This is a genomic window from Priestia sp. BR_2, from assembly GCF_041954005.1.
In the GTDB taxonomy this organism is placed as follows: Bacteria; Bacillota; Bacilli; order Paenibacillales; family Paenibacillaceae; genus Paenibacillus_AQ; species Paenibacillus_AQ lautus_A.
Genome location: NZ_JAVFHM010000289.1, coordinates 1 through 115343 on the forward strand (window position 1 = coordinate 1; position 115343 = coordinate 115343).

Annotated in this window: 101 protein-coding genes, 1 tRNA gene and 2 pseudogenes (1 of these 104 running past the window's edge); 76 read left to right on the plus strand and 28 right to left on the minus strand. The window is 49.3% G+C overall.

The window, feature by feature from the left end:
* Window positions 1-324: 324 nt before the first annotated feature.
* Both RB298_RS22870 and gyrA read right to left on the minus strand, forming a co-directional pair.
* Window positions 325-1437 carry an HD-GYP domain-containing protein gene (locus tag RB298_RS22870; protein WP_009591541.1) on the minus strand — a complete coding sequence of 371 codons (1113 nt, stop codon included), beginning with the start codon at window positions 1435-1437 and terminating at the stop codon, window positions 325-327.
* A gap of 172 nt (window positions 1438-1609) precedes the next feature.
* Window positions 1610-4114: a DNA gyrase subunit A gene (gene gyrA, locus RB298_RS22875; RefSeq protein ID WP_090909556.1), complete on the minus strand. Its 2505-nt coding sequence runs from the start codon at window positions 4112-4114 to the stop codon at window positions 1610-1612.
* 409 nt (window positions 4115-4523) lie between these two features.
* Between gyrA and RB298_RS22880 the strand changes: the two genes are divergently transcribed.
* A complete protein-coding gene (locus RB298_RS22880; RefSeq protein WP_096777278.1) occupies window positions 4524-5336 on the plus strand; it encodes a YheC/YheD family protein in 813 nt (270 codons plus the stop codon).
* Between the two features lie 131 nt (window positions 5337-5467).
* Here the strand turns inward: RB298_RS22880 and gyrB are convergent, their stop codons facing one another.
* The 6 genes from gyrB to dnaA form a co-directional block, all read right to left on the minus strand.
* The gene (gene gyrB, locus RB298_RS22885; protein WP_096777277.1) at window positions 5468-7378 is read right to left on the minus strand and encodes a DNA topoisomerase (ATP-hydrolyzing) subunit B; all 1911 of its coding nucleotides are present in this window, start codon (window positions 7376-7378) and stop codon (window positions 5468-5470) included.
* Between the two features lie 26 nt (window positions 7379-7404).
* Complete coding sequence (gene remB / locus RB298_RS22890) at window positions 7405-7656, minus strand: extracellular matrix regulator RemB (protein ID WP_012818294.1); 252 nt, start codon at window positions 7654-7656, stop codon at window positions 7405-7407.
* 13 nt (window positions 7657-7669) lie between these two features.
* A complete protein-coding gene (recF, locus tag RB298_RS22895; RefSeq protein WP_009591496.1) occupies window positions 7670-8782 on the minus strand; it encodes a DNA replication/repair protein RecF in 1113 nt (370 codons plus the stop codon).
* 56 nt (window positions 8783-8838) lie between these two features.
* Entirely contained in the window at window positions 8839-9054 is a 216-nt protein-coding gene (gene yaaA, locus RB298_RS22900) for a S4 domain-containing protein YaaA (protein WP_009591516.1), read from the minus strand.
* Between the two features lie 38 nt (window positions 9055-9092).
* Entirely contained in the window at window positions 9093-10235 is a 1143-nt protein-coding gene (dnaN, locus tag RB298_RS22905) for a DNA polymerase III subunit beta (protein WP_012818292.1), read from the minus strand.
* A gap of 202 nt (window positions 10236-10437) precedes the next feature.
* Window positions 10438-11784 carry a chromosomal replication initiator protein DnaA gene (gene dnaA, locus RB298_RS22910; RefSeq protein WP_009591521.1) on the minus strand — a complete coding sequence of 449 codons (1347 nt, stop codon included), beginning with the start codon at window positions 11782-11784 and terminating at the stop codon, window positions 10438-10440.
* A gap of 738 nt (window positions 11785-12522) precedes the next feature.
* Between dnaA and RB298_RS22915 the strand changes: the two genes are divergently transcribed.
* Entirely contained in the window at window positions 12523-13314 is a 792-nt protein-coding gene (locus tag RB298_RS22915) for a DUF6199 family natural product biosynthesis protein (RefSeq protein WP_486048723.1), read from the plus strand.
* A 123-nt stretch (window positions 13315-13437) separates the two neighbouring features.
* On the opposite strand, the gene gntK is transcribed toward RB298_RS22915, so the two are convergent.
* The 4 genes from gntK to gnd all read right to left on the minus strand — a co-directional run bounded on the left by gntK (window position 13438) and on the right by gnd (window position 18326).
* Window positions 13438-14967, minus strand: a complete 1530-nt coding sequence (gntK, locus tag RB298_RS22920) for a gluconokinase (RefSeq protein WP_486048832.1) — start codon at window positions 14965-14967, stop codon at window positions 13438-13440.
* A 103-nt stretch (window positions 14968-15070) separates the two neighbouring features.
* Window positions 15071-16432 (minus strand): GntP family permease, encoded by a 1362-nt coding sequence (locus RB298_RS22925; RefSeq protein WP_015738131.1) that lies wholly within the window; start codon window positions 16430-16432, stop codon window positions 15071-15073.
* Window positions 16433-16596: 164 nt separating this feature from the next.
* Window positions 16597-17274 (minus strand): GntR family transcriptional regulator, encoded by a 678-nt coding sequence (locus tag RB298_RS22930; protein ID WP_009591472.1) that lies wholly within the window; start codon window positions 17272-17274, stop codon window positions 16597-16599.
* Between the two features lie 152 nt (window positions 17275-17426).
* On the minus strand, window positions 17427-18326 hold the full coding sequence (gene gnd / locus RB298_RS22935; RefSeq protein WP_119850721.1) for a phosphogluconate dehydrogenase (NAD(+)-dependent, decarboxylating): 900 nt from the start codon (window positions 18324-18326) through the stop codon (window positions 17427-17429).
* Window positions 18327-18781: 455 nt separating this feature from the next.
* Between gnd and rpmH the strand changes: the two genes are divergently transcribed.
* The 12 genes from rpmH (at window position 18782) to RB298_RS22995 (ending at window position 31380) form a co-directional block, all read left to right on the plus strand.
* Entirely contained in the window at window positions 18782-18916 is a 135-nt protein-coding gene (gene rpmH / locus RB298_RS22940) for a 50S ribosomal protein L34 (RefSeq protein ID WP_006207379.1), read from the plus strand.
* Window positions 18917-19139: 223 nt separating this feature from the next.
* A complete protein-coding gene (gene rnpA / locus RB298_RS22945) occupies window positions 19140-19490 on the plus strand; it encodes a ribonuclease P protein component (RefSeq protein WP_009591465.1) in 351 nt (116 codons plus the stop codon).
* Between the two features lie 75 nt (window positions 19491-19565).
* Complete coding sequence (locus RB298_RS22950) at window positions 19566-20456, plus strand: YidC/Oxa1 family membrane protein insertase (protein WP_009591548.1); 891 nt, start codon at window positions 19566-19568, stop codon at window positions 20454-20456.
* Window positions 20453-21241 carry an RNA-binding cell elongation regulator Jag/EloR gene (jag, locus tag RB298_RS22955; RefSeq protein ID WP_015738129.1) on the plus strand — a complete coding sequence of 263 codons (789 nt, stop codon included), beginning with the start codon at window positions 20453-20455 and terminating at the stop codon, window positions 21239-21241. The genes RB298_RS22950 and jag overlap by 4 nt, the downstream gene beginning before the upstream one ends.
* A 190-nt stretch (window positions 21242-21431) precedes the next feature.
* Window positions 21432-22808 (plus strand): tRNA uridine-5-carboxymethylaminomethyl(34) synthesis GTPase MnmE, encoded by a 1377-nt coding sequence (gene mnmE / locus RB298_RS22960; RefSeq protein WP_096777271.1) that lies wholly within the window; start codon window positions 21432-21434, stop codon window positions 22806-22808.
* 109 nt (window positions 22809-22917) lie between these two features.
* On the plus strand, window positions 22918-24804 hold the full coding sequence (mnmG, locus tag RB298_RS22965; protein ID WP_015738127.1) for a tRNA uridine-5-carboxymethylaminomethyl(34) synthesis enzyme MnmG: 1887 nt from the start codon (window positions 22918-22920) through the stop codon (window positions 24802-24804).
* A 3-nt stretch (window positions 24805-24807) separates the two neighbouring features.
* Window positions 24808-25530 (plus strand): 16S rRNA (guanine(527)-N(7))-methyltransferase RsmG, encoded by a 723-nt coding sequence (rsmG, locus tag RB298_RS22970; protein ID WP_192570156.1) that lies wholly within the window; start codon window positions 24808-24810, stop codon window positions 25528-25530.
* Window positions 25531-26785: 1255 nt separating this feature from the next.
* Window positions 26786-27604 carry a nucleoid occlusion protein gene (gene noc, locus RB298_RS22975; RefSeq protein ID WP_009591452.1) on the plus strand — a complete coding sequence of 273 codons (819 nt, stop codon included), beginning with the start codon at window positions 26786-26788 and terminating at the stop codon, window positions 27602-27604.
* 265 nt (window positions 27605-27869) lie between these two features.
* Window positions 27870-28631, plus strand: a complete 762-nt coding sequence (locus RB298_RS22980; RefSeq protein ID WP_009591460.1) for a ParA family protein — start codon at window positions 27870-27872, stop codon at window positions 28629-28631.
* A complete protein-coding gene (locus tag RB298_RS22985) occupies window positions 28624-29463 on the plus strand; it encodes a ParB/RepB/Spo0J family partition protein (protein WP_009591559.1) in 840 nt (279 codons plus the stop codon). The genes RB298_RS22980 and RB298_RS22985 overlap by 8 nt, the downstream gene beginning before the upstream one ends.
* A gap of 211 nt (window positions 29464-29674) precedes the next feature.
* A complete protein-coding gene (locus RB298_RS22990; protein ID WP_486048729.1) occupies window positions 29675-30823 on the plus strand; it encodes an aminotransferase class V-fold PLP-dependent enzyme in 1149 nt (382 codons plus the stop codon).
* Window positions 30824-30861: 38 nt separating this feature from the next.
* Window positions 30862-31380, plus strand: a complete 519-nt coding sequence (locus RB298_RS22995) for a DUF4446 family protein (protein WP_486048730.1) — start codon at window positions 30862-30864, stop codon at window positions 31378-31380.
* Here RB298_RS22995 and yyaC read toward each other — a convergent pair.
* On the minus strand, window positions 31337-31942 hold the full coding sequence (yyaC, locus tag RB298_RS23000; protein ID WP_486048732.1) for a spore protease YyaC: 606 nt from the start codon (window positions 31940-31942) through the stop codon (window positions 31337-31339). The genes RB298_RS22995 and yyaC overlap by 44 nt on opposite strands.
* A gap of 262 nt (window positions 31943-32204) precedes the next feature.
* Here yyaC and RB298_RS23005 point away from each other — a divergent pair, with 262 nt between their 5' ends.
* The 4 genes from RB298_RS23005 (at window position 32205) to RB298_RS23020 (ending at window position 33887) form a co-directional block, all read left to right on the plus strand.
* Window positions 32205-32459, plus strand: coding sequence for a putative Se/S carrier protein (locus RB298_RS23005; protein WP_096777266.1), 255 nt, complete (start codon window positions 32205-32207; stop codon window positions 32457-32459).
* Between the two features lie 15 nt (window positions 32460-32474).
* On the plus strand, window positions 32475-33377 hold the full coding sequence (locus tag RB298_RS23010; RefSeq protein ID WP_486048734.1) for a mechanosensitive ion channel family protein: 903 nt from the start codon (window positions 32475-32477) through the stop codon (window positions 33375-33377).
* Between the two features lie 65 nt (window positions 33378-33442).
* Entirely contained in the window at window positions 33443-33664 is a 222-nt protein-coding gene (locus tag RB298_RS23015; protein ID WP_090909575.1) for a DUF951 domain-containing protein, read from the plus strand.
* Window positions 33665-33796: 132 nt separating this feature from the next.
* A tRNA-Ser gene (locus RB298_RS23020) sits at window positions 33797-33887 on the plus strand.
* Between the two features lie 574 nt (window positions 33888-34461).
* On the opposite strand, the gene RB298_RS23025 is transcribed toward RB298_RS23020, so the two are convergent.
* Window positions 34462-34656 carry a YjzC family protein gene (locus tag RB298_RS23025; RefSeq protein ID WP_015738119.1) on the minus strand — a complete coding sequence of 65 codons (195 nt, stop codon included), beginning with the start codon at window positions 34654-34656 and terminating at the stop codon, window positions 34462-34464.
* Window positions 34657-34894: 238 nt separating this feature from the next.
* Here RB298_RS23025 and rpsF point away from each other — a divergent pair, with 238 nt between their 5' ends.
* The 18 genes from rpsF (at window position 34895) to RB298_RS23115 (ending at window position 54019) form a co-directional block, all read left to right on the plus strand.
* On the plus strand, window positions 34895-35179 hold the full coding sequence (gene rpsF / locus RB298_RS23030; protein WP_009591503.1) for a 30S ribosomal protein S6: 285 nt from the start codon (window positions 34895-34897) through the stop codon (window positions 35177-35179).
* Window positions 35180-35226: 47 nt separating this feature from the next.
* Window positions 35227-35721, plus strand: a complete 495-nt coding sequence (ssb, locus tag RB298_RS23035; protein WP_015738118.1) for a single-stranded DNA-binding protein — start codon at window positions 35227-35229, stop codon at window positions 35719-35721.
* Window positions 35722-35742: 21 nt separating this feature from the next.
* Window positions 35743-36015, plus strand: a complete 273-nt coding sequence (gene rpsR / locus RB298_RS23040; RefSeq protein ID WP_006207333.1) for a 30S ribosomal protein S18 — start codon at window positions 35743-35745, stop codon at window positions 36013-36015.
* 873 nt (window positions 36016-36888) lie between these two features.
* Window positions 36889-37563 carry an SOS response-associated peptidase gene (locus RB298_RS23045; protein ID WP_096777264.1) on the plus strand — a complete coding sequence of 225 codons (675 nt, stop codon included), beginning with the start codon at window positions 36889-36891 and terminating at the stop codon, window positions 37561-37563.
* A 730-nt stretch (window positions 37564-38293) separates the two neighbouring features.
* A complete protein-coding gene (locus RB298_RS23050) occupies window positions 38294-40063 on the plus strand; it encodes an ABC transporter substrate-binding protein (RefSeq protein WP_096777263.1) in 1770 nt (589 codons plus the stop codon).
* 66 nt (window positions 40064-40129) lie between these two features.
* Complete coding sequence (locus RB298_RS23055) at window positions 40130-41092, plus strand: ABC transporter permease (RefSeq protein WP_009591558.1); 963 nt, start codon at window positions 40130-40132, stop codon at window positions 41090-41092.
* Between the two features lie 12 nt (window positions 41093-41104).
* Window positions 41105-42028 (plus strand): oligopeptide ABC transporter permease, encoded by a 924-nt coding sequence (gene opp4C / locus RB298_RS23060; protein WP_015738112.1) that lies wholly within the window; start codon window positions 41105-41107, stop codon window positions 42026-42028.
* 11 nt (window positions 42029-42039) lie between these two features.
* A complete protein-coding gene (locus RB298_RS23065; RefSeq protein WP_009591511.1) occupies window positions 42040-43014 on the plus strand; it encodes an ABC transporter ATP-binding protein in 975 nt (324 codons plus the stop codon).
* Window positions 43014-43979, plus strand: a complete 966-nt coding sequence (locus tag RB298_RS23070; protein WP_015738111.1) for an ABC transporter ATP-binding protein — start codon at window positions 43014-43016, stop codon at window positions 43977-43979. The genes RB298_RS23065 and RB298_RS23070 overlap by 1 nt, the downstream gene beginning before the upstream one ends.
* A gap of 220 nt (window positions 43980-44199) precedes the next feature.
* The gene (locus tag RB298_RS23075) at window positions 44200-45177 is read left to right on the plus strand and encodes a D-alanyl-D-alanine carboxypeptidase family protein (protein WP_486048739.1); all 978 of its coding nucleotides are present in this window, start codon (window positions 44200-44202) and stop codon (window positions 45175-45177) included.
* Window positions 45178-45418: 241 nt separating this feature from the next.
* Window positions 45419-46405: an LCP family protein gene (locus RB298_RS23080; protein WP_486048741.1), complete on the plus strand. Its 987-nt coding sequence runs from the start codon at window positions 45419-45421 to the stop codon at window positions 46403-46405.
* 232 nt (window positions 46406-46637) lie between these two features.
* Window positions 46638-47072 (plus strand): CBS domain-containing protein, encoded by a 435-nt coding sequence (locus RB298_RS23085; RefSeq protein WP_009591456.1) that lies wholly within the window; start codon window positions 46638-46640, stop codon window positions 47070-47072.
* A gap of 261 nt (window positions 47073-47333) precedes the next feature.
* Window positions 47334-47636, plus strand: coding sequence for a MazG-like family protein (locus RB298_RS23090; RefSeq protein ID WP_175320760.1), 303 nt, complete (start codon window positions 47334-47336; stop codon window positions 47634-47636).
* On the plus strand, window positions 47633-48559 hold the full coding sequence (locus RB298_RS23095) for a DUF2232 domain-containing protein (RefSeq protein ID WP_228468818.1): 927 nt from the start codon (window positions 47633-47635) through the stop codon (window positions 48557-48559). The genes RB298_RS23090 and RB298_RS23095 overlap by 4 nt, the downstream gene beginning before the upstream one ends.
* A gap of 11 nt (window positions 48560-48570) precedes the next feature.
* Window positions 48571-50571, plus strand: a complete 2001-nt coding sequence (locus RB298_RS23100; RefSeq protein WP_036659567.1) for a DHH family phosphoesterase — start codon at window positions 48571-48573, stop codon at window positions 50569-50571.
* The gene (gene rplI, locus RB298_RS23105) at window positions 50568-51011 is read left to right on the plus strand and encodes a 50S ribosomal protein L9 (RefSeq protein WP_015738107.1); all 444 of its coding nucleotides are present in this window, start codon (window positions 50568-50570) and stop codon (window positions 51009-51011) included. Before RB298_RS23100 ends, rplI begins: the two co-directional genes overlap by 4 nt.
* 1 nt (window position 51012) lies before the next feature.
* Window positions 51013-52377 carry a replicative DNA helicase gene (gene dnaB, locus RB298_RS23110; RefSeq protein ID WP_015738106.1) on the plus strand — a complete coding sequence of 455 codons (1365 nt, stop codon included), beginning with the start codon at window positions 51013-51015 and terminating at the stop codon, window positions 52375-52377.
* A gap of 352 nt (window positions 52378-52729) precedes the next feature.
* Window positions 52730-54019, plus strand: coding sequence for an adenylosuccinate synthase (locus RB298_RS23115; protein ID WP_096777260.1), 1290 nt, complete (start codon window positions 52730-52732; stop codon window positions 54017-54019).
* Between the two features lie 441 nt (window positions 54020-54460).
* On the opposite strand, the gene RB298_RS23120 is transcribed toward RB298_RS23115, so the two are convergent.
* The 4 genes from RB298_RS23120 to RB298_RS23135 all read right to left on the minus strand — a co-directional run bounded on the left by RB298_RS23120 (window position 54461) and on the right by RB298_RS23135 (window position 58433).
* Window positions 54461-55159: an ABC transporter ATP-binding protein gene (locus tag RB298_RS23120; RefSeq protein WP_096777259.1), complete on the minus strand. Its 699-nt coding sequence runs from the start codon at window positions 55157-55159 to the stop codon at window positions 54461-54463.
* Window positions 55159-56259: an ABC transporter permease gene (locus RB298_RS23125; protein WP_486048745.1), complete on the minus strand. Its 1101-nt coding sequence runs from the start codon at window positions 56257-56259 to the stop codon at window positions 55159-55161. Before RB298_RS23125 ends, RB298_RS23120 begins: the two co-directional genes overlap by 1 nt.
* A gap of 120 nt (window positions 56260-56379) precedes the next feature.
* Window positions 56380-57759: a sensor histidine kinase gene (locus RB298_RS23130; RefSeq protein WP_096777257.1), complete on the minus strand. Its 1380-nt coding sequence runs from the start codon at window positions 57757-57759 to the stop codon at window positions 56380-56382.
* Window positions 57756-58433 carry a response regulator transcription factor gene (locus tag RB298_RS23135; protein ID WP_096777256.1) on the minus strand — a complete coding sequence of 226 codons (678 nt, stop codon included), beginning with the start codon at window positions 58431-58433 and terminating at the stop codon, window positions 57756-57758. Before RB298_RS23135 ends, RB298_RS23130 begins: the two co-directional genes overlap by 4 nt.
* Before the next feature lie 253 nt (window positions 58434-58686).
* Between RB298_RS23135 and RB298_RS23140 the strand changes: the two genes are divergently transcribed.
* The 7 genes from RB298_RS23140 to RB298_RS23170 all read left to right on the plus strand — a co-directional run bounded on the left by RB298_RS23140 (window position 58687) and on the right by RB298_RS23170 (window position 67039).
* Window positions 58687-59373, plus strand: a complete 687-nt coding sequence (locus RB298_RS23140; protein ID WP_486048748.1) for a hypothetical protein — start codon at window positions 58687-58689, stop codon at window positions 59371-59373.
* 279 nt (window positions 59374-59652) lie between these two features.
* Complete coding sequence (locus RB298_RS23145; protein ID WP_486048750.1) at window positions 59653-61221, plus strand: peptidoglycan DD-metalloendopeptidase family protein; 1569 nt, start codon at window positions 59653-59655, stop codon at window positions 61219-61221.
* 388 nt (window positions 61222-61609) lie between these two features.
* Complete coding sequence (gene yycF, locus RB298_RS23150) at window positions 61610-62341, plus strand: response regulator YycF (protein ID WP_009591483.1); 732 nt, start codon at window positions 61610-61612, stop codon at window positions 62339-62341.
* A 74-nt stretch (window positions 62342-62415) separates the two neighbouring features.
* Window positions 62416-64170 carry a cell wall metabolism sensor histidine kinase WalK gene (walK, locus tag RB298_RS23155; protein ID WP_430623473.1) on the plus strand — a complete coding sequence of 585 codons (1755 nt, stop codon included), beginning with the start codon at window positions 62416-62418 and terminating at the stop codon, window positions 64168-64170.
* Window positions 64167-65441: a YycH family regulatory protein gene (locus tag RB298_RS23160; RefSeq protein ID WP_213580864.1), complete on the plus strand. Its 1275-nt coding sequence runs from the start codon at window positions 64167-64169 to the stop codon at window positions 65439-65441. Before walK ends, RB298_RS23160 begins: the two co-directional genes overlap by 4 nt.
* Window positions 65442-65478: 37 nt before the next feature.
* Window positions 65479-66228, plus strand: a complete 750-nt coding sequence (gene yycI, locus RB298_RS23165) for a two-component system regulatory protein YycI (protein WP_486048752.1) — start codon at window positions 65479-65481, stop codon at window positions 66226-66228.
* Between the two features lie 7 nt (window positions 66229-66235).
* A complete protein-coding gene (locus RB298_RS23170; protein WP_009591509.1) occupies window positions 66236-67039 on the plus strand; it encodes an MBL fold metallo-hydrolase in 804 nt (267 codons plus the stop codon).
* Between the two features lie 144 nt (window positions 67040-67183).
* On the opposite strand, the gene RB298_RS23175 is transcribed toward RB298_RS23170, so the two are convergent.
* Window positions 67184-67447 (minus strand): alpha/beta-type small acid-soluble spore protein, encoded by a 264-nt coding sequence (locus tag RB298_RS23175; protein WP_175495081.1) that lies wholly within the window; start codon window positions 67445-67447, stop codon window positions 67184-67186.
* Between the two features lie 378 nt (window positions 67448-67825).
* Between RB298_RS23175 and RB298_RS23180 the strand changes: the two genes are divergently transcribed.
* The 4 genes from RB298_RS23180 to RB298_RS23195 all read left to right on the plus strand — a co-directional run bounded on the left by RB298_RS23180 (window position 67826) and on the right by RB298_RS23195 (window position 71752).
* On the plus strand, window positions 67826-68044 hold the full coding sequence (locus RB298_RS23180; RefSeq protein WP_176502566.1) for a hypothetical protein: 219 nt from the start codon (window positions 67826-67828) through the stop codon (window positions 68042-68044).
* Between the two features lie 524 nt (window positions 68045-68568).
* Complete coding sequence (locus RB298_RS23185) at window positions 68569-69936, plus strand: S1C family serine protease (RefSeq protein WP_486048755.1); 1368 nt, start codon at window positions 68569-68571, stop codon at window positions 69934-69936.
* Between the two features lie 414 nt (window positions 69937-70350).
* Window positions 70351-70518 carry a CxxH/CxxC protein gene (locus RB298_RS23190; protein WP_007129186.1) on the plus strand — a complete coding sequence of 56 codons (168 nt, stop codon included), beginning with the start codon at window positions 70351-70353 and terminating at the stop codon, window positions 70516-70518.
* A gap of 187 nt (window positions 70519-70705) precedes the next feature.
* A complete protein-coding gene (locus RB298_RS23195; protein WP_486048758.1) occupies window positions 70706-71752 on the plus strand; it encodes a GTPase in 1047 nt (348 codons plus the stop codon).
* Window positions 71753-71845: 93 nt separating this feature from the next.
* Here the strand turns inward: RB298_RS23195 and RB298_RS23200 are convergent, their stop codons facing one another.
* From RB298_RS23200 to RB298_RS23210, 3 genes are all read right to left on the minus strand, one after another.
* Window positions 71846-72139: a hypothetical protein gene (locus RB298_RS23200; protein WP_090909598.1), complete on the minus strand. Its 294-nt coding sequence runs from the start codon at window positions 72137-72139 to the stop codon at window positions 71846-71848.
* A 110-nt stretch (window positions 72140-72249) separates the two neighbouring features.
* On the minus strand, window positions 72250-72702 hold the full coding sequence (locus tag RB298_RS23205; RefSeq protein ID WP_486048835.1) for a HEAT repeat domain-containing protein: 453 nt from the start codon (window positions 72700-72702) through the stop codon (window positions 72250-72252).
* Between the two features lie 45 nt (window positions 72703-72747).
* Window positions 72748-72921: a DUF3934 family protein gene (locus RB298_RS23210; RefSeq protein ID WP_015738091.1), complete on the minus strand. Its 174-nt coding sequence runs from the start codon at window positions 72919-72921 to the stop codon at window positions 72748-72750.
* 267 nt (window positions 72922-73188) lie between these two features.
* On the opposite strand from RB298_RS23210, the gene RB298_RS23215 reads away from it, so the two are divergent.
* The 5 genes from RB298_RS23215 (at window position 73189) to RB298_RS23235 (ending at window position 76917) form a co-directional block, all read left to right on the plus strand.
* Window positions 73189-73767 carry a TetR/AcrR family transcriptional regulator gene (locus RB298_RS23215; RefSeq protein ID WP_486048761.1) on the plus strand — a complete coding sequence of 193 codons (579 nt, stop codon included), beginning with the start codon at window positions 73189-73191 and terminating at the stop codon, window positions 73765-73767.
* A 76-nt stretch (window positions 73768-73843) separates the two neighbouring features.
* On the plus strand, window positions 73844-74968 hold the full coding sequence (locus tag RB298_RS23220; RefSeq protein WP_255250696.1) for a cytochrome P450: 1125 nt from the start codon (window positions 73844-73846) through the stop codon (window positions 74966-74968).
* A gap of 266 nt (window positions 74969-75234) precedes the next feature.
* On the plus strand, window positions 75235-75714 hold the full coding sequence (gene rlmH / locus RB298_RS23225) for a 23S rRNA (pseudouridine(1915)-N(3))-methyltransferase RlmH (protein WP_486048763.1): 480 nt from the start codon (window positions 75235-75237) through the stop codon (window positions 75712-75714).
* Between the two features lie 151 nt (window positions 75715-75865).
* A complete protein-coding gene (locus RB298_RS23230) occupies window positions 75866-76234 on the plus strand; it encodes a hypothetical protein (RefSeq protein ID WP_176502564.1) in 369 nt (122 codons plus the stop codon).
* Between the two features lie 278 nt (window positions 76235-76512).
* Window positions 76513-76917 carry a VOC family protein gene (locus tag RB298_RS23235; protein WP_096777244.1) on the plus strand — a complete coding sequence of 135 codons (405 nt, stop codon included), beginning with the start codon at window positions 76513-76515 and terminating at the stop codon, window positions 76915-76917.
* Window positions 76918-77265: 348 nt separating this feature from the next.
* On the opposite strand, the gene RB298_RS23240 is transcribed toward RB298_RS23235, so the two are convergent.
* Window positions 77266-78372, minus strand: a complete 1107-nt coding sequence (locus tag RB298_RS23240; protein WP_096777243.1) for a PRK06851 family protein — start codon at window positions 78370-78372, stop codon at window positions 77266-77268.
* Between the two features lie 312 nt (window positions 78373-78684).
* On the opposite strand from RB298_RS23240, the gene pnuC reads away from it, so the two are divergent.
* The 5 genes from pnuC (at window position 78685) to RB298_RS23265 (ending at window position 82370) form a co-directional block, all read left to right on the plus strand.
* The gene (pnuC, locus tag RB298_RS23245; RefSeq protein ID WP_486048766.1) at window positions 78685-79362 is read left to right on the plus strand and encodes a nicotinamide riboside transporter PnuC; all 678 of its coding nucleotides are present in this window, start codon (window positions 78685-78687) and stop codon (window positions 79360-79362) included.
* On the plus strand, window positions 79359-80369 hold the full coding sequence (locus tag RB298_RS23250; RefSeq protein ID WP_486048768.1) for an AAA family ATPase: 1011 nt from the start codon (window positions 79359-79361) through the stop codon (window positions 80367-80369). Before pnuC ends, RB298_RS23250 begins: the two co-directional genes overlap by 4 nt.
* 77 nt (window positions 80370-80446) lie before the next feature.
* Window positions 80447-81331: an NUDIX hydrolase gene (locus tag RB298_RS23255; RefSeq protein WP_486048770.1), complete on the plus strand. Its 885-nt coding sequence runs from the start codon at window positions 80447-80449 to the stop codon at window positions 81329-81331.
* 3 nt (window positions 81332-81334) lie between these two features.
* On the plus strand, window positions 81335-81898 hold the full coding sequence (gene ybiA / locus RB298_RS23260) for a riboflavin biosynthesis intermediates N-glycosidase (protein ID WP_096777239.1): 564 nt from the start codon (window positions 81335-81337) through the stop codon (window positions 81896-81898).
* Window positions 81899-81962: 64 nt separating this feature from the next.
* A complete protein-coding gene (locus RB298_RS23265) occupies window positions 81963-82370 on the plus strand; it encodes a DUF7668 domain-containing protein (protein ID WP_486048772.1) in 408 nt (135 codons plus the stop codon).
* Between the two features lie 264 nt (window positions 82371-82634).
* Here the strand turns inward: RB298_RS23265 and RB298_RS23270 are convergent, their stop codons facing one another.
* Window positions 82635-83810 carry an ROK family transcriptional regulator gene (locus tag RB298_RS23270; RefSeq protein ID WP_096777237.1) on the minus strand — a complete coding sequence of 392 codons (1176 nt, stop codon included), beginning with the start codon at window positions 83808-83810 and terminating at the stop codon, window positions 82635-82637.
* A gap of 331 nt (window positions 83811-84141) precedes the next feature.
* Between RB298_RS23270 and RB298_RS23275 the strand changes: the two genes are divergently transcribed.
* The 9 genes from RB298_RS23275 to RB298_RS23315 all read left to right on the plus strand — a co-directional run bounded on the left by RB298_RS23275 (window position 84142) and on the right by RB298_RS23315 (window position 103623).
* Window positions 84142-84726 carry a YdcF family protein gene (locus RB298_RS23275; protein WP_096777236.1) on the plus strand — a complete coding sequence of 195 codons (585 nt, stop codon included), beginning with the start codon at window positions 84142-84144 and terminating at the stop codon, window positions 84724-84726.
* Between the two features lie 195 nt (window positions 84727-84921).
* A complete protein-coding gene (locus RB298_RS23280) occupies window positions 84922-86397 on the plus strand; it encodes an ABC transporter substrate-binding protein (RefSeq protein ID WP_486048774.1) in 1476 nt (491 codons plus the stop codon).
* A 127-nt stretch (window positions 86398-86524) separates the two neighbouring features.
* Window positions 86525-87475, plus strand: a complete 951-nt coding sequence (locus tag RB298_RS23285; protein ID WP_096777234.1) for a carbohydrate ABC transporter permease — start codon at window positions 86525-86527, stop codon at window positions 87473-87475.
* A gap of 29 nt (window positions 87476-87504) precedes the next feature.
* On the plus strand, window positions 87505-88341 hold the full coding sequence (locus RB298_RS23290; protein ID WP_486048776.1) for a carbohydrate ABC transporter permease: 837 nt from the start codon (window positions 87505-87507) through the stop codon (window positions 88339-88341).
* The gene (locus RB298_RS23295) at window positions 88338-89102 is read left to right on the plus strand and encodes a Cof-type HAD-IIB family hydrolase (protein WP_486048777.1); all 765 of its coding nucleotides are present in this window, start codon (window positions 88338-88340) and stop codon (window positions 89100-89102) included. The genes RB298_RS23290 and RB298_RS23295 overlap by 4 nt, the downstream gene beginning before the upstream one ends.
* A 41-nt stretch (window positions 89103-89143) precedes the next feature.
* Entirely contained in the window at window positions 89144-90253 is a 1110-nt protein-coding gene (locus tag RB298_RS23300; protein ID WP_486048779.1) for an SGNH/GDSL hydrolase family protein, read from the plus strand.
* 104 nt (window positions 90254-90357) lie between these two features.
* A complete protein-coding gene (locus RB298_RS23305) occupies window positions 90358-96423 on the plus strand; it encodes a CehA/McbA family metallohydrolase (protein ID WP_486048781.1) in 6066 nt (2021 codons plus the stop codon).
* A gap of 408 nt (window positions 96424-96831) precedes the next feature.
* Window positions 96832-102825 (plus strand): DUF7601 domain-containing protein, encoded by a 5994-nt coding sequence (locus RB298_RS23310; protein WP_486048783.1) that lies wholly within the window; start codon window positions 96832-96834, stop codon window positions 102823-102825.
* A gap of 18 nt (window positions 102826-102843) precedes the next feature.
* Window positions 102844-103623 carry a sortase domain-containing protein gene (locus tag RB298_RS23315; RefSeq protein WP_486048785.1) on the plus strand — a complete coding sequence of 260 codons (780 nt, stop codon included), beginning with the start codon at window positions 102844-102846 and terminating at the stop codon, window positions 103621-103623.
* A 373-nt stretch (window positions 103624-103996) separates the two neighbouring features.
* Here RB298_RS23315 and RB298_RS23320 read toward each other — a convergent pair whose 3' ends face one another.
* Window positions 103997-104467 carry a MarR family winged helix-turn-helix transcriptional regulator gene (locus tag RB298_RS23320; protein ID WP_486048787.1) on the minus strand — a complete coding sequence of 157 codons (471 nt, stop codon included), beginning with the start codon at window positions 104465-104467 and terminating at the stop codon, window positions 103997-103999.
* Between the two features lie 158 nt (window positions 104468-104625).
* Between RB298_RS23320 and RB298_RS23325 the strand changes: the two genes are divergently transcribed.
* The 4 genes from RB298_RS23325 to RB298_RS23340 all read left to right on the plus strand — a co-directional run bounded on the left by RB298_RS23325 (window position 104626) and on the right by RB298_RS23340 (window position 107154).
* The gene (locus tag RB298_RS23325; protein ID WP_486048789.1) at window positions 104626-105546 is read left to right on the plus strand and encodes an alpha/beta hydrolase family protein; all 921 of its coding nucleotides are present in this window, start codon (window positions 104626-104628) and stop codon (window positions 105544-105546) included.
* A gap of 218 nt (window positions 105547-105764) precedes the next feature.
* Complete coding sequence (locus tag RB298_RS23330; RefSeq protein WP_192570185.1) at window positions 105765-106271, plus strand: MerR family transcriptional regulator; 507 nt, start codon at window positions 105765-105767, stop codon at window positions 106269-106271.
* On the plus strand, window positions 106268-106717 hold the full coding sequence (locus RB298_RS23335; protein WP_213580843.1) for an SRPBCC family protein: 450 nt from the start codon (window positions 106268-106270) through the stop codon (window positions 106715-106717). Before RB298_RS23330 ends, RB298_RS23335 begins: the two co-directional genes overlap by 4 nt.
* Window positions 106714-107154: an SRPBCC family protein gene (locus RB298_RS23340; protein ID WP_486048791.1), complete on the plus strand. Its 441-nt coding sequence runs from the start codon at window positions 106714-106716 to the stop codon at window positions 107152-107154. The genes RB298_RS23335 and RB298_RS23340 overlap by 4 nt, the downstream gene beginning before the upstream one ends.
* A 279-nt stretch (window positions 107155-107433) precedes the next feature.
* On the opposite strand, the gene RB298_RS23345 is transcribed toward RB298_RS23340, so the two are convergent.
* The gene (locus RB298_RS23345; RefSeq protein ID WP_213580841.1) at window positions 107434-108033 is read right to left on the minus strand and encodes a TetR/AcrR family transcriptional regulator; all 600 of its coding nucleotides are present in this window, start codon (window positions 108031-108033) and stop codon (window positions 107434-107436) included.
* A 167-nt stretch (window positions 108034-108200) separates the two neighbouring features.
* On the opposite strand from RB298_RS23345, the gene RB298_RS23350 reads away from it, so the two are divergent.
* Window positions 108201-108560: a DoxX family protein gene (locus RB298_RS23350; RefSeq protein WP_375121982.1), complete on the plus strand. Its 360-nt coding sequence runs from the start codon at window positions 108201-108203 to the stop codon at window positions 108558-108560.
* Window positions 108561-108811: 251 nt separating this feature from the next.
* Window positions 108812-109390: a TMEM175 family protein gene (locus tag RB298_RS23355; protein ID WP_015738060.1), complete on the plus strand. Its 579-nt coding sequence runs from the start codon at window positions 108812-108814 to the stop codon at window positions 109388-109390.
* A gap of 53 nt (window positions 109391-109443) precedes the next feature.
* Here the strand turns inward: RB298_RS23355 and RB298_RS23360 are convergent.
* Window positions 109444-109856, minus strand: a pseudogene (locus RB298_RS23360) (MFS transporter); the annotation flags it as partial.
* Here RB298_RS23360 and RB298_RS23365 point away from each other — a divergent pair.
* The 3 genes and pseudogenes from RB298_RS23365 (at window position 109848) to RB298_RS23375 (ending at window position 111955) form a co-directional block, all read left to right on the plus strand.
* Window positions 109848-110126 carry a TetR-like C-terminal domain-containing protein gene (locus RB298_RS23365; RefSeq protein ID WP_441007225.1) on the plus strand — a complete coding sequence of 93 codons (279 nt, stop codon included), beginning with the start codon at window positions 109848-109850 and terminating at the stop codon, window positions 110124-110126. The pseudogene RB298_RS23360 and the gene RB298_RS23365 overlap by 9 nt on opposite strands.
* Before the next feature lie 197 nt (window positions 110127-110323).
* Entirely contained in the window at window positions 110324-111100 is a 777-nt protein-coding gene (locus RB298_RS23370; RefSeq protein WP_096777221.1) for an AAC(3) family N-acetyltransferase, read from the plus strand.
* A gap of 256 nt (window positions 111101-111356) precedes the next feature.
* Window positions 111357-111955 (plus strand): annotated as a pseudogene (locus RB298_RS23375) (uracil-DNA glycosylase).
* Window positions 111956-112036: 81 nt separating this feature from the next.
* On the opposite strand, the gene RB298_RS23380 reads toward RB298_RS23375, so the two are convergent.
* Window positions 112037-113110: a hypothetical protein gene (locus tag RB298_RS23380; protein ID WP_486048794.1), complete on the minus strand. Its 1074-nt coding sequence runs from the start codon at window positions 113108-113110 to the stop codon at window positions 112037-112039.
* Between the two features lie 435 nt (window positions 113111-113545).
* Between RB298_RS23380 and RB298_RS23385 the strand changes: the two genes are divergently transcribed.
* Window positions 113546-115343, plus strand: partial view of a sensor histidine kinase gene (locus RB298_RS23385; protein ID WP_486048796.1) — the 5' portion only. 65 nt of this gene lie beyond the right edge of the window; the window shows 1798 of its 1863 coding nt (coding positions 1-1798); the start codon lies at window positions 113546-113548; its stop codon lies beyond the right edge, outside the window.

The window sequence follows — 115343 nt, forward strand, 5'->3', positions numbered from 1 at the left end:
CTGAGCCAGGATCAAACTCTCCAATAAAGTTTGACTTGCTCATTTCTTAACTGACGAGAATTTGTTCAATTCTCTATTTCAACGTCCCACCGAAGTGGTTCGTTTTACTCACTCGTTGTTCAGTTTTCAAAGATCAACTTCCTCGTCGCCAGCGAATCTAGTTCGCATCAGCAACTCTTATAATATATCACATTCTCAGTTACTTAGCAAGCTTTTATTGAAAAACTTTTAATTCATTGAAAGCTGCGATATATTCCCGCTCAGAAGCGGCAAAAAATAATATACCACAGCATTTCTATGTAGGTCAACCCTTTTTTAAATAAATCAGTAAATGACTTCTTCTATATAGAGCTGCCGCTGCTGCATCAGGTTAATGATCTCTCCCTGAACGGATACCATCGGTCTGGTTGGATGCTGGCTATCGGTAAAAACAATCTCTCCCGAAGTCCCGTTGCTCAGGCGCACGCAAGTACCTGAATGGAGGGCCGTTACCTTTTGAATAAATGTCTGGACGATCTTGGGGTCCAGCTTGCCGAAGGCTTCCAGCTGGATTTGTTCCAGCACAACATAGGGCGACTGGGCATTCCGATAGAACTTATCCAATGTCATCGCATGAAAGATATCCGTAACGGCGACGATCTTGGCATAGATATGAATCTTGTTCCCCTCAAGGCGGAGCGGATATCCAGAGCCATCCACTTTTTCATGATGCTGAAGAGCTGCGAGCCGTACTCCTTCATTCACTGCCGCCACATTCTTGAGAATCTGATAACCATAGGTCGTATGCTGACGTACTTCCTCGTTCTCTTCTTCGGTTAGCTTGGAAGGTTTATTCAACACAATGGGATCAATCTTGGCATTTCCGATATCATGCAGCAACCCTGCAAAAGCGACCTGCATCCAATCTTTCTGCGGAAGCCCCACCCATTGTGCCAGCTTATAGGAGGAAAGGGCGCAAAGCACAGCACTGTGATACCGGTAATCATGGCGATTCGTCATGCGTGGAATAAATTTAAGAATGTGATACTCATGCTGGTGCTTCAATAAGTTTTCCATCTGATTACGAACTTCATACATTCGAAGCTCGCCTGTTATTGCGGATTGATAACAGTTTTTGACCAAGGTCATGGTCTTGTCATATTCCTCATGCAAGGCCAGATCTTTTCGGGCAGGCGCTTCTTCGTTCCCGTTGCCCTGTTGATTCCCCGTAAAGATCAGCGAAGGCTTTTGCCCTGCGGATTTTACGGTCGGTATTCTTGTGCTCTCCGCTTCAACGGACTCTACGGTAACATGGTCCACCATGAAGGCCTTCAACACTTCCAGATCCCGGGGAAGCAATACCTTGCCTTTTTGAAGCAACAGTCCCCCCAGAGGCGTATGTACATCTTTAGCCAGCTTTACTCCGGCCACTACTTCATTTACGGCTTTGATCGTCATGATCAACCCTCTCCATCTAATAAGCTGCGTCATGGCAGCTAACTTCACCTTATAATATACATATTATAGTTCGTCTTCCGCAGCCTGTACAATACCAATTCCCTGAATTTGTAATCCGATAAAACAAAAAAAGAGCATGGATGCAAATCTGCATCCATGCCAAGCTTCTTCGTTATTCTTCGGTCGGCTCGGCCGGCTCGATTGGTTCTGCGCCGTCTTGGCCTACTTCTCCCTCTTCGTCGGCATCCGGCTCATCGCTCTTATCCGCACGGCAGACGGTACCTACGGCATCGTCCTCGCGGATGTTGATCAGCTTCACGCCTTGAGCATAGCGGCCCATGGTGGAGATGCCCTCCATGCTCGTACGGATGATGGTGCCGCTTGCCGTAATGATCATGAGGTCTTCTTCCGATTTCACGACCTTCAGTGCCACAACCGGTCCATTCTTCTCCGTAATATTGATGGTCTTGATCCCTTTACCGCCACGGGTCTGGCTGCGGTAGTCGCTTGCAGGCGTCCGCTTGCCGTAACCTTTGGTCGTTACAATGAGGATATCAAGCTCCTGGTCTACTACGTCCATGCCAATGACTTCATCATTGTCGTCCAGCGTGATCCCTTTCACCCCGGTCGCGCTTCTTCCCATCGAGCGAACATCGCTCTCCTTGAAGCGGATGGACATTCCTTGCGCCGTTCCCATAATGATTTCTTGCTGACCGTCCGTCAGCTTCACCTCGATCAGGGAATCGTCCTCGCGCAGATTAATCGCAATCAGACCGCCCTTGCGGATATTCACATAATCCTCAAGCGGGGTTTTCTTAACGACACCCTGGCGCGTTGCAAAGAACAGGTAATTATCGCTGTCAAAGTTCTCCACCGGAATCACGGCATTGATCGATTCGCCCTGTTCAATTTGAATCAGGTTGATGATCGGCGTTCCGCGGGCGGTACGGCTCAGCTCTGGAATTTCATAGGCTTTTAACCGGTACGCCTTCCCTTTGTCCGTAAAGAACATCAGGTAATGGTGGGAATTCGTGACGAAGAGATGCTCGACAAAGTCCTCGCTCTTCGTATCCATCCCCACAACGCCGCGTCCGCCCCGCTTCTGGCTGCGATAGGTGTTCGCAGGCAGACGCTTGATGTAACCCGTATGCGTAATGGTGATGATCACTTCTTCGCGCGGAATCAGATCCTCGTCCAGGATGCTGTCTTCCCCGACCGTAATTTCGGTGCGGCGCTCATCCGCGAAGCGTTCCTTAATCTCTTGCAGCTCATCATTGATGATCTGAAGCACAAGATGCTCATTAGCCAAGATTTCACGGAGTTCCGCGATTCTGGCAAGCAATTCCTGATATTCGTTCTCGATCTTCTCCCGTTCGAGTCCGGTCAGGCGCTGCAGGCGCATATCCAGAATGGCCTGTGCCTGCTCATGACTGAGACCGAAACGCTCCATCAAGCCCTCGCGGGCAGCCTCTGTGGTTTGGGAAGCGCGAATGAGGGCAATGACCTCATCGAGATGATCCAGTGCGACACGCAAACCTTCGAGAATATGAGCGCGGGCCTCCGCCTTCTTGAGTTCGAACTCCGTCCGGCGGCGGATAACGCTGACCTGATGCTCCAAATAGTGGAACAGCACGTCGCGCAGGTTCAAGATCTTCGGCTCGTTGTTCACGATGGCCAGCATATTAATGCCGAAATTCGACTGCATGGCCGTATGCTTGTACAGGTTATTCAAAACGACATTCGGGTTGACGTCCCGGCGCAGCTCAATAACAATCCGCATGCCGTTACGATCCGATTCATCGCGCAGATCCGTAATGCCGTCAATTCGTTTTTCGCGAACCAATTCCGCAATTTTCTCAACCAGACGAGCCTTGTTCACTTGATAAGGAATCTCATGAACGACAATGCGCGCCTTGTTATTATTCTCTTCGATCGTCGCCTTCGCCCGCATCGTAACGGAACCGCGGCCCGTACGATAAGCCTGGCGAATGCCTTCACGTCCCAGAATATAACCCGCTGTCGGGAAATCCGGTCCTTGAATGTATTCCATCAGCTCCATCGGCGTGATGTCAGGGTTACGAATCATCGCCTGTACACCATCGATGACTTCACCAAGATTGTGAGGCGGAATATTGGTAGCCATCCCTACCGCGATCCCCGACACGCCGTTTACCAGCAAGTTAGGATAACGCGCAGGAAGAACCACCGGCTCCTGCTCCTCGCCGTCATAGTTCGGAGCAAAGTCTATCGTCTCTTTATTAATATCACGCAGCATTTCCATGGCAATCTTCGATAAACGAGCCTCGGTATACCGCATAGCCGCTGCCATATCGCCGTCGATGGAACCGAAGTTCCCGTGCCCATCAACAAGCATGTAACGCATGGAGAAGTCCTGCGCCATCCGGACCATGGATTCATAAACTGCGGAATCACCATGAGGATGGTACTTACCAATAACTTCGCCTACGATTCTTGCCGATTTCTTATGCGGTTTATCCGGAGCCATTCCAAGTTCGGACATCGCATACAGAATACGACGGTGTACTGGCTTCATTCCGTCCCGTACATCCGGCAAAGCCCGGCTGACAATGATGCTCATCGCGTAATCCATAAAGGACTCGCGCATCTCGGTACCAATGTCCCGATCTTTGATTTGGGAGAAATTTTCTTCCGCCATGCTGGACCTCCTTCATTTTCCTATCAACCATGCCTTGATCTATGTGAAAAAAGCAGAATAGTGATCAGAAACCTAGAAACGCACTAACCTTTATTATATTACTTTCACAAACATCGCACAATTAAACACGGGATGGATCAAGTGAAAGCATGATTTTTGCCCGGAAACCGGGATATACGCCCTGTCCTCCGTGCCCCTTTTCACATACAATGCATTGCAAAGGACTTTTCGAATCATCACATCTTTATATTATACCACTGTTTGTCATACTTGTCCTATGTTTTCCGGGCATCCCCTCTCTTGTCAGAGGCAGCCACACTCTTTTAAATCAACCGATCACACGAGTTTGTTTACGAGACAGGCAAAATCCTGTCACTCCAATCATACAGCTAAGAAAGGATGAAGATGTTTGACTATCCAACGCGTTGCAAGCAAGTGGGCGAAAACGAAAATACTGTTGAAAAACAAAGGCCTCGCCTCTTATGTTCCGGCTACCCGCCTATATTCATTGGAGACGCTTGAAGACATGCTGAATACGCATGCGCTTGTGTATATCAAGCCTGACCGGGGGACCTACGGCATCGGCGTGATGTCGGTCGAACAGCTCCATTCCCAAACCGCGGATACTGATGAAACAACGGATGCTTCCTACATGCTTCGTTACGACCATAAAACCGAAGTATTTACCTCTCTGGAGAGTCTCCATAAAACATTAAGCGCCTTGTTTCAAGGCAAGGATTATCTGGTTCAGCAAGGCATCCACCTGCTCCGTCATAAGGACCGTCCCTTTGATCTTCGTGTACTTACCCAGAAGAGTCCTTCCGGTCAGTGGGTGAGCACAGGAATAATTGGCCGGGTCGCGGCCAAAAATAAAATCATTACCAACCATCACAGCGGCGGCGTGGTTCATCACTACAAACCGCTAATGCTCGAGCATATGACGGCTGAAGAAGCAGGGAATATCCGCAGAGAACTGAATACGCTTGGAGTGAACGTCGCTTCGCAGCTGCAAAAAACGTATCCGAACCTGAAAGAAATCGGCCTGGATGTTGCGATTGACGATCGCTGGAACATTTGGATCCTGGAGGTTAATACCAAACCTGCCCTGTTCCCGTTCAAGAAATTCTTCAAGGATCCCAGCATCTACAAACAGGTAGAAAAATACGCCAATGCCTACGGACGCAACTTATCCAGCAAGAAGAAAACCAAAAAAACCGGTTAGCAAGTCTCTCTGAATCGATTGGGTCCTGTTATGCAACGACTCACGGCCTGTGCCCGTTATTAACGAAAAAAAGGGGTGTTCCCCTGAGGTCTCAAAGACCTTGGGGATACCCCTCTTTAGCTTGCAGTACTTTATACGTCCAAATTCCGGACCGACTTCGCATGCTCCTGAATGAAATCCCGGCGCGGCTCCACGTTATCGCCCATCAGGGTATCAAACAATGTATCGGCCAAGATCGCATCCTCGATCGTCACCTGGAGCATCGTACGGCTCTCGGGATCCATCGTCGTCTCCCACAGCTGGCCGGCGTTCATCTCACCGAGACCTTTGTAACGCTGTACGTTGATTTTGACGTTCTCGCCGAATTCCTTGATGATCTCGTCGCGTTCTCTCTCACTGCCGGCATACCGGATCACCTTGTTGCGCTCGATCTTGAAGAGCGGCGGTTGGGCAATGTAGATATAACCCGCTTCCACCAGCTTACGCATGTAACGGTAGAAGAACGTCAGCAGCAAGGTACGAATATGCGCACCGTCGACGTCGGCATCGGTCATGATAATGATTTTGTGGTAACGGGCTTTGGAGAGATCGAAATCCTCCGCAATCCCCGTGCCCAGAGCCGTAATGATGGCTCTGATCTCCGCATTGGACAGGATGCGGTCAAGCCGCGCCTTTTCCACGTTGAGGATTTTACCACGCAGCGGCAAAATCGCCTGGAAATGCCGATCGCGCCCCTGCTTGGCGGAACCGCCGGCAGAGTCACCTTCGACGATGTACAGCTCACTGATGGAAGCGTCCTTGGAGGAGCAGTCCGCCAGTTTACCCGGCAATGCGCTGACTTCAAGGGCGCTCTTCCGGCGCGTCATCTCGCGGGCTTTACGCGCCGCTTCGCGGGCACGCGATGCTTGGAGCGCCTTCTCCAGGATCCGGCGGGAAACCGCCGGGTTCTCCTGCAGGAACTCCTGCAGCTTCTCCGCGAACAAGGATTCCACGATCCCGCGCACTTCACTGTTGCCGAGCTTGGTCTTCGTTTGTCCTTCGAATTGCGGCTCCGGCACTTTGACCGAAATGATCGCCGTCAATCCTTCGCGCACGTCGTCACCCGACAAGTTGTTGTTATTGTCTTTGATCAATCCCGTTTTGCGGGCATAGTCATTGATGATCCGAGTGAGCGCGCTCTTAAAGCCGGATTCATGCGTTCCGCCTTCGTGCGTGTTGATATTATTGGCAAAAGAATAAATATTCTCGGTATAGCTGTCGTTATACTGAAGCGACACTTCCACCTGAATGTTATCCCGGGAACCCTCCACATAGATCGGGTCTTCGTGCAGAGCTTCCTTCTTCTCATTCAGGAATTTGACGTATTCGATAATACCGCCCTCGTACTTGAAGTAGTCGGAGGCCCCGGTACGTTCGTCCGTCAGCGTAAGCGCGATGCCCTTGTTCAGGAACGCCAGCTCACGGATCCGCGTCAGGAGAGTTGTATAGTCATAGACCGTCGTTTCCGTAAAAATCTCCGGATCCGGCAGGAAGGTTACCGTAGTCCCGTGATCGTCGGAATCCCCGATGATTTTGATGTCATATTGGGGTACGCCGCGATGATATTCCTGCTGGTAGATGTGCCCGTCACGTTTGACCTGAACCACGACTTTCGAAGACAGAGCATTCACGACCGAAACGCCGACACCATGCAGACCGCCGGATACTTTATATCCGCCGCCGCCAAATTTACCTCCGGCATGAAGGACGGTCATAACCACTTCCAGCGTCGACTTCTTCAGCTTGGCGTTCTCGCCGACCGGAATGCCGCGACCGTTATCGATAACGGTTATGCTGTTATCCTCATGGACAATGATTTCGATATGGTCGCATATTCCCGCCATCGCTTCGTCAATACTATTGTCCACAACTTCCCATACCAAATGATGCAAACCCTTGGCACTGGTAGATCCGATATACATACCCGGCCGTTTACGAACGGCTTCCAATCCTTCCAGTACCTGAATCTGATTCTCATCATATGTCGGTTGATTCATAGACATGCCTTCACCTACTTCTACAGATTCTGTTATGCCTGAGCTATAAAATGATTCGCTCGTTTCTTAAGTGTTGCAGAGGAAATCGGAGAGTAATAGACGATCGATTTCGTCACCACGATGGATTTCGGATCCTCTTCGCCAATCAACTCCACGACTTTATGCTGCTGGGCATGCGTGACGAACTGCTTGGAGATTTTCGAGGATTTCTCTATCGAGATATCGAATATCCCAACCAGCTCTGACGAACGGATGATCTTCTCTCCGCCCAAATGAATATACATATGGAATCACTCCTTAAGAGCCCACCTGTCCGTCATGGACATGAAAAATGCTGGCACCCTTCAATTTGTCGGTATTCAAACTCTCAATGCCCGTCGCCGTGATGAATGTCTGCACTTTGCTCTGGAATGTCTCGATCAATTGTGTCTGCCGGTACGGATCCAATTCAGAAAGCACATCATCCAGAAGCAGCACCGGATATTCACCGATCTCTTCCTGTATCAGCTCGATTTCAGCCAGTTTCAAAGATAGCGCCGTCGTCCGCTGCTGACCTTGAGATCCATACGTTTGGACTTCTTTGCCATTAATATAAAAAGCCAGATCATCTCGATGAGGACCTGCCAATGTCATACCGCGCCGTATTTCTTGCTCTTTCATTTGTGATAATTTTATCATAAATGTCTCAAATAAGACAGCTTCATCTTCTTCCTCCGCGTCAGCAAAGGATGGAAGGTAGTGCAAAGAGAGGTCTTCCAGGCCGTTGGTGATCCCCTGATGGATGCTTTCCGCCCACTTTTGCAGCTTTTTTATAAATTGTTTCCTCTTCTTGACGATTTTAACACCATGTTCTGCCAATTGGCTGTTCCAAATTTCAAGCATCGCCTGCTCGGCGCTGCCCTTCCCCCACAATTGCTTCAGCAGATTGTTGCGCTGCACGAGCACCTTCTGGTATTGCTGCAGATGAAACAGGTAGCTGGGGGCCACCTGCCCGATTTCCATGTCAAGAAACCGGCGGCGGACCCCCGGCGTGCCTTTGACAATCTCCAGATCCTCGGGCGCAAACATCACGACATTGAGCGAGCCAATGAAATCGCTAAGCTTCCGCTGCTCAAGCCCGTTGATTTTTGCCTTCTTCCCCTGCTGAGACAAGCTCAGCTCCAGCCTCAAAGTGCCGTACTTGCGGTCAATCTCGGCAGATATATGGGCACTGGACTGCTCGAACCCGATCAATTCGCGATCCTTGGAGGTACGATGGCTCTTCGTTAAAGCAAGCACGAAGAGCGCCTCCATCAAATTCGTCTTTCCTTGGGCATTGCGTCCGATGATCAAATTGACATCGCCAAATGCCTCAAGCTGCAGCTTCTCGTAATTTCGGTAATGCTGCAAGCTGACATTTTTGACAAACAAGCTAATCCTCTCCCTCGTCTTCCGCGCTTAGCGCCAAAGCGGCTGCGGGAGGCTATCTATTGTGCTGCCACCTGAAACGTCCCGCAATCCTCTACCTTGACGATGTCGCCGGGAACCAGTTTGCGTCCGCGCCGCTCTTCCTTCTCGTCGTTGACCAGAACTGCCCCTTCCGCGAGCAGCGCCTTCGCCATCCCACCTGTGGATACGCAATCGGATAGCTTCAAGAACTGATCCAGCTTGATATATTCACTGTGGATAAATATTTGTTTCATGACTTCGTCCTTTCATCCCTATCAACATGGGGATAACTTTAATTGGCCGTACGGTATGGCAGAATAATATATTGGCTCTTGCTGTCGTCGAGCGGCTTCAGGATGATCGGGCTCATGACGCCCATGAAAGCAATCATCAGCTGTTCGCTTTCAACCACCTTGAGCACGTCCAGCATGTATTTCGAGTTGAACGAGATGCGCAGCGGCTCCCCTTTGAAATCGATAAGGTCCAATTCTTCGCGAACTTTACCAAGCTCGGAGGAGCTGGAAGAGATTTCGATGCCGCCATGCTCCATCGTTTGGAGAAGAACAATGTTCGTTTTCTCCTCTTTGGAGAGCAGGTAGGCACGGTCGATCGACTCGCTTAATTTTTTTGTGTCCAAAACCAGTTCTGTTTTATGCGAGGTTGGAATAATTCTAGAAGTATCGGGATAAATGCCGTCCAATATACGGGAATAGAACAGAACACGGTCAATTTTAAATAATACCTGATTATCCGCGACAACGATATCAACCAGCGTATTTTGGTCTGGAATGATTTTGCTCAGCTCATTCAGCGTTTTGCCCGCAATCACGACATTGTTGAACGAAATGCCGTCAGCTCCCTCAAGATGGGCGGAGCGAGTAGCCAGTCTGTGACGGTCCGTGGCCGTAAATTTCAGCTCATTGTCGTTCAGACTCCATAATACACCCGTCAAAATAGGCGTGGTTTCATGTGTGGAAATGGAGAATACCGTTTGTTTGATCATGTTTTTCAACAGATCCCCTGGCAAAGAAACGGTTTGGCTGCCCTCGATATTAGGCAATACCGGGAATTCCTCCGGATCCAAGCCGACCATCTGGATTTCCGTGGCCCCCGAAGAAATAAAGGTCTGGAAGTTTTCTTTGACCTCCATCTGAATTTCCTGGGAAGGCAGTTTCTTGATGATTTCAACGAAGAATTTGGCTGGCAGCACAACGCTGCCAGGCTGCTCTACCTGAACGATGGTATGCTTCTCATCCTCCGCAGGAATAAACGATTGAATGGAAATATCCGTATCGCTGGCTGTTAGCGTGACGCCCGAATACGTGACATCCAGTTTAATGCCGCTGAGGATCGGGATCGTGGTTCGGCTGGAGATCGCCTTCGATACGTGTTGAATGGATTCGTTTAATACATTTTTTAATATGCTGATTTTCATCAAGTTCACTCCTTACGGAAAAATGAGAGGGGGTTTTTCTCTTGGCGAAAGCCAAAGGGATTCCCCTCTTTATGGTTAATTTATTTATTAATTATTATTAGTAATAGTAATAGGGACACTGAATATGTGGATAAGCCTCGTAAAAGGCATAAAATTAAGCCTATCCACATGTGTATAGATTGTGCATAGGCTTTGAACTTGTTCAGGTTGGATTTTTGATTTTCTCCGTAATGTTATTGACCACTTTGAAAAGCTCCTGGTCCGTTTTCAGAGATTGGGTAATCTTCTCATGGGCATGAATGACAGTGGTATGATCCCGGCCTCCGAATGCCTCTCCGATCTTGGGAAGGGAATAGTCGGTTAATTCGCGGGACAAGTACATGGCAATTTGCCGCGGAAACGCGACGGCTTTGGTCCGTTTGCGGGCTTTGAAGTCTTCCAGTCTCAGGTTGTAATACTCGCCGACCTTTTGTTGGATATCCTGAATCGTAATCATTCTCGGCCGGCTGGACGGGATGATATCCTTCAGGGCTTCGGCTGCCAGATGCGTTGTAACGTCCTGATTGGTCAGGGAGGAATAAGCGACGACACGGATAAGGGCACCTTCAAGCTCACGAATGTTCGTATCGATCTGATTGGCGATATACATCATGGCTTCGTTCGGAATATCCAGATTCTCGGCCTTGGCCTTCTTGCGAAGGATGGCGATCCGCGTCTCCAGATCCGGCGGTTGAATGTCGGTGATCAATCCCCATTCGAAGCGGGAACGGAGCCGTTCTTCCAGCGTCGGGATCTCCTTGGGGGGACGGTCACTGGATATGATAATCTGCTTCCGCTCTTCATGCAGGGCGTTAAACGTATGGAAAAATTCCTCCTGCGTCGATTCTTTCCCGGCCAAGAACTGGATATCGTCAATGAGCAGAATATCAACGTTGCGGTACTTGTTGCGGAAGCTTTCTGCGCGGTTGTCCCGAATGGAGTTGATGAACTCGTTGGTGAATTTCTCGGAGGAAATGTACACGACTTTGCTGCTGGGATTGTGCTCCAAAATGTAGTGGCCGATGGCATGCATCAAGTGCGTTTTTCCAAGACCTACTCCACCATATAGGAATAACGGGTTATACGCCTTAGCCGGAGCTTCGGCAACGGCGAGCGAGGCAGCATGTGCGAACCGGTTGCCCGAACCGATGACAAACGTGTCAAACGTGTACTTCGGATTCAGCATATGGGACTGAATTTCTTCACCGGATATTTCAAGCGGCGGCGAGGGCTGCTGCGGAGCAGGTTCGTGTGCCTTCGTCTCTTCGATCACGAAGCGAACGTCGACCTGCTTGCCCACCACCTCCAGCACGGTTGCACTAACCAGCTTGGTGTATCGGCTCTCCAGCCATTCCACAGCAAACGTTGTCGGCGCGGAAATGACGACGGAGTGATCGTTAATGGTCAATGCTTTGGTAGCTTTAAACCAAGTGTCAAAACTCGGTTTGCTCAGCTTGGTTTGTATGATCGATAATATTTCTTGCCATAATTCGGAAGTATGGCTTTCCAAAACTGTCACTCCTTTAAATCTTCCAAATGTGGCTAGAGCCATGTGTGGAATTGTCGAAAGAAAATGAATGATGTCTAATTATCCCCAGAACTAACTCCTGTGGAAACAAAAAAATATGGATAAATTGAAATTGTTCACAACTTTATCCACAGCCTGTTGATAATATTATAGCTTCATTCACATATTCACAACCAAAAGTAATATCATCATAGCAAAAGAAGGCCTTATTTTCAATGTATGTCGCTAATTTATCCACAAATTCAATACGTTGTGCATAATTATTATTCACACCACTATATATTGTTTATAATCTGTTCGGCATTCGACATCATTGGCCTCAAAGCGCGAAAAATTATTCACAGCTTGTCCGATTGGCAAGCAGAATTTTCTTCTCTCACCATCTGTTCATAACTTCTGGTTGAATGTTCTAGCAGCCGCACAATCGACCAAAGGTGAAAAATGGCTGTGGATAGTCATCCAAAGTCCTCAAACGGAATCTCCGAGTTTCCTTCGAGGGCTTTTTTTGTGACTCAACTTAATAATGGCTCTATAGTCGATCTCAAATGATAGATTCAGAACGCTTATGGCGTCGAATGGTCGGCGACCGTCCAGGAATGGCTCGGACCGCACCCGCGCAGTGTGCGTAGAAGTCTAAAAGCATCTGTTTATTGGCTGTTCCATTGCAACCTTCTTTGCGAACGACCGTACTATAAGGAAAAATGGACGGGGGAACCATGGATGCGGACCGAAGGGAAGGGCATGAGCTGGAGAAAAATAGGGGTGCTGCTTGCACTGGCGGCCCTATTGGTTCTGATCGCGGTATGGGCTCAGAGCTATTATTCGAAGAAAGTGTTTCATATGGAAGACATAAAGTACGCGAAATATGCCGATTCGGGAAACGGGACCGTCGAGTACAGAGGATCATTTGGCCGCGGGGAGCCAATCTATGTCCATGCCGATGAAGAGGGGAAAAGGGTCGAGATTGCCGGCGAAATATATGAAATACGGGCATATGGTAACGGATCGGGACATTCGGCGTCCTATGAAGTGATCTATCCTGACGGGAAAGTCTACCGCGTGGAACCGTTTGGAGACCGGAGCTTTCTTGCATACGACGAGAAGGGGGAGATGGTGATACCCGGCATGAGGTTCATGGACGGCAGCGGCCAAGTTTATCGATCCGATCCGGATGAGCCCCGCTATTTCCCCACGGAGCTGGCCAAGGCTGCTGACGAACGGTTTCATGACCCGAATGGCAGCATAGGATTCTTTTTGTTGGCGCTCGGGTTAGGGATCATGAACTGGTGCTTCTTCAAATATGAGCCTTTCCAGCGGTTTATGTTTCATATTTCGCCATCAAATTGGCTGTATGATAATCCGGAGCCCAGCGATTTCTACTTCTTTATGTGCAAGGCAGGGGGGATTTTCGGTATGGGATTCTCGCTGTGGATATTTTTTACGCATGCATTATTACAAAAAAAGCCCGTTTTCGTCATGGATCGGATCCAGCGAAAACGGGCTTTTCTTTAAGATATACGAATGTTTAGAACTTCGAAGTATCGCCTACCTGACTATTACCGAAGAAAACAACATCGGATGCCTGCTGTTTTAGGAGAAGGTACGTCGAACGGTGTTTTTCTTACTATAGTAAGCTTACGCGTTCTCGAATCTGCGCTGGAATTCGGTAATCGCTTCATAATCTTCCTCCAGCTTCCGGGAAATGCGGATGAAAATCGGCAGCAGCGCTTTATAAATATCGGCGCTTTCTTTTACTGGCTGGTGTTCATGGGTGCCGCCGACCATCGTCTCGACGATATCGAGCGATTCCACTCTGCCTGTGGCGTACAGTCCAAGGACCACTGCGCCAAGGCAAGAGCTCTCGTAGCTTTCCGGCACGATCACCTGCTGGTCAAAAATATCCGCCATCATCTGACGCCAGATCGGTGAACGGGCGAAACCGCCTGTGGCATGAATTTTGGCCGGCCGGCCGATTTGTTCCTCCATCGCCAGCAGAACGGTATACATATTAAAGATCACGCCCTCCAGCACGGAGCGGATCATATGCTCTTTTTTATGATTGAGCGTTAAGCCAAAGAACGAGCCGCGGGCATTCGGATCCCATAACGGCGCGCGTTCTCCCGTCAGGTACGGGTGAAACAGGAGTCCGTTCGAGCCGGGCGGAATACGGTCCGCGATTTTGGTCAGCACATCATAGGGATTGATCCCCAGACGCTTGGCCGTTTCGATCTCGGAGGCGGCAAATTCATCGCGAACCCAGCGGAAAATCATGCCCCCGTTATTGACCGCGCCGCCGATGACCCAATGCTTCTCCGTCAATGCATAGCAGAAAATACGTCCTTTCGGATCGGTCATCGGCTTGTCGACGACCGTACGGATGGCGCCGCTCGTACCGATCGTGGCTGCAACGACGCCCGGCTGGATGGCGTTCACGCCCAGGTTCGACAGAACTCCGTCGGCAGCGCCGAGCACGAACGGCGTGGAGACGGAGAGCCCCATGGCTGCGGCATACTCGCTTTTTAAGCCCTCCATGATATGTGTAGTAGGGACGATGGTCGACAAATGGTCCTCGGTGATGCCGGCGAGCTCCAGCGCCTGCGGATCCCATACCAACGCCTCGAGGTTCATCATCCCGGTGCTGGAAGCAATGGAATGGTCAACGACATATTGGCCGAACAGCTTGAAATAAACGTATTCTTTGATCGAAATGAATTTGGCTGCTTGCGAAAAGAGGGAGGGCAGCTCATGCCGCATCCACATCAGCTTGGTTACGGGTGACATGGGATGAATCGGAGTTCCGGTTCTAAGGTACAGCTCCATGCCGCCAAGTTCCTTTTTGAGCTTCGCCGACCAGGCTGCACTGCGGTTATCCGCCCAGGTAATGCAGCGGGTCAGCGGGGTGCCTTGGCTGTCCACGGCAATGACGCTGTGCATGGCTGCGCTAAAGGATACGAACAGCACTTGAGCCGGATCGATCCCGCTCTGCGTCATGACGCCTTGAACCGAGGCGATGACGGTTTGAAAGATTTGTTCCGGGTCTTGTTCGGCCGTAGAGGGAGTCGGTGTAAGCAGCGGATATTCGCCGCCGGCCTTGGCCACGACCTCACCGTTCTCCTTGAAAAGGACCGCTTTGGTGCTTGTTGTTCCGATATCGACGCCGATCATATAGTTATGTGTACTCAAGAGACCTACCTTCTTTCTACGTAAGGGCACCCGGCAGCTGCTTAAAAACAGCGCTTCGGGAGCCCTCATGTGTCTTATTGCTTCATTATACAATTACATTCAGAACAAGAGCCAACACGAGCCCGGTCACGGAGAGAATCGTTTCCAGCACGGTCCAGGATTTTAGCGTCTGGGCTACCGTCATATTAAAGAATTCTTTTACCATCCAGAAGCCTGCGTCGTTCACGTGGGACAGTACGATGGAGCCTGCTCCGGTAGCGAGCACCACTAGCTCCACATTGGCGCCCGGCGTCATCGCAAGCACGGGAGCAACGATTCCAGCGGCGGTTGTCATGGCTACGGTTGCAGAACCGGTTGCGATGCGAATGAGCGCCGCGACAAGCCATGCGAACAGAATCACGTTGATATTGGCGCCGGTTGCAATTTCGGCGATGGCATTGCCGACGCCGCTGTTGATCAGAACCTGCTTGAAAGCGCCGCCTGCACCGATGATCAGAATGATCGTGGCGATCGGAGCGAGACATTCGCTGGTGAAGCGGGAAAGATCATGTTTATTAAAGCCGCGGGCGAATCCAAGCGAGAAGAAGGAGAAGACCGCAGCAATGAGCAGGGCAATGATTTCATGACCGATAAATTTGCAGAACACGGAAATGAAGCTGGTGGACTCCGGATCGATAATATCGGCCGCGGACCCGATAAGCATCAGAATGACCGGCAGCAGGATCGTAAACAAGGTGATGCCGAAGCCTGGCAAACCTCGTTCCGCTTTGCTTGAAAACTGCTCGGCCAGCTCTTCGGGCGGTTCGGTTCGAATCCGTTTGCCGATAAATTTACCGAACACCGGACCGGCGAGTATCGCTGCAGGAATTCCGACAAGGAACGAATAGAGAATGGTCATGCCAAGGTCTGCATCATAAGCTTCAATGGCAATCATCGGTGCGGGATGCGGAGGCACCAGCCCGTGAACGGTAGACAATCCGGCCAGAATCGGAATGCCGATGTGCAGCAGGGACATTTTCGTTTTGCGTGCAACCGTGAACACAATAGGAATCAGCAGGATGACGCCAACCTCGAAAAATACGGGAATACCGACAATAAAGCCGACGATCATCATCGCCCAGTGGACGCGCTTCTCGCCGAAGCGATCCACGAGGGTGGTGGCGATTTGTTCGGCACCGCCGGATTCGGCCATCATTTTACCCAGCATGGTACCGAGGGCGATAACGATCGCAATCGTTCCGAGCGTTCCGCCAAGACCGCCGGTTATCGAAGTAATCACATCCGCAGGCTGCATGCCCGTCAATAGACCGAGGATCAGCGCGGAGATCAGTAAGGTAACGAAAGGATTCCATTTATATTTGGAAATCAGCACGATCAGGAAGACGATCGTCAGCAGTGTCCAGATCATTAAGGTAGCGTTATGACTGAGACCGAATAGTGAATTCATATCTTGCTTCCTCCTATAGATTACCCATTTGAATTGGGAAATGGTTAGTATCATCGGGCTGTTCTGCGGTAGTATACCCAAAACAAAAGCGAATTCTATTGTATACTTGTCGACAACTTAGAGCGTACACATGTAATGTCAGTGCGGAGGAAGGGAGGATTATATTAACCCTCCGGAAAACTAAGATGAAGCGTCTGACGGGAATCATCGAAGTAATGCTGAACCGCCGTTTGGATCCGTGCCGGATCCAGGGATTCCATCTCCGCAATAAGCTGAAGATGCTTGTCCATGACATAGCGAACCTTGGCGCCCCCGCCACCGAATACCTGCCGCGTCGTAATGAGCATCACCGTGATCACGATGGGGCGAATGCTCTTCCACAGATGAAGAATTCGTTTATGGTTCGCTTCCGTTATAATCCGTTCATGAAAAGCCAAATCCTGATAGGAGAATTCCACCGGATCCTGATGTTTGGCGGCAAGCTCCATCCGATCGACGATTTGCTTTAAATGCTGGATCAGTTCCGGCTGCGGATTCGCAAACACATGTCCTTGCACAAAGCTCTCGATAAGAAAACGGACATCGTATAATTCCTCGACTTCCTTGAGCGATAAGCCCATGACGACGGCTCCCATGCGCTCCAATTGAATCAAACCTTCGCTGGACAGCGTTTTCATCGCTTCCCGCACAGGGGATCGGCTCGTGCCGAATTCACCCGCGATCCGGTTCTCGGATAGGATTTCTCCGCGCTTGATGGTGCCGCTGATAATCTGCAATCTCAGTTCGCTGGCAATGGCCTCTCCAAGAGAGGCTCCCTGAAGCCACGTTGAGGGAAATTTCATAGCATAATTCTCCAATCCAGTACTGATTCTTGAAGTTCTCCAGTGATCATCATACCACAAGGAATGAAAAGGGGACCATGCCCAGCCTGGTCATAATGCCTGCAGGGAACATGCCCTAAAGAAACAGCAGGGTGCATGAAAGAGAATATATGTTATTCCGATTTCTCAACGGCATGGCCGCCAAATTCATTGCGAAGCGCGGCAACGACTTTGCCGTGGAACGTATCTTGATCAAGGGAGCGATAGCGCATGAACAGCGACATGGCGATGACCGGCGCGCTGGCTTGAACCTCGAGTGCGGTTTCCACCGTCCATTTGCCTTCGCCGGATGATTTCATCACGCCTTTAATGCCTTCGAGCTTCGGATCCTTGGAAAACGCGTTTTGCGTCAGTTCCATGAGCCAGCTGCGAATGACGGAGCCGTTCGACCATACCCGCGCGACATCCTCATAGTTAAAATCAAACGCGCTCTTTTCCAACACTTCAAAACCTTCTGCAATGGACTGCATCATGCCGTATTCGATGCCGTTATGGACCATCTTCAGAAAATGGCCGCTGCCGCTTTCACCGGCATACAAGTAACCATTCTCGACAGCCATATCCTTAAACAGGGGCTCGATGCCGCTAAATACGTCGCGGTTGCCCCCAATCATGAAGCAGCCTCCATTATGCGCGCCTTCCATGCCGCCGGAAGTGCCGGCATCGAAATAATGAATGCCCTGCTCCGCCAGGCGTGCTGCACGGGCGATGGAATCTTTATAATGCGAATTGCCGCCGTCAATCAAAATATCGCCGGACTCAAGGAGGGGCGTAAGCGATTCGATGACCGAATCCACGATCTTACCGGCCGGCACCATCATCCAAACGATGCGTGGTTTATCCAGTTTGGCTACGAGCAATTCGGTGGATGCCGCAGCTTCCGCGCCGCACTCGGCGGCTTGAGCGACCAGTTCCGTATTTAAGTCGTAAGCTACGACCTGATGTTGATGGTGAATCAGATTCTGAACCAGGTTGAGGCCCATTTTCCCGAGACCGATCATGCCTATTTTCATAAAACAATGCAGCTCCTTCTTAGGTGTATACTTGTATACAACTTAAATTCAATTTTTATACTACTCTTTTATGGCTCTGGTGTAAACATGGGGGATTAAGAGGGCTGGAGGGCGTGAGGTTGACCTAAAAGGGACCATCCACAACGTGTTCAAATAGGTTATCCCCATGTGGATAATTCAAAACTAGCAATAATGACTACTTGTGGAAAACTTATGAGCGGGTCGAAGTCAAGTTTGGTTTGACTTTTGGGCCTGAACGTGATTAAATGTATAAAGGCATTTTCTGTGAAGATGAGAACATTATCCGCTAGCAAGTAGCGGTCTGTTTACAAGAGATACGTCCATAGACGTCGGTTCAACAAATCGCGGTCTATTCTTCCGTGAAAGTGCGTCGATTGACGTTTTGATCTTAAAATATGGGTAAGCGATATTCCTGTAAGGGGGTGCATTAATTCATGAGACCGACTTTCAAACCGAATGTAAGCAAACGCAAAAAGGTACACGGCTTCCGTAAAAGAATGAGCACGAAGAACGGACGCAAAGTATTGGCTAACCGCCGTCAAAAAGGCAGAAAAGTACTGAGCGCTTAATATTGTGCCACGAAGACCACCGAGGTGGTCTTTTTTTCGTAATATCTGCTGCGGTGTGAGGAGTTTCCTTTGAAACCGGCAGAATATAAGCTACATTGAGTGGTAAAGGTTCGCAATCGGGTGTTTAGCGCGGTTTTGGCATGCCTATACTATTATAATAGTAGGGATGTCACAGCAGCGCAGGATGTAATGAACTTGATTAACGGCAGGGCGGTAGAAACTTGTGCATAGAAAACTTCGTTTACGGAACCGCGCTGATTTCAGCCGGGTATATCGACACGGAAAGTCCTTCGCCAATCATCAATTTGTTGTCTATTGGTCGCGCAAAAAAGAGGTAGAGCAGTTTCGCGTCGGCGTTTCGTGCAGCAAAAAGATCGGCAATGCGGTTGTCCGCAACCGGATGAGACGGCTGGTTAAAGAGATTGTCAGGCACCATCAGCACCAGATTATCGAGCATATCGACCTGATCTTTATCGTTCGAAAGGGAGCGCTCGACAAGTCCTATCAGGAGCTGGAGAAAAGCGTGCTTCATGTATTGAGGAAATCGTCCCTTTTGAAAGCGAAGAGGGGCTGAACCATGTGTTTATTTGTCCATATAAATATGTTATGATTTACCGTGGAATGGAATGGCGAAGAGAGGGGTTTTGAAGTGTCGTTCATGAAGACAAGACGAGGAAAATGGTTCCTCCTCACCGCTGTAATACTCGCAGTGGCCGTTATATCAGGTTGTGCGCCTGGAGCTGACCAAACGCGTACCATTGAAGACTTGAAAAATGGAGGCTTTTGGCAGAGCAACGTTGTTTATTACTTTACATGGGCACTTGATACGTTTGCGACATGGTTTAACGGCGAATACGGATTGTCCGTACTCGTGATGGTGCTTATCGTCCGTACCTTGATTTTACCGCTGACTCTGAAACAGGTCAGAAGCTCGAAGGCAATGCAGGCCATCCAGCCTGAAATTCAGAAAATTCGCGAGAAATATAAAGATCAGCCTGAAAAAGTCCAAATGGAAACCATGAAGCTTTTCCAGGAGAATAAGGTTAATCCGATGGCGGGATGTTTGCCGCTGATCGTACAAATGCCGATATTTATCGCACTCTATCATTCGATTTACTATAACAATCTCCTTCGTGATCACGAATTCCTGTGGCTGCAATTGGGTCAACCGGACAAGCTGTTTATTTTGCCGGTGCTTGCGGCTGCAACCACTTATTTCCAAACGAAAATGATGATGAAGATGAACCCGTCTCCGCAAATGGGGATGATGCAGTTCATGCTGTTCGTTTATCCGATTCTGATCTTTGTAATGTCCTTCCAGTTCCCATCCGCACTTCCGTTGTACTGGTTCTACAGTAACCTCTACACGATCGTGCAGAACTACTTCTTGTACCGCAACAATGACAAGGCTGCAGTCGTGGCAAGCGTTGCCAGCGCAACCGAAGGTCATAAGAGCAACAAGAGCGGTAACAAGGGCGGGAAGAAGAGTGGCAGCAAAGGCGGGAAAAAAGGTTCGAAGGGAGCCAAGAAGTCGAGATGAGTAAAATCGTCGCAACAGGAAAAACCATTGAAGATGCTGTCGCACAAGGGCTGGCCCGCTTGGGTGTAAGTCAAGACCGTGTATCGGTTGAAGTATTGAGTCAGCCATCAAGAGGATTCCTGGGCCTGTTCGGGGTCAAGGAAGCGAAAGTCGAACTAACGCTCCTGCCTGACGGTGCCGGCGGCGAACCATCTGTGAAGGAAGTTTCTCCTTCGGGTACGCAAGCTGTTCCGGCCAAAACGGTTCAGGTCTCTCATGCCTCCGTGGCGACGCAGGCAGCGCCTGCGGGCACCGCGATTGCCGAGAGCCCCGGGACAGCCTCCCTTGAAGGCAAGGACCCTTACCAGGAAGCCATCGCCTTTCTTATCGAAACTGGACAAGCCATGGGGCTTGATATCTCCGTTGAGATGGAGAAGGGAAAAGACTTTACGACGCTTCAAATTTCCGGAGCCGGACTCGGACTGATGATCGGCCGCCGGGGCCAGACGTTGGATGCACTTCAGTATTTGGCGAATATCGTAGCGAATCGGTATTCCGATAGTTATCTGCGCATCGTACTGGATGCCGAGAACTTCCGTGACCGCCGCAAGAAGACGCTGGAGGATCTAGCCGATCGATTGGCGGGGCGGGTCCTGAAGACCCGCAAAGAGATTGTGCTTGAGCCTATGCCTGCTGCGGAACGGAAGGTAATTCACGCCAAACTCCAGTCCCATGGAGCCGTGAAGACGTACAGCAAGGGCGAAGAGCCGAACCGGCGGGTTGTCATCACGCCCAAGTCGTCCTAAATGAGTTGAAGAGCCTATATAAACAATGACTCCTTAAGCTTCAAGAGGGAGTCATTGTTTTTTAGAGAGACCTATACGCAAAGACTTCTGCCGGAGGTTTTTGTTTAAGATGATAGATCAAGCAGTGGGGTAGTACACCGTTTGGGGTGTAATCCCGAGGTATTTTAAATAGAAAGAGGTGAAGGAAACGATGTTTAGCGATACGATTGCAGCCATTTCTACGGCAGTCGGTGAAGGCGGCATCGCGATTATTCGCGTCAGCGGGCCGGACTCCGTTCGGGAAGTGGAGCGTATATTCAAAAGTAAAAACAAGCTAACGCAGGTGGAATCCCATACCGTTCATTATGGTCATATTGTGGATCCGAATACGGGGGAAAACCTGGAAGAGGTGCTCGTGACCGTAATGCGTGCCCCTCGTTCGTTCACGACCGAGGATGTCGTGGAGATCAGCGCCCATGGCGGCGTCATCTCCGTGAAGCGGGTCATGGACCTGCTGCTTCAATTAAACATCCGTTTGGCGGAGCCCGGAGAATTTACGAAGCGGGCCTTCTTAAATGGCCGAATTGACCTGTCTCAGGCCGAGGCCGTCATGGACCTGATCCGTTCGAAATCGGACCGTGCCTTCTCCGTTGCCCTCAAGCAGGTCGAAGGTACGTTATCCCGCAAAATCAACGAGCTGCGCCATACCCTGGTCGAAACGCTGGCCCATATCGAAGTGAATATCGATTATCCCGAGCATGACGTGGAGTCGCTCACCTCGGAATTCATTAAAGAGAAAAGCAAACTGGTGATGGGGGAAATCGATAAACTGCTCAAGACCGCGCAAGAAGGGAAAATTCTGCGGGAAGGGATTACGACTGCCATTGTCGGACGTCCTAACGTGGGCAAATCCTCGCTTCTGAACACGCTGGCCCAGGATAATCGGGCGATTGTCACGGATATACCGGGCACGACTCGCGATGTGATCGAGGAATTTGTCACCATTAACAACATTCCGTTGAAGCTGCTGGATACCGCAGGCATTCGGGAGACGATGGATGTGGTGGAGCAGATCGGCGTGGAACGATCCAAGCATGCGGTAAACGAGGCGGATCTCATTCTGCTCGTGCTGAATGCCAGCGAGCCGCTTCATCAGGATGAATTGGAATTGATGGAACAAATACGCGGTAGACAATGCATTGTCATTATGAATAAAATGGACTTACCGTCTAATCTCGATCTGGACATTCTCCATCGGTATTATCCCGATGAATTGATCGTTCCGATGTCGGTGAAGGCGCAGGAGGGGATTGACCGGCTGGAAGAGGCGATATCGAACCTGTTCTTCAGCGGCCAGATTGAAGGCGGGGATTTGACTTATGTGAGCAACGTGCGGCATATCGCCTTGTTGAAGAAATCCAAGCAGTCCCTGCAGGATGCCTACGACGCGGCCGAACAGCTCATACCGATCGACATGATTCAAATCGATGTGAGAATGGCCTGGGAACAGTTAAGCGAGATCCTGGGCGAGGCGGTTGGCGATTCGCTCATCGATCAAATTTTTTCACAGTTTTGCTTGGGTAAATAAGCTTCAGGGCTTACTATATATAGTAGGAACAGCTCAACAATTTCAGGGATATCCGAGGTGGATGCCCCTTGATAACGTATATAACACAATAAGAACAGGAGGGTGAGCTATGAGTTATATGGGTGGCACTTATGACGTGATTGTAGTCGGTGCGGGCCATGCCGGTTGCGAGGCTGCACTGGCGTCCGCGCGTATGGGTGCTGAAACGTTGATGGTTACCATCAACCTGGATATGGTTGCTTTTATGCCTTGTAACCCGTCCATTGGAGGTCCTGCCAAAGGACATGTCGTACGCGAAATCGACGCGCTGGGCGGAGAAATGGGCCGCAATATCGATAAAACCTTCATTCAAATGCGCATGTTGAATACGGGTAAAGGTCCGGCCGTCCACGCGCTGCGCGCTCAAGCGGACAAGTTTTCTTATCAGCATACGATGAAAGAAACGATGGAGAAGGAAGAGAAGCTTACCCTTCGTCAGGGTATGGTGGATCAGCTCATCGTGGAGGATGGCGTGTGCGTGGGGATCGTGACGCAGACGGGTACGGAATATCGCGCGAAAGCCGTTGTGCTGACAACCGGTACGTATTTGCGCGGTAAAGTCATTATGGGCGAACTCATGTATGAGAGCGGTCCGAACAATCAACAGCCTTCGGTAAAACTTGCGCATAACCTGCGCGAGCTTGGATTCGATCTTGTTCGCTTCAAAACAGGCACGCCGCCGCGGGTGCATAAGGATACGATTGATTTCTCCAAGACCGAAATTCAGCCTGGGGATGAGAAGCCTAAGTTCTTCTCTTACGAAACGAAATCCTCCGACAATGAGCAGCTTCCTTGCTGGTTGACGTATACGTCGGTGGATACGCATAAGATCATCAATGACAACCTTCATCGCGCGCCGATGTTCTCTGGCGTTATAGAAGGAACGGGTCCGCGTTATTGCCCGTCCATTGAGGACAAGATCGTTCGTTTTGCCGACAAGCCGAAACATCAGATTTTCCTGGAGCCTGAAGGTAAAAATACAAAAGAATACTACGTGCAAGGTCTATCCACCAGCATGCCTGAGGATGTTCAGCTTGCGGTGCTTCGTTCCATTCCCGGAATGGAGAAGGTAGAAATGATGCGTAACGGTTATGCGATTGAGTATGATGCCATGGTGCCGACGCAGCTGTGGCCATCTCTGGAAACCAAGAAGCTGCCGGGCCTGTTCACGGCCGGTCAGATCAATGGTACCTCGGGATATGAAGAGGCGGCAGGCCAAGGTATTATGGCTGGAATCAATGCGGCACGTAAAGTGCAGGGCAAAGAGCCAGTCATCCTGGATCGCTCCCAGGGTTATATTGGAGTGCTGATCGATGACCTGGTGACTAAAGGGACTAACGAGCCTTATCGTTTGCTCACCTCCCGTGCAGAATACCGTCTGCTGCTCCGTCATGACAATGCCGATCTGCGACTTACCGAAATCGGTCATGACATCGGACTGATCTCGGAAGAGCGTTATGCCAAATTCGTGCTGAAGAAGCAGCTCGTTGAGCAGGAGATCGAACGTCTTCGCCAAACGAAGGTGAAACCGGTTGAGGTGAATGCGATGCTGGAAGCCGCCGGGTCAGCACCGATCGTGGACGGAAGCAATATGCTGACCATTTTGCGTCGTCCGGAGATTACGTTTGCCATGGTTGAGTCGCTCTCGCCGTCTCCTTACGAGCTGGATGAGGAAATGAAGGAGCAAGTCGAAATTCAAATCAAATATGCGGGTTATATTGAGAAACAGCTGGGACATGTGGAAAAGCTGCAGAAGATGGAGAAGAAACGCATTCCGGAGGATATCGTTTACGACGAGATCAACGGACTGGCCATGGAGGCTCGGCAGAAGCTGAACAAAATCCGTCCGATTTCCATCGGCCAGGCATCGCGCATTGCCGGCGTAACGCCAGCGGATATTTCGATACTTCTCGTTTACCTGGAGCATTATAACCGGGTAACCGCAGCGAAAGGATAAGGAATGGACGACATTCAGAAAGCTTTTGTTGACCGGCTCGGCGAGCACGGGATCACGATTGACGAGAAACAGCTTCATCAGTTTGAGATGTATTACGAAGTGCTGGTGGAATGGAATGAGAAAATGAATTTAACCGGGATAACCGAACGGGAGCAGGTTTATACGAAGCATTTTTATGATTCGATTACGCTTGCCTTTTACGTGGATATGAACAAGATCGCCAATCTGGCGGATATCGGATCAGGTGCCGGCTTCCCGGGAATTCCGTTAAAAATCTGTTTTCCCCATCTCAAGCTGACGATTGTAGATTCGCTGAATAAACGAATTACGTTTCTGAAGCATGTTGCGGATACCCTCGGACTGTCCGGGGTTGAGCTGATCCATGGGCGCGCGGAAGAGGTTGCCCGCAAACATGGGTACCGTGACGGGTTCGACCTGGTCACGGCAAGAGCGGTAGCTCGAATGGCTGTATTGAATGAGTTCTGCCTGCCTTTCACGAAGGTAGGGGGACAATTCGCGGCGATGAAGGGCAGTGACCCTACGGAAGAAGTGAAGGAGGCGGCCCGCAGTTTGAAAGAGCTGAGAGGGGCGTTGAACAAGGTTCATTCGTTCTCTTTGCCTGTAGAGGAATCTGGCCGGCATATTGTGGTGATCGATAAAAAGGGAGCCACGCCTTCCAAGTATCCCCGTAAGGCGGGTACGGCCAGCAAAACGCCGATCGTGTAAGCGAAAGCGACTTCGGAAATGAGATGCGAACGGATTAAAGAGGAGGACTCTTATAAGAGTCCTCCTCTTTTTTTATTTACTGTATTATTGATGAAGAGAGGGCATGTTAGTGAACTTGATGCATTCATTCATCCTTATATGGAGTAATATCGTGAGGCTCTCACTTTAATTCCGGGTATTTAGTCGGCTGAGTGTCATTCGTTGGGTAGCGAAAGGCTGAGTTCGGAAATGTGTTGTTTCTAAAACAGTTGTAACACATTGGCTACTAAGTATTTGTCCCTTGGATATATCTGTTAAGCTTTGAATGTTTCACGTGAAACATTTCAAATGTTTGAGGTGCGTTGAATAAATGATATCTATTATTATATTAGGATTATATTTCCTGTTAGAGTTGTGATCTGCGCCAAGATATTTCTTAAGGAATAAGTTAGGTGGAACTCTCTTGAATGAAAGCTTCCCATTTTATTAATCGTTTAAGAGAGAGTCGATTGCTTTCTTAGCAGATGAGGATAGAAGCGAGTTCTTGAATTGGCAAATCCCACAATTATTATGGATGTTGTGATCATAGATAAGGCTATGGAAGGGGAGATGCGGTTCAAGAGCATCATTTTGACGGATAAACTTTGGAACTGTGCACAAATCCTGTATAAAGCAAGCGAGAAATGCAGGAAAAAAGGTGATATTGGAGAATAGAGTTATAGGACAAAAAGTGGTAGAATAGAAACGTAGTATCCATTTGAGCTGGCGGGCCCTATTGCCCGATCCTTGAAGGGATGAAAGAGTATAAATCCTGGTTTGGTGACTTTTCCATCCTTGCTTCGTGCAGTCAACAACCTTCGATTGTTGTGACTGCTGTTTTTTGGAAGTGCCAGGTTAACCCAAGGGGGTTCTTGGCCTCATACGAAGTAGAACAAAATATATACCGCTTGTGAGATATCGATTGATAGTAAACATCATGATATTGCCTCCTGATCTATCTCTCAAGAAGCAACCGCTTCATGCAGCGGGTTCGATCAGAGAAAACACGGCTATGACACAGACGTTTTTCTCTAATCAGCATGAAATCTGTTTTTGCAGGGAAATGCCTGACATCACAATGATTTCCAGCACCGTAACAACTTAAATGACTAGTTCTACATGGTGGCTGGAACGATCCGTGTATGCTTCACATTGTGGTTGTTCAATCGTTTAACCGATTCCGGGATAAACCGGAGGCTTATCCGTGCTATCATGAAATTAGGTGGTAATATACGGAATGAAAGAACAATTTTCGAGATTGTTTGGCTTAGCGGCAGAGCGGAACCAAGGGGATGAAGTGAAACAAATCCCGGTAAACGAGGTTGTCAGCAGCCCATACCAGCCACGGACGATTTTTGATGACGAGAAGATTGATGAGCTGCTTCAGACGATTAAAACCCATGGAGTTATTCAGCCTATCGTCGTTCGCGTTCGAAATGGCGTGTATGAGATCATTGCAGGGGAACGCCGCTGGCGTGCGGTTAAGAAGCTGGGTCTGGACACGATTCCGGCCATTGTTCGGGAGTTCAACGATTCACAAGCAGCCTCGATTGCGTTAATCGAGAATCTGCAGCGTGAAGGTCTTACCTCGATTGAAGAGGCAGTAGCTTACCAGAAGTTGATCGATCTTCACCAATTAACGCAGGAGAGCTTGGCACAGCGACTAGGCAAAAGCCAGTCCACGATTGCAAACAAGATTCGTTTGCTGCAGCTGCCGGAAGCGGCCAAAGTGGCTTTGATGGAACGCAAGGTCACTGAGCGTCATGCGCGTGCACTGCTTTCCTTGGATAATGAAGAAACCCAGCTTAAAGTGCTGGACGAAATCATTACCAAAGAACTGAATGTGAAACAGACGGAAGCACGTATCGCCTTTTATAAAGAAGTAACGACAATGAAGAAAGCCAAGCGCATATCGTATAGTAAGGATGTTCGCCTGGCCCTGAATACGATTCGTCAATCGATTGATATGGTATCCGGTTCCGGGATGGCGATCAAAACAACGGAGAATGATCACGAAGATCACTATGAAATCGTTATAAAAATACCTAAACGTTAAGATATGGTGTGAAGCGGTATGCATCGTACCGCTTTTTCTGTTGATCAAGAGATCAAGATTCTCTGCAGCAGCGATATCTTTGCTTATTAGGTTTTATGCTGCAGATGAGAAATATGTAATTTTATTATTACTCATTATCATCGAGCGCTATATCCAGGGCATCCCGTATTTTACGGGATCGTTCACATATTACATATACAGCCTTTCGCTGTATATCATCTATTGCGACTACTTAGAAGAGTCTTCCTACATTGAGGTGAAATGAGTGTCAAAGATAATTGCCATAGCAAATCAAAAGGGCGGTGTCGGCAAAACGACGACTTCCGTCAATCTGGGAGCTGGATTGGCTTCGCTAGGCAAACGGGTGCTTTTGGTGGATATAGACCCCCAAGGTAACACAACGAGTGGGGTTGGCATTAACAAAGCCGATGTTGCAAATTGCATTTACGATATTATCATCAATGAAGTACACCCGAAGGACGCCATCTGTGGGACTAATATCGAAGGTTTGGACATCATTCCGGCCACCATTCAATTGGCTGGCGCCGAGATTGAGCTTGTTCCTACGATTTCTCGTGAAGTACGATTGAAGAAATCACTCCAATTAGTCAAACCCCAGTATGATTATATTTTGATTGATTGTCCTCCATCGCTTGGCATTTTAACGATCAATTCATTGACCGCGGCCGATTCGGTTATCATCCCGATTCAATGTGAATATTACGCATTGGAAGGTTTGAGTCAGCTGCTGAATACGGTTCGCCTCGTTCAGAAGCATCTGAATACATCACTCAAGATAGAAGGCGTATTGCTGACGATGCTGGATGCGCGTACGAATCTGGGCATTCAGGTGATTGAAGAAGTGAAGAAGTATTTTCAGGAAAAAGTGTACAAAACGATTATCCCGAGAAATATTCGTTTGAGTGAGGCACCGTCTCATGGGCAGTCGATCATTACGTATGATCCCCGTTCAAAGGGAGCGGAAGTATACTTGGAGCTGGCAAAGGAAGTGATCTCTTATGAGTAAACGTTTGGGAAAAGGGCTGGATGCGCTGATTCCATCTTTGTCTATTCATGATGATGACAAGGTAGTGGAAATTCCGCTCAGTCAATTGCGAGCGAATCCGTATCAGCCGCGAAAGACTTTTAACGATGAGGCAATCCAGGAGCTGGCGGAATCGATCCGTCAGCATGGTGTGATTCAACCGATTATTGTCCGCAGCGTGCTGAAGGGCTATGAGATTATTGCCGGGGAGCGAAGATTCCGGGCATCCCAATATTGCGGGAAAGCAACGATACCGGCGGTGGTTCGTTCCTTCAGTGACCAACAAGTAATGGAGATTGCCCTCATTGAGAACTTGCAGCGCGAGAATCTGAACGCCATGGAGATTGCGGTAGCTTATCAAGGGCTTATGGAACAATTTTCCTTAACCCAAGAAGAGTTGTCATTGAAGGTCGGTAAATCTCGTTCCCATATCGCTAACTTTTTGCGATTGCTTTCGTTACCAGAAGAAGTGAAGGAAAATGTTTCACGTGGAACATTGTCGATGGGACATGCTAGAGCGATCGTGGGAATTAAGGATCCGATTCTTGTTAAACAGCTGGCGAAACAATGCGTGGAGCAGGAATGGAGTGTCCGCGAATTGGAGGAAGCGGTTAAGAATCTGGACCGCAAACCAGCGGATAAAGCGAAGCCTAAGGTCAAGAATCGCGATCCTTATATCGATCATCTGGAAGAGGATCTTAGAGAACGATTTAAAACGACCGTCAAAATTAAGCACAATAAGGATAAAGGGAAGATTGAGCTTAATTATTACAGTAAGCAGGATTTGGAGCGGTTGTTGGAACTTCTCCAATAAGAGCAGTTTGGTATCTGAAGGCTCCGTTGATGAGTGGCTGGTTAAAAAGTGAGTTTGATTAAAACCAAAGACATGTCGACGTTCCTGAAAGGGAATGAGATATGTCTTTATTTAACTAAACGTGAGGCGCCTCATTTGGCGGCGGAAGTTGAAGATGCTTGAATGTGTATTGTAAAGGGAAAATACTACGGAAAAATGAAGGGGAAACATCATGGACCCGATCGTTTATCTGGATCATGCCGCCACTTCGTGGCCCAAGCCTCCTGAAGTGTTTGAGGCGATGAAGAGGGCCATGGAAGAGGCGGCTGCAAACCCGGGGCGAGGCAGTCACCGAATGGCGGTGAAGGCATCCCGAGTCCTTTATGGGACTCGGAAGACGCTGGCGGATTTGTTTGGGGTGAAGAACCCCAACGATATTGCGTTGACATCGAATACGACCGAAGCGCTTAATTTAGCCATCAAAGGGTGTTTGCGTGAAGGCGATCATGTCATTGCGACCATGATTGAGCATAATTCTGTGCGCAGGCCGCTGGAATATTTGAAGCGCACCCGGGGGATACAAGTTGACTATGTTCCCGTTGATGAGGAAGGTCAGCTTGATCTGCAACTAATCGAGGGAGCCTTTCGTTCTAATACTAGGCTTGTTGTGTGCAGTCATAGTTCCAATCTGCTTGGTTCCATTATTCCACTTGTTGAGATAGGAGAACTGGCGAAGAAGAAAGGGGCTATACTGCTCGTGGATGCAGCCCAGAGTGCCGGTGTGCTGGAAATTCATGTGGAGAAGATGCACGTGGGTATGCTGGCGTTTCCCGGGCATAAAGGGCTTCTGGGGCCACAAGGAACAGGGGGGCTGTATATCTCGCCTGATATTGATCTGGAACCATTGCTGCATGGAGGTACCGGCAGTCAATCGGAGGCTATTGAACAGCCGACGGTGCGTCCGGATCGATATGAGGCAGGAACGCCGAATACGATTGGATATGCGGGATTGCAAGCGGGTGTGCAGAAGGTGCTTGAATGGACACCGCAGCATATTTACCGGCATGAATGGGAATTGACACAATATATGATGGAGGGCCTGCAAGAGGTAAGAGGCCTTCGTTTACTCGGCCCTACTCTTGGAAAAGCACGGACAGGCATCGTGGCTTTTGTGTCTGAAAAATTCGACGCGTCCGAAATAGCTTTTCGACTGGACCGGGAATATGGGATTGCCGTGCGTGCCGGTTATCATTGTACACCGCTTGCCCATATGGCCTCAGGAACGGAACATACGGGTGCAGTCAGAGCGAGCGTTGGAATTTCTACGAGCCGTGACGATATCGAATTCATGCGAAAAGCGATCAAGGAAATTCACAGTTAAACAAACAGATCAAGATGGAGAAGAGGAAGGAAGAAAGCATGTCTGAATTAAATGAATTGATCATGGAGCAGCTTCATTGGTTTGTCGTCGGAATGGTCATGATCATCTTGATCTTATGGATAACCTTAATTGTTCAAGGGGCGAAATTGCGCAAGATGAAGCGCAGATACGATGTGATGATGGCAGGCAGCGGGGTAGAAGATATCGAATCGCTGCTGGTCCAGTTGAAAATCCAAATGGATGAAATTGAAGAAGGGCATGCCAGTCATCAAAAAATGCTGGATTCCATCAACGGCAACTTGAAAGGAATGAAATCCAAAGTTGGCATCGTCAGATATAATGCATTTGGCGAGCGGGGGAACGAAATGAGCTTCTCCCTGGCTATCCTGAGTGAGGAGGAGGAAGGGATCGTTCTGACCGGTCTGCATAACCGGGAGAGCTCCTATGTGTACGCCAAACCATTGAAGGATGGGCAATCCAAATATCCATTGTCTCCGGAAGAAAAGGAGGCCGTTACTCTTGCGCTGCAAGAAGGGAAGAACGGTTCCACTCTTTGATCCCTGCAAACAGGCAAGTTGCGATAATATCAGATAACCGCATGACCAAGCTTAATCGAGTGTTCTGCAATACGAAGTATTCCATAAAGCCGCCGACATTGACGATTCCCGTGACGTGGATATCGCCAACCGGCGGTAATTCTTTATGTACGCCGGCTCCAGGCTTAAGAGGGCCATCGGCGATCTGAATGGAGCCTACGCTGGTTGATTGGCCTAAGCAGGCGTCAATCCCGATCACAAAAGGGTTATCGAATTTCTCATATATGGCGCTCAGCGTATCCTTTAGATTCATGGCGTGGACAGGCTCGTCCAGCGTCCCGTAAAGATGGAACAGTGAACTGTTGTAGCGGGCAAGCGATGTGCCGACCAGTGGCCCCAAGCAGTCACCGGTGGACCGGTCGGTGCCGATGCAGACAATGACAAGCGGCCGGTGCTGAATACGGGCGTCGGAAAGATGAAAGAGCAAGCGATGTATAATAGCAGAATGGATATTAGGGTCCGTGTGTGGTATTTTTAAGCTGGAAGCCTCCGGGCGAGACGTGATTTTAGATAGACGGTTCATAGAATCTTCCTTTCGTCTGCATTTGGTAGTATCAGTATATGGATGAAAGACTGTTTTTATACTTTGCGTTTTGCTTAAAATGCGATTTAATCATTTCGAGCGGTGGCCGTGCTTTGGATATATGTATAGGACATGGACCCGCAGAAGTTCTATGAAATGTTGATTTATTTTAAAAGTTTTATATAAAACTCTTGTTTGCCGGACATGATGATTAGAGATACATATAACTAAAATGATAGGCAGCATGAAGGAGGATTGGGCAGTGGAAGGTGCGATGGTGATCGCATTCGATTCCACCCAGCAGGCGCTGCGCGCGGAAATGCTGCTGGAGTATGCGGATATCGAAATAGATCTGTTCCCTACGCCGAAAGAGATCACGGCTGGCTGTGCATTATCGATTCAATTCCCCCCTGATGCGTTAAAGGATGTTCAAGAGATCATCCGGTTGGAGCATGTGGAGATCCGGGGCATTTTTGCGCTTGATGACAACGAGAGGTATATCAACATCGAAGAGTAAGGGAGGACATCAGGGATGAGGGGCTTTGGTTACTTGTCTGGGGAGACTACAGAAGATGGTGTAGACTTGCAAATGATAGCTGAGGAGGCAGAGGGCTTGAAAGATAAGATCTGGGGATGGTTAACGAATGAAGAGATGTGGATGAATATTCTGTCATCCGGTATTCGGGTAATCATCATATTTATTCTGACGCGTCTCGTGATCCGGGTTGTGTATAAAATGATTGATCAGTTTCTGCTCCGGCAGGAGAAGAGCCGTATCCAGGTGAACTCAAGACGCTTTGTCACGGTAGGGGAATTGTTAAAAAATGTAACCTCCGTCGTATGTAATTTTGTCATGATCTTAATTATTCTATCGGAGTTCAACTTCAAGCTAGGACCGCTGTTGGCTGGTGCCGGTGTACTGGGTCTTGCCATCGGTTTCGGTGCACAGAGTTTGGTGAAGGACGTTATTACCGGATTCTTCATTATATTCGAGGATCAGTTCGCCGTAGGTGACGTGATTAAGAGCGGGGAGTACCGGGGAACGGTCGAAATGATCGGACTGCGCACATCGCGTGTCAGGGGTCTGAACGGGGAAACCTATATCATTCCGAACGGGATGATTACCAGCGTTACGAACTACTCTCTTTCCAATTCGCTTGCGATAGTGGATCTGCCAGTGAAAAACGATCAGCAGGTGAAGGATACGATCACATTGATTCAATCGGCACTTACGGGAATCATCGACCGCCGGCCCGAGGTGCAGCGTACGCCGGAAGTGCTTGGGATCCAGTCTTTGACAACGTCGGAATATGTGGTGCGCATCGTAGCCGAGTGTAATCCGAATGCCAGGGAAGCCGTGGAACGCCAGATTTTTACCGATATCAAACAGGCCATTGAAGCACGCGAGCTGGGGCAAGAACGCGCTCAAGGTTGATCTATTCGGTGATCCGATGTTATATAATAGATAATGAAGCGACGAAACAAAAGGGAGCGGTAACCATGGAGCGCAAGGTTTTTCAGTTAGGGGATATCGTTCAGATGAAGAAGCCCCATCCTTGTGGAAATAATGAGATGGAGATTATTCGCATGGGGATGGATATTCGGATTAAATGCACGAAGTGTCAGCACAGCGTATTGATCCCCCGTGTAAAGTTCGAGAAGAATATGAAGAAGGTTTTACGTTCGGCGCAGGAATCGGAAGGGGCAGGGGATACACCTTAATATTTCCTCCCCGGAAGCTTCCCAAGCCAGTGTTCATGGAGCCGGTAAGGCGAATCTGATCGAGCATCTAAAAAGATGTGGAGACAAGCTATTGACCAGATAACGTTTCCATGATATAATCAATCTTGCTGTGGAAAGGTACCCAAGAGGCCCAAGGGGGCTGACTCGAAATCAGCTAGGCGTCGCAAGGCGTGCGTGGGTTCGAATCCCACCCTTTCCGCCACCAATCGTTCTAAGTTCCGCTGTTATGAATGCAGACGATATTGTTACATAAACCGAGGCGTTAAGCTGTTCGGACGCCTTTGAATAAAACACCCTCATGCAGGACAGATGACCTGCTGAGGGTGTTTTTCGTTGTCGAGAGGATGACTCCAGATCAGGAAGCGGGCATAAAAAGAAGGGCCCTAATGGGCCCTTCCTTCTGGGTAGGCGGTGCTTGTGAATTGGAATCATTTTATCAGCACTTCTGCGAACCTTGTCAACAGCTTCACTTGTCCTAAAGGTCAAGCACTCGGCTCATTTCCTCAGCTTGCAATTCGTGCGACGATCAGAAACCTTCTGCGTTGTTCAGTTGCAACGTTCAACGGAACCACACCTCTCTCATGCACCGCCTGATTATAATGTGCGCATAAAGGGCTGTTTGTATACATGCTAATTTCATCGAATGGCAATTTAGAGTAAATGGTCAGCCTTCATTGCTTGTACGACACCCATATAGGCAAAGCTCGATCATGGGGCAGTGCTCAGGATGTAATAGAACGCTGAACAATACCATGCGTCTGGAACATTCCAGGCTGTTACTTAGGCTGCACCCGACGCTTGTTTAACCACACGCGATCATCATTTTGAGTTTCAGGAAAGGTGTCGCCCTTGCTCATTTTTATTTGACGCGGGTTCTCGATGCCCATAATATGGTCTCTAACGCCAACTTCCATATAAATGCCGTTGTTTGGCGCTTTGTCGCCTGCACGAAATTCGGTCTGTTCTCCCATTATGGAATTCCTCCTCATTATGATGGATGGACTGCATGTATTATCATGCGCCAACAGACCTTAAATCATTGCAGGGAAAGAGAGAAAGGCGCGGTAATAAAGGGAAGAGGGCATGTTTGGTTTCGAAAAGAAACTTGCATCCGATCATCCGTTCTGATATAGTATTATGGTGCGAGTTAGACTCGCTCCTTGCTCTCAACATCGATTGAGGGCCGAAGTCCATAAGGAGGTGAAACATATGCGCAAATATGAAGTGATGTACATTATTCGTCCTGACATTGAACAAGAAGCTGTTCAAGCTGCAGTCGATAAATTCCAAGGCATCATCTCCAACGGCGGAGAAATTACAAAGCATGACGTAATGGGTAAACGCCGTCTTGCGTATGAGATCAAGAAATTCCGTGATGGCGTCTACGTTCTGGTAAACTTCAACGCAACACCTGAAGTTGTAGCTGAGCTTGAGCGTCTCATGAAGATTTCTGACGAAGTCATTCGTTATCTCATCACGAACGACGTTGCTTAATACGGACCAAACTTTGTAATTGATTTCGTTCTAAGGAGGGGATTGGATTGTTGAACCGTGTCATTTTGATTGGCCGACTGACTAAGGATCCCGAGCTGCGATATACTCCTTCAGGTGTTGCTGTAACGCAATTTACACTTGCTGTTGATCGTCCGTTTACCGGACAAGGCGGGGAGCGCGAAGCGGATTTCATTCCGGTCGTGACCTGGAGACAGCTTGCGGAGACTTGTGCAAACTATCTGCGCAAAGGCCGTCTGACGGCTGTAGAAGGACGCATTCAAGTGCGGAATTACGAGAATAACGAAGGTAAGCGTGTATACGTCACCGAAGTCATTGCCGATAATGTTCGCTTCTTGGAGTCAAACCGTGAAACAAGCGGTGGCGGAGGAAATCGTGAGGAATCATCGTTTAACGGAGGAAGCAACGGCAATAGCGGTGGCGGAAACCGTGGGAACAATAACTACTCGCGAAACAACAATCAGGATCCTTTTTCCGATGAAGGAAAACCGATCGATATTTCGGATGATGATTTGCCATTTTAATACGGAAAGGACTGACAACACATGGCTTTTAAACAAAGAGAAGGCGGAGACAACGACAAAAGACCGGCACGCCGCGGCGGCCGCAACAAGCGTCGTAAAGTATGTTTCTTCACTGTGAACAAAATTACTCACATTGACTATAAAGATACAGACCTGCTCAAGAAATTCATCAGCGAGCGCGGAAAAATCCTGCCTCGTCGTGTAACAGGTACTAGCGCTAAATATCAGCGTGCCCTGACGATTGCGATCAAACGCTCCCGTCAAATCGCATTGCTTCCATACACAACGGAGTAATCCTTTGTGTGTAAAGCGGTTCAGCCTAATCATAGGCTGGGCCGCTTTTTTATTAGGTACAAACTCAAGTGCTTACTTCAACATCTCGCAAGGGATACCTCGGCCATATGCGGTCTGTCGTCGAGTAAGCAATGTCGGCAGATGCTTGCAAGACCACGTCGCTGTCCATTGCGAAATCGTGAAAGCATCCATATTGAGTGGCAGAGGTTAAATCATATATGAAACAAGAGCAGGGACAGACCACTTCGGTTTCAAACAGGCTTAACCAAATGTTGGGATATAATGTCTTCACGGAAGAATCGTGTCTCCTCAGAGTGTACATTGTTAAAGAGTAGCAGCGATCGATAAATACAAGCCTGGTGTAAAGCTTTCCAGTTTTAAAGCCCTGAAATCATGTCTACTTCGAAAGGACAGTGTCTATTGTAAGCAATACAACGATAAGAACAATGGATGTTCCTGCTATAAAAGAATCCATAAATGTAGGCCGATCGCAAAGTAGGCTAAAAAAATTCCTTCTATTATATATAGGTATCTGTAGCCTTTCTGCATGAAGGGTGGAATGATATTTGTCTAGTATATAGAATGCGATCCTTTTCATATATCGAAAAAAGAGATTGGTACGGGCCTATTTCTTATTCTCGTATGAAGTTTGATGTCTATCGTGTACAAACATGGTATACGAACATGGCCACGAACCGTGAGGTAAGGAAAATTTAATAATGCGATTACATTAAAATTGCAGAAATTTTTCAATCTGATGATGTCCTCTCCAGGGATACAAGCGTACATAGAGTGGAAGCTCCATGATGTTAGTCTTATTATGCATATTCCTCCTCCATTATCCAAACGATAAAGGAAAAAGGAGGTAGTTGTATGTGCAGAAGATTTTCGCTGTCCGCAGGGCTCGAAGAAGTGAATCAACGCTTTGGCATCCATCGGGTCATGTATTACTACAAGAGCCGATACAACATTAGTCCTACCCAAACCATGCCGGTCATTGTACAGGAACAGGGGGAGCGGGTACTCGATGAGTATCGGTGGGGCTTGGTTCCGTATTGGGGGAAAGATGCGGTCAACGCCGATATTACGACAGTTGATCAGAATCCCACTTATCGCAAAGCGATTGATACGAGACGCTGCGTTATACCTTGCAACGGACTATATTACTGGAGGACGGTCGGCAAACGGAGTTATGCCGTACGGACCGTGATCGGAGATAATGAAATATTCGGTATGGCGGGCCTATACGAGACATGGCGGGATGCCAGAGGAAATGAAATGAGAACCTGCACAGTTCTGATGACGGATGCTAATGAAGCGATATCGGAGTTCGAAACACGGATGCCGGCAATCTTGTCAGAAGAAAATATGGCCAAGTGGCTGGACCCGGAAATCCAGGGAAGGCATGCGGTTCATCCGCTGCTCCATACTTACCGCGGACAGATGCGCATATATCCGGTAACGCCTTTAGTGGCCGACGATACGCATGATCATCAGCAGTGCATTGAAGAAATGGATTTGAAGCTTGCTTGGGTGAAGAACCTGTAGTTCGTAAGTATGAAAGAACGAGGTTGATTTATCTGACATAAAACAGAACATGAAAGCAATCCGGAAGATGCCCCCGGATTGCTTTTTTTTAGGCTTTAATGCAGTAGAGGGACGAAACCATGAAAGGCAATACCTTCAAACAGGCGTCACCTAATACGGAATTGAAGCATACGGTTAGGATGAAATATTACATAAAAATGGGCTTTATTTAGATTGAGCAGAGATAGACTAGGGTTGTGTGATATAATTTAACATAAAACTTAACTTTTAGCACTTTTAATCAAGGTTTTAACTCTGAATTCAAATTATTTGTAATATAACATTACATCATTTCAACAAAATCGAAAGCGATTATAGTTATAAATTGTAAATAAATCTTGATATTACATACATTTTCAGTAAACTAAGGATATACAACGGAGATAAACTTAATTATTAACCTCGAAAACGACGATAAAAACATGATTTTTGAGAAATATGAAAAAAAGTAATTGACGTTACCTAAATTTACACGTATCATAACATTAATTTTATAGGCAAGAAGATATTGCTAGAGACTTTGGCACTAATTGACCAATGGTATATTTTCTGTAAAACTTTCAAGTTATTTCACATCATGCAATGACATCCTAGAGAACGTAACGTTCAGTACCGAAATTATTTAAGGATGATTTCAATATTCGTCCTGATAATTTATATTGCAACAACATTTTTTAAGAGGAGGATTCGCATGAAGAAAAGAATGTCACTCCTGCTGGCAATCATGCTTCTGGCCATCACGGTATTAGCAGCTTGCGGAGGCGGAGGAACAGCAGAACAGCCACCAAGTCAAGGGGATCAAACGGAGCAAACTCCACCAGCTGAAGGCGATGGCGAAGAAACTACAGAACCGCCAGCTGAATCTGGTGACGAAAGCCAAGGCTATTTTGAAGCTGAAGACCCATCTTTGAATCCAGCAACTGCATTGAATCGTAAAGACACGCTTGTTGTCGGTATGACTGCACCTAAAGGGGTATTTAACCCGTTCTACTGGCAGACTGCTTATGACAAATATGTCGTAGACGCTATCTTTGATTCTTTCTTCGCAGTTCAAGGCGACGGAACGTACCAGAACCGTTTGGCGGAAAGCGTAGAAGTTTCCGAGGATAAATTGAAGTACACGTTCAAATTGAAGCCAGGCGTGACGTATTCCGACGGCACTCCTGTTACTGTAAAAGACTATGCTTTTGCAATGAAAGTTTACCATGATTCCAGCTATGACGGCCAATCCGATCTGTTGTCCGTTCATATCAAAGGCGGTAAAGAGTACAACGAAGGCAAAGCTACCGATATCTCCGGTATTAAAGTCATCGACGACAATACCATTGAAATCGAAGTTACCGAAGCAAATGCAATGACCAAGGATAACCTCGGTACGGTTGCTTTTGCACCAGAAGCCTACTATGGCAAAGGTTACAAGCAAGGCAACCTGGAGTACATGAAAGATCTGCACGCTAAACCAATCGGAAGCGGTCAATATGTATTGAAGAGCTACTCCCCAGGTCAAGAGGTAGTACTCGAAGCTAACGCTAACTACTTCCTGGGCGCACCGAAAATCAAGAACGTTATTTACAAGACTACAACTGAAGAAACCAGATTGGCTATGTTCCAATCCGGCGAAATCGATATGGACATGGTTACCGTTAACGAAGACAACGTAGAAGAATTGAAAGGCATGGGCTTCCTGGACGTCAACATCTTCCCAACCAACGGTTACGGATATGTTGCCATGAACCACAATGATCCTAAATTCCAAGACGTTAAGGTTCGTCAAGCATTGATGTACGGTTTGAACCGTGCAGAAGTAGTAGAAATCATCTACGGTCCTTATGCGAACGTATTGAATATTCCACAATCCAGCGTTTCCTGGGCTTACACGGACGAAGGCATTGAGCCGTACGAGTTCGACATGGAAAAAGCGAAGCAGCTTCTTGATGAAGCAGGTTGGGTAGCCGGCGCAGACGGTACTCGCGAAAAAGACGGCAAGAAATTCGAAATTCATTTCTCTGCAACAGCCGACAACCCGGTAATCGATGCTCTGATTCCGGTTATGACGCAAAACTACCAAGAACTTGGCATCAAATTGACTGCTGAAACGTTGGATTTCAACGCTATCATGGATAAGAAGGACAAAGGCGAGTTCGAAATGTTCTTCGCAGCTTGGGGCTTGACTCCGGATCCGGATTCCACGGTTTACATTACAGATGGACAGCAGAACGATATCGGCTTCTCCAATCCAGATTACGATGCAGCTATGAAAAAAGGTCTGAACGCGTTTGATCTTGAAGAACGTAAAGCAGCTTACGCTGAAGCATATCAAGTGCTGAACAAAAACGTTCCGGATCTCTTGATCTATCAAAGACGCGATATGTGGGGTATTAACAGCAGAATCAACGGCATGGACATCACTCCATACAAAGACTTCACCATCGATCTCTATAAAGCCGAAATTCAACAATAACAGCAGGAAACATATGCTCAGCTCGCAAGAGCTGGGCATATCCACTTATAAGCCGGGAGGAATATTATGAAGCAGTACATTATCCGGAGGCTGCTGCAGATTATCCCGACAATGATCGGGATTTCGATTATCATATTTGCAATATCAGCATTGGTTCCAGGTGACTATATCACTGCAGTGAATAACCCGACGATGACTGCTGAGAAGGCAGCTCAGCTTCGGGAAATTTATGGTTTAGATAAGCCGCCAGTAGAGCGTTATCTTACATGGGTCGGCAATATGCTGAAGGGTAATCTCGGAGATTCCCTTGTGCACAAACAACCTGTTACAACCGTTATGGGCAATTATGTATGGAACTCCTTTTTCATCGCTATTTTCAGTTTGATATTGAGTTGGATTATTGCTATTTTTGCCGGCGTTTTCTCGGCTAAATTCCAGTATTCTTTATTCGATAAAATCATTACGCTATTAATCTTTTTATGTATGTCACTGCCCTCTTTCTTCATCGGACTTCTTCTCATCAAATTTTTGGCGTTGGATCTAGGGTGGTTCCCGGTTGGCGGTATGAAGACATCCGGAATGAATGGAAATACGTGGGAACAATTGGTTGATATCGCTTGGCATATGTTCTTGCCGGTTACGGTACTCACGATGCTTAGCACAGGCAGCTTGACGCGGTATTTCCGTACAAGCATGCTGGAGGTTATTCGTCAGGATTACATCCGGACGGCTCGTGCTAAGGGGTTGAAGGAACGTACGGTAATTTTCAAGCATGCTCTGCGTAATGCCATGCTTCCTGCGATCACCCTGATGGGCTTTGAGCTGCCAGCTTTGTTTGGCGGCGCCATCATCATGGAGAAAATTTTCATTTGGCCAGGGGTCGGTCAAGTTTATCTGGAATCGATCAATATGCGGGACTATCCGTTCATGCTTGGTTTCACGGTGTTCATATCCGTACTGACACTTCTGGGCAACCTGTTGTCTGACGTTCTGTATGGAACTGCAGATCCAAGAATTCGCTTAAAGTAGGAGGAGATTCATTTGTCCGCAGAGGCTGCACCATTAAAAACGAATCTACCAGTACCGAAGAAGCAGCCGGATTCCCCGTGGCGGATCGCTATTCGCCGTTTTTCCAGAAACCGTCTCGCTGTCATCGGACTTATCATAATCGTATTTATGTTTTTGCTGTGTTTTATTGGTCCATTGTTCTCGCCATATTCACTGTATGACTACAGTGTAAAAGATAAAAACTTGCCTCCAAGCTCCAAATATTGGCTAGGCACGGATAAGCTCGGCCGCGATGTTCTTCTGCGTATGATGCTTGCAGGCCGGATTTCCCTGACGGTCGGCCTTGTCGCAACGGGCATCTCGGTCATCGTGGGGGCGACGCTTGGCGCGCTGGCCGGGTTCTATCGAAAATGGGTCGATACTCTGATTATGCGTATTGCCGATATATTTATGGCGATTCCGACGCTCCCGATCCTGATCATTTTGGGCGCGGTGCTGTCAGACTTAAAGGTTGATCCTTCTGAGCGAATCTATTTCTTGATGTTGATTATAGGTATCTTAGGCTGGAGTGGAATTTCCCGCCTTGTACGCGGACAAATATTGACGCTACGTGAACAAGAGTTTATGCAGGCAACGGAAGCGCTGGGACTTAAAGACCGACGCAAAATTTTCCGCCATCTGCTGCCGAATACAATTCCGATTATTATCGTATCCGCAACGCTTGGCGTAGCCGGAGCCATTATTTACGAATCGGCGTTAAGCTTCTTGGGAGTTGGGGTCGTTCCGCCAACACCTTCTTGGGGGAACATGATCTCGGCCGCAAACAGTTTGATTGATTTCCGTAAGCGGCCGTGGCTGTGGATACCGCCAGGCATGTGTATTCTTGTTACCGTAGTTGCAATCAACTTGATCGGTGACGGGCTTCGCGACGCACTTGACCCGAAAATGAAGAAGTAGGAGATGCGAATATGGCAAAAGAATTAGTAGAATTCCGCAATTTAAAAACGCATTTTCAAACCTCCGCAGGCACCGTGAAAGCCGTCGACGATGTTAGCTTCAAAATCCGTGAAGGTGAAACACTGTGCGTGGTGGGTGAGTCGGGCTGTGGTAAGAGCGTAACAGCCATGTCTCTTATGCGTTTGATCGATACACCTCCGGTGGGGGGAGAAATCCTGTATGAAGGCAAGGATCTGCTGAAGATGAGCAAGCGCGAGATGAGCTTGATTCGCGGCAACGATATCGCCATGATCTTCCAGGAACCCATGACCTCGCTCAACCCGGTATTAACGATCGGGGAGCAGATTGTGGAGCCGATCCTGCTTCATCAGCTCGTTAACCGTAAAGAAGCAAAACAACGCGCCATCGATCTGATTAATTTGGTTGGAATCCCGCGTGCGGAGAAGATTTTCGACTCTTATCCGCATGAGCTCAGCGGCGGTATGCGCCAACGGATCATGATCGCGATTGCCCTTAGCTGTAATCCGAAGCTGCTGATCGCGGATGAGCCTACAACCGCTCTTGACGTAACGATTCAGGCCCAGATTTTGGATTTGATGCGTGACATTAAGGGTAAACTCAACACTTCGATTATGCTTATTACGCATGACCTAGGCGTTGTTGCCGAGATGGCGGATTATGTTGTTGTTATGTACGCAGGCAAAGTCATAGAAGAAGCACCGGTCATCGAGCTGTTCAAACAACCGAAGCATCCATATACCAAAGGTCTTCTGAAGGCGAAGCCGGTCATTAATCAGACGCAAGAACGTCTGTATTCGATTCCGGGACAAGTGCCTAACCCGGTAGATCTTGGAGACAACTGTCATTTCCATGATCGCTGCGAATTCTGCATGCAGATCTGCAAGGAGAAAACGCCTCCGCTCGGTACGGATCCTAACGGCCATAAGGTCGCTTGCTGGCTGTATGAAGAGGAGGGGAAAGCCTAATGAGTCAAGCACTGATCGAAATAGACGGTTTGAAGAAATACTTTCCCATCACCGGCGGCGTATTTCAACGAACCGTGGGCAATGTAAGGGCCGTTGACGGAGTCAGCTTTACCATCAACAAAGGCGAATCCTTCGGGCTCGTAGGTGAATCGGGCTGCGGCAAGAGCACCATTGGACGAACCATTCTTCGATTGCTGGAAAAAACGGAAGGCAAAGTCATCTTTAATGGTACCGACATCCATTCCTTGTCCAAGGAGAAAATGCGTGCCTTGCGTCCGAAGATGCAGATCGTATTCCAGGATCCATTCAGCTCGCTGAATCCAAGAATCAAAGTGGGCGAAGCCATCGGCGAAGCACTCATTGACCATGGGTTGGTTAATCGTAAGGAACTTAAAGACCGCGTGATTGAAACGCTGGAAATTTGCGGCCTTGCCGCCTATCATTACGATCGGTATCCGCATGAATTCTCCGGCGGACAACGTCAACGGATCGGGATTGCACGCGCGTTGATACTGAATCCCGACTTTATCGTCGCGGATGAGCCGGTATCTGCACTGGATGTATCGATTCAAGCACAAATCATCAACTTGTTAAGTGATTTGCAGCGCGAGAAGCAGCTAACTTACTTGTTCATTTCTCATGATCTCAGTGTTGTAGAGCATTTGTGCAACCGAATTGGGGTAATGTATCTGGGATCGATGGTAGAATTGGCAAGCAAGGAAGAGCTGTTCCGCAACCCGCTGCATCCTTATACGAAAGCTTTGCTGTCTGCCGTGCCGGTACCGGACCCAACGTTGAAGCGCGACCGGATCGTACTGAAAGGCGACATTCCAAGCCCGGCGAACCCGCCTTCAGGCTGCAAATTCCACACGCGCTGCCCGCTGGCTTCAGACCTGTGCAAACAGCAAGTGCCGGAATACCGCAATGTAGGAAATGATCACTTTGTTGCTTGTCACTACGCTTAATAGGACTCTTCATATTCAGGTTTTCTGACAGCAATCAGCGTGATGATTAGAAGATTTACAGATTCATAGAAGGACTTCCTATCGTCTGCGGACGGTTGGAGGTCTTTTTCGGTTTCCTGACACATTCGTTTCATTTACAAAAATTTCTAAACAGAAAATTCAAAAAAAAAGCAGACCAAATGCCTCTTTCAACCGTCTATAACTATGGAGGGCTAATTCTATGAAAAAACGGTGGCTTTGGCTGGTCATGATGTTGCTAATTATCGTCCCCATAGGGGCGGTTGTCATAGTAAATATAGAACGAGCGGGGTTTAAACCGAAGGTCGACGCGCGAGCCGTCGTCTTAATGGATTTAAACACCGGGCGTATTTTGCTCAGCGAGAATGGCGACGTACCGTTACCGCCTGCTAGCATGTCCAAGCTGATGACCGAATTGGTCATTCTGGATGATATTAAGACCGGGAGGAGATCCTGGGACGATGAAGTCAAGATAAGCGATACGGCAAGCGACGTCAGAGGCGTTAAAATCGCTTTGAAGTCCGGCGAAATTTTGACGGTTCGCGAATTGTTCCAGAGCATAACGGTTTATTCCGCCAATGATGCGTCCGTGGCGCTTGCCGAGCATTTTGCGGGCTCCGAGGAAGCGTTCGTTCGGAAGATGAATGCCAAGGCCAAAGAGATTGGCTTATCCAGCGCGACCCGTTTCGTGAACGCATCAGGCGTCGAGCAGGGCACTGCCAATGCCAATGGTCACGCCTGGTCCTCGGATGGAGAAACGGTAATGACCGCAGAAGATACGGCTAAACTAGCCGCGCATCTCATTAGAAGCCATCCGGATATTCTAAGCACTTCCAGCAAAACGCAGACGAAGATAAGCGGACGCAATTTATATTTGAGCAACACCAATTGGATGCTGCCCTCGCTTGGCGGCCCTTATTCCTACGAAGGCACCGATGGATTAAAAGCAGGGTACACGGCGAATGCAGGGTACTGCTTTACGGGAACAGCCGAGAAGCAAGGCAGCCGGCTTATTGCCGTTGTCATGGGTACCGAATCCAAAGAAGCAAGGTTTGAAGAGACGCGAAAGCTGTTCGATTACGGATTTTCCAAGACCTTGACGTGGAGAGAGCGGCTGGACGACTGGTTCCAATATTCGGGAACCGCAGCCGCTCTTCAGCATGAGAACAGGCCGGTTTAACGGATCAATGAGGATTTGGTAGATTTATAGAACTGCCCGTGAAGGGTTCACATTTGACAATATTCTGGTTTACAATAGATGATGTGTTGCAACTGGCCTACTAGTATGAAGTGAGTCAACGGGAGGAGTTCCCGTTTAATAAGAGAGGAGGGTGAGCCAAGCAGCTTAGGGTGCAAGCAAAGGCCTTTAACGACCTGACTTATCCATTATTTTATTTTATAATAAAGAAGGAATTGAACTCATGAAGAGGAAATCATTATATATTACGCTCGCTGTTGTCATATTGCTGGGCTCTTCCGCATTTCTGTTCAGAACGCAGCTTGCGGTCGTGGCATTTGATCTGTTTATGGCAAAGGACGTAGAGGAATCGTTACAGAAATCGTATAAGCCGCTCCAGAGCGACAAGACGCCTGAACCGGTCGTACTCCAGAGCAAGCCGTTCTCGGTCATGCTGCTGGGCAGCGACCAACGGGAAGACGAGCCGGCCCGTTCGGACACGTTGATCTATGCGGTTGTACGTCCCATGGAGTCCAAAGTGCTCCTAATCTCGGTACCGCGGGATACGTACGTCGATATTATCGGCAAGGACAAGAAAGACAAGATCAACCATGCGTTTGCATATGGCGGTCATCAAATGGCGAAAGATACGATGGAAGCATTTTTCGATGAGGAACTTGATTATTATGCCTCCATTAATTTTCAAGGATTGAAGGATGTCGTTGACGCCCTTGGCGGCGTTGAGCTGCCGATCCGCAAGGATATCGTCAACAAAGGCAGGGATCATGAGAAGTTCACGATTGAAGCCAACAAACCGATTTACAATGGCGAGGAAGCCTTGAATTATGTCCGTTATCGTGAAGATAGCGACTTTAATCGGGCGAAGAGACAGCAGGTATTTTTGGATGTATCGGCTAAGCGGGTCATGAAGCTGGATCAGATCGGCAAGGTGCCTGAACTGATCGAGATTATGGGAGATAATTTCCAGACCGATATGCAGCCTAAATTCATTATCGACCTGGCGAAGCAGATGCTGACCGGGGGCAAAGTGGATATGACCAGCTATACGATCATGGGAGAAGGCATGAAAATTAACGGCATCTATTATAATGATGCCGACATGGAGGACGTGCAGGAAGCCCGCGACCTAATCGACAACTGGATGAACCCGGATACGCCGGCAGACCAGCTGCTGCAGCCTAAAGATGCAGAGAAACAGAAATTGCAATAACATAAACACCGGTACATCCGGATGATGTCATAGTACGTTGCTTCATCTCAATCAGCAGTCCGGATTGCCTGGCTGCTGATTTTGTGCCCTATACAAGGGAATCGAAACGACGGAGTTAACGTATGTATGAGTATGGATAGGGGAAGGAGTAACCTGCATACCAAGCTTTTGGATCAGGAAGGTTACTTAACATGACTCCATGAGGTTGGAGTCATAAGGAGGATAATGCATTATGAATATCGCTTTTTTTCTATTACCGAAGCAGGAAGTGATTTGTTTAACGCTGGACTCCACGCTCAGGCAGACGCTGGAACGGATGGAGTTTCACCGGTACACGGCGGTGCCCGTGCTGGATAAGAACGGGCAATACGCAGGCACCGTAACCGAAGGCGATCTATTATGGCATATGAAGAACTCGGAAGGCAAAATCACTTTTGAGAACGCTTCGAAATTTTTGCTGAAGGATGTTCCGTTCCGTATGGATATCAAGCCGGTATCGATTGATGCCCGGATGGAGGATCTGATTAATTTGGCCAAGGTACAGAACTTTGTGCCGGTGGTGGACGACATGAACCGATTTATCGGGATTGTCCGCAGAAGCCTTATCATCGAGTACTGTGAACGCTTTGTTTCCAAGGAGACGATGGAATCCCAAGGGGCAACATAATCATGTAGGAACGCAAACAACAAAGGGCGTGGGACCACGGGGACACCGTGGGTAACACGTCCTATTTCTATAGAGACGGGGCTGCAGCCGGCTTGCAGTGGGAATAACCGGTGGCCATTTGGAGTACAAAGAGAAGGTAAGTTATCTCCGCCATGGGGACTAAGGTTGGACAGGGTGCCCCGGGGCCTTTGTGTGGGCGGCTTTTTTTTATGCTATAATGGAGAATAAAGCTGTTTTCAGGGAGAGATGGATATGCCGAATATGCCGAAGGACTTGGATGTAGCGAAACGCGCCAAAGTGATTGAATGGCTTAAAACCGAAGTAATTGATCATGTATCCCGGTTATTCAAAGCTCTATGGGAAGGCAGCACTACAAAGGTTGGAGACAGTTTGGCAAGCCTGATGATGAGCTCCTACATACTGGGCCGAAGGCTCGGCTTGACCTATCGGGATTTGGACGATCTCTTGTTGGAGAAATTGAAAAAGCATAAGCAGGAAGGACATCAGCTGGAGGATTGGTACCAGGATATTTCCGCGCTCGAAGAACATTTGCGTAAGAGGTGAACATATTGAAATTGCGCTGGACTACGGCGGTATGGAGCGTTGTATATTTGCTGCTGCTGCTGTCACTACTCACACCCTTTTCGATCGTAACGGCTTTCTTGCTGGTTCTGCCGGTTGCGATTCTGTTTACGGCTTTGAATACAAAATCATTTATCATGCATGTGGTGCCGGTGTGGCTGATTGCTCTTCTGATTCATCCCATTTATTTACTGCTTGCGATCTATTTTGCGATTCCGGGGATCGTGATGGGGTATTTATACCGGAAACGGAAGGCAGCCATGCAGGTGTTGAAGTATGGCATGGCCGTCATGCTGGTGGAACTGCTTGTCCTGCTGATGATCAGCACGGCCTTCTTCCAATTGAATCTGTCGGAATATGTGGATGAGATCGTAAAGATGACGACCGCTCCGCTCACCGAGATGGGTGTTGAAGGCGGCCTGGGCGGCCAGTTCCTTGGCACCGAACTCGATACACAACTCATTAAAGATCAAACGATGCGTTTGGTTCCGTTCGCGATGATTATCAGCTCGTTCCTTATGACGGTGGTCACTCATGCTTTGGCACGGCCCACCCTCAACAGCATGGGCTTATCCGTGCCGCGGCTGAAGCCGGCCAGAGAATGGATGCTTCCGCGTTCCCTGATCTGGTACTACCTGCTCATTTTCTTCATCAACATAGCAACCGTCAATTCGGACAATACCTTCATGAAGATGATAGTAGCCAACGCTACGCCGTTGCTGCAGATCTGCTTCATGATTCAAGCGCTAAGCTTCTTCTATTATCTGGCACACGAGCGGAAGTGGCATCCCATCGCGCCGCTTTTGACGGCCATACCGATTGTTCTGTTCCCGCCGGCAATGATTATCGGAATCCTGGATCTGGCGTTCCCACTTCGTCAGGCATTTAGTAAAAACAAAAGATAGGGTGATGAGTCATGCCTAAATTTCTGCAGAAACGCTGGCACGGCTATCATACCGTCTGGGCGTTTGCGCTGGTGCTTCTGCTTGTTATTTTTCTGTCGTTCTACAATACGATTCTGGGGCTGGTCGGGCTGCTGCTTGCGGTGGTAGGCGGCTACGCGATGCTGAAGGCGGAGATGAAGTTTCGCCGCGAGCTGGTCGATTATATCGGAGATCTGTCGTTTCGGATTCAGCGGGTCGAGGGCGAAGCGGTCAGCGTGCTGCCATTTGGCATTGTGCTGTACAGCGAGGATAAGACCGTGGAATGGCATAACCGATTCGTAGTCAATATGTTTCCCCAACAGCCGCTGGTGGGCGCATCCTTGCAGGAGCTGTTCCCCGAGCTGGTGACAGCGCTAAAGGAAATCCAGGAGAAGAAGGATAGCAAAGAGAAGCCGCCGAAGGAAATTCGGCTGGAGATTTCCCATGAGGATAAGTACTATGGAGCCACGGTAATTCCGGATGAGCGACTCATTTATCTGGATGAGATCACCGAGCTGGCGGTGCTCAGGCAGCGGTACGAGGATGAGCGGCTGGCCTTGGGCATTATCATGATGGATAACATCGATGAGGCCTCGCAGGGAATGGATGATCAACAGCGGACGGCACTCATTGCAAAGGTCACCAGCGAGATTACGAATTGGGCCCGGGAGTTCAACGTCTACTTACGGAGGCTCTCCTCGGACCGATATTTGATGATGCTGAACCACAGGTCGCTCGATGCGCTGGAGAACAGCCGTTTTCTCATCCTGGACGAAGTCCGGGAGATGACGGCCGATCTGAAGGTACCGCTTACGCTGAGCGTCGGTCTTGCCTTCGGTTCAGACGATATCACGGAGCTGGGACAGCTAGCCCAATCCAGTCTGGATATGGCACTGGGCCGGGGCGGAGATCAGGCCGCTGTCAAAGCCGGCCAAAGGCTCTCCTTCTATGGCGGTAAATCCAACGCGGTAGAGAAACGAACGCGCGTAAGAGCGCGAGTCATTTCCCATGCGCTGCGCGATTTGATGCAGGAGAGCGACAAAGTGATCATCATGGGCCACAAGCTGCCGGATATGGACGTGGTCGGCGCTGCGATCGGCATCCTGAAAGCAGCCCAAATGTATAAAGTCGAGGCTTATATCGTGATGGAGGGAATGAATCCGTCCATTTCGAGGATTATGGAAGAGGTCCGCAAGGATGAAGCCTTGATGAGCCGATTCATCTCGACCGAGCAATCGATGCAGATGATGACGGAGCACACGCTGCTCGTTGTCGTGGATACCCATAAAGCCTCCATGACGATGGAGCCGAGGCTGGTTCATCGCGCAAGCCGGGTGGTCGTGATGGATCATCACCGGCGCGGCGAAGAATTTATTAATGACGCGGTGCTGATCTATCTTGAGCCGTATGCCTCTTCAACCTGCGAGCTGGTGACGGAGGTGCTGCAGTATATTCACGACCGGGTATCCCTTACTCCGGTTGAGGCCACGGCATTGCTGGCAGGGATTACGGTGGATACCAAGCATTTTGCCCTCCACACGGGATCGAGAACGTTCGAGGCGGCCGGGTTCCTGCGGCGTCACGGAGCGGACACCATGATGATCCAGCGGGTGCTCAAGGAAGATCTGACAGAATTTATAGCGAAGGCAGAAATCGTGAAACATGCTAAAATGGTATTTGACCATATCGCTATCGCGGTGGCGAAGAGCGGGGAGCCCATGCCGCAGCTGCTCATTGCTCAAGTGGCGGATATGCTGCTGAATATGACGGATGTGCAGGCATCCTTTGTCATTAGCGAGCGCACCGACGGCAAGATTGGCATTAGCGCCCGTTCGATGGGCAAGATGAATGTTCAGATGATTATGGAACGTCTCGGGGGAGGCGGACATTTAACGAACGCCGCAGTACAACTGGATACGACGCCTGAGAAAGCCGAGGAGAAGTTGATGGAGGTACTGAAGGACATCGAAGCGAAAGAGGGGTTATTTGAATGAAAGTCATTTTCATAAAAGATATGAAGGGCCAAGGCAAGAAAGGCGAAGTGAAGGAAGTTTCGGAAGGATATGCAACAAACTTCCTGATTCCGCGGGGAGTCGCTCGTCCGGCTACCGATGGGAACATGAAAACGCTGGAGCAGCAGCAGGCCTCCGAGGAGAAGCGCAAGGCGCAGGAGAAGGAAGAGGCGCAGGCGCTCGGCAAGAAGCTGGAAGAGATGACGGTGGTCCTGAAAGCCAAAGCTGGAGAGGGCGGACGTCTGTTCGGCGCCATTACCAGCAAACAAATTGCGGAAGCATTGGCAGGACAGAAGATCAAAATCGACAAACGCAAAATTGAGCTTAGCGATCCGATTCGCAGCCTGGGCGTTACCCAGGTTCCGGTGAAGCTGCATCCTGACGTCAAGGCGACGCTCAAGGTTCAAATTACGGAGGAGTAATATGGGAGGAGAACTCTATTTCGATCGGGTCCCCCCGCAGAACCTTGAGGCAGAGCAGGCCGTGCTGGGTGCCATTCTGCTGCAGAGTGAAGCGCTGATCACGGCGATGGAGCGGGTGCAGGCTGAGGACTTCTACGATAAATCACATCAGATGATTTATGAAGTCATGGTGCAGCTCGGGGAAGGCAATCAACCGATCGATCTGGTGACCCTTACATCTCTTCTGCAAGATAAAGGACAACTGGAAGAGATCGGTGGAGTCAGCTATTTAGCGAAGCTGGCTCATGCCGTCCCGACGGCTGCGAACGTGGATTATTACGCCCAAATCATCGAAGAAAAATCGATGCTGCGGCGTTTGATCCGAACGGCAACGCAGATTGTCAGTGAAGGCTATACCGGAGGAGAAGATGTATCCGGTATGCTCAGCGAGGCGGAGCGCCGCATACTCGAGATCTCCAATCGACGCACGGGCAGCGGGTTTATTGCGATCCGCGACGTACTGATGGAAGTCTTCGAGAAGGTGGAGGTCCTTCATCAGAACCGGGGGAATACGACAGGGATTCCTTCCGGCTTTGTGGATCTGGACAAAATGACAAGCGGATTCCAGCGCAACGACTTGATTATCGTGGCGGCTCGTCCTTCCGTAGGTAAAACGGCCTTCGCACTGAATATCGCCCAGAACGTGGCCATTCGCGCCAAAGAAACGGTAGCCATCTTCAGTCTGGAGATGTCCGCGCCGCAGCTCGTTCAGCGTATGATCTGTGCCGAGGCAAACCTCGATGCGGGCGTGATGCGGAACGGCGATTTCAAAGGCGACGAAGATTGGTCCAAGCTAACGATGGGCATCGCCGCTTTATCCGAGGCGGAGATTTACATTGATGATACACCTGGCGTCACGGTAGCCGATATCCGTGCGAAATGCCGCCGTTTGAAAAAAGAGAAGGGGCTCGGCATGATTCTGATCGATTACCTCCAGCTCATTCATGGGCGAGGCAAGCCCGGAGAGAACCGGCAGCAGGAGGTATCCGAGATCTCGCGTACGCTCAAACAAATTGCCCGTGAGCTCGAAGTGCCGGTCATCGCGCTGTCACAGCTCAGCCGGGGCGTGGAGCAGCGTCAGGACAAGCGTCCGATGATGAGTGACCTGCGGGAATCCGGTTCGATCGAGCAGGATGCCGATATCGTTGCGTTCTTATACCGGGATGATTATTACAATCAGGAAACCGAGAAGAAGAATATCATCGAGATCATCATTGCCAAACAGCGTAATGGTCCAGTAGGCACAGTGGAATTGGTCTTCCTGAAGAACTTTAATAAATTCGTCAATTACGAGCGAACGCATGCCGATGCCTTTGCTGCCGGGTAGCGACGGTATTCACCCTTAGCCGGGCTTTCATGGTTGCTTAATGAACAGGAAGCCCTAAAGTAAAGTTCGGAGATCAGGCCAATACCTGCCGCTCGCTGTAAGTATAGGGCATTTCTTATGGCAGTTCCCCGAATAATACGGTTATCCATCTATAATCTCGTCCTAATTCCGAACAATCGTACACACTGATGTGCGATTGTTCGTTTTTGTATTTGACTTTAAAAATGGGGACTGTTACACTGGTATTGCTGCTTTAGTGCAGTGAGGTTGAACTTAATCAGCCTACAGAGATTTATTTCATCAGTGTTACGCGAAATCATAAGGGTGTAACAGCCCGGGCGGAGGAATGAATATGTCAACGGTAGTCGTTGTGGGAACACAATGGGGAGATGAAGGGAAAGGGAAGATCACGGATTATTTGGCGGAAAGCGCCGACGTGGTAGCCCGTTACCAAGGCGGCAACAATGCCGGCCACACCATTCTGATTGACGGTAAAAAATTCAAGCTTAGCTTGATTCCATCCGGAGTATTCTATAAAGACAAAACCTGTGTAATCGGTAACGGTATGGTCGTTAACCCGGCTGCACTCATTGAAGAGATTAATTATATTCATGATAACGGGTTCAGCACGGACAATCTGGTAATCAGCGATCGTGCTCATGTTATCATGCCTTATCATATGGTATTGGATGCTCTGGAAGAGGACCGCAAAGGTCCGAACAAAATCGGTACAACGCGCAAGGGGATCGGCCCGTGCTACATGGATAAAGCGGCACGCAACGGTATCCGTATCGCAGATCTGATGGATGCGGAAGAGTTCGAATTGAAGCTTCGCCATATGGTGAAGGAGAAGAACCAAGTGATTACCCAGGTGTACGGCGGGGAAGCGCTTGATGTTGAAGAGATCCTGACGCAATACCTGGAGTACGCCGAGGTTATTCGTAAATATGTGCGCGACACTTCCGTTGTCCTGAATGATGCGATCGATGAGAATCAGAAAGTATTGTTCGAAGGCGCGCAGGGCGTCATGCTGGATATCGACCAAGGTACGTACCCGTTTGTTACGTCTTCGAATCCTTCTGCAGGCGGCGTCTGCATCGGTTCCGGCGTAGGGCCGTCGAAGATTCAACAAGTCATCGGCGTGGCCAAATCCTATACGACGCGTGTAGGAGACGGACCATTCCCAACGGAGCTGGATAATGAAATCGGCGAATATATCCGTGAAAAAGGACATGAGTACGGCACGGTAACCGGGCGTGCTCGTCGCGTAGGCTGGTTCGACAGCGTAGTTGTGCGCCATGCCCGTCGCGTAAGCGGAATTACCGGCCTGTCCCTGAACTCGCTGGACGTGCTCAGCGGACTGGAGACCGTGAAGATCTGTACCGCATATAAATTCCGCGGTGAGGAGATTACGCACTACCCGGCCAGCTTGAAAATGCTAGCCGAGTGCGAAGCCATCTATGAAGAGCTGCCAGGGTGGAGCGAAGACATTACCGGCGCGAAGACGCTGGAGGATCTGCCTGAGAACACTCGCCGTTATGTTGAGCGGGTATCGGAGCTGACCGGCATTCCGATTGCCATCTTCTCCGTCGGCCGCAACCGGGAGCAGACGAATCAAGTGCTGCCGATTTATGAGAAGTAATCAAGCGTTGGCCCAAGAATAGAGAGAGTGAAAGTTCAACCTTAAGATATGTGAAATACACCCGCCGAAGATTGGATTCGGCGGGGCTTTTTTTATGGTTGTGAAAGATCCGGGATAGGAGATGACTTTCGAGCATACCATCGCTGGTCAATAGGTAGAAGAATTTGTCCCTTCAGCTAAAGAATATTATCCCCTAGTCATCCGCCCATCCACCCTATAATGGAGATAGACATAGAGGGCAGCACGCTGATCATTTGGAATTGGGGCTAAAAACAGCGGATGAATGCAGTCAGATCCATGTAGGGGGGACAGAAGCCATACGAACCTTCGAATAGACGTATGGCCTTCTTGAGCGCTGGACAAGGTACACGGCGGTCCAGCATAGTAAAAAACCGGATTCATCGACTAGGTTGCCTAGGGATGAATCCGGTTTTTGTCATGCTACAACACAATCGGCTGCGTCCGTTCGGACAGCTTGCCGTCCTCGATATAGACGACCCGGTCACATAGATCCAGCATGCGCTTGTCATGCGTGACCATGATGGCAGCTTTCCGGCGCAGCTTCACTTCATCGGCGAGCATTTGAACGACCGTCCGGCCGCGCTCGGAATCCAGACTTGCCGTCGGCTCGTCTGCCAATATGAGCTCCGGATCGTTCATCCATGCCCGGGCAATGGCAACCCGCTGCCGTTCGCCGCCGGACAGGCTTTCGGGATACCGAGACTTGCGATGCGACAAGCCCAGCCGGTGAAGCAGATCATCTGCCCGCCGATGCGGCTCCTGGCCGTGCTGGTTAGCCAGCTTGGCCATCAAGAGCAGCTGATCGCGGACCGTCAGATACGGAATGAGATTGGAAGATTGAAAGACAAATCCGATATGGCGCAGCCGCAGCTGATTCATTTGTTTGGCGGGGAGCCGGGTGACCTCCTGATCGCCCATCCATATTCGTCCCCGGGTAGGGGATAGCAGTGCCCCGGCAATGGAGAGAAAGGTGCTTTTGCCCGAACCGGAAGGTCCGACCACCGCGACAAATTCCCCACCCTTGATATCCAGTGAAATGTTGTCCAGTACTTTAGCTGAGGTGTCCCCGTCACCGAATTCTTTGCTTACCTGATCCATCAACAGCTTGGATGATGTCATTATGCAGCCCTCCCGATAGCTTCGATTGCATCGATCTTGATGACCCGATATAGCGATAATAGCGATCCCATCAGGGAAACCGCCAGGAACAGCAAGGAACAGAGCAGAACGACCGAAGGCGTTAACGAAAACGGCACGATCCCGGACAACAGGAGCGAAACCCCGTACGTCAAGCCGATGCTGATCGCAAGACTGACGATGGTAAGGGTCAGGACCTGAAAGATCAGACTCCTCACCAGATAGCCGGTCCCCGCGCCGATGGCTTTCAGGACCCCGAACTGATTCATTTTCTGAATCGTCATGACGTAGAAGAACACGGCCAGCACGAAGGCTGCAATCACAAACAGGAACACAATCATCATGATGAGAGAACCCTGCTCCTCCTGAAAACCGGGAATCCCCTGCAGGGCTTCCTCTTTCGTGATCATCTCGATGCCGGATACGTCCCGGACCAAGGCTTCCTTCTGCTCCGGAGTTCCATTCCAAGCGATGGCATTATAGATAGGCGCTGGCTTCGCCGGGTTTGGCTGAAGCGCCTTCCACCCCTCAAAGTTCATGTGAATGACCGGGGCATGACTGAAGGATTGTCCCTCCGTAAAGGCAGCAATCGTAAACGTGGCGCCTGTAGCCTGATCCACGATCCGGTCGCCCAGCCGGTACCCGTCCTCTTTCAAGGAGCGGTCGGCCATCACAAGGTCGGCATCCGTATTGCTAATCATGGTGCCTTCAACGACTCGGGGTGCCAGCATGCTCTCCACATCAATGGCAAAAAAAGCCGCATCGAATTTGGCTGCGGAGCCTTCCTTGGTCAAGGTGTTCATGTGTACTCCGAGCGGAGTGGCCGGGTTTCCACCCGGGCGGCTCTGCACTTCGTTCCAGATCTCGCTGGTTAGTACGGAACGATTGATCCGATGATCGGACTCCTCCTGAAGCACCAGGTAGTCGGCTTTCATATTTTGTATGGAAGAGGCGTTATCGGAGGAAAGCCCCTGAGCCAATCCCGTGACGAACAGGACGAGCCAGGCAATCAGTACCATAATGAAGCCAATCAGCAGATAGCGCAGCTTCGCATGTTGAAGTTCACGCAGTGCAAGAAACATGTTTCTCATCTCCATTCCTGATCATTAAGCAGCACATCCCTCGGTTATTAATCTCTGCGGGATATGCCCCAAGTATAGGAATGGAATATGAACAGAGCATGAACTTGAGATTAGGCTGCATTATACGTTAGGAAGGATCACGGTGAAGGTGGCTCCCTTTCCAGGCTGACTCGTGACCTCAATACGTCCGCCATGCAGTTCGACAATTTTCTGGGTAATGGATAAACCCAATCCGCTGCTGCCCTCGGAGCGGTCACGGGCCTCATCCACGCGGTAAAACCGGTTGAAGATGTGGGGCAGATGCTCCTGCGGAATGCCAATGCCCGTATCGGAGATCTCGATGCGGCATTGTTTGTTGTGTTCGATCACACGCAGGGAGATGGCGCCCTCAGGTGCGGTGAATTTAATGCTGTTGGTGATGAGGTTCGTCCATACCTGATGCAGCAGCTGCTGATCGCCGTAAACATAGGTCGGCGGCAGCGACATATCGATGGTCAAATCTTTGCTGCGCCAGTTCCATTCGGTGTGGAGCAGCACTTGCTTGATTTGCTCGGCCACGTCGAAGGTGGATTTATCGAGAATGTTCTCTTCCTTATCCAGGGACGCCAGCATAAGCAGCTGTTTGCTGAGCTGTGACATCCGGCGGCTCTCCGCCTCAATGATCGATAAGTAATGCTGCTGCTGTTCCTCGGACAAGCGCTTGGTTTGCAGCGTCTGCGAGAAACCCTGAATGGAGGCCAGCGGCGACTGGATTTCATGCGAGACATTGGATACAAACTCCTGGCGCATCTGCTCTAATTGCGCTAGTCCTTTGGCCATCTGGGAAAAATGGTCCGCAAGCTGCCCCAGCTCGTCACGCCGGGTAACGTTTAGCTTAATGTCATATTGGCCCTGCGCCACGCTCTGGGTGGCCTCGGTTAACTTCACGATCGGTTTCACGATATAGCGCGTAATAATGCCGACAAGCAGGATGCTCAGCAGGATGGCAATGACCATAATGATGGAGAAGAAGATACGCATCTCCCCGAACTGGACGGTAATATCGGGCCTGAGGAAGAGTGCGTGAGGGCTGCCTTCTACCTGTATGGGGATGCCGATGGAGTTGCTTAGGACATTGTCGAAAAAGCCGGTAATGAACAGCTCCGACGGAAACTCCGCAATGCCATGGTACACCTTCCCGTTCAGCACTTGCCGCACCGTTTCGGGCGAGAGGTCCTGTTCACGGAACATGCCGCCGTAGAACCACTCCTTGCCTTGATCATTCACCAAATAGAATTGATAACCGAGCTGGCCGATGTGATGGAGATAATCATGGATGTCCGTCTCCGGGTGGCTGTCATAAAAGTCCCCGATATCCTTGGCCATGGTGGTGACCTTCTGATCGTTAAAGGGCTTGAGATTGTATTGGTAGTACAGATTAGACAGCACAAAAGCAATCAAGCTGCTGATCACCATGATGGCGATGGTGGTGAGGACGATGCGCGAATAGAGGGTTTTCACTGCGGCGCCGCCTCCAATTTATATCCTACGCCCCGAACGGTCCGTATTCGGAAATCGCCGCTTCGGTCCGCGAAGCGTTCCCGGAGTCGTTTGATATGAACGTCCACGGTCCGGTCATCTCCGTCAAAATCCGTTCCCCAGATGAGCTGAATCAGCTCCTCGCGCGAGAACGTCCGGTCCGGATAGCTCGCAAGCTGGGAGAGCAGCTCAAACTCCTTCATCGGCAGCATCAGTACTTTTCCGTGTCCCTGAACTTCGTAGCTTTTGCGGTCGATGGTCGTTTCGTTCAGACGGATTTTGTCCGCGCTGACCATTTGATATCGCCGCAGCAGGGCTTTGATTCGAAACAGGAGCTCCCTTGGTTCAAACGGCTTGGTTAAGTAATCATCCGTGCCGACGGCAAAACCTCTCTCTTTGTCTACAAGCTGATCCTTGGCGGTCAGAAGAATGACGGGTACATCATAATAACGCCGGATTTCTTCGCAGAGCTGATACCCGTCCTTGTTCGGCATCATGACATCCACGACAGCCAGGTGAACCTGTTCTTCCGCCAAAAGGGCAGAAGCTTCTTCCCCGTCAGCTGCAGTGAATACCGTGTATCCTTCGGTTTGAAGATGATATAGCAGGAGCTCTCGAATATGCGCGTCGTCATCTGCGATCAATATATGAATCATTGCTAGATTGACCTCCTTCATAAGCGTTCCAATGACTATATATGTATCATACATTCCCTGGTGCGGTCGATGGAGCGCTCTATCGCATGGAAGTAGTGTGGCCTAAAAGGAACCGAATCATGAAATATATCAGATTCGAAGTAGAAAAATTGGCGATTCCCACGATTGAAGCAATACCGAGTGGTCAATACTGGAAAAAGAAAGCAATCATCGTCATGTCATTGCAGCGTGCATGAGGAAGGAGGAGATACGGATGAAGTGGATGAAATGGCTGCTGAAAATCAGCTTGACCGCCATTCTGGTGAGCACGCTTACGATTGTGACCACGGGCATCGTCGTGAATGCCTATATTCAATCGGTGTTATCCAGCTTTAACATTCAACTGGAAGCGGAGCCAATGGGGGTGGGAGGTATTATGAAGTCGATGCTGGGCGTGGGCTCCGGCACCAAGCCGGATGCAGGCAGCGTCAATGCCGCGAAGGACAATCGCCAATTGGAAGAAGATCAGGGCGCTGCGGACGATGAACCGGAATCGGAAGCCGGCACCCAAACGAATGGAGGGGCCAAGGAGGACGAAGCGACGAGTTCAGGATCAACGGGAACGTCAGGGGAGACTTCGAACGATGAAGAGGCACCGGATAATTCCCTGCCTGTCATGGGCACGAATACGACAGAGTCTGGCGACTCCTCCCTGGAAGATCAGGAGATTGTCATGACACCGGGGGACATCGTGGACCGGAAGGACCGTTTGCCAACGGAGGAGAAGGAAGAGATTTTCACCATGCTGATGAACAAGCTGCCCCAATCCGAAATGCAGAAGATCTCTGAGGCGATGGAGGACGGTCTGACCGCTGCGGAGCTTGCGGAGATCGAGCAGGGCATATCCAAATATTTGAATCCGGATGAATTCGATAAACTGATCACCATGCTCAAAGAATAGTGGTATGACGGGTTTCAGGCAGGCTCTGTCACCGTTTTGTCACCGACATGCAAAAGCCCCATATTGGAAAATATCAGGAAACCCGCGCGGGGCGCGGGTTTTTCGCTATTTTCGTAAACTTGAAATGATTGTAAAGGCTATGTTAAAGTATACGAAGATCGAAAAGGTTAAAATTTTGATACCTTTTGACAGGTTGTGTCACATTCAATGCTAAGTCAGCAAGTTCAGATGAACGAATAACGGATTCTTACATATGGACAAGGCTTAAAGGAGAGAGACATGAAAGGTTCTAAGGGGAAACGGTGGATGGACAGCATCTTGCGCAAGCAAGCGGCCGATCAGTCTACCCTCAATCACAACTCAAATCAGGAGTCCCCGATGTCGTCGAATCCGCCAAAGCGGGGGTGGACATCACCGCGCAGATGGATTTGGATGTCGGCAGGGGTATTGCTCATAGCAGGATCGATATATACCGGCGGAAAAGCTTACGTGAATGCGAATACAATTCCGTTCTATCATGTGTATGTCGATGGGAAATCGATCGGTACCATTCAAGAAGATGCCCAGCTTGACCAGCTGCTGAAAGCGAAGCAAAAGGAATATCAGGAGAAGTACCCTGATGTGCCCATGGTGCTTCATACCGACGGCATCACCACGAAGGCCGACCGTTCCTATAAACCGGTCGTGAACAGCGAGGAGACGCTTCATAAGCTGGATGGCATGCTGAAAGCATATGCTCGCGGCGTGGAGCTGAAGGTGGATGGCAAGACGGTGGCGATCGTGAAGGATCAACAGACGGCCAAGGCTGCCGTCGAAGCGGCTAAGCTGAAGTTCGCTCCGGCTGCTGCGCAGAGGGAGAAGACGCAGAGAGTCGCTTTCACGAAAACGTCCGCATCGGCATCGAGCAAGAAGAAGGATGACGCAAGCGGGCTCGAGTCCGTGGACATCAAGGAGAAGATTTCGCTTGCCAACACGAAGGCTGACCCGAACAAGGTGCTGGAAGTGGAAGAAGCGGTCAAGGTGCTGACCGGCACGAAGGACAAGCCGGTGGTGTACACGGTGAAAGAGGGAGATACGATTTCCTCGATCGCACAGCATTTTGGCATGAAGTCTGCCGACGTCATGGCGCTCAATCCCGGGCTCGAAGAGAAATACGTTCAGATCGGGGCCGAGCTGCAGGTGACGAAGCCGGAAGCGCCGCTGACGGTCAGAACGGTGGAGACGGTGTCGGTGAAGCAGCCGAGCAAACCAGAGACGATTGTTCGCAAGAGCAGCGAGCTCCCGCTGGGCAAGCGGAAGGTCGTCCGTCCCGGACGCGACGGCGTGAAGACGGTGGATTACATCGTGACCAAAGAGAACGGCAAGGTTATCTCCAAGCAGTGGACAGGCCAACAGGTGGTTCAGGAATCCCTGCCGGAAGTGGTGTACAAAGGAACCAAGGTAGCACCGAAGAAAAAAGCGGAAGCGGTGACCCAGAAGTCCAGCGGCAGCATGTTCGCTTGGCCGGTGAGCGGGGCGCGCATTACAAGCTCCTTCGGACATCGGTGGGGAAGAAGCCATGAGGGCATTGATATGGTTGGCGGAAGCACCATTATGGCAGCGGCCTCCGGAAGAGTGGTCTTCGCGGGTCAGCAGAGCGGTTACGGCAACGTCGTCATTGTCGATCACGGCAATGGATATCGCACGCTGTATGGGCATATGAGCAAGATTTCCGTCGGCAACGGCCAGTCTGTTGGACAAGGCTCCAAGCTGGGCGTCATGGGTAATACGGGCCGTTCCACCGGGACGCATCTACATTTCGAAGTGCAAAAAAATGGAGTTGCCCAAAATCCGATGAAATATCTGTAGTTCTGTGTTATACTAGGTAAACCAATGCGACATAAGCCATTATTGGTTCATATATCATAATAGTGAAGATGGCCGCTCCTTAACGGGGGCGGCCATCTTTGCGTCTTGCAGGCGGTGATTTGGGGATGTGGGGCAGAACGGGAAAATAGTCTGCAGTGGTGTCGCAAGCGGTATCCTCCTCCGTCGCTGTTGAATTCGGAAAATAGGAATGCCGCTTATGATGAGATTTTCCGAATCCAAAGGCGATCGCTGCCGCTCTCCGAATGGCGGACCAGTGGGTGTGTAGCGGCGGCAGGTGTGGTAAAATGAAAAGAAGACCGTTTAAGTGTGAGTTCAAAAAGGGACTTTTTGAACATCCTCTTTAAGAAGGTATGAGGTGAACAGGAAGATGCAGGGAACCATTCTGGTGGTGGATGACGAACAGCCCATCGCCGATATTTTAAAGTTTAACTTGGAAAAAGAGGGCTATGAGGTCATCTGCGCCTTTGACGGCATCAGCGCCGTGGAGATTGCGCTCACGCAGCGGCCGGATTTGATGCTGCTTGATTTGATGCTGCCCGGCAAAGACGGAATGGACGTGTGCCGCGAGGTACGTGCCGCTAACCTGCAGATCCCGATCATCATGCTGACGGCGAAGGACGGAGAGATCGACAAGGTGCTTGGGCTTGAGCTCGGGGCGGATGATTACGTGACAAAACCGTTCAGCACGAGAGAAATACTCGCACGCGTGAAGGCGCATCTGCGACGTCAGCAGAAGCCGGACAACTCGGCGGATAACACAGGCGGCACAAGTGCAGGCGGACAAGGCCTGCGGCTGTTTGAGCTGTTTATTGATACGGACATGTACATGGTATATAAAAGCGGGGAAGCGCTCGATCTGACGCACCGCGAATATGAATTGGTTTATTATTTGGCCCGTAATGCCGGCAAAGTGATGACTCGGGAACATTTGCTGCAGGCGGTATGGGGCTTTGAATACTTTGGCGATGTGCGAACCGTGGACGTGACGATCCGCCGGCTTCGCGAGAAGATTGAAGAGAATCCGAGCAAACCGGAATATATCCTGACTCGGCGCGGACTGGGCTACCTGATGCGCAGCGCGAAAAACGGAGGCCTGTAATGAAGTGGCTGTCCTTCTTCCGCACCATCCAGGCGAAGGTCATCATCATTTATGTCCTTCTCATTCTGATCGCGATGCAGCTGATCGGGGTGTATTTTGTGAGTGCGATGAAGAACTCGCTGACCAGCAACTTCACGAAGGACTTGCAGGAACGCGCCGAACTGATGTCGGTTTTGGCGGCCAAAACCCTTGGCGGCGAGAACGATACCGAGGAGGATCCGATCGAGAGCCTGCGCGTCATGGTGAACAATCTGTTCAACCTGAACGGCGCCGAGATCCAGGTGCTGGATTCCACCGGGCGGGTACTGACCACCTCGCTGCCCTCCCATGCCGATTATGTGAGCACCAAGAACACGCAGACGGTTGTCAGTCGGGCCTTGCAGGGAATACAGGATAATGAAGAGTACATCATCGACGATGATAATATCCGCAAAAAAGTGGTGGCCAAGCCCGTCATGTACAACGAGAAAATCGTCGGCGCGATATATATCGTAGCCAGCATGAGCGAGCTGTACAGCACGATGCAGCGGATCAACAATATTTTTATATCGGGCATTCTTTTGGCCCTCGGCTTGACCGCGGTGCTCGGCGTCATCCTGTCGCATACGATTACTCATCCGATCAAGGAGCTGACCAAGCACGCGCGGGCCGTCGCGGACGGCCGGTTTACCGAGAAAACGCCGGTATTCGGCAGCGATGAGATCGGCCAGCTCAGCCAGGCGTTCAACTATATGACCAGCCGTCTGCGCGAAGCTCTCTCGCAGAACGAAGAAGAGAAGGAGAAGCTTGCTTCGATCCTGACCAATATGAGCGACGGCGTGATCGCAACCGATGAGGCAGGGCGTGTCATCCTGATGAACCGGCGCGCCGGCGAAATGCTGGGCGTGGAGGGGGAAGAACTGGCAGGACACGATATCGTGTCCCTGCTGGGCCTGGAAGAATCCGAATCCGAAGCCTTGGCGCGCGGCGAAGGCCATGATTCGAAGCTGCTTGAGATTACGCCGCGCGAGGGCGGCGAGCCGTTCATGATGCGCGTGACCTTCACGCCGATTCACCGGCGGGAGATCGGCATCACGGGTACGATTGCCGTGCTGCAGGACGTCACCGAGCAGGAGAAGCTGGAGGCATCCCGGCGGGAGTTCGTGGCGAATGTATCCCATGAGCTGCGCACGCCGCTGACCACCATCAAGAGTTACACCGAGGCGCTGGAGGATGGCGCGCTGGAGGATAAACAGATGGGGCCGAGATTCGTCGGCGTCATCCAGAATGAGACCGGCCGGATGATCCGGCTGGTGACGGACCTGCTGCATTTGTCCCGGCTGGATTCCAAGGAGGCCGCTCTGCATAAGGAGCGGACGGACATCGTGGAAATGCTGGAGGACGTAGAGGACCGATTCTCTTTCCAAATGAAGCAAAAGCATATTCGCACCATTATCGAAGTGAAGCCGGGCGTATCCACGGCGATGCTGGACCGGGACGGCATTGACCAGGTTCTCGATAACCTGATATCCAACGCCCTTAAATATACGCCGGACGGAGGCACCATCACCATGGATGCAAGCATAACGGAGGAAGGCATGTTATCCTTATCCGTTAAGGATACCGGGATCGGTATTCCGAAGAAGGATCTGGACCGGATCTTTGAGCGCTTCTATCGGGTGGATAAAGCACGGACGCGCAATTTAGGCGGAACGGGCCTCGGTCTGTCCATTGCCCGGGAAATTGTCAGGGCACATGGAGGTTTCATTACGCTTCAATCCGAATTGGAGAAGGGCACCACGGTGACCTTTACCTTGCCCCTGGACGATGAGGGGAGGGTGTTAGCGTGAAGGAACGATTGAAAACCGTGCTGCTGGTCCTGTTGGTCGTTGGCAGCTTGGTACAGAGTTATGTGTTGATTTTCCGTTTTCCGGGCAGCGACTCGGTTGTGCAATCGAAGGACGCCTATATCCGAACCGAGGAGATGGGGCCGGAAGAGAAGCCCGAGAATCTGCTCTTTCCCGACAAAATGGTCATTCATCTGGGCGAAGACAAGCATACGGTGTTCTATCCGAACGATACGTTCTATAATCTCGTGTATAACCGGCTTAAAGGCCGGACCTTTGATAATTTCCAGCGGCGGATGGTCAGCAACATCGATTGGGCCAAGGTTCGTTCCGAGAATCGAGGCATTGAGCTGAGCTTTGATTCAGGCATTCCGGTAACGCTGCTCCAGAGAGTGATGCAAATCGTCCCGGATACCCTGTTTGAAGGGGAAAGCATCAACAAAATGTGGCTGTACAGCGTGGAAGGCGAAGCGAAGATCCATGTCATGTTTTTCAGTACGGAGGGCGATGTCGTCTATGAAGCCGCCCAGGCGGATTTGACCGTACAGGACGTGGATCAGCTGGTGGACTTCGGGCTGAGCTGGACGCCGTATAAGATGGTGGAAGGCCGGTATTATACCCCGGAGAAGGAGCTGAATATGGTCAGCATTGAGCTGCCGATCGGGGAATATACGGTTGATCAAATGCAGCGCAGCCTGTTTTTTGACCCAAGCATCACCCGCAACATTCGGGAAAAAGACGGCTCCGAGATTTATACGGACAGTAAGCGGAGCCTCCAGGTAGACCAGGGACAGAAATGGATCAGCTATACCGATCCGGCTGCGCCGCCATCCGGAGAGAGCAGTCCCGGCAAGGATGTGCTGTCCGCCATCGATTTCGTGAATCAGCACGGGGGCTGGAACGGCACATACAGGCTGGCTAAAGCGGGTGAATCCGAGGATCGGACGCTGGTGAAATTCCAGCAATACTACGGCGGATTTCCGATCCTGAATACGCCAGGCTTCCAATATGGCGTCATGGAATTGGACTTGCAGCAGGGAACGGTAACCTCCTATGAGCGCTCGCTGTTATATCTCGAGCCGGCCTCTTTGAAGAAACAGATGGTAAAGCTTACGGGAGGCGAGGCCTTGGAAGCGAAGCTGAAGCCTTACGAGGAGAGTGTGGTTACAGGTCTGGATCCCGCCTATTTACCGGTGCTGACGGGAGAAGGGCTGCTGCTGAAGCCGGTATGGGCTTTAAAGCTCCAGAACGGCTCGGTTGTCATACTCGAGTAATCATACGGGGTACATTGAATCACAAGGAGGGATATTCATGGATTGGGGCCGTGCCAAAAATGTTCTGATTTACGCGTTTTTGCTGCTGAATCTGGTACTGGGCTATCAGCTCTGGATGGATTACCGCGAGCAGGTCGGCTCCAATCTGGATTTCACCTCGCTTTCCGAGAGCACCCAGCAGGTGATGGAGGAGAATGGGATTCAATTGCTGAGTCCGATCCCGACGGAAACGCCGCAGCTGCCCAAAATTAATTATATCTACAGCGCGGAAGCCCAGGGCGAGCCGGTAGGACTGGAGCAGCCGGTGGACACGAAGCTGATTTATGCCGATGAGAAGGAATTGCGCAATGCGCTGGAAGGCAAGATTGCGGATCTCGGGAACTATCGCCATGACGAGCCGTCGGACAAGGAGAATGTCTTCATATTCCGGCCGTTGGTGCAGAAGGAATGGCCGCTGTTTAACGTGGAGTTGGAGTTTATCCATGAAGCCCAGAAGATTCATGCGTTTCGCGAACCCGTGTTTGAGATTCTGCCAAGCAGCGATATGGAGGAACAGAAGGTTCTGCCTGCATCGAAGGCTTTGGAAACCCTTATCGAACGTAATTTCATCCCGCCTGATTCGGCGGTACGCGATATTCAGCTTGGTTATTATGGGCAGTTGTTTAATACAGAGGATCAGTTGGCAGCACCGACCTGGCGGTTTACGCTGGATCATGGCGAGATGATCTATGTGCAGGGCATCAGCGGGGATGTGCTGACGCCAAAAAGCGATACGACAAGGGAGTAACAAGACTATGGGGATTTCATTTTCCGTGCTGTCGAGCGGCTCAACGGGCAATGCGACCATTGTCCGCAATGAGGATACGACACTGCTGATCGATGCGGGCCTAAGTGCAAGGCGCATCGATGAGCTGTTGAAGGAACGCGAAATGATGGGAGAAGAAATCGACGGAATTCTGGTCACGCATGAGCATTCGGATCATATCCGGGGGCTTGGCGCGGTGGCGCGCAAATACAATCTGCCGATCTATGCGAATGAGAAGACGTGGGAAGCGATGAGCAAGTCGCTGGGCAAGATTGCGGAAGAGAACCGGATTGTGCTGGAGAGTCATGAGGTCAAGGATTTTGGCACGCTGCGGGTGGAGCCGTTTGAAATATCCCATGACGCTGCGGCACCGGTCGGTTACTGCTTCTATGACGGCGACGAGAAGCTGGGCGTTGCCACGGACCTCGGTTATGTCAGCGACAAGGTGAAGAAAGCGCTGGATGGATCGGATGTGCTGGTGCTGGAAGCCAATCACGATATCGAGATGCTCCGGATGGGACGGTATCCGTGGAATACCAAGCGTCGGATTCTCGGCGATATGGGGCATTTGTCGAATAATTCGGCAGGCGATGCGTTAAGCGAATTGCTGACGGGCGATACCAAACGGACGTATCTGGCCCATCTTAGCCTGGATCATAACATGATGGACCTGGCAAGAATGACCGTACGCGATACGATGGAAGACCGCGGCTGCTTCTTCAAGGACAGCGAGTTTAAATTGTGCGATACGTATTATGACCGTCCGACCCCTTGGGATAAAGTCGGGGAATAGTTTAGTGAGACAGCTTGCCTTGGACGAATTCAGCATTCATAACATGGATATCTTAAAATAGGCATGAGCAAACAGCCCCATGATGACGTGGGGCTGTTTTGCTGTTGCGGACGGACGCATCACATGCTGAGAAACGGCTCGTCTCTAACGCTTGCTGAGGCTTTCTTGCGCCATACGAACCATTTCCCGAACCATGGAACCGCCGATGGCACCGCCGACTTTACCCGCCTGTTCGGTGGTCAGGTCTCTGTTGTCGCCGGGTTTCAGCGGTACGCCGAGTGATTTGGCTACCTCATATTTGAGGTCCTGCTGCCGCTGCGGGTCGACTTGATAGCCTTCGTTTCGCATCACGTTCGTCATGAACTGCTGCATTTCGGGACTCCGGTGCCGCCGTGATCTTCTTGCCATCCCTAACCCTCCTTGCATATGGTTTCCCCTTCATAACATTCCCTGCGGGCAACCTGCAGATGAATGGATAACCTAACCAGTGCCAGAAAGCGGAGAAGCAGGTCGAAATCCTATGGCTTGCGCAGGCAATGTGCTTTTTTGATAGGCCAAACAGGGTAGACGAGCCTTGTCTGCAGGCATACTGCAGAGGGGACGGGGAAGTATTTTTGCAGCGGAGAGCTTAGGAAAGAATAAGTGACGGTGAATCCAAATAGGAATGATGTGTGGGTCGCCGGAGAGATGTAGCGCGGTACTCCGAAATGAACATATTTGGCCTGGAAGACCAACCGTGTTGCCATTTTCTTAACACATTTGTTCGGTATAGTCTTTAAAGGGGGAATGCACGAATCAAGGGCTGCCGCTGCCAGGATTGCGGGTATGCCGGAAGAAGGGGTCATGGAATATCCTCGAAAAATGGAACCTTTTGGCTGTCTGGCTCGTATACAAGGGTATTGTGTTCACCCGGACAATCGCTATGAATCGAATGTAAAATCTCTCTTTACACAGACTCTTAAAATTGCCATCAATTTAGCATTTGTTTTTACCAAAGAAAGCTGACGTGAACCTGTGTTCGTGTGGTACAATAGGAGCACCGGAAGGTCTGGGGGCTGTGGTTAAGCACCTGCAACGAACTAGAGGACAGGGTGCTTGTATACGCCAAATGAAGCCAACCCAGGTATTCCCATCTTTTTTAGAAAAAAACGGATGTTTCGCGCTTAAAACGCCCTGTTTGTGGTAATAGAAGGATACAGGGTCTTTTTTGAACGGTCGGGTGTCAATACATACCTTTTCTGGAACTAGATTTCTGGCTGTGGGTTCAAATATTGGATAAGGAGCGATATTTCACTAAAAGTTCAAAGACAGAGCTCAAAAATGCAACTTTTTGAGCCGCAGAAGAGTCATACAATAGAGAGATATTTAACAGGTGGCACGCTGCCGATTCATAGAAAGATAGATACATGCGGTGCAAGGCGGTTGTTATGACGACAAGATGATTTTAGTAGGTCAGTCGGTAATGGCGGTAGGTCTGAAGCTGGTAAAGTATCTTGACGCGTAGCAACCAAGGGGAGAGAGGGATCGCAATGGGATTGTTTGACGATGATTTCTATTCAACTAAAATTTCCAGACGGAGCAAAAATACCAGCGAGGACCGATCTGAGCGAACGAAGTGGCGGTCCACCCGCCGCAGGAAGGGTTTATCCACATTCCAGATTTCCGCGATCAGTTCCGTGTGCAGCGCTTTGATTGCGGTGATGCTGTTCAGCTTCATTACAGGTCATCCTGCGACGTCGTCACCGATTACCATGATCAATGGCAGTCATCAGCTGTCCACGTCGGATGGGGATCCTTATGAACGGATTATTAGCGCTGCCCAGAAGGTGCGTCCTGCGGTTGTCAGCGTATTGACGCACAAAGAGACTCCGCTGCCTGAAGAGAAAGGGATCGAGGGTGAAGGTCTGGAAGAGGAATCCGGCACGCTGCCTGAGGATGAGGGCGACTTCGAGCTTCCGGAAGGGTTCGACTTCGGCGATGATTTTGATTTCGGCGAAGATTTCGGCGGCTCGCAAGAGGATGCCCTTGGATCTGGCGTCATCTTCAAGAAACTCGAGGGCAAAGCCTTCGTGATTACGAATAACCATGTGGTGGAAGGCGCCGATTCCCTGGAGGTTGTGCTGGTAGGCGGCGAGAAGAAAAAAGCGACCTTGGTCGGCACGGACAACGTCAGCGATATTGCCGTTCTGTCGATTGACAGCAAAGGCATCGGCGAGGTTGCCGAATTTGGAGACTCCTCCAAGCTTCGTCTCGGCGAAACGGTCATCGCCATCGGCAACCCGCTGGGTTTGGGCGATACGCTGACCTCCGGGATTGTCAGCTATACCAACCGCATCATTCCGGTATCCCTGAACCAGGACGGCATTTATGACTGGGAGCAGGAGGTCATCCAGACCGACGCAGCCATTAACGAGGGCAACAGCGGAGGCGCTTTGGTGGACCTGAACGGTAAAGTCATCGGCATCAACACGATGAAGATTGCCGACACCGGCGTCGAAGGACTCGGGTTCGCGATTCCGGTCAACGAAATTACGGAGGTCGTAACCGAGCTGATGCTGAAGGGGCATATTGCCCGCCCTTATCTCGGCGTATACACCGTCGACTTGAGCAATCCGTATGCTCCGCTGAGCAAGAAGGAGAAGGAGGATCTCAAGCTGCCGAAGACGGTAACCGAAGGCGTGGTCGTGCTGGATGCGCTTGGCCCTGCGCTGGATGCCGGTCTGCAGCTGAACGACGTGATCGTGAAGCTGGATGGCAAACCGATTACAACGACGCTCGAGCTCCGTAAGCACCTTTACTACAACACGAAGGTGGGCGGAGACCTAAACGTGACCTTCTATCGTGACGGAAAGCTGCAGTCGCTGAAGGTCAAGCTGGAAGAGAAGCCTGGAGAATAACGCAGGCTGTCTTGGCGGACGATTTTGCACAGTAAGTGTGCAAATTCCCGCAAAGATGTGTTTGTTCGTTGTTTATAGAAACAAATAGCGGGTATATATTATCGTTAGCATGGAATAGTATCCATATATAGAGAGATTGAAAAAGGTTAGATACGAGCCGTTGAAACGGCCGCGAAAGAAGAGCGTGTTTCACGCTCTTTTTTTGCTGCTCACACCTGTATTAAGTTGTGCGGAAGGCCTTGGATGTGAAATCCATGGATCGATCGGAAGCTTTTGTGGGTTGAATTACAACGAGGATGGGCAATTGGGTTAAAAACATTTCTTTTTCTCGTAGAGTGTGGTAGAACAGAAGAGTGGCTATACTGGTTTGAAGGTAAACACAACATGAGGCGAAAGATAGAAAGGATGCATAGAATGTACGTCGTATGCAAGGAACATGTGGAACTAGCGATCGAAAATTTCGTGGATGAATATGAGGATGCCCCGGATATTGTTGATCTGAAGGAGACCGAGTTTTCGGACTGGGACCCACCGGTGAAGTGCGCGGAGTGCGAGAAGCATGCTGAATTTTTAATTGTGTAACGTGAATTTTTTAATTCAATAAATAATGCGAATGGGAAAGCGTGATGAATTCACGCTTTTTTTGTTTAAGAGAATCATGAAGGGAATCGAAGAAACGCAGCTTCGGTGGACAGTCCTGCGTAGTGTATGATGAATGTATAGATTGCACGGAGGCGCGAAAACCTATCGTGAATGGAGACGATCAGAAATGGATGACTACGGAAAAGCTTGGGAGGAAGAGATCAAGAGGGCAGCCGATGAGGCCTACGAGAAGGAAATGGATGAAATCAACCGCCAGTTGAAGCAGGAAATCCTCATTGCGCTGATTGGCGACGTGAATACGGGCAAGTCTTCCACCATGAACCAGATCGTGGGCGAAGAGGTGGCCGGCGTCGGGGCAGAGCCTGGGGAAACGACGGAAATTCATCCGCACAAGTACAAGGACCATATATCCTTTATCGATACACCCGGATTGAATGATGTGAACACCGCCAATTCGGAGGTGACCTTGAATTACTATAAACAGGCGGATATCGTGCTGTTCTTTCTGAACGCTGCAGGCACCGTCTTCTCGGAGGCGGAGAAGAAGTCGTTTCAGAAAATTCAAGGCGTTAACTCGAACATCCTGATCGTGCTGAACAAAATCGACGCCGCGGATGAAATCGATCGCCTGGTGGCGCGTGTGCGGAAGGAGACCGGAGGGCGCTATGAGGTTGTGCCGGTGTCCTCACGGACGGGCCAGAACATCGATCGGCTGCGGAGCAGCATTCTGGAGATACTTAAAAAAAAGTCTAAAGACATCCTCTTTGCCAAAAGCATCAAGGAAAAGTCGGCGACCGCCAACGGGTGGATCATCGGTGCCTCGATCTCGGCGGGAGCGGTAGGCGCATCCCCCATCCCGGGGTCGGATATCATTCCGATTACCGGCATTCAAGTGAGTCTGCTTACCCGGCTTGCGGTGCTGTACAATAAGCCGATCAGCAAGGAGACGGCGAAGGAGCTCGTCATTGCCACGATATTCGGGAATATCGGGAAGAGCATTTTCCGGCAGATCGTGAAGGTGTTCCCTGGCGCGGGATCGGTCGCCGGAGCGACGGTAGCGGGTGCTACAACCTTGGCGCTGGGATATGCAGTGAAATACGCTTACGAGCACAACATCGAGATCAATACGGCGAATATTACAAAGCTCTATAAGAAATTCAGAGAGAAGGCCGAGACGGAACCGGATTCGGAATCCAAGTCCGAGTCGAAGTAAGCAAGTCGATGTCGAAATGCATACCACGTTAAAAGGATGGAATAGAAAAAGGGGCCTTCGGCCCCTGATCATAGCTGCGTCATAGCAGCGATATTACTTCATGGCAGCCGCATGATCGGCTTTGGCCTGCTCCAGCATCGATTTCCAATCCGGGAAATCGGTTTCTCTGGAGACATGACGGTCAAACAGTTCGTCCGGAATGTTATCGATATCTTCGTGCGTTTCCACTTGGAAGTTGCCTTTTACGACAAAATCCCCAAAGCTGTTGTGGGATGAATGCTTACGCATAAACGATTCATTGAACAGCTTTTCCAGAGAGATGTTATCCGGATCCTCCTGTACCGATTTTTGGCCTTGCAATTCCTTCAGCAGATCATCAAACGACATGGGCTTTTGCTTTCTCAGAGTACCACTCCTATAAATTAATATTTGTGTTCAGTATAACATAACCGGAATTCTCATATACATGGTGAGCATCCGGAAGGCAGAGCGCACCGTTATCTTCTTAACAAGGAAGACCAGGTTTGCTCCAGCCAGCTGTCGAAGTCGGCGCCTCTGTCACCCTCGTACGTATCGTAGATGTCGATTCTCATCTTCTTCAGCTTTTCTTTGAAGTCTTCATACGTGTGGTCACGGGGAAGGCTTTTTTTGATGCGCAGGAGCACCTTCGAAACGTCTTTCATCAGCTCGCCTTTGCGTCTTTCGGGCATCTGCACGTCCTCGCCAAAGGCCAGGAGTTTATGATAGGCAGCCCCCCGTACTTGGTGAACCGCATCCGTATTCAGTCTATGCAGCAAAATATCGATGGATTTTTGATTTTTCCATTTTCCCAGCTCTTCAACGGCGCTTAAGCGTTCTCTCCAATTGGCGTTTCGGTTGGCGGAGCTTTTCAATTCCTCATAATTCGACGGCATGTCCGTCAAAACTTCTTGATTGTCCAATCCGTTCATCTCCTTCATTAGGTTGTATCAGGGGTTCTTAAAACCATATGTTCATTATGGGGTACCTTTATGATTATCGGCGTCCGCTGTATTGTCCGCCTGCTTGGTCCCTTTACTGGTATAAGGTTTGGGTTTACTCTTGGCTCTTCTTGCGCTTGCATCCCATCGGCTCCAGCCTTTCTTGCCCGTGCCTCTGCCTGTTCCGCCCTTGCCCTTGGATTTACTCAAACCATCACTCCGTTACGGTATATTCTTGTTCCTATATGCTGATTCTTTACCAGCCCTGTTGAAATATACACCGTATTTGTCCATATGTATAGGATACCACGGAAATAAACCTAAGAATCGAAATAGATCGAGATGGAATCCAACATTCATATGGAGGAAAGGCGTATCCGTTGACTAATTTTTGCCAGCATGGTATCTTATTTTTGAACTGACCAGTCAGAATAAGAACAGTGAACTAAATTTAGCTGTGAAAGGGCCGACCCTATTGTGAGCAAAGAAAAAATTATCCAAGCAGCCATTGAAGTATTCTCCGAGAACGGATACCACCGCGCAAGCATGGACGAGATTGCCGCCCGCGCCCAGGTTGCCAAGGGGACGCTGTACTACAACTTCCCGGGCAAATCCCAGCTCTTCAAGACGGTGGTGAAGCAGGGCTTTGAGGATATCATGCAGCGGACGGAAGCGGATCTGAATTCCTCGCTGCCGATGAAGGAGAAGATTGAGCGGACGATTCGCCATCATTTGGATTTGTTTCTTGAATCCCGACATTTCTCGCATATCGTATTCAATGAGATTTCGAACGGTATCGAGCAGGATGTCCTGGATGAGTTAAAGGAGCTTAAGAGGAATTATTTAAGCTTTCTGGCAAGCATGATTGAGGAAGGACAGTGTGAGGAGAACCTGTGCCGTGCCGTGGATCCCAACCTGGCCGCTGCCAGCATCGTCGGTACGCTGGAGAGCACTTGCAATTACTACTTGAATAATCAAGATCGGTATTCGCGCGAGGATCTGGAGCGGTTTGCATTCACGATGATTACCCAAGGCCTGTTTATATCGCTTGAATAAGCAAGGCCTTCTTTTTTTACATGCCTATAACTGACCAGTCAGTTCAAATTTGATGAGGAAAGCGAAGGTGTTAAGCATGGAATGGAATAAGAACGGTTTACTCCCGCTGGAATGGTTCCGCCAGATGCGGACGGAATCTCCGGTGGCGGCGATTGATGGTGGCGGAGCCTGGAACGTATTTAAATACGAGGATGTCAAAGCGGTCTTCACGAATTACGAAGTGTTCTCTTCCCAGGGCTCCTCATCCTCCGATGACCCTATTGAATCCAGTGTGCTGCGTCAGGATCCGCCGAAGCACCGCCAGCTGCGCAAGCTGGTATCCCATGCTTTTACGCCTCGCATGATCGAATCGCTCGCCCCCAAGATCCAGGAGATCACGACATCCCTGTTAGACGAAGCCGAGAAGAAGGGGAAGATGGATATCGTGGCCGATCTCGCAAGTCCGTTACCGATCACGGTGATCGCGGAAATGCTCGGCGTATCGATGGAGTATCGGGAACGGTTCAAGGCCTGGTCGGATGCTCTGGTGGGCGACAATGCCGATGCCTATTTCCAATGCCAGCGCGAGATGAGCGAATACTTCTCCGAGATCGCAGAAGACCGTCGCCGGCATCCGCAGGACGATTTGATCACGAAGCTTGTCGAGGCCCGTATCGACAATGAACACCTGACCGAACTGGAGATTATCGGGTTCTGCATTCTTCTTCTCGTAGCCGGCAACGAAACGACGACCAACCTGATCTCTTCGGCCGTGCTCGCCTTCGACAGCCTGCCGGAGGTCCGTGCAGCGGTGCTTGGAGATTCACAGCTGCTTCCTGGGGCCATTGAGGAAGTCTTCCGCTACTTCTCGCCCGTTCAGCTGATGTTCCGTAGCGTGAAGCAGGACACGGTGCTGCGGGGACAGGAGCTGAAGCAGGGACAGTTCGTTTATATCTGGATGGCCTCGGCCAACCATGACGAGGATGTGTTTGATCAGCCGGACGTATTCAACATTCACCGGAATCCGAACCCTCATTTGGGTCTGGGCAGCGGCATCCACTACTGCATGGGCTCTCAATTAGCCCGCATGGAGTCCCGAATCGCCCTCCAGACTTTGCTGGACCGTTACCCCGAATACCGCCGGGACCGCTCCGTAGAGCTGGCACGGATGGACAGCACGATGATGTTTGCGCTGAAAGAGCTGCCGGTCATTTTAAAATAGATAGGAAGAGAAAAGCCACTCTTAGGGAGAGTGGTTTTTTTTTCGATAATTCATGTAAGTTGGTCAAACTCGGTCGAGCAAGCTTAGAATTAAACGAGTTGGCGATTCTCAATACAATGCTTTGCAGGATTGATTTTGTATTGACAAGGAAATGAGGGAGCTTGCTGTAGAAGGCAGGGCAGGGTCTGTGTATGTCCTTTAATTGGCCGCGGTACAATGTTAGAATGAACGACATAACAACAGAGTTTAAGGAGCGAAAATACGCCATGAATATACAGATGGTATGCGTAGGCAAGTTGAAGGAGAAGTATCTGGTGCAGGGCATTGCCGAATACAGCAAGCGTCTTGCGCCTTATGTGCGCCTGTCCGTGCACGAGGTGCCGGATGAGAAGGCGCCCGAGAACATGAGCGAAGCCGAGATGCGTCAAGTGCAGGAGAAGGAGGGCGCCGGCATTCTCGGCCACATCAAGCCGGACACCCATGTCATTGCCCTTGCGATCGGCGGCCAGCTGTGGTCCAGCGAGGATCTGGCGGCCCATATGGACAAGTTGGGCACGTACGGGACCAGCAACGTGGCTTTTGTCATCGGCGGCTCTAACGGCCTCTCCGAGGACGTCCTGAAGCGCGCCCAGACGAAGCTCAGCTTCGGTCGGATGACTCTTCCGCACCAGCTGATGCGTCTGGTGCTGGTGGAGCAGATTTACCGGGCGGTGAAGATTAATCGGGGGGAGCCGTATCATAAGTAGGGCGCAAAGAAAATCTCGCTAGTTTAATTTCTTTTATCAAAAAAGCAATGGAAAAATTGAAAACGACTGTTAGTTTCTCTCCAATAAATATGGATTACCGATAGAGAAACATATATATTTATGCTGAACTCATGTTGAAAGGAGACTGGGGATGACTGTAAAGTTTATCTTGAATTATACGGAAGGAGATTTCATCGAAAACATAGAAGTTCCAATTTATAAAGCGTATCGCAAGGGTACTTCTTTTCAACTTTACCATTTAAATCGCAACCCTGCTCTTATTGAACACAAAGAATTGTTGGTTATCGATGAAACGGGGATTGCACCAGAGAGTATTTTTAAAAGCGTTACAGAATTTTGTGAAACAATTATCCCCTATTTATTGAATAGGAAAAGTGAGTCACTATTTTTATTCGGGGAGTACTATGATGCGGAGAAAGATAAGATGATTGACATTGATGATATTGAGATTCCCTGTTTAATAGGTGGGGCTGCCACTTTACAAGAAGAAAAAAAGTAGTCTAGGACCTGCAGAGGTAGTCGCAGCGGAATCAGCTGGATGAATTGCTGCAATGGGTGCTTGGCTGGGAGCGGGCGTAACCGTGTTGGAACCCGAAGCATTCCGAAATCATATTCGTGAGGATGCCCAAAGAATTCTAAAACGCTACTGACATAACGTTGTCAGTAGCGTTTTTTTATATTGGACATGTAAATGTAAAGGAGATAGATAAGTAAAAAGTATGTTTTACAACGGCTGTGGGACACAGCCAAACCTATGATTAGGAAGGATGATATCTTGTGAATTTCGCTTCTGTACGCATCATTACGGACGACGTGGATCGTCTTGTTGAGTTCTATGAGAAAGTCATGGGGGTTTCGGCGGAGCGACCCGCGCCCGTATTTGCCGAACTCGCCTTGCCATCATGCACCCTTGCCATCGGCCACTCCCAGACGACGCAGCTATTCGGTGCCGATTCCGTAGTGGGCGCCAATAATCGCACGGTCATTATCGAGTTCCGGGTCGACGATGTCGAAGCCGAATATGTGCGCTTGAAGCCATTTGTCGAACATTGGGTAAAGGAACCGACCATGATGCCGTGGGGGAACCGTTCTATGCTGTTCCGCGATCCCGATGGCAACCTTCTTAACCTCTTCGAGCCGGTGACCGAGGATGCGATTAAACGGTTTAGAGGTAGACATTGACGGGCCGTAAAGGATGGCCTTCAAACTTGCCGTTACAGACAACGCGTTGAGCCGTAAGTATAAGTAACGGCGAAAATTAGATGCAAATTGGTAACCGAATTAAAAATATCCCTGTATACGACACACGTTATAGTGTGTCTCGCATAACGGGAAAACGGCGATTGTACATGAAGATCATAGAGATGTATTCATGAATAAAGGGAGAGCGCTCCGTTGCAGTCCCATACGCACAGTCGTTTTGGAGAAGGCCATAGGAGAAGCGGAAGCAGATTCAATCTCAAACGGGGCTCAGCTTGTTTTAGACTGCTGAGCCCCGTCTGAAATCGAACGCTTTTGGGTGGTATCTTATTATGAAGGCTGAATGGAGCCGATCAGTTCATTCAATTCGGACTGTAATTGCAGGTGGAGTTTCTCTACGATCGAAAAATCGGTGGCCGCAACATAGTAGGCCTTAATTTGAGAATCGATGGCTTCGGCTTCGGCCAGATGGGAGGTGGCCTCTTTCATTTTTGCCGAATAGCGTGCTTTGATACCGGCTATTTCGGCAGCGTGGGCTTCATCTGTTCCAGGAGCTATAGTCCGTATATACATATCAAGGATCTCATCCCCGTCCCGATCTGGAAAGTATTCATGCGGAGCGGTACTGTCGAAGATGGCTGTTTGAAGCTTCGGGAATATCAACATATCCAAACTATTCGGATCAAAGCCGCAATGAAACACTTGAACGTCGATTCCTTTCTGTTCGGCAGCGGAGGCAAGCTTTTTCAGCAGCGTCGATTTGCCGGATCCCGCCCTTCCTTTGATGAAAATCCGTCTTTCCAGCTGAGCGGTCAAGCTTTGAATAAAATCATAAGCCCCCCTTGGAGTCGCAGCTCCGAAAAATACGTGACGCGGAGCGATTGGCGTATCGCTTTCATGACCGGCGTATAATTCTTGAATCAATTCCAGCGCAATCTGGTCAGCCTTCGTGAAATCCATGTTATCGATATAAAATTTTTCCCACTCGTCATGAATCCGCAATGCTGCTGCGAACGTTTCATACGCATTGGAGTAGGCACTCTCAAGCTTGACTCTAAGATCTTCTATCGTGATGAAGTCTCCCGGTAAAACAAGGCTGTCATCAAACGCTTCCTCGAAATCGATAAAGACGATTTCCCCAGCTCCGCTATCCGAAATCCCCTTACAGACTCGCCCGTCGACAATACCAACCTTCAATTCCGTACAAATGATGCCATCCAGTTCGTCGGGACGGAGAGGGGAGTGGAAGCATTGCACATGGTTGCCTTTATCCAGCAGGCTATCCGCCAAGCTTTGCATGACCGTCGATTTCCCCGTACCTTGGGGCCCCGTAAGGACAAAGATCTTGTTCAACCCATCAAATGCGGATGTATACAAGAAATGAGCCCCGCGCGCAGTGTTGCCGTGGGCAAAATAGTGAGATGATTTTTGTACCAACCTACACACTCCTTTGTGCCTATTCCGATTCGCAAAGTGTACAGAATAAGCATGATTGGGATAAGTGCCTATATATTTGTATATTCTGTGTTGTAACAAGTGGTGTTCGTCCTCTCCATGTTTTTCGTTATCTGTTGACCGGGCTACAGAAGGTAAAAATCAAGCCTGCGATAAATGGGGAGATTTCACTTGCCCTACGATGGATGTTCTGTTATTTTTGATAGTAACAAATTGTTATTAACAAAATGATACTAAGTTTGATTGGGCGTTTTCGCTCTGTAAACTCAGTGGAGAAGACGGAGGGGATGCAATGTGAAGAAGGTTGCGAGTGGCTGGAGCCTGTTCGAAATAGCGTGGTTGGCGCTGTTTACCTCGATTGCCGCCTTGTTTACGGTGATTTCAAAGGACTCTTTATTCGGATTTACCGTTTTTATTACCGGGGTGCTATGCGTGGTGCTTGCGGCGAAGGGCAACCTGATGAGCTATGTTTTCGGCATGTACAATACCGTCGGTTACGCTTATCTTGCCTACATTAACGGATTGTTTGGAGAGGTTATGCTGAATTTGCTATTCTTCGTTCCGATGAACGTCATTGGCTTCTACATGTGGAAAAATAACCGCCAAGACGGCAAGCTGATCATGCGCCAAATGGAGCTTAGAGGTCTGCTTCTCGTTGGGGCAGTCTGTGTATTGGGCTGTTTGCTGCTGGGATATGGGCTTTCGTTCATCCCCGGACAGAACTCGCCTTACATCGATGCGACTACGACGGTGCTGTCCGTTGTAGCTACCTTCTTAATGGTCAGCAGATTCAAGGAACAATGGCTGGTCTATATTGTGTTGAATTTGTTTACGGTGCTGCTGTGGGCGATTCGATTGCTGGAGGGCAGCAGCGAAGGCATGCTGATGATCGTCATGTGGAGCGCGTATTTGGTCAATGCGGTATACGGGTATTACAATTGGAACAAAGGGGCCAAGGAGGTGGCGGCATGAAAACGCTCGGACTAACGCTGGGGAAGTTTGCCCCGCTGCATAAAGGGCATCAGTTCATGATCGAAACGGCGCTGCAAGAGGTCGATGAATTAATCGTGGTCATTTACGAGACGACGGTCACTCCGATTCCGCTTCATATCCGGGCGAATTGGATACGGCGACTATACCCGGCAGTCCGGGTCATCGAAGCTTGGGACGGACCGGACGGGTATTCGGATGACAGAGCGCATGAGATTCGGGAAGAACAGTATATACTCGGTTTACTGAACGGCGAGCAAGTCACGCATTTTTACTCGAGCGAGTTTTACGGCAGGCATATGAGTCTCGCTTTGGGCTCGGTCGACCGACGGGTCGATGAAGCCCGCGAGCGGGTTCCGATCTCTGCAACGATGATCCGTTCCGACCCATATAAGTACAGGGAGTTCATAAGTGATATCGTGTACCGGGACTTAATCACGAAGGTGGTATTTGTTGGGGCGATGTCGACGGGGAAGTCGACGATCACCGAAGCGCTGGCAAGACGGTATAACACGGCCTACGCGAGCGAATACGGACGCGATTATTGGACCGAGCATCAGGTGGACCGCAGAATCGGCCTAGAGGCGTTCGATGAAATCGCAGTAGGTCATATCGAGCGCGAAGAGCAGGCTTTGCTTTCGGCGAACCGATTTCTGTTCGTTGATACCAATGCGATTACGACGTATATGTTCGCTATGGATTACCACGGCGAGGCACCGGAGCTATTGACCCGGATTGCTCTGGAGAATGCGCAGCGCTACGATCTGTTCTTCTTGTGCGACGACGATATTCCTTACGACGATACGTGGGATCGAAGCGGGGATCAGAAGCGGCATGTTTTTCATAAGCAGATCATCGCGGATTTGAAGGAGCGGCGCATTCCCTACATTACGCTGCGGGGAAGCCTGGAGGAACGCATGCGCAAGGTAGACGAGGTGCTGGCGAAGTTCGAGCCCTATCGAAACTATTTCGGGGAGCTGAACGGTTAGAATTGGATGCAGGCAGGGAGTAAAATGAATCCATAACCACAGCTCATTTAGAATCAAAAAACAAGGAGGCGCCCCCATTGGATTTGTTGGATCGGAACGGACTTACGGAACGCGAATTTTTGGAGCAGTACCGGGCAGGAGATTACGAGCGGCCTTCGGTGGCAGCCGATATGGTGATCTTCACGGTTACGGATGGGGTGGCTGACAGTTATCGCAAATTACCGGAAAAAGAGCTCCGCATCCTGCTCATCCGCCGGGGAGGTCACCCCTTCCTGGGGAAATGGGCGCTGCCTGGCGGCTTTGTCCAGCCGAGCGAGACGACTGAGCAGGCCGCTGCAAGGGAATTGTGTGAAGAAACCGGCGTGGACGACGTTTATTTGGAGCAGCTATATACGTTCAGCGATATCGGGCGAGATCCCCGAACCTGGGTGATGAGCTGCAGCTACATGGCGCTGATCAACAGTGATAAGTTGGAGCTTAGAGCGGGAGACGATGCGGCCGACGCCTCTTGGTTCAAGGTCTCCTATCGGCAGCTGCGGGAGCAGAAAGAGTTGATGGAGGACGGATACGTCAAGACGCTGGAGTATGAACTCAAGCTAAGCGGTGAAGAGGAGCTTTCGGCGGTCGTGGCCAGAACGTTGACGGTGAAGACGACATCGACTAGCACGGAGTATAAGATCGTATCGAATAACGGGTTGGCCTTCGACCATGCAAAGATTATAGCATGCGCGATCGAGCGGCTGCGGGGAAAAGTGAATGATACCGATATTGCGCTGCACTTAATGCCAAAGCTTTTTACCTTGACGGAACTGCAGCAGGTTTATGAGGTCATTATGGATAAAGAGCTATTGAAGGCGGCCTTCCGGCGCAAGGTAGCCGATCTCGTGGCGGAGACCGATCATTACACCGAAAATGCGGGACATCGACCATCCCGGTTGTATCGGAGAAAACTGGAGGACTAACGGATGATCTACAATCTCAATGAGCTAAGAAAAGCTTATAACGAAGGAAAAACGTTCAAGTATGTATTCTTTTGGGGCCATACGCCGCCTAAGGACGGGAGCGTCGACAAAAGCTGCTTCAGCCAGTGGTGGATGTGCCCGTTCACGGTAGAGGGGACCGAGTATTCTTGTGCCGAGCAGTTTATGATGGCCGAGAAGGCAAGGCTGTTCGGCGACAACGAAATGCTGGAGTCGATCCTTACGGCTAAGCATCCCAAGGAAATGAAGGCTTATGGGCGCGCGGTCCGTAACTTTGACAAGGATACTTGGGACAAGGAATGCTACGGCATCGTCAAAAGAGCCAGCTTGGCCAAGTTTTCGCAGAATCCGGAGCTCGGCGATTATCTCAAGTCGACGAAGAACCGCATCCTCGTCGAAGCCAGCCCGCGGGACCGCATATGGGGGATCGGCATGGGCCAGTCCAATCCGGATGCGGAGAATCCCGTGAAATGGCGGGGGCGAAACCTGCTGGGGTTCGCGCTGACCGAAGCGCGGGACGAGTTGCTGCAGGTGAGTAAGACATCGTGATGGAGCAGTGAAAGGACGGTCTTCGTTAGATACATATGATTCTGGAGATAAGGGAGCACATGGTATGCTTAAACGGGTGTTAGGCAAAGAGGAAGATGTTATTCGGGCGTTCGCAAAAGAGATTGTTGACTCCATCGCAGATGGACGATATGAGGAAATTGCCCGAAACGTTGATGATATGCAGAATTGGGACGTTAAGCTATTAAAAGAGGTCATCGAGAGTTTTAAGGAAGATAATGAGTTGGAACAGATCGATAGGTTTGATGTAGAATGCACCTTTAGGCCTGTTTATAAAGATGGCAGTGTTTATCAACAAGAATCTTTCTATCACTTTAACGATGGAAGCGGAATTGCTTACGAATATGCATTGAAGACCGATGGCGAACCCAATGATTTGACTTTGAGCGTTGAGTTTCACGTTGAAGGTGACTATTTGAAAGTCATTTTTGAGAGTGGGATTACTGTACTTTAATAACATCGTATTTAAGAACAACAAGGTACCAAATACGGCTACGAATATGCACAGCTATTTGTTGGCTGATGCATCCTGCTGCTTGCAGGATTGTTCCTGATCTGAAGAAAAAGGCATAAGGATAAAGGTTATTGAAGCAGGCCATCTGCAAGTTTACAGAGGGCCTGCTTTTACTTATAGTCCAGAAATCAAGGTATCCTACCGTGCAAAAAATCTAACCGAAGAACTCCATCCAAGGGGGAGAGAATTCATGAAGGGGCGCAATTAAAGAGATAAAGTATCCAGCGGTATTTCAAATGCACGTTTAATAACTAACCCGGCAGCAAGCTTGGTTTCATCCGGTTTGTCCTGAAGGTGGATTAATTGTACGTTATTAACTGTCACAGGCAACTGGTGCATCACCCTGGCTTTAATCTCGTTGAACATTTCGGGACTGATGGTAGGAATGACTCGGCCAGTCATAAGCAGGCTGTCTGGATTGATAAATGTAATGATATTGGTAACGGCGATCGCGATGCCATCGACAATTTTTTCGTATAAACCAAGGAACTTAGGATCTCCTGTTCTTATGCCTTCTGCGAACTCCTCTAGTGTGCATTTGATGGAAACACTAAGTCCGCTGCTGGAAGCCAGCGTCGTTAAACATCCGGATCTGCCGCAATGGCATGGATAGGCATCTTCTCCATAGAAGCCTTTATAATGCCCGAATTCACCTGCAACAAAGCTTGATCCTGCAATAATTTGTTTATCATGGACGATCGCGCCGCCTGTACCATAATCAAACTTGATGGTGATATTGTTATTGGAATCCTTCAAGCAGCCGTTCATATTCTCGTTGACAGAGAGAAGATTGACATCGTTCTCGATATACACGGGTATGTCATATTTGTCTTCAAGCAGCTGCTTGAGCGGCAGGCGATGAACGCCTATGCCGGGTGTTCGCAGAACGATGCCATGCTGAGAATCTACCAGGCCCTGCATACTGATTCCGATCCCTTTTACTTTGGAGGCGTTGGGCACCTGGGTGAGCAGCTCATCGATAACTTCATGCAACAGCTGCATCAGCACATCTATAGAACCATATTTGTTGCTCGTTCGTTCTGCGGATGCGACAGCTTCTTGACGCAGGTTGAACACTTTTCCGCGAATGTATTTGCCGGCGAGCTCAAGCCCGATGGCATAAAAATGGCCGCTGTTGATATGAAGGCCGACTCTTTTCCTTCCGCTGCCTGCCTCCAAGTCGATAAGCTCCCCTGTCACGATTATTTTTTCCTTCAACAGGCGATTCACGATATTGGTTACCGTTTGTCTGCTTAGTCCAGTCTTTTCCGCAAGCTCTACGCGAGAGATCGGCCCCTCTGAATAAATGAGAAAAAGAACCTTCTGCTGATTTATTGATTTTAATAACATATGGCTGGTTTGTTTAACCGAATCACTCACGATATGCATCCTCTTTCCAACAACGTTTTATATAATATAGATTCAAAACATTTGACAAATTAGGAACATACTTTGCTTCAAGTGTAGCATTAATACGAGGCGAATAAAAGTTGCAAGTTCGTTTAATTCAACGAACGTACATTTTTAAATTTCTTAAAAACGACGATAGATGGCGGTTTTATGCAGCATGATACAATCAGTACGGAAACTTTCAATCCAAAAACAATGAAAAAAACGCAGCCAATTGTATTGACATTGTGATAAAAAAGGATATTATATTTGTAAACTGATTTGATTAAATACAATAATTTGACGCCTAGAGGAGTAAGTAATGGTATGGATTGGATGGATCATTGCAATAGCAGCGATGACGGTGCTGACTTACATATGCTGGCTGCATGCAGTTATGTTACAACCTGGTAAAGCAGATGCACTTATTGTACTTGGCTATGTATCTAAAGACGGCCGAATACACCCGTTGCTTAAAGAAAGACTGGATGAGGCTTACAAACTGTTTCAGCAGTATGGACCCAAATATATCATTGTATCGGGGGGAGCGGTTGGTTCACGTCGCTCGGAAGCGGAGCTGATGAAGAAGTACCTGATTGAGAAGGGCGTCCCAGCAAAAAGAGTGTTAGAAGAAGACAAGTCAAACAACACCGTTCAAAATTTAATCTTTAGCAAGCAATTGATGGAGCAGTACCAGCTAAAATCTTTTGTTATCATAACCAATTTATTTCATGTCCGCCGCACGAAGTATATTATGCATCGTCTTGGCATAAAGGGCGGATTCTGCGCCAATCGAAGCCTTAGAAGCATCGTGGGATTCCAGCTTAAATTAACATTTTTGGAGATTCGGGCATTTCGATTAACTCTCCCTATTATTAAGAGGGTCATCAATGATCAAAACGATTGACAAAAAGGTTGACAACTGGCCGTTTAATAATTAAAATGTAAGCGTTTCCAGAATATATGGGAGGTGAGGCTTAAAAGGCCAAAGCCAGTACTTGTTTACAAATTATTTACCCTGATTTGATTGCTGATTAACAAATCATAGTTATGCTTAAATAGTTAATCCAATTTATTTATTAATTAACGGGGGAGCGAAATAATGTTTAATGGAAAAATGAAACGATTCATGAGCACGGGTGTTGCAGCGGCATTATCATTAGCCATGCTGGCTGGTTGCGGTGGAAACAGCGGTAAGAATGAGGCTAGTCCAAGTACAACTCCTGCTGGTTCGGATAAGCCGGGTGTATCTGCAGAAGTAGAGGTTTATGAGAATGGATTGCCGAAGAATGAGGAAGTAACGCTAAAGGTAGGCTTCTTTGTAGGAGGATATGGCCGGGAGTGGTTCGATTATGCAGTTGAATCGTTTACAGCCAAGTATCCAAATGTCAAAGTAGACATCACGGCTTCAGCTGATATGAAGACGATTCTTTCTACAAAAATCTCTGCGGGCAATGATAATGACATGTTTGATCTATTTAATACCGATCCAGCGGGAGGTATTGTGGGGCTCGCTGAAGCCGGCAAGCTTGAACCAATGGATGACATTTGGGAATACCCTCTTCCAGACGTGCCGGACAAAAAGGTCAAGGATCTTATGATGCCGGGCATGTACGAGTCAACGCAGCTGATCAATGGGAAAAGATATGAATTTACGACGGCGAGCAGCTTTGGCGGGTTGTTTTTTAATAAAAAGCTATTCGAAGAGCATGGCTGGAACCAAAACCCGAACACATGGGATGAATTTAAAGCACTTCTAGCAGACATTAAAGCGGACGGCATTGCTCCCATAACGTTCCCGGGTATTCATCCAAGCTACCATAACTGGGCTTTCGGAACAGCCAAAAATTTTGAGCTGGCTGATATCAATGGCCATGTGGATGAATTTATCGAAAATTATAGAACCTATGGTCTGCCGCAATACACAAATCCGGAGACAGTTGAAACCTGGCAGCGCATCTATGAGCTTGGGAAGCTGGGATATTTTGCAGAAGGACTTCCGGCATTGAACCATACGCAATCGCAAATGCAGGTTATTCAGGGGCAAGCGGCGATGGTATCGACAGGGACTCATGTCGAGAATGAGATGAAGGAAGCAACACCCGAGGATTTCGATTGGGGCTTCATGGCTGTTCCTTTCAGAGATGACACAAATCAAACGCTTTGGATTCGAAGCGGAACTTCAAACTTCAACTATATCTGGGCAGCTAAGCCGGAGCTTAACAAAAAGTGGGCCAAAGAATTGATCACATGGATGGTTACGCTTGAAAATCAACAATTTGCTGCTGAAAAGGCAGGCGCTTTGCCAATGCGCAAGGATTTGACGGAAGACCCTGCCAGAACGGCTAACCTTTCCAGTTCCGCCCAATCTGTTCTGAAGTACATTGCGGATAATAATGCTCAAACTTATAAAGCAAGCCGGTCTATCAGTATTTCCGATCCGAATCTTGCTCAAGCGGAAAAATTATTGAATGAGAATATTGTTAAATTTGCTATGGGTATGCAGGATCCGAAACCGATTCTGGAGCAAGCTGAAGAGCTGCTGAAGAAAGCTGTAGAGGCTGAAATGAAAAAATAAGACGTGATGGAGCGGGGAGGACTCATCTCCGCTCTTCCGTTTTAACTTCTGCGACCCTATAGGCTTCACATAGTACGTGTTCAAAAAGTCGGATTTTCACGTCCAGTAAGATAGGAGTTGATCTCTCGTGTCTGATTTAACCGCTGTGAAGACACCAAGGCCCTCTGTGCTGCGCAAACTGGGTCTTGATAAAGCGAATACGCAGAAGTGGATATTTCTGTTCATAGCCATTGTGCCTCCCTTTGGCGGATATTTGCTTTTCACGTTGTTTCCGAACATTTTATCCGTTTATTATGCGCTGCTTAATTGGGACGGGTTTACGGATGCAACGTTTGTCGGGTTGTCCAATTTCGTCAACGCATTTCAAGATAAATACGTGTGGCGCGCGCTTACCCACAACTTGATTTTAATGATAACGGTGCCCTTCTTTGTTATTATCATCTCTTTGATACTTGCCTATTTAATTACAAATAAATCGTATAAAGAAAATAAGTTTTTGAAGATATTGTTTTTCTTTCCGAATGTTTTATCTACGGTCGTAGTCGCGCTCCTCTGGGCTTTTATTTATGACGGATCGTACGGTTTGCTGAATGGGCTACTAAAGTTCATTGGCATTGATACCGGTAATTTCTATTGGTTGGGCAATGAAAATACGGCGCTTGCGTCGATTATCCCGGCATGGGTATGGGGCGGCGTCGGCTTGTACGTCATTATTTTTGCCAATGCGATGCTGGCGATTCCAAAGTCATTGTACGAGGCGGCGATTCTTGAAGGGGCCGGACATATGACGCGTTTGTTTAAAATTACAATGCCGCTTGTTACGCCCATTATTCGGGTCAGCGCATTGTTCCTGGTCGTTGGCACGATGAAGGGTTTTGAAATCATCCTCATTATGACAAACGGGGGCCCATTCGGGTCGACGGATGTCATCGGCCTCTACATGTTTAACTTGGCTTTTGGCGTAGAGTATCGGAATTACGGCTACGCTTCCGCAGTCGGTATGATCCTGTTCGTCATATTAGTAACGGCAAAGCTGTTAATCGATAAATTTGTGCCGAACAAAGGCTACGAGTATTAGTTTCCATATGAAGTTCGGAGGGATAAAGTTTGAAGGAAAAACGAACGTTTATGGACGTTGTGTGGCGTGTGCTGCTTTATACTTGGTCGCTGACCATATTATTTCCTTTAGTCTGGGTTATCTATGAATCGTTAAAAAGCAATCCTGAGTTTTTTAAAGATATATGGGCGCTGCCTTCGGAACTAAGATGGCAGAATTATTCGAAGGCTTGGAATCAATACGGTTTTGGGCAATCACTCTTAAATACCCTTTATTATGTTGGCGGAAGTCTGGTGCTTGGGCTTTTCTTTACGACAATTAACGCCTATGCGCTTACTCGAATGCAGTTCAAAGGCAGAAAATTGATTTGGGGCTTGATTATGTTGTCCCTGTTCCTGCCGGGCATCAATGCGCTTGTACCCCAGTATGTCATTATGCGGGAGCTGAGTTTGACCAATAGCTTGACCGGATTAATTCTTCTGTCCAGTCTGGGTGAAAGCGTGTTCTATCTTATGCTGCTCGGAGGGTTTATGAGCTCTCTGCCGATGGAGCTTGAAGAGAGCGCAACGATGGATGGCGCTACATTGTTCCAAAAGTTTTGGCGTGTTATCGTTCCTTTGTCTACACCGGGAATTGTAACCGTTGGCGTATTCAAGTTCTTAGGGTTCTATAACAATTTCTTAGCGCCGTTCATCTATTTGAGCGATCCCAAGAAATATCCCATTGCGGTGCAAATGTATTCTGCGAATAAGCAAATGGAGTTTACTGCGGATTGGGTGACTTTGTTTGCCGGTGTAACCATTGCGATGGTACCGTCCATTATTATTTATATCTTATTCCAAAAACTTCTTATGGAAGGCGCGACCATGGGGGCGGTAAAGGGATGAATACTGCAGAGCAAGTGAAGGCGAAATATAAGCTGATTGCATTGGATCTGGACGGGACGCTTCTGACGGATGAAAAGCACATTACGGATGAGACCAAAAAGTGGCTTCAATATGCAGTAGATCAGGGTGTTAAAGTCATGTTCTCCACCGGGAGAGGCTTGCAAACTGCCAAGGGCTTCTGGGATGAGCTTGGGCTCGATTCCCCCATGGTGCTGCTCAATGGAGCAGAAGTTTGGGAGGGACCGGGCAGGCTTAAAAAGCGAGTCTTCCTCCCTCGGGACACGGTCCGCGATATGCACGCCATTGCTGCCAAGCGGGGCGAGTGGTACTGGGGCTACAGCGTGGAAAGCTTGACGGGCGACAAGGAATGGACGCCGGAGATGTTCGAACGGGATTGGATGAAATTCGGCATTGGCAGCAATGATCAGCGGAAGCTTGCGGAAATTAAGGAAGAGCTGCTCAGCTGGGGCACGCTCGAGGTTACCCATTCGGCTCTTACTAATATGGAGATTTCAGTTAAAGGCATTACAAAGGAAAGCGGAGTGCGCGAGGTTTGTCAGACGCTGGGCTTCTCGATGTCCGATGTCATTGCTATGGGGGACAGTGATAATGACGCGAAGCTGCTGAAGGCAGCAGGTCTCGGTGTGGCGATGGCCAACGGTGAAGAGCATATCAAATCCATAGCGGACGTAATCACGGCTACCAACAACGAGGACGGCGTTGCTATGGCGATTCGGAAGTATGTATTCCAAATGGAGTAAACGCAGCTTTGCTAGTAAATATAATGAGGGAGTAGAAATAGATGACCGTTCAATCGAAAGAGATAAACTTAGATCAACTGGGCGGAACGATACACCAGGAGACAACTAATGGCGAAGAGTTGAGATGGCATTCTCCGCTGGAAGCGCCCTTTCACATCGCGGGCCTCCCTTGGCTTGCGCAGGATGGGATATACAGACGCCTGCCCTTGGCTTCCGAGGCGGTCTTGCCTCCCGCGGTTGATACGCTTGCTTATTGTACGGCAGGCGGGCAAATTCGCTTTCGCACCAATTCTTCAAGGCTGGTCATAAGGGTACGCCTTGCCGGACCGGCCAATATGTATCATATGCCGCCTACAGGGCAGTGCGGGGTTGACTGCTATCTTGGAGAGCCGGGAGAGCAGAGCTTTATCACCACGGCTAAATTCAAACCAACGGAAAGTGAATATGAATCACAGCTTTATCAGTGGGATTGCCAAAAAGATGTGGCCGTCACCTTAAATTTGCCGCTCTACCAAGGGGTAGAAGAGGTGTGGATCGGTGTAGATAAGGATGCTGTCATAAGCGATGCACCTGCCTATGCAAACAGTAGACCCGTTATTATATATGGAACTTCGATTACGCAAGGGGGATGCGCCTCCCGGCCGGGTATGGCTTATTCTAATATTCTCAGCCGTATGATTCCGGTGGAGTTCGTCAATCTTGGCTTCTCGGGGAATGGAAAGGGCGAGCCGGAGCTCGCGCATATCATGTCGGAAATCGATGATCCGGCTCTATTCATTCTTGATTATGAAGGGAATACGGGCGAGGCCGGTAACATTGCACGAACGCTGCCTGCCTTCATCCAAATTTTGAGAGAGCGGCATCCCGAAGTTCCTATATTAGTAGTCTCTAGGATTTACACTGCGGAAAACCAGTTCTATATGGAGAGAAGGGGGCTTCATGATCGCCGCAGGCTGATTCAGATCGAGCATGTGGAACAGAGGCAGGCAGAAGGAGACCGTAATATCCATTTCGTTGACGGCTTTAAGCTGCTGGGCGATGATTTCGTTGTAAATGATTGTACGGTTGACGGAACACATCCAACGGACCTCGGGTTTTTGCGCATGGCACAGTCGCTTGCACCAATCATTAAGCCATTGTTGCAACTGTGATTAACAAGATAGAGGATAGAACAGCCTTCAGACTGCATTTTTTGGTTTAGGGGCTGTTTGTTTATCAGTCAGACACTTTAAGCCGAAAAAGGAGAGGATTTTGAGTGAAGTCCCAAAGAAGAAGACTACCTTTTATTGTGATGGCTTGTATGATTGCGGGGGTTGTTAGTCTTTATTACGGCATTAATGTATTCGCGGCGTCTTCAGAGACAGAGAATGTTGTCTCTAAAAAAGATAGAGCTAAGTACTTAGGAAATTCACTGTTCAAAGGTCATATGCATTCCCATACTTCTCTCAGTGACGGGATATTGCTGCCTAATGATGCTTATAATTTTGTGAAAAGTAATACAGATTTTGATTTTTTTGCAGTGACTGAACACGACGTGACCTATGACATCAGTACGGGCAGTGACTTTATTACGAATGTTCAAGACTCTTATTCAGAAGAATACAAGCTGCTGCATGAGCAATCCGATGCTCACAATCATGATAACGAATTTATTACGCTGCCGGGTACGGAAGTGACTTGGTATGATGAAGCAGGCCATATCAATTTGTTTAATGCCCCATGGTTTGCAAGAACACATGGAGTGGGTGCGGATGGCACTTGGGGCTGGAGCGACATCAAATATGATCTGCCAACCTTTTACGCAAGACTTGCCCAAGATCCGAATGCGATTGCGCAATTTAATCATCCACGATCATCAGGAAATTGGAGTTTCAATGAATTTAAACACTATAACCGGGAAGTTGACAGAAACCTTAATCTGATGGAATACAAATCGTCCAATGATTTTGCAATCTATACCAAGGCATTAGATCGAGGCTGGCATGTTTCTCCCGTGTTTGGCGGGGACGAGCACAAAGGAAATTGGGGGATGGTTCAACCCCATGTGACCGGTATGTGGGGAAAAAAGCTTACTAGAGAAGGTCTTTACGAGGCGATGCGAAACCACCGCACCTATGTATCATTTGATCGCAACTTAGAAATGGCGGTTTCAGCCAAAGGTCAGATGATGGGGTCGATTCTTCCGGCCAAAACAAAGAAAATTAATCTCAAGATACAGATAAGTGACCCTGATGCTAACGATGTGTTGGATAAAGTCGTTGTTTACAAAAACAGCGGTGAAATCATCAAGGAGTACGGCAATATTGCCAGCAATCAATTTAATCAGGAAGTATCCTTAGCAAGTAAAGATGGGGACTACTTCCTCGTGAGAGCTTTCCAAGTGGACGGTGAAGAGGCTATAAGTGCTCCAATATGGATTGGTGATGAAACGAGGGGCACGGTGCATGCGCCTGAAATTAAGGTTCAAGGACAATATCCGGACACGATTAAGCTTGGGGATCAAGTAGAAGTGCTGGGCGCTTCGGCGACAGATCACAGCGGTCAATCTTTATCGGTGGAAGCCATCGTTCTAAATGATAAGGGAGAAGTAGCGGCTCTAAATCAGCATTTCAAGGTCGACATGTATGGAGAGTATTTCATTAAGTATGTGGCAACCGACGCTCAAGGAAATACGCGTGTTGAACTTATTCGAATCCTTGTTGATCAGCAGAATCTGGATGCCGAACAAATTTTAAATGAATTTCAACCCATTGTTAATGTAGGCGGGAATGAACGTGAAGTAGGAATAAATGTAGTGACGGATAAGGCATTAGAAACGTCGTATGTTCAGTACAAACCTCAGTCCGAGACGACGTGGGACAATGCGGAAGTAGTACAAGCGGAAGTCTCTTATTTTCAAGTTGCCTATGGTGATACGTTTGCCAAGAGTAACTATCGGGTGCTTGCAGCTCATGAAGCGAATGCAACAGATCTCGGCTTAGGGACTACGTATGACTATCGGTATGGAATGTCGCCGACTGGACCTTGGAGCGACAGTTATAGCTTTAGGACCGCACCAGCTTCAGAGGAAGCCGTGATGTATGTGATGGGCGATCTTGGAGTTCCGGATCGAAATCCGGAAAGCTTCCAGCTCTTTAACAATATGCTGGACGTTCTGCAGGAGAAGAATTCAAACGGACAGACGGTGATTCAAGTCGGAGACTTGGTCGAACTAGGCGGCAATCATTATGCTTGGAATGATGTGTTTAACAACATTTACAACAACGATATGGGGCTAGTATCTGCTCATATCGTCGGGGATCGTGAACATGCGACGGAGCGGAAATTCGGGCCATTCTCCGGGTTTTTCAACCTGCCGAAGAATGGCGAAGGCAGTTATCGGGAAACGAATTATTCGTTTGATTATGGCGATATGCACATTGCTGTTCTGAATTCCGTGGTGGATTTCGACAAGCAGCTGTCATGGCTGGAAAAAGATTTGCGGGCAACCGACAAGAAGTGGAAAATCGTTATGGGGCACTATCCTTATTATGGCGGTCAATCGGGTGATGAGACCGGTATGGACATGATGAGAGTGAAATTGTCTCAAGCCTTTGAACGGCTTGGTGTCAGTCTGTACATTGGCGGTCATGATCATGTGTATAAACGGACAACCGTACGAAACGGTGTAAAAGATATATCGGAAGAAGCGATGAATCTAGGTACAACCTTTGTGACAGTTGGTTCATCAGGTCCAACGTTCTATGATAACAAATCGTTTGACTGGGATCATATCGTATATGATGAAAATAAGCAGACGGGTGTTATTTTAGAATCAAACGATCAATCTCTCACGTTGAAAGCCTACAACAGCGACGGTGTTGAAATTGATTCATTTACGATTAAACAACCTGCAAATTATATGAACTTAACAAGCGCAATAATAGAAAATAACGTCTTGAAGGGCGTTGGGGTCCTGAATTATCCGAGCTCGCCTGAACGTGTCACCATTATCGGGGAAAAGCGGGATCATACAGGTGAACAACTGCTGGAAACGGTTATTCAAGAAGCAACGCTAGAACATCTCGGACGTGAACAAATCATCTTATTTGACAACCCGCTTGCATTTGGCGATGAACATACGATCGTCGTAAGAGTGGTTAATAATCCAATCGATCAAGAGCCGTTAACGGAACCGTTAATAGCTAAAGAAGGCATGCTGGGCGATGGTTCGGAAGGCAACCCCTATCAAATCAAAAGTGCCAGTGGACTCAATAAAATGCATGAGTTCCCGGACAAACATTTTGTTTTAGCTCAAGACATTGACGGTAAGGGCATGTTTTTTGAAGCCATTGGCGTGAATGGCACTCCATTCACGGGTACGTTTGATGGGCAAGGGCATACGATTACAGGCGTTATGGTCTCCTCGGGCGGAGCGGGTCTCTTTGCTATTAATGAAGGGACGATCCGTAATGTAGGAATCATCAATGCCGACATTGATGTTCGTCGAAGTAATATTGGGATCCTGGTTGATCAGAACGATGGGATCGTGGAATATGCCTACAGTACCGGATCTATTCGAGGCAATTCTACGGTTGGCGGTCTTGTGGGTTACTCGAACGGTATCGTTAGAAACAGTTATTCAACAGCTCGAGTCCATGCGCGAGGCAAGCAAGCCGGCGGCTTGATCGGGATTACGAACCGGGGGAGTACAACAGAACAGGTCTATGCAACCGGAGCCGTAATAGCAGAAGAATCAAATGCTGGCGGCATCAGCGGATACGGATATAACAATACGGTTATTCGAAATAGTATGGCATTAAATCCATCTATTGTTACAGGTACTGCATCGAATCGAATTGTCGGCAGAGTACTAGCTGGGGAGACGGCAACTTTAGTTAATAATTACGCCGATGAAAATATGTTTGTTAGCAGTGAGAACGTTACGGCGAATGATCCGAACAATGAGAAAGGACAGGGGGTCGGTGCAGAAACATTCTCGAAGCCATCCTTTTTCATTGAGACTCTCGGTTGGGATTTTGATACGATCTGGATCTGGAACGAAGATGCCAAACGTCCATTACTGCAAAGTAATTTGGAGCAAATTAACGAAGACAATATCCCAAAACCGAAGCTTGATCGGAATGAAGAGGGGGACTACATCATCCGCTCGATTCAAGAATTAAAAACGATATCCGAATTCCCAAATGAGAATTATATATTGGAGGATGATCTTGATTTTGAAGGGCGGCTATTTGAACCTCTATTTAAAGCGACGCCATTCCTTGGCACGTTTGATGGGAACAATAAATCCTTAACCAATTTTAAATCAGAAAATGGCGGCTTATTTCATCTCAATGGCGGAACCATTAAAAACATAGCTATGGTAGATGCAAGCGTCACTGGCGGAAGTAATATAGGCATACTCGTTAATACGAACAACGGAACGGTAGAGAATAGTTATGTCACGGGCTCAATCGAAGGCTCCAGTACCGTGGGCGGTCTAGCGGGTTATTCCAATGGCATCGTGAGAAACAGCTATTCTACGGCAGATGTAACGGCCCAGCTGAACCAAGCTGGCGGTCTAATCGGAATTACGAACTCAGGCAGCTTAACGGAAAACGTGTATGCATCCGGAGCCGTCCAGGCGCTTAGAAGCAACGCAGGCGGAGTGACTGGCTACGGTTATAATGATACGGTTGTTAGAAACGTGATTGCTCTTAACCCTTCCGTCGTGACGCCGACGATGGCGAACCGCGTGGTAGGACGAGTCCTTGCCGGGCATACGGCAACGCTTCAGAATAATTATGCGTTCGATGGCATGATTGTGGATAAAGAAGGCGAGAGTATTGCCGCTACTGACAACAGAAAGGGTTTGGGGCTTTCTCAGCAGCAGGTTGAAGACCCTAACACGTATACCGATCGACTGAACTGGGATTTTGAGTCGGTTTGGATGTGGAATGATGCTTTAAAGCGTCCGGTATTGAGCAGTAACCATGAAGAGGCAAGCGAGCCTGTCGTGCCTTTGGAAAGAAATGAAGCTGGTTATTACCGAATCAAGTCCATTGCTGATCTGAATGTTATGGAAGCCTTCCCGGCAGAAAAGTATATTTTGGACCATGATTTGGATTACGCAGGACAACCGGCTGAGTCACTTTTTAAAGATGTTTCGTTCACCGGTGTTTTGGATGGCGACGGGAAGAAAATAGTCAACTTTAATTCCTCGAGCGGCGGCTTGGTCCATCTTAATGGCGGAGTGATTAAAAATATAGCCATGATCGATGCCGGCGTCACTGGCGGGAGCAGAATAGGCATACTCGTCAACACGAACAATGGCGAGATAGAGAATAGTCTTTCAACAGGCTCCATTACAGGCTCCAGCACAGTCGGCGGCCTAGTGGGCTATTCCAATGGCATCGTAAGAAACAGCTATTCTACCGCGGATGTAACCGCTCAGGTAAGTCAGGCCGGCGGCCTAATCGGAATTACGAACTCGGGCAGCCTAACAGAAAACGTGTATGCGTCTGGAACCGTTCGGGCGATGACGAGCAATGCGGGCGGAGTGACTGGATACGGATACAATGATACGGTCGTCAGAAATGTCATTGCCCTGGGCCCTTCGGTTACGGCGCCAACGATGGCGAACCGGGTGATGGGACGAGTTCTTGCGGGGCACACCGCCACGCTCGAAAATAATTATGCATTTGACGGCATGATGGTTGATAAAGAAGGAGTCGCTGAGGGAGCATTAACAACCCTTAAAGGCTTAGGTCTAGCTGAAACTGAAATAGAGACTCCATCCACCTATACAGACAGGTTAGGGTGGGACTTTAACGCGATTTGGAGATGGGACGGTATGGGTAAACGACCTGTTTTACAATCGATATCAGAAGGCAACGGAGAAGAGCCGGTTCGCCTGATTGGGCTTGAGCTCGAGGGGCTGCATACGCTGGCCGTTGGAGAGAGTGATCAAACGGTGACTACTGCAGTATACAGTGATGGAAGCCGTGAAAAGGTAGAAATAAACGTCACCTATACAAGCAGTGATCCCAGTATTGCGGAGATCAGCGTTAGCGGTGTAGTAAAGGCGAATTCGGAAGGAACCGTAATCATCACCGCAGAGTATGACGGCTTGGTTTCATCCTATGAGCTAAAAACCTTGACTCCGAAGCAAATCGATATGGAGAGAGTCGACCCAGGCATGGATTCTGAAGGCACGCTTCCTTTCACTTCTTCGGCCTCAATCGGAACGGGGGAGTGGTGGAGCGCGAACCAGCCGCACCCTCTTGCCTTAACGGCGGAGCAAGCCATAAGATCGTTTGAACGGCACCATATGTATTAGGCAGTTGAATGAAATGAGTCCGGTAATGATGCCGGGCTCATTTTCATTTATGACCGCAAGTGAACGTATTACTTTTTGAAGCCCTCTTTCCGATAACTGAGATCGCTTCAGGGATACCCTCCCTCACGATCACTCCCATTCTATTATTGAGATTTGCAAGGAGAAGGCAAAAGCTTTTCAAATTGTAGAGATTTTGTAGAGATTAGGTTTTTAAACTATGAAAAAGAAAGTGCCGAATTTCGGACTAAGGAGGAGGTATAAAGGAGGGAACTCCGCAAGATTTTGATGATGCAAAGGGCTGCTGGGATCGAGCAAACAGAAGATGCCGATTCGGTTGAGCGTAATCGGGTCGATGATCTTAGTGTCGCTAAAAATTTCCGCAGCTCCGGGATGGAGGAGAAATAAGTCTTGAAACGAAAACGCAGCATAGGTAAAGCAATACTCTCTTTATGCTTGGCAATCATGCTTGTCTTGCAGACGGTGGCATTCTCTGTCACTGGATATGCGGATAGCGCGCCAAGCGATTCCGGGCCGGCGGCTGTTATCGAAGCGGATTTGCCGAGCGCGGACGAACCGCCGTCAGTAACTGAGGCAGTGTACGATGTGCCGAACAATTCTTTAGTGAAGACGTCGGGCCCGACGGACAAAACGGTGTTGTTCATGGATGCCAATTCAATCTTTCCGCTGAAGGTGACGCAGGGAACCGACATTGCTCCAGGCGGTACGATCCAAGGCCGACAGGCATTTACCCTCAAATCAGAGGGCCTTAAGGTGCCCGTGAATGGTGATGACGCTGATCCGACTAATGCGGATCCAGACCTATACATTCAGAAAGGTGACTGGATCGAACTAAAAAGGGATGACTACTTCGCGGAAGTGGTATTGCCAACAGCTACCAAACCGTTGATGGCAACAACGGATATGGGTGTGAAGCAGCTTGGCATCGCCTATTTCACCCCGGATAGCATCAAGATTGTATTTAATGGTGACGATTGGTTTTTTAACGGTATTGGACGTGCGGTTACCTTCGGCTTTGAAACCACTGCCAATTCGGATGTAACGGGCATGAATTACGGTGATACAAAGCCTATCTCGATTTTCGGGGGAGCGTATGAGCTAAAGAACCCGGATGTTACCCCGGGGTACAGCATCAACTTGACAGGAAATAACTGGCCAAAGAATGGGAGCTGGACTTGGTGGTATGTGACTGTCCCAGCCTATCAGGATGGTTATTTGACCTTCCAGGCTGCTCCATCCTCTTTTGATGTGCTTGATGAAACAATGAAGTTGCCGCTAGATGGAATGACGTTCTATACGAAGCCTTCCGATTACCGTATGGTCTATATACCGGGATCCTTCACGGTCAACGGCACTAAGGTAGACCCAACCATTGATGTAGATGGCAGTCTGAGCTACATCTTCCCGGCAGGAACGGGGGTGGATCCAAAGGTTGAGTACCAAGCATGGTTTCATAAGGATCTGTATTATAAAGAGTATCGAGGCGTGGCAATCGATCCCGGTCGAGGTGGCGGACAGCGTTTTGACCCAAAAGTTGAACTAAGGGATGCGAGCGCTGATGTAAAAGCCAGTTCAGTACGGGAAACGTGGGTTGCACCTGACTGGATTCAAGCATCCGGTTCGTATGATCATCCGAATGAAACCATTACATGGAAGGTCACGGTGAACCAATATAACAAAAAAGGGTTAAAGGACTTTACTATCACGAATGTATTACCTGCTGGGCTGGACTTTTTATCAGCTGAATGGCAGACATGGGAGGATGGCACTGCATCTGGAAAAACAGCAATTACACCAGATGCGAACGGCGTTTATTCCTTTGGCGACATTAATGGTAAAGTAGAATTAGCGATTAAGAGCAAGGTAACAAGCGGCTCCAGCTTCAGAATAGATCCTCGTGCCAACTGGAATTTGGATACGCCGGATGGCATACAGAACAACGATGTCGTGACCGGTACAAGACCTAACGCAGTGACGGATGAGGCAATTGTCAACATCGGCGCGCACACGTTTACAAAAACAGGCTCTATTTCGATGGAGGACTATAACCTGGGCGGCATCACATGGACCGTTAATCTAACGCCACAGTATGCCCTGCCAAATGCGGCGGTATACGATGTGCTGGTGCATGACGGAGATTTGAGCGTCTTGGACAACGCTGTGGATGAAACCGGCGAGGTGAGCGCGGAAACGATTGCAAAAATCAAAGGAAATGTGAATTCCGCGCAGCTTTGGAAAAAGTACCATAAAGGAACCTTGAAGACCAATGCAACCGGCCTGACCATGAAGGATATTCCTTTAACCGTGAACGGTAAAGTGGTGGCGGATTTGATCAAGGTGACCGGATACACCGACAAAGCTGCATCTTTCAGCTTCCGTGCGCTTGAGACCAACCCGGACATCCTCTTCAGGCAGGATATCAACGCAGGGAAAACAAGCTGGAATCGGGCTTTGCTCATTGACGGCGACACCGTAAAACAAGCGCAAAACAGCACCAACCTGCATCTGCGTATGCTGAACAAGGATATGCTCTTTGCGTCAAAGCCATTGCAAGCAGATGGTACGCCTGAAAATGTTAGCCCGAATAACGTTAGCAGTTATATTAGAAACGATAACAATGAAGCATGGACGATTTCTGCCTATGACAGGACAACCAAAACGGTCACTTTCCGTTTAGGGGTAAATATGCCTGGATATAACACAGAGGAAATGGCTAAGGACGGCGGTAATCGAGTCATCAGCAACATCAAGCTAGTGGACACGCTGCCCGAAGGCTGGGAATTCGTGCCGTTTTCTGAAGGTAAGGATTTTGAGCTTTGGAAAGGATTTTCGGACAATGGTTCGGGTACAGAATATGGTGTTAGAAACGATGCCAGAACACTTATTGAACCAGGTACCAGTGCTCATGTAGTAAGTTTTTCTCATAATGGAAACGAGGGAACGTTCACCTTCTCTAAATTGGAAAGCCCATATGTCATTTTAGTAAAGGCTAGACCTTCCAATGCGGCTCTGGAGAAATACTTGGAGGAATATACGACCAACGGCGTAGACAAGCAGGTGATGTATAACAAAGCCGACCTGCACATGACATGGGGCGGCGTGGAGAAGGTCCTCACCGAACAGCGCAAAGTTATTGTGCCTATTCAGACCCTGGGCAAGTCGGTAACTAAGCCAGTTCCAGGCGTGCTGGAATGGACGGTGAACTATACTCCGCCATTCAATATGACGCAGGGTGTTTATCTGCAGGATATCCTAGGTGCAGGTATGAATCTGCGCTATGAAGAAAACGGAAAGCTTGTGCTGACAGCGCCTAGTATGGCAGTCTATCCTGCTAAACTGTCTGCCAGCGGTGCTCTGGAACGAGAGGGCGCAGCGCTGGACCTCAGCGACCCGAATGGTGAAGTTCAAGTAGAAGCTGCACCAGGCGCGGGAGGCACCACGGTTCTCCTATTCAAAATGAAAGACCCTAATAAGTTTTACCAGTTTGTGTACCAAACAGAGGTTGATCCGTCTAAAGCGAAAGCTGGCGACAAAATGGGCAACGAAGTAAAGCTGATGGGCGATGATAAGCTGAAAACGGTCAGTGCCAAAAGTGAAAGCACGCTGGACAATTCAGACGTAGCCGGCAGTTCAAGCTCCAATGCCCTGCTGCCCCTGAAAAAGGTAGATCCCGATGGCAATCCGCTAAAAGGCGTAGAGTTTACGCTCTATAAGAAAGACGACGGAACTCAAATCGCCAAAGGAACAACCGATAGCGGAGGGAAACTTAATCTGCTATTCCCGGATCCGGGGTATTATGAGTTGAAAGAAACCTACATTGATCTGAATACCTGGCTGCCGATCACCCATGTGTATCAAGTGTATGTAGGAAATACGCCAGGCAAGCCTATCTGGGTAGATGGCGTAAAAGTAGCCTCCGATAATCCGCTGGTCGTGCCTACGCCGGCCCAAGGTAAGCTGACCATCAGCAATAAGGTGGAAGGCAACGGCAGCGATGCTTCCAAGGATTTTGAATTCACCGTGACCTTCACCGGCGAAGGCAAGGACGGAGAGTATACCTATAAGAAGTCGGATAATACGTTTGGCACAATCAAGAGCGGAGGCAAGTTTACCCTCAAGCACGGGGAATCTGTGACGCTCCCGACATTGCCTGCGGATTTGGTCTATACCGTAACCGAGGCCGATTATACGACCGTTGACGGTTATATCACCACGCCGGAAACGAGAGAGCTGTCCGGCACAATCGAGAATAAAGGCGACCATAAGGCGGACTTCATCAATGATCGGATCGTAAACAAGCTGACCGTCAGCAATACGGTCATGGGCAATGGCGGCGCCAAGACGAAGCCGTTTGAGTACACTGTCATCTTTGAAGAAGCAGGCAAGGATGGAAGCTACGCGTATACGAAGTCGGACGGCGCGACGAGTACACCGGGCACGATCAAGTCTGGCGAATCCTTCACCCTTAAGGATGGAGAGAAGCTGGAAATTGTGGGTCTGCCTAAGGATCTGAAATACACAGTGACGCAGAAAGACTACACAACGGACGAATACGTGACCCTGCCTATCGAACGGCATTATACCGGGATTATGGAGGGCAAGGATGAAGCTGCTCCATTCACGAACGTGCGAGTTATCGAAGGCGGCCTGATCATCAGCAACAAAGTTGAAGGCAAAGACAACGACAAGACGAAGCCGTTCAAGTACACGCTCACCTTCACAGGCGAGGGAGCGGACAAATCCTACGCTTATGAGAAGTCGGACGGCAGCACAGGAACGATCACGAGCGGAGATACCTTCGAGCTTACCGACGGTCAGACGCTCGTTATCGAAGATCTTCCGACGTATCTCAAGTATACGGTGACCCAGGATGATTATTCGAAGGACGGCTATGTGACGGATCCTGAAAGTCTGGAACACACAGGCACCATTCCGGAGAAAACAAAGGCTGAAGCGCATTTTGTCAATATTCGCCCTTATCTGGAAGGCATACTGCGTGACAACAACACAGGAGAAGTCATTCCGAATGCATCCATCACGGTGACCAATCTGAAGTCAGGTGAGAAGCAGACGATTCAGACGAATGAGAAGGGTGAATATTCCGTCCCTGCCGAGGCGGATACCGACTATACGATCACGTATACGAAGGTGTACACGGTAGGCGGAAAAGAAGTGCCTATCGAATTCACGCAAAAAGCAAATGTGGACAGCAGTGTGACAGGCGAGACCGTGCCGGCGGATATTACGGCCGTAGGGATCGTTCTGTTCAAACAGATGGACGGAACAACAGAGCTGTTCAACCCTTCGCTTACCAGTCAGATGCGCATCTACTTGAAGGACAAGGACGGCAAATATATTCAGGAGAACGGTCGTCCTAAGGCGTTCCCGCTGGCTTCGAAAGGCACCTTCTCCATAGAAGACGAACAGCTGAGTGCGCAGCAGTACACCATGGAAGTTCGCTATCAAGCTGAAACCGGCGAGGAACTGCTCTTCAAAGTAACGCAGCTGGACGTGAAGGCTAACGGAGAGCTGAATATTTCCGAGGAATTGGTCGACCCTTACGGTACGGTTTATGATGAAACGACAGGTGATGCCGTCACTGGCAAGAAAATTGAAGGAGCCACAGTGACACTGTATTATGCGGATACACAGCGGAACAGAGATAAAGGCCGTACTCCGGATACGAAGGTAACGCTTCCTCCGGTTCCGAATTTTGCGCCGCATGACAACAAGAGCCCGGAGCAGGATAGCGACGCCAATGGCTTCTATGCATATATGGTGTTTCCTGAAGCGGATTATTATCTGATCGTAACGAAGGACGGATACGAGACGCACAGAAGTGATACGATTTCTGTCGACTTCGACATTGTGAAATACGATGTGCCGATGAAGCCGATCAACACCGGCGGCGGACCAGGCCCTGTCAACCCAGCTCCAGAGCCGGAGAATCCAGGCCCTGTCAACCCAGCTCCAGAGCCGGAGAATCCGGGACCTGTCAACCCAGCCCCAGAGCCGGAGAATCCGGGACCTGTCAACCCAGCCCCAGAGCCGGAGAATCCAGGTCCTGTTAGCCCTGCACCAGAGCCGGAGAATCCAGGCCCTGTTAACCCTGTTCCAGAGCCGGAGAATCCAGGCCCTGTCAGCCCTGTGCCTGGCAATTCCGAGCCTGGCAACGTCAACAATGGGAATAACAACGACAACGTGCCTGATGTCAGCGACTTGGCCGATAAGGGTGCGGGCAATGGAATTAACGAGCTGGACGATGCTCCGAAAACCGGAGACAACAGCGTATCGCCAATCTTCTATCTGGCTTTGGCGCTGATGTCCTTGATGACGATCGGCCTCTGTCTACTTGGTAACAAGAAGAAAACGCACATCCAGTGACCGGAAAGGCGGTAAGAGATGAGCAAAACCAAAAAAATTCTTATCGCCGTTTCTTTCCTTGTGTTGGTATTTTCTCTCGTCAGTCTTGCGAGAATTCTCGTTCGGGATTATGCTGAGCAGCAGAAAATCGATGAGCTGGCAACAGCTTGGGAGGAAGGATCGAACAAAAGCGGAGGGGCTGCATCCCCCTCCGTTTTGTTCAATAAGGCGAATGAGCCGGTCATGCTTCCCGAATTTCGAGAGCTTTACGAGAGGAACTCGGACATCGTCGGCTGGCTGAAGATGGACGGCACCCGAATTGAGTACCCGGTCATGCAGAATCCACAGGATGCGGATTACTATCTCAATCATGATTTCGATAAAAAGGAAAACAAAGGCGGCCTCCCCTTTTTGGACGCGCATAGCCGGACCAACGGTTCGGACATTTTGCTGATTCATGGCCATCACATGAAAAGCGGCTGGATGTTTAAAGATTTAATGAAGTACAAGAACGAAAGCTTTTATAAAGAGCATGCCACGTTCCAGTTCAGCACGCTTTACGACAAGGAAGAGTATGAGATTGTTGCCGTCATTCTGTCACAAGTTTATCGCAAATCGGACGACGTTTTTAAATACTACCAGATTGAGAATGTAAGTACGCCCGCCGAGTTCGATTCGTATGTTCACAACATCAAAAAACTCGCTCTTTATGACACGGGCGTAACAGCCCGGTATGGCGACAAGCTTATTGTACTGTCCACGTGCGAGTACTCGACCGAAAACGGCCGGTTAGCGGTGGTCGCCCGAAAGCGTTCATGACGATGCTGGAACATCAAGCTGCTTCATATCGCGTCCTCCCCTTGGAGGACGCGATTTTTTTTGCAAGAAGTTTCATTTCACGACTCACCTTTACCCATTTGTGCCCTTGGCTCTAAACCAATTTACAGTATCCCGAATTGTATCCTCAAGGGGTCTAAATGTAACCTTCAGGTTACGGACAGCCTTTGCTTCGCTTGTTCGCTTCATTTCCGTCATGACACGAACAATTCGGCTAAATTCGTACAGTGACCAGAAATGATATACTTTTTTATATCGATAAAAATGAAAGAACCCTCCAAACCTGGAGAGTTCTTTTCTTTCGTGGAGTACCGATCTACTTATCCCTTCATGAATAATCATCTCAAAAACGCGGTCATGTCGACGGGGCTTCACAAGACGCTGAAGACCCTGCTTTTGTCCTTTCCGCAAGCTTCGTAATCGACTCAATGTCTTGATCCGTTAATTGGTCAAGGAAATATTTCCGTATTGCCTTGGAGACTATGGGACGGGCATCATCCAATGCCGATTTTCCGGCGGGAGTGATAACGACTTGAACACCACGATCCGTGTCTAATGGTTTCCTCATCACAAGTCTGCGTTTTTCCATTCGCGTCAGATGATGTGACAATCGACTCTTATCCCAGTGCATCGAGTCGGCCAATTCCTGTTGGCGAAGGCTTCCGTTCCCCAAAAGGTCTAACCGATCCAATACCCCATAATCACCCTCTGATAGTCCTGTATGCTCAGACATCTCTTTTATTACCCGACCGAAAATGCTCTGAAAGGAGCCTTTCCACATATGCCATATTCGCATTTCTTCTTCGTTCAGCTCGTTCTTATCCATAGGAACATCATAGCATGGTTGACGTATCAACTACAATGTGTTATCGTTGCTATGGTTGATACATCAACCTGTAAATTCGGTTTATATCAGGATACTGTTTGACCGCTTCTTACCAGCAACGGTTGGGCTAATCTTTCTCCAAGAAAGGAACATTTATTATGGAAATCAACATTAGTATGTCTGCTCCGGTCATCTCGGTGAAACCGATAGTTCTATCAGCCCCAGGGCGCGGCGAGGATCTGCAAATGCGAGTGTCTGCGCCCGCCGCAGGAAGTGAATTGCCTATTATTGTGTTCTCTCACGGCTTTGGCTGGTCGCTGGACGGCTACGGCCCATTGGCCGACTACTGGGCTGCTCACGGCTTCGTGGTCATTCAACCCACTCATCTCGACTCGAGGACGCTGAACCTTCCTCCTGAAGATCCCCGTACGCCACGGATCTGGCGTTTCCGAGTCGAGGACCTGAAACGCATCCTCGATCAGCTTGATGTTATCGAAGCTTCCGTTCCCGGTCTTAGTGGGCGCCTCGATCGGAGCCGCATCGCCGCTGCCGGACACTCCTGGGGAGGCCAGACGGTGAGCATGCTGCTTGGCGCGCGAGTCCTCGATCACAACGGCGAGCCGGGAGAGGATATGTCCGACTCGCGCATCAAGGCGGGCGTGCTGCTTGCCACGACTGGCAAGGGTGGAGCTGACTTGAGTCCGTTCGCGGCAGAGCACTTCCCCTTCATGAATCCGAGCTTCACAGAGATGAGCACGCCGACCCTCGTGGTAGCGGGGGACCATGACCAGTCCAGACTGTCCACTCGGGGGCCGGACTGGTTCACCGACCCGTACTTCCTGAGCCCGGGCCGCAAGAGCCTGCTTACTCTCTTCGGGGCAGAGCACTCGCTCGGCGGGATATCCGGTTATAGCGTCGCGGAGACGACGGATGAGAGCCCCGAACGAGTTGGCTTGATCCAGCGGCTTACGTTGGCTTACCTTCGCAACGCGCTGGACATTGAAGATTCCAGCTGGCCGGCAGCTTGTTCAGCTCTGGAAGAGAGCGCCATCCCGCTGGGGCGTATTGAGTCCAAGTAAGGGAAGCAGAAAAATGAATGATGACAGCCTTTGCTAATTGCCAGTTGTTAGCAAAGGCTGTTTCTATTCTGGAGGATTGTTACAAGCTTGGACCATTCAAAATTAGGGCGTCGAAAAATTCTGGCAGAGCGTCACGATTTCACTTGAACCTTACGTAACGTAATGTTTTACAATAGAGATACCGGTACATAGCTAGCGCCAAAGAGTGGAGATGGTTCATGAAGAGACATTGGAAGGTCGGGGATCTCGCCAAGCTGACGGGGCTTACCGTCCGAACCCTGCGGTTTTATGATCAAATAGGGTTGTTCTCTCCGTCGGGACAAACGGAATCCGGCCACAGGCTGTACAATGAATGGGACTTGTCGCGTTTGCACCAGATATTATCGCTTAAGGAGCTGGGATTATCTCTGGAAGAGATTAAATCGGCCTTAAATGGCGGGCAGATCAGTCCGCTTGAGATCGTGGAACTGCAGATCGACCAAATCAAAGAACAGATTAAACTGCAGCAGAAACTATTGGAGCAGCTAAGATACGTATCCAAGCTTATGCAAGGCAAGGCGGAATTAACGGTTGAAGATTTCACGAGCCTTCTGCAGGCGATGAAGATGAGATTTGAGAAACCGGTCATTGAGCGGCAAACGGGTTGGGAGCGACATTTGGATCTGTTGGGAGATTTTCTTGCCGAAGAGAATGGAATTTCGAAACATAAGGAGGAGAATGAATGAACGAACGATTCGTCAAGCATGGAACCTTCGTCGTAGAACGGATTTATGCGGCTACACCGGAGAGGGTTTATCAAGCATGGGCCGACCCGATTGCTAAAGCCAAGTGGTTTTCGAAGCCGGAGATCTTCGATTTCCAGGTTGGGGGACGGGAGTACAGCCGCGGCGGGCCGCCGGAAGGGCCGGTCTTTACCTTCGATGCCAGCTACCAGGAGCTTGTTCCAGAGCAGCGTATTGTCTATACGTACACATTGGATTCAGGTGACGTACGTGTCTCCGTCTCGATCACAACGGTCGAGCTTATCAAGGTGGAAGGCGGTACGAAGTTGATTTACACAGAGCAGGGTGCATTCTTTGACGGACACGATACGCCAGAAATACGGGAACACGGGACTAACATCATGTTGGACACACTGGGCAAGGTAGTAGAAGTGGAGGTAGGAACATGACCATAGGTGAGAATGAGCTTATTGCTTCCCGCGAGTACGATGTCCCGCAGGAGCTTGTGTATCGGGCATGGACAACCCCTGATTTATTAGCAAAATGGTGGGGGCCCAAAGGCTTCAGCAATACGTTTCACGAGTGCGATATGAGGCCGGGAGGTACGTGGAAGTTCACCATGCACGGACCGGATGGCGTGGATTATCCCAACCATAATGTCTTTGTTGAGTTCGTGCCGACGGAGCGGGTCGTGATTGATCATCTAAACGTTCACGAATTTCGGGTGACGGCTACCTTCGAGGTCTTCGATGGCCGGACCAGAGTCACCTTCCGTCAACGTTTCAAGAAACAAGAGGATTTTGAAAAAGCTAAGCCCATCTGCGTAGAAGCGAATGAACAGCAGCTTGACCGACTTGGCAAGGTGCTGGCGGAATTGGCCGACTAGCTTTGTAATTTGATATCGGCATTGACGCGAAATGACTGCTGCCTAGTTGATGACTCTAAAATGGTCGCCGTTCACGATCCCTGTCGGGGAATCGGACGGCGATTTTTGTTTTAGTAACGGAAGACGGCGGTAGAGATCTGTAGCGCCTATCAAGGCAGATCTTCTGTTGCTGATTTCTCCGTCAAGCTGAGCCGTGAGCATAACCGAAATTGAATGCTCTCGCTTAAAGCCGGGCTTCGAAGAGTCTATATAACCGATATTAGCCGGATATCGAAACCTTCAGTCGCTACTTGTTAAAATATATTCACTTAGTTTGGTAAGAAATGTTGACCATCTCGCTTGAAATTCGGGGTCAGTCGACTCGACTCCAGTAATGATGTTGGCAATATTGCTGAAGATAATGGGATACGTCGTTAGAGCGGTTAACGCCAGCGCTAGAAGTTCAGGCTCAAGCTCTTGCGGTACAACCCCCTTTTTCTTTTGATCCTTCCAATAAGCAGCATAGGATTGAAGGGCGACCTCTCCGCCTTTATTCCAGGACGTCGGCTCTGCCCGCAGCTCAAGTGCTTCCCAGGCGGTGAACTTAATAAAATCCGCTCTCACCTGGTTATTGACCCTGTATCGATGCTCGGCGATATGGAGCGGATTATCTGGAATCTGAGAGACCCACTCTGGCTCACCGGTCGCCGAATCAGTCAAAACGGCTTCGAGTAATTCCGCTTTTCCTTTGAAGTAATGATAGATCAGCTGCTTCTTCACCCCGGCGTTTTCTGCAATCGACTCGATACGCGACCCTTTAAACCCCTTGTCGAAAAACTCCCTTCTTGCAGCCTCGAGAATTTTCTTCTGCGTGCGTTCCGCATTGCGTATTTCACCCATTTTGGCTGTACCTCCATAACCAATCTAATAATATTATCGTAATCGCTTACTGAATTGATGTCAAATTTAACTTAACAAATATAAAATTGTACTTGACGAAAATAAAGTTGTATTTTACCATTTGTTCAGTAAGCAGAATTTTTTTCCAATCAAAGGAGGATACCTGCATGGCCGTAATGTCGATCATTCTTCAAAGCTTGTTGGTTTTGTACTATGTTTTTTCAGGTTTTGCCAAGGTCGTAGGGGCTAAATACTGGGTTGATATTTTCAGCAATCTGAAGATACCCCAATGGTTTCGTATCGTTACGGGTTTGGTCCAGTTAGTTGGAGCTGCTGTACTCGTTGTTGGTTATTGGAATGCGGATGCGATAGTTTGGGGCGGCATTTGGCTTGGAATTACGATGCTGGTGGCGTTACTTGCGCATATAAGGGTCAAAGATGCGATTGGCAAAACGATGACGCCCGTTGTGTTTCTTGTGTTGATCATCATCCTAACCATCCTGAATGCGGACGTGATCGTGAGCTGATTTTCTTCCACGGGATATGAGCAAGTTGAAGACCCCATGATACAAATCCAAGTCGGTCCTGAAATAGAGACTGAATGACTTCTGAAAAGGCCGTCCCTCAAGGATGGCTTTTGTAACTTCGCGCTATGACCAGTTCCTTTCTTTATTGTTCGCCGACCTGAAAATTCAGGTGAAAAGTAGGTAGACTCAGGACAAACGATCTCTATAATGGAATAAGAGACATATGTTGCGAGGGGAAAAGGTGAGACGATTTGAAAGCAAATCGGATGGAAGCATTCAGCGATGGCGTGTTGGCCATTATTATTACGATCATGGTGCTGGAATTCAAAGTGCCGGAAGGCCATGACTGGCATGCGCTAGTCGAGCTTGGCCCCAAAATAATTAGTTATATTTTCAGTTTCGTCTATGTCGGCATCTACTGGAACAATCATCATCACCTGCTGCATATGGTTCGAACGATGAACGGAAGGTTGATGTGGCTCAACTTGCTGCTGCTATTCTGGCTATCCCTTGTGCCTTTCACGACAGCTTGGATGGGGGAAAGCCATTTTGCGCCTACACCGACGGCGCTGTACGGTATCATTCTATTCCTAGCTGCGCTCTCGTACTGGCTGCTTCAGCGCATGATTATGAACCAGCATTCCGGCGATTCCTCATTCGTTGGAACGATGGGTAAAAATCGGAAGGGGAAACTCTCTCCTTTACTCTACTTGACGGCGGCCTTGACCGCATATGTGAGTGTTTGGATATCCGGCTTCTTTTTCGTACTTGTTGCCGTAATCTGGTTCATGCCCGATAAGCGAATCGAGCATGCCCTGAGAAGCCAATAAGAAAGACTCTTCGATTCTCGCATGCGGGCGGGCTTCGAAGAGCTTTTTTTGGTTTATAGCGTTTGCTTTTGTTCGATCCTGGTTTTGCTTTTCATCGGCATGAATAATGTGATAACTAACGCGATGACGGCCAGGATCATCATGAAGGAATAGGCGTCGCTTGCCCCTAAAATGAAGTAAGGGATTTAAGGAGCTCAGCAGTCGTTGTAGGATTGTTCTGCATCACATCAGCTGCATGGCCGGTTGCTTGCACGGTATAAATCGTGATCACAACGGCAGTACCAATGGCGCCGGCTATTTGGCGAACGGTATTGTTCACCGCGGTACCGTGCGTACCGAGGCATTTGGGCAGCGCATTGAGTCCGGCCGTATTGAGCGGCATGGTAATGAAGCTTAATCCGATCCGCAGGCCATTGGTACGAATCATCAGATACATATACGTGGTCGATTCAGATAAATCTGTTACTTACATTATTTTTATGAATACCGGAAAATTTTCGCCGTGTTGGTTGAGCATACGGGCTTCAAAACCCACTTGTCGAACCTATTGAAAAACACGATAGAACAACGCAGAGACGCAAGAAACATCCATTCCACAAGTCGGGTTGCCTCCGTTGATATTGTGGCCTCATCACTTCTGGGGATTATTATGTGGTGGATTAAGGATGGTACCGAGCATAGCGCAGAATACATTGCGGATCAGATTACCTTGATGTATAGAAGAAAGTATTTGTAACCGATGAGGCGCAAGAGGTAAAGCTTGGAACGTTAGAACCAACATGCATCCATTGCAAATATTCCCAGTCCTTTATATCATGGACGTATCGTATGTAAAAGCCTATAAAAGGAGGTACATCCGCGAACTGCACTGGGAAATCATCGAAAAATATTAGTGACAGCCAGTTTAGATATCCTGGCCGGGAGGAGAAGAACATGCATACATGGGAAAGCTTAATGAAGCAATTAGAGCAGCTGGGCATTGACGGAAAAGGGACCTTGCTGGTCCATTCTTCCATGAAGAGCATGGGGCCGGTCGAAGGCGGCGCGGACACGGTCCTCGATGCGCTGACAGCGTATATGAAAGAGGGGCTGCTGGTGCTGCCCACCCACACGTGGTCTTATATCAATGCGGATAATCCGAAATTTTACGTGGACCAATCCCCATCCTGCGTCGGAATCCTGCCGGAGCTTTTTCGCAAACGTCCGGATGTGGTGCGTTCGCTGCACCCCACGCATTCCGTGGCGGCACTGGGCCAGGATGCCATCCCGTTCACAAACGACGACCATCGTTTCGACACGCCATGCGCTAGAGGATCCGCTTGGGGCAAGCTGCTTGACCGCAAGGCGACGATTTTGTTAGTGGGTGTCGATTTAAAGCGCAACACCTTTATTCATGGAGTCGAGGAGTGGGTGGACATCCCGGGCAGGTTAACGGATGGCCATGAGAAGCTGTACACGGTTTTACCGGATGGAACGGAAATCCCGGTGCCTTCCCGCAGACATTGCGGGTTGTCGTGGTCGGAGCATTTTTGGAAGGTCGATGAGGTCCTGGAAAGTCGGGGCGCGATGCATAAGGGGCATCTTGGCGATGCCGTCGTCCGGGTATGCGATGCGGCCGCGGTGGCGGATGTCATAACGGAAATGCTCAAGGACAATCCGGACTTGTTCTCGGATAATCAACCCTTGGACCATACCATGCATAACATTTAGAACGAGGACCTTCATCGTATGTGACTTCGATGGATGGGAAGTTGGATGTAAAGAATAAACCAGCCGTCTTGTAACGCTGCATCCATTTTCCCGTTCATCTCCTCAACTAACTGTTTAGATAGATAAAGGCCGATCCCGCTGGATTCCGTGTTCGTTCTGCTGGCGACCTGACCGAATATACGCGAGGGAAGTTTTTACATTAGGTGGCAGGTGGGCATAATGGAACCATTGCATGCGATAGAAAGGGAGAAATGGCATGTCTACGGAAACGAATCATCCCTGTGTCATTTTGCCAGAAGAGCAAGCACCCGAAGATATGCAGCAATGCGAACGCTGCGAATTGTGCAGACAGCGGAATCGCGTCATCTGGGGGGAAGGCAATCCGCAAGGCTCGCTGATGATGATCCTGGATATCCGGGAGCCCGGGAGGATCGGGAGGGTAACCCGTTCTTGTGCGGGACCCGGGAAACCCTCCAACTCGGCATGAGGGAAGCGGGCATGGATATCCACTCGGTTTACGTCACCTATTTGCTGAAACGCCGGCCAACCCGTGCTTATGATAAGCCTGCAACCCAAGCGGCATGCCTTCCGCATTTGCAGTCGCAGCTCCTTCAGAAGCAGCCGCTCGTATTGTTTGGTTTTGGCAATGTCGTAGTCGAAGGATTATTCCCGCAGAAGGAGAATGCCACCGTCAAGGAGTTGCGGGGGAGCTGGCATGAATTTGAAGGAATCCCGATTGGCTTTACCTATCATCCGCTGGCCGTTAGAAGAAGACCCAATTTGCTAAGATTCTTTGTCGAGGATTTGAAAGGTTTGAGGACGAAGTGGGAGGAGAGAGCAGGGAGGGAGACATAAGAAGGAGCGAACGCATCCGGCGTTCGCTCCTTTTGCTGCAGTTTATTTCATCAAGGTCTCCATAAAATGCTCCCTAAGCGATTACAAATAAATCCTCCGCGCTTCCTCATTAAAGAACGCCGTCACGTTCGCATAATCGGCAATATCGATCCGGTGATGCCGCAGGATCTTCTGCATAAAAATAGCATCCGTAAAAAGGGAATTAATCATTCTCTCGCACCATACCGGCGTATCTTTAAAATAATCCACCAAATGATGAATTTGCTCAAACTCAAAATAAAGGACATAACAGGTATAATTCTGAAGCAGCATACGGAAGCAATGATCGCGGTAAGGGGTGGAGCGAGCGTCCGAGAGGAAATCGCTCATGATCCCGAATAGCGTCGTTTTATCCACCAAATGCATGTGCATAAAACCATCAACGTCATTGATCAGCCGCAATAGGGCCTCTAATCCTTCTTCCGGTGGCATCTCCAGTTTGGCCGATTTGCCCTCGATGGACCTTAACAGCTCCAGCGTAAGATGTTTGCATGCCTGGATTTCAGGGGGATCGATGAATACTTGATCTGCATACTTGTCGAGATGCTCGCTGTAGTAATCGTGATATGCAGTTACATAATGCTCAACATGAATGTTGGTTTTGGTATGGATCAAATCCTGCCCGCGGAATGAAAAGGCGTAGAGGGTCTCCTCATTAACCGGGTGCGCGTATAGGTAGAAAAAGAAGAAAAAGTCTCTTAATTGCAGCCTCTGTTCCTCGTTCAAGCCGGTGACACCGTTCAATTGAGACAACTGAAAGAAACCATAGCTCTTCATGAAATCATTCATGGCATTGTACGGGTTGATCTTGGCTATGGACGTCGTTGCATTGATCGTAAACAGCAGATAATAGAATACCAATTCATCATAGACGTCCAGCTGTTTAAAAGAGTCGGACAGCACAGGCTTCCAGTCCGGACTCGCAACATAATGGGCGTCCCTCGGCTGCAATTCATACGTCCACTCCACAAAAGCCTCATCGTTACGCTCGGCAAAGAATAATGCAGCGCCACCGTCCTCAAGAAGGCCGTATTCAAAGCCGCCTATCGGAGTGGACGGTAATCCTCTATTGAATTTCAGATTGAGATATTCGTTATATAGGAATTGAAGTTTCATCGGTCATATCCTCGGTTCGTAAAGGTTTCCTTCATCGGGAACACGGCAGTAGCTAACACGGATCCTTAATAGATATTCAACATCCAGCAGGGCATTCCTCTAGTTTCGCGGCAGGTGGACGTTATCTAAGCAGCGACATGCCAAGCCTTCTTTCATAAACGACGGATCCTCGAAAACCTGCGATACGGTTCTGCGCGTTCTCTTCAGCAAAACCTCTTGTTTGCCTCTGGATCTCCTATGCGGGCAAGTTGAAGGATTCGGCACATCCACTCCCATGCCTAGCGACTCTGCAACACGTTCGGTGGGGACGAACGGAATCCAGCCTGCCGTTTCCGGCATAGCCCATCCATGCCGTCTTGGTACAGCAGCGCTCGTTCACAGAGCTGCAGAATGCAATTGCCGGGTTTACGGAAACGGTGTACACTGGGGGCCGAAGTGACCATTATAGAACAGGGTGTGTTACATATTTTCAGACTGCGCCAATTTTATTTAAACCATCTGAAGCGAAAGATGTTCAACAAAATCGTCGTGCTGTATTCGGCCGTCATGATCGTGCTGTTCGCGATTGCGGCGACCTTGGTCTATCAATACCAAACGCAGCGCATACTCCGTGAGCAGACGGATGCGAATCTCAAATCCGCGCATGTCCTGAATATCTATTTGAGCCGGCAGTATGAGAGCATCCAGAATATATTCCAGCAGATTTACGGCGACGCCACGCTGAGCGACGAGCTGATCTATTTTTTGAACAACGAATATGAGAGTTACCTCAAATACCGCCTGGATTTGTACACAAAGACGGGGGAGCAGCGTTTGCGGTCCTTCAATACCCTGCTGAAGAATTACCTGGAGCAGGAGCCCAGCGCCAAAAGCGTGTCCATCTACAGTTATCCGAACGATTTTTATATGCACATCAGCCGGACCAACCAGCAGCTGAATAATGAATCCGGTTCCAAAAGCAAGTGGGAGAACTGGTTCGCCCGCCGGGAGCAGCACAGCTGGGATACCATGCCGCTAAACGAGCTTTCAGGTTCAGCCGCAGGCTCCGGTGCAAGGTCCTATTCCTATTCGCGAGAGCTGAAGGACCCTTGGACCCTGGAACGGGTAGGCATGTTGAACGTGGAGTTCGACGCCCGGCAAATATCGACCTGGCTCGAGAGCAGAGCTTCGGTCAAAGGCCGGATCATGGTGTTGAACGCCCAGGGAACCGTGATTTACGACTCGGAGGATGTGTATTACGGTCAAACCTATCCCTACCACTTGGAACCGGAAAAAGCCGGAGACTGGGTGGAGCTGGACGAACCCTCCAAGGTGAACATGTTGAATGTCGGGAATGCGGGCTTGTCGGTGGTGGGTATCGTGTCGAAATCCTCGATCGAGGAGAATACGGAGAGTTTGAGGACCGGACTGATCCTGGTCACGCTTGTATTTATGGCGGCCAGCTTTGCAATTACGTTCACGATCGTTCGAAAATTCTCCAAAAAAGTGCAGCGGATCATCCGCTCGATGAACCGCATCGGCGAAGGCGATCTGTCGACGCGCATCCAGATGTCCGGCGAAGACGAGCTGCAGCAAATTTCCCGCCGGTTCAACGACATGGGCGACCGTTTGGAGCAGTACATCGATAAGATGTACACCTCGGAAATCAAGCAAAAAAACGCGGAGCTGGTTGCCCTGCAGTCGCAGATCAATCCCCATTTTTTATACAATACGCTGGAATCCATTCGCATGAAGGCGTATTTCGTGGGAGCGAAGGAAGTGGGCCAAATGATATACAGCCTGTCGGTCATGTTCAAGAACATGGTGAAGAAGAGCACGATGGTTACCGTTGAAGAGGAGATCGATATGTGCTCGGTTTACCTCGACTTGTTCCGCATCCGCTATGAAGGGCGGCTGGAGACGGAAATTGAGGTCGACCCGGAAATCCAAAACCTTGGCATTATCAAGCTGCTCGTCCAGCCGATCGTGGAAAACTATATCGTTCACGGATTCCGTCCGCTCGAGGACAACAATAAAATTTCTGTCCGGGCCCACGGGGCAGAGGACCGGGTCGTGATCACCGTCTCGGACAACGGAACGGGCATACCGGAGGAAAAGCTGATCCAGATCCGCCAGACGCTGGACAAGGTTCTCCAGCCTCCCGACAAGGGCTACCGGTCGATCGGGCTGATGAACGTGCATGAACGGATCGTTCTGAATTACGGAAGCGATTACGGCGTGACCATCCGCAGCA

Excerpts from the sequence above, each read along its gene's own strand:
- RB298_RS22915 (WP_486048723.1), top strand. The coding sequence starts at position 12,523 with ATGCGGACCGAAGGGAAGGGCATGAGCTGGAGAAAAATAGGGGTGCTG.
- RB298_RS23300 (WP_486048779.1), top strand. The coding sequence starts at position 89,144 with ATGACCGTTCAATCGAAAGAGATAAACTTAGATCAACTGGGCGGAACG.
- RB298_RS23295 (WP_486048777.1), top strand. The coding sequence starts at position 88,338 with ATGAATACTGCAGAGCAAGTGAAGGCGAAATATAAGCTGATTGCATTG.
- RB298_RS23185 (WP_486048755.1), top strand. The coding sequence starts at position 68,569 with ATGGGATTGTTTGACGATGATTTCTATTCAACTAAAATTTCCAGACGG.
- RB298_RS23055 (WP_009591558.1), top strand. The coding sequence starts at position 40,130 with ATGAAGCAGTACATTATCCGGAGGCTGCTGCAGATTATCCCGACAATG.
- RB298_RS23170 (WP_009591509.1), top strand. The coding sequence starts at position 66,236 with ATGGGGATTTCATTTTCCGTGCTGTCGAGCGGCTCAACGGGCAATGCG.
- RB298_RS23015 (WP_090909575.1), top strand. The coding sequence starts at position 33,443 with ATGGAGCGCAAGGTTTTTCAGTTAGGGGATATCGTTCAGATGAAGAAG.
- RB298_RS23315 (WP_486048785.1), top strand. The coding sequence starts at position 102,844 with ATGAGCAAAACCAAAAAAATTCTTATCGCCGTTTCTTTCCTTGTGTTG.
- gnd (WP_119850721.1), bottom strand. The coding sequence starts at position 18,326 with ATGAAAATAGGCATGATCGGTCTCGGGAAAATGGGCCTCAACCTGGTT.
- mnmE (WP_096777271.1), top strand. The coding sequence starts at position 21,432 with ATGTTTAGCGATACGATTGCAGCCATTTCTACGGCAGTCGGTGAAGGC.
- rpsF (WP_009591503.1), top strand. The coding sequence starts at position 34,895 with ATGCGCAAATATGAAGTGATGTACATTATTCGTCCTGACATTGAACAA.
- RB298_RS23340 (WP_486048791.1), top strand. The coding sequence starts at position 106,714 with ATGACCATAGGTGAGAATGAGCTTATTGCTTCCCGCGAGTACGATGTC.
- RB298_RS23100 (WP_036659567.1), top strand. The coding sequence starts at position 48,571 with ATGCCTAAATTTCTGCAGAAACGCTGGCACGGCTATCATACCGTCTGG.
- RB298_RS23120 (WP_096777259.1), bottom strand. The coding sequence starts at position 55,159 with ATGACATCATCCAAGCTGTTGATGGATCAGGTAAGCAAAGAATTCGGT.
- RB298_RS23135 (WP_096777256.1), bottom strand. The coding sequence starts at position 58,433 with ATGATTCATATATTGATCGCAGATGACGACGCGCATATTCGAGAGCTC.
- RB298_RS23320 (WP_486048787.1), bottom strand. The coding sequence starts at position 104,467 with ATGGATAAGAACGAGCTGAACGAAGAAGAAATGCGAATATGGCATATG.
- RB298_RS23070 (WP_015738111.1), top strand. The coding sequence starts at position 43,014 with ATGAGTCAAGCACTGATCGAAATAGACGGTTTGAAGAAATACTTTCCC.
- RB298_RS23275 (WP_096777236.1), top strand. The coding sequence starts at position 84,142 with ATGGTATGGATTGGATGGATCATTGCAATAGCAGCGATGACGGTGCTG.
- RB298_RS23250 (WP_486048768.1), top strand. The coding sequence starts at position 79,359 with ATGAAAACGCTCGGACTAACGCTGGGGAAGTTTGCCCCGCTGCATAAA.
- RB298_RS23010 (WP_486048734.1), top strand. The coding sequence starts at position 32,475 with ATGAGGGGCTTTGGTTACTTGTCTGGGGAGACTACAGAAGATGGTGTA.
- rlmH (WP_486048763.1), top strand. The coding sequence starts at position 75,235 with ATGAATATACAGATGGTATGCGTAGGCAAGTTGAAGGAGAAGTATCTG.
- jag (WP_015738129.1), top strand. The coding sequence starts at position 20,453 with ATGAGTAAAATCGTCGCAACAGGAAAAACCATTGAAGATGCTGTCGCA.
- RB298_RS23200 (WP_090909598.1), bottom strand. The coding sequence starts at position 72,139 with ATGTCGTTTGATGATCTGCTGAAGGAATTGCAAGGCCAAAAATCGGTA.
- noc (WP_009591452.1), top strand. The coding sequence starts at position 26,786 with ATGAAAGAACAATTTTCGAGATTGTTTGGCTTAGCGGCAGAGCGGAAC.
- rplI (WP_015738107.1), top strand. The coding sequence starts at position 50,568 with ATGAAAGTCATTTTCATAAAAGATATGAAGGGCCAAGGCAAGAAAGGC.
- RB298_RS23205 (WP_486048835.1), bottom strand. The coding sequence starts at position 72,702 with ATGAACGGATTGGACAATCAAGAAGTTTTGACGGACATGCCGTCGAAT.
- gyrA (WP_090909556.1), bottom strand. The coding sequence starts at position 4,114 with ATGGCGGAAGAAAATTTCTCCCAAATCAAAGATCGGGACATTGGTACC.
- RB298_RS23190 (WP_007129186.1), top strand. The coding sequence starts at position 70,351 with ATGTACGTCGTATGCAAGGAACATGTGGAACTAGCGATCGAAAATTTC.
- RB298_RS23265 (WP_486048772.1), top strand. The coding sequence starts at position 81,963 with ATGCTTAAACGGGTGTTAGGCAAAGAGGAAGATGTTATTCGGGCGTTC.
- RB298_RS23230 (WP_176502564.1), top strand. The coding sequence starts at position 75,866 with ATGACTGTAAAGTTTATCTTGAATTATACGGAAGGAGATTTCATCGAA.
- RB298_RS22870 (WP_009591541.1), bottom strand. The coding sequence starts at position 1,437 with ATGACGATCAAAGCCGTAAATGAAGTAGTGGCCGGAGTAAAGCTGGCT.
- dnaN (WP_012818292.1), bottom strand. The coding sequence starts at position 10,235 with ATGAAAATCAGCATATTAAAAAATGTATTAAACGAATCCATTCAACAC.
- dnaB (WP_015738106.1), top strand. The coding sequence starts at position 51,013 with ATGGGAGGAGAACTCTATTTCGATCGGGTCCCCCCGCAGAACCTTGAG.
- rpsR (WP_006207333.1), top strand. The coding sequence starts at position 35,743 with ATGGCTTTTAAACAAAGAGAAGGCGGAGACAACGACAAAAGACCGGCA.
- RB298_RS23085 (WP_009591456.1), top strand. The coding sequence starts at position 46,638 with ATGAATATCGCTTTTTTTCTATTACCGAAGCAGGAAGTGATTTGTTTA.
- RB298_RS23335 (WP_213580843.1), top strand. The coding sequence starts at position 106,268 with ATGAACGAACGATTCGTCAAGCATGGAACCTTCGTCGTAGAACGGATT.
- gyrB (WP_096777277.1), bottom strand. The coding sequence starts at position 7,378 with ATGTCTATGAATCAACCGACATATGATGAGAATCAGATTCAGGTACTG.
- RB298_RS23045 (WP_096777264.1), top strand. The coding sequence starts at position 36,889 with ATGTGCAGAAGATTTTCGCTGTCCGCAGGGCTCGAAGAAGTGAATCAA.
- RB298_RS23345 (WP_213580841.1), bottom strand. The coding sequence starts at position 108,033 with ATGGGTGAAATACGCAATGCGGAACGCACGCAGAAGAAAATTCTCGAG.
- yyaC (WP_486048732.1), bottom strand. The coding sequence starts at position 31,942 with ATGAACCGTCTATCTAAAATCACGTCTCGCCCGGAGGCTTCCAGCTTA.
- walK (WP_430623473.1), top strand. The coding sequence starts at position 62,416 with ATGCAGCTGATCGGGGTGTATTTTGTGAGTGCGATGAAGAACTCGCTG.
- ybiA (WP_096777239.1), top strand. The coding sequence starts at position 81,335 with ATGATCTACAATCTCAATGAGCTAAGAAAAGCTTATAACGAAGGAAAA.
- RB298_RS23350 (WP_375121982.1), top strand. The coding sequence starts at position 108,201 with ATGGCCGTAATGTCGATCATTCTTCAAAGCTTGTTGGTTTTGTACTAT.
- yycF (WP_009591483.1), top strand. The coding sequence starts at position 61,610 with ATGCAGGGAACCATTCTGGTGGTGGATGACGAACAGCCCATCGCCGAT.
- RB298_RS23075 (WP_486048739.1), top strand. The coding sequence starts at position 44,200 with ATGAAAAAACGGTGGCTTTGGCTGGTCATGATGTTGCTAATTATCGTC.
- RB298_RS23125 (WP_486048745.1), bottom strand. The coding sequence starts at position 56,259 with ATGTTTCTTGCACTGCGTGAACTTCAACATGCGAAGCTGCGCTATCTG.
- RB298_RS23050 (WP_096777263.1), top strand. The coding sequence starts at position 38,294 with ATGAAGAAAAGAATGTCACTCCTGCTGGCAATCATGCTTCTGGCCATC.
- remB (WP_012818294.1), bottom strand. The coding sequence starts at position 7,656 with ATGTATATTCATTTGGGCGGAGAGAAGATCATCCGTTCGTCAGAGCTG.
- RB298_RS23180 (WP_176502566.1), top strand. The coding sequence starts at position 67,826 with ATGCACGAATCAAGGGCTGCCGCTGCCAGGATTGCGGGTATGCCGGAA.
- RB298_RS23080 (WP_486048741.1), top strand. The coding sequence starts at position 45,419 with ATGAAGAGGAAATCATTATATATTACGCTCGCTGTTGTCATATTGCTG.
- RB298_RS22930 (WP_009591472.1), bottom strand. The coding sequence starts at position 17,274 with ATGAAATTTCCCTCAACGTGGCTTCAGGGAGCCTCTCTTGGAGAGGCC.
- RB298_RS23370 (WP_096777221.1), top strand. The coding sequence starts at position 110,324 with ATGCATACATGGGAAAGCTTAATGAAGCAATTAGAGCAGCTGGGCATT.
- yycI (WP_486048752.1), top strand. The coding sequence starts at position 65,479 with ATGGATTGGGGCCGTGCCAAAAATGTTCTGATTTACGCGTTTTTGCTG.
- RB298_RS23380 (WP_486048794.1), bottom strand. The coding sequence starts at position 113,110 with ATGAAACTTCAATTCCTATATAACGAATATCTCAATCTGAAATTCAAT.
- rsmG (WP_192570156.1), top strand. The coding sequence starts at position 24,808 with ATGGACGACATTCAGAAAGCTTTTGTTGACCGGCTCGGCGAGCACGGG.
- RB298_RS23220 (WP_255250696.1), top strand. The coding sequence starts at position 73,844 with ATGGAATGGAATAAGAACGGTTTACTCCCGCTGGAATGGTTCCGCCAG.
- RB298_RS22990 (WP_486048729.1), top strand. The coding sequence starts at position 29,675 with ATGGACCCGATCGTTTATCTGGATCATGCCGCCACTTCGTGGCCCAAG.
- RB298_RS23140 (WP_486048748.1), top strand. The coding sequence starts at position 58,687 with ATGAAGTGGATGAAATGGCTGCTGAAAATCAGCTTGACCGCCATTCTG.
- RB298_RS22925 (WP_015738131.1), bottom strand. The coding sequence starts at position 16,432 with ATGAATTCACTATTCGGTCTCAGTCATAACGCTACCTTAATGATCTGG.
- RB298_RS23195 (WP_486048758.1), top strand. The coding sequence starts at position 70,706 with ATGGATGACTACGGAAAAGCTTGGGAGGAAGAGATCAAGAGGGCAGCC.
- RB298_RS23065 (WP_009591511.1), top strand. The coding sequence starts at position 42,040 with ATGGCAAAAGAATTAGTAGAATTCCGCAATTTAAAAACGCATTTTCAA.
- RB298_RS23115 (WP_096777260.1), top strand. The coding sequence starts at position 52,730 with ATGTCAACGGTAGTCGTTGTGGGAACACAATGGGGAGATGAAGGGAAA.
- mnmG (WP_015738127.1), top strand. The coding sequence starts at position 22,918 with ATGAGTTATATGGGTGGCACTTATGACGTGATTGTAGTCGGTGCGGGC.
- RB298_RS23325 (WP_486048789.1), top strand. The coding sequence starts at position 104,626 with ATGGAAATCAACATTAGTATGTCTGCTCCGGTCATCTCGGTGAAACCG.
- RB298_RS23175 (WP_175495081.1), bottom strand. The coding sequence starts at position 67,447 with ATGGCAAGAAGATCACGGCGGCACCGGAGTCCCGAAATGCAGCAGTTC.
- RB298_RS23025 (WP_015738119.1), bottom strand. The coding sequence starts at position 34,656 with ATGGGAGAACAGACCGAATTTCGTGCAGGCGACAAAGCGCCAAACAAC.
- RB298_RS22995 (WP_486048730.1), top strand. The coding sequence starts at position 30,862 with ATGTCTGAATTAAATGAATTGATCATGGAGCAGCTTCATTGGTTTGTC.
- RB298_RS23330 (WP_192570185.1), top strand. The coding sequence starts at position 105,765 with ATGAAGAGACATTGGAAGGTCGGGGATCTCGCCAAGCTGACGGGGCTT.
- yaaA (WP_009591516.1), bottom strand. The coding sequence starts at position 9,054 with ATGAAACAAATATTTATCCACAGTGAATATATCAAGCTGGATCAGTTC.
- RB298_RS23090 (WP_175320760.1), top strand. The coding sequence starts at position 47,334 with ATGCCGAAGGACTTGGATGTAGCGAAACGCGCCAAAGTGATTGAATGG.
- RB298_RS23145 (WP_486048750.1), top strand. The coding sequence starts at position 59,653 with ATGAAAGGTTCTAAGGGGAAACGGTGGATGGACAGCATCTTGCGCAAG.
- RB298_RS22985 (WP_009591559.1), top strand. The coding sequence starts at position 28,624 with ATGAGTAAACGTTTGGGAAAAGGGCTGGATGCGCTGATTCCATCTTTG.
- RB298_RS23280 (WP_486048774.1), top strand. The coding sequence starts at position 84,922 with ATGTTTAATGGAAAAATGAAACGATTCATGAGCACGGGTGTTGCAGCG.
- gntK (WP_486048832.1), bottom strand. The coding sequence starts at position 14,967 with ATGATCGGCGTCGATATCGGAACAACAAGCACCAAAGCGGTCCTTTTC.
- rpmH (WP_006207379.1), top strand. The coding sequence starts at position 18,782 with ATGAGACCGACTTTCAAACCGAATGTAAGCAAACGCAAAAAGGTACAC.